This window comes from Iningainema tapete BLCC-T55 (assembly GCF_014698965.1).
Lineage (GTDB): Bacteria > Cyanobacteriota > Cyanobacteriia > Cyanobacteriales > Nostocaceae > Iningainema > Iningainema tapete.
Window position 1 is genome coordinate 1 of sequence record NZ_JACXAE010000048.1, and the last position, 115,343, is coordinate 115,343.

The 115,343-nt window shown below is 41.4% G+C and carries 100 protein-coding genes and 1 pseudogene (1 of these 101 running past the window's edge); 66 read left to right on the plus strand and 35 right to left on the minus strand.

All coding sequences use genetic code 11. The features are described from left to right. The coding region (locus ICL16_RS12750; RefSeq protein WP_337906994.1) for a formylglycine-generating enzyme family protein at positions 1–1,737 on the plus strand (1,737 nt) is incomplete at its 5' end. A gap of 108 nt (positions 1,738–1,845) precedes the next feature. On the opposite strand, the gene ICL16_RS12755 is transcribed toward ICL16_RS12750, so the two are convergent. Together ICL16_RS12755 and ICL16_RS12760 are read right to left on the minus strand one after the other, a co-directional pair. Continuing rightward, positions 1,846–2,055, minus strand: a complete 210-nt coding sequence (locus ICL16_RS12755; protein ID WP_190828078.1) for a DUF6887 family protein — start codon at positions 2,053–2,055, stop codon at positions 1,846–1,848. 153 nt (positions 2,056–2,208) lie between these two features. Beyond that, positions 2,209–2,805, minus strand: coding sequence for a beta-class carbonic anhydrase (locus ICL16_RS12760; RefSeq protein ID WP_190828080.1), 597 nt, complete (start codon positions 2,803–2,805; stop codon positions 2,209–2,211). A gap of 198 nt (positions 2,806–3,003) precedes the next feature. On the opposite strand from ICL16_RS12760, the pseudogene ICL16_RS47220 reads away from it, so the two are divergent. Continuing rightward, positions 3,004–3,075 (plus strand): annotated as a pseudogene (locus ICL16_RS47220) (type II toxin-antitoxin system HicB family antitoxin); the annotation flags it as partial. Further along, positions 3,075–3,734 (plus strand): glutathione S-transferase family protein, encoded by a 660-nt coding sequence (locus ICL16_RS12765; RefSeq protein WP_190828082.1) that lies wholly within the window; start codon positions 3,075–3,077, stop codon positions 3,732–3,734. The pseudogene ICL16_RS47220 and the gene ICL16_RS12765, both read left to right, overlap by 1 nt. A gap of 140 nt (positions 3,735–3,874) precedes the next feature. Here the strand turns inward: ICL16_RS12765 and ICL16_RS12770 are convergent, their stop codons facing one another. The 6 genes from ICL16_RS12770 to ICL16_RS12795 form a co-directional block, all read right to left on the minus strand. Further along, a complete protein-coding gene (locus ICL16_RS12770) occupies positions 3,875–4,213 on the minus strand; it encodes a type II toxin-antitoxin system PemK/MazF family toxin (protein ID WP_190828084.1) in 339 nt (112 codons plus the stop codon). Beyond that, the gene (locus ICL16_RS12775; protein WP_190828086.1) at positions 4,203–4,442 is read right to left on the minus strand and encodes a hypothetical protein; all 240 of its coding nucleotides are present in this window, start codon (positions 4,440–4,442) and stop codon (positions 4,203–4,205) included. The genes ICL16_RS12770 and ICL16_RS12775 overlap by 11 nt, the downstream gene beginning before the upstream one ends. Positions 4,443–4,515: 73 nt before the next feature. Next, a complete protein-coding gene (locus ICL16_RS12780) occupies positions 4,516–5,541 on the minus strand; it encodes an alcohol dehydrogenase catalytic domain-containing protein (protein WP_190828094.1) in 1,026 nt (341 codons plus the stop codon). A gap of 250 nt (positions 5,542–5,791) precedes the next feature. After that, entirely contained in the window at positions 5,792–5,977 is a 186-nt protein-coding gene (locus tag ICL16_RS12785; protein WP_190828096.1) for a hypothetical protein, read from the minus strand. Positions 5,978–6,029: 52 nt separating this feature from the next. Next, complete coding sequence (locus ICL16_RS12790) at positions 6,030–7,097, minus strand: glycosyltransferase family 4 protein (RefSeq protein WP_190828098.1); 1,068 nt, start codon at positions 7,095–7,097, stop codon at positions 6,030–6,032. A 250-nt stretch (positions 7,098–7,347) separates the two neighbouring features. After that, on the minus strand, positions 7,348–8,019 hold the full coding sequence (locus ICL16_RS12795; RefSeq protein WP_190828101.1) for a hypothetical protein: 672 nt from the start codon (positions 8,017–8,019) through the stop codon (positions 7,348–7,350). A gap of 322 nt (positions 8,020–8,341) precedes the next feature. Between ICL16_RS12795 and xth the strand changes: the two genes are divergently transcribed. From xth to ICL16_RS12810, 3 genes are all read left to right on the plus strand, one after another. Beyond that, on the plus strand, positions 8,342–9,124 hold the full coding sequence (xth, locus tag ICL16_RS12800) for an exodeoxyribonuclease III (protein ID WP_190828103.1): 783 nt from the start codon (positions 8,342–8,344) through the stop codon (positions 9,122–9,124). A 197-nt stretch (positions 9,125–9,321) separates the two neighbouring features. Continuing rightward, a complete protein-coding gene (locus tag ICL16_RS12805) occupies positions 9,322–10,197 on the plus strand; it encodes an SDR family oxidoreductase (protein ID WP_190828105.1) in 876 nt (291 codons plus the stop codon). Positions 10,198–10,289: 92 nt separating this feature from the next. Next, positions 10,290–11,786 (plus strand): beta-barrel domain-containing protein, encoded by a 1,497-nt coding sequence (locus tag ICL16_RS12810; RefSeq protein WP_190828107.1) that lies wholly within the window; start codon positions 10,290–10,292, stop codon positions 11,784–11,786. Positions 11,787–11,945: 159 nt separating this feature from the next. On the opposite strand, the gene ICL16_RS12815 is transcribed toward ICL16_RS12810, so the two are convergent. Both ICL16_RS12815 and ICL16_RS12820 read right to left on the minus strand, forming a co-directional pair. Next, positions 11,946–13,157: an FAD-dependent oxidoreductase gene (locus ICL16_RS12815; RefSeq protein ID WP_238360752.1), complete on the minus strand. Its 1,212-nt coding sequence runs from the start codon at positions 13,155–13,157 to the stop codon at positions 11,946–11,948. Positions 13,158–13,179: 22 nt separating this feature from the next. After that, complete coding sequence (locus ICL16_RS12820) at positions 13,180–13,806, minus strand: Uma2 family endonuclease (RefSeq protein WP_190828109.1); 627 nt, start codon at positions 13,804–13,806, stop codon at positions 13,180–13,182. 722 nt (positions 13,807–14,528) lie between these two features. Between ICL16_RS12820 and ICL16_RS12825 the strand changes: the two genes are divergently transcribed. The 5 genes from ICL16_RS12825 to ICL16_RS12845 all read left to right on the plus strand — a co-directional run bounded on the left by ICL16_RS12825 (position 14,529) and on the right by ICL16_RS12845 (position 21,743). After that, entirely contained in the window at positions 14,529–15,920 is a 1,392-nt protein-coding gene (locus ICL16_RS12825) for a CHAT domain-containing protein (protein WP_190828112.1), read from the plus strand. Between the two features lie 32 nt (positions 15,921–15,952). After that, complete coding sequence (locus ICL16_RS12830; RefSeq protein ID WP_190828114.1) at positions 15,953–17,146, plus strand: sigma-70 family RNA polymerase sigma factor; 1,194 nt, start codon at positions 15,953–15,955, stop codon at positions 17,144–17,146. A gap of 136 nt (positions 17,147–17,282) precedes the next feature. Further along, positions 17,283–18,560: a DUF1822 family protein gene (locus ICL16_RS12835; RefSeq protein ID WP_238360753.1), complete on the plus strand. Its 1,278-nt coding sequence runs from the start codon at positions 17,283–17,285 to the stop codon at positions 18,558–18,560. A 28-nt stretch (positions 18,561–18,588) separates the two neighbouring features. Further along, complete coding sequence (locus tag ICL16_RS12840; RefSeq protein ID WP_190828116.1) at positions 18,589–20,934, plus strand: CHASE2 domain-containing protein; 2,346 nt, start codon at positions 18,589–18,591, stop codon at positions 20,932–20,934. Further along, on the plus strand, positions 20,931–21,743 hold the full coding sequence (locus ICL16_RS12845) for a DUF928 domain-containing protein (protein ID WP_238360754.1): 813 nt from the start codon (positions 20,931–20,933) through the stop codon (positions 21,741–21,743). Before ICL16_RS12840 ends, ICL16_RS12845 begins: the two co-directional genes overlap by 4 nt. Positions 21,744–22,001: 258 nt before the next feature. On the opposite strand, the gene ICL16_RS12850 is transcribed toward ICL16_RS12845, so the two are convergent. Then, positions 22,002–22,691: a DJ-1/PfpI family protein gene (locus tag ICL16_RS12850; protein WP_190828118.1), complete on the minus strand. Its 690-nt coding sequence runs from the start codon at positions 22,689–22,691 to the stop codon at positions 22,002–22,004. Between the two features lie 303 nt (positions 22,692–22,994). Between ICL16_RS12850 and ICL16_RS46785 the strand changes: the two genes are divergently transcribed. The 4 genes from ICL16_RS46785 to ICL16_RS12865 all read left to right on the plus strand — a co-directional run bounded on the left by ICL16_RS46785 (position 22,995) and on the right by ICL16_RS12865 (position 32,503). After that, positions 22,995–23,120, plus strand: coding sequence for a hypothetical protein (locus ICL16_RS46785; RefSeq protein WP_273038643.1), 126 nt, complete (start codon positions 22,995–22,997; stop codon positions 23,118–23,120). Between the two features lie 42 nt (positions 23,121–23,162). Next, positions 23,163–23,663 (plus strand): hypothetical protein, encoded by a 501-nt coding sequence (locus ICL16_RS12855; protein WP_190828120.1) that lies wholly within the window; start codon positions 23,163–23,165, stop codon positions 23,661–23,663. Between the two features lie 200 nt (positions 23,664–23,863). Beyond that, positions 23,864–31,036: a non-ribosomal peptide synthetase gene (locus ICL16_RS12860; protein WP_190828122.1), complete on the plus strand. Its 7,173-nt coding sequence runs from the start codon at positions 23,864–23,866 to the stop codon at positions 31,034–31,036. Between the two features lie 180 nt (positions 31,037–31,216). Continuing rightward, positions 31,217–32,503, plus strand: coding sequence for an MFS transporter (locus tag ICL16_RS12865; protein WP_190828124.1), 1,287 nt, complete (start codon positions 31,217–31,219; stop codon positions 32,501–32,503). 132 nt (positions 32,504–32,635) lie between these two features. Here the strand turns inward: ICL16_RS12865 and ICL16_RS12870 are convergent, their stop codons facing one another. After that, on the minus strand, positions 32,636–33,913 hold the full coding sequence (locus ICL16_RS12870; RefSeq protein ID WP_190828126.1) for a serpin family protein: 1,278 nt from the start codon (positions 33,911–33,913) through the stop codon (positions 32,636–32,638). Positions 33,914–34,215: 302 nt separating this feature from the next. On the opposite strand from ICL16_RS12870, the gene ICL16_RS12875 reads away from it, so the two are divergent. Beyond that, positions 34,216–35,211, plus strand: coding sequence for a DUF932 domain-containing protein (locus tag ICL16_RS12875; RefSeq protein WP_190828128.1), 996 nt, complete (start codon positions 34,216–34,218; stop codon positions 35,209–35,211). A 236-nt stretch (positions 35,212–35,447) separates the two neighbouring features. Here the strand turns inward: ICL16_RS12875 and ICL16_RS12880 are convergent, their stop codons facing one another. After that, on the minus strand, positions 35,448–39,065 hold the full coding sequence (locus tag ICL16_RS12880; protein WP_190828130.1) for a WD40 domain-containing protein: 3,618 nt from the start codon (positions 39,063–39,065) through the stop codon (positions 35,448–35,450). Between the two features lie 190 nt (positions 39,066–39,255). On the opposite strand from ICL16_RS12880, the gene ICL16_RS12885 reads away from it, so the two are divergent. The 9 genes from ICL16_RS12885 to ICL16_RS12930 all read left to right on the plus strand — a co-directional run bounded on the left by ICL16_RS12885 (position 39,256) and on the right by ICL16_RS12930 (position 44,374). Continuing rightward, complete coding sequence (locus ICL16_RS12885) at positions 39,256–39,519, plus strand: hypothetical protein (RefSeq protein WP_190828132.1); 264 nt, start codon at positions 39,256–39,258, stop codon at positions 39,517–39,519. Between the two features lie 508 nt (positions 39,520–40,027). Beyond that, positions 40,028–40,912 carry an alpha/beta hydrolase gene (locus tag ICL16_RS12890; protein ID WP_190828134.1) on the plus strand — a complete coding sequence of 295 codons (885 nt, stop codon included), beginning with the start codon at positions 40,028–40,030 and terminating at the stop codon, positions 40,910–40,912. A 35-nt stretch (positions 40,913–40,947) separates the two neighbouring features. Further along, positions 40,948–41,319, plus strand: a complete 372-nt coding sequence (locus ICL16_RS44810) for a VOC family protein (RefSeq protein WP_202895526.1) — start codon at positions 40,948–40,950, stop codon at positions 41,317–41,319. A gap of 72 nt (positions 41,320–41,391) precedes the next feature. Then, a complete protein-coding gene (locus tag ICL16_RS12900; RefSeq protein ID WP_190828375.1) occupies positions 41,392–41,808 on the plus strand; it encodes an SMP-30/gluconolactonase/LRE family protein in 417 nt (138 codons plus the stop codon). Between the two features lie 31 nt (positions 41,809–41,839). Then, entirely contained in the window at positions 41,840–42,346 is a 507-nt protein-coding gene (locus tag ICL16_RS12905; RefSeq protein WP_190828136.1) for a GMC oxidoreductase, read from the plus strand. After that, positions 42,288–42,584: a GMC oxidoreductase gene (locus ICL16_RS12910; RefSeq protein ID WP_190828138.1), complete on the plus strand. Its 297-nt coding sequence runs from the start codon at positions 42,288–42,290 to the stop codon at positions 42,582–42,584. The genes ICL16_RS12905 and ICL16_RS12910 overlap by 59 nt, the downstream gene beginning before the upstream one ends. Positions 42,585–42,700: 116 nt before the next feature. Continuing rightward, positions 42,701–43,591: an aldo/keto reductase gene (locus tag ICL16_RS12915; RefSeq protein WP_190828140.1), complete on the plus strand. Its 891-nt coding sequence runs from the start codon at positions 42,701–42,703 to the stop codon at positions 43,589–43,591. A 205-nt stretch (positions 43,592–43,796) separates the two neighbouring features. Beyond that, the gene (locus tag ICL16_RS12925) at positions 43,797–44,078 is read left to right on the plus strand and encodes a type II toxin-antitoxin system ParD family antitoxin (RefSeq protein ID WP_190828143.1); all 282 of its coding nucleotides are present in this window, start codon (positions 43,797–43,799) and stop codon (positions 44,076–44,078) included. Positions 44,079–44,083: 5 nt separating this feature from the next. Further along, positions 44,084–44,374 (plus strand): type II toxin-antitoxin system RelE/ParE family toxin, encoded by a 291-nt coding sequence (locus tag ICL16_RS12930; protein ID WP_190828145.1) that lies wholly within the window; start codon positions 44,084–44,086, stop codon positions 44,372–44,374. A gap of 55 nt (positions 44,375–44,429) precedes the next feature. Here ICL16_RS12930 and ICL16_RS12935 read toward each other — a convergent pair whose 3' ends face one another. From ICL16_RS12935 to fdxB, 7 genes are all read right to left on the minus strand, one after another. Beyond that, positions 44,430–44,903, minus strand: coding sequence for an ArsC/Spx/MgsR family protein (locus tag ICL16_RS12935; RefSeq protein ID WP_190828147.1), 474 nt, complete (start codon positions 44,901–44,903; stop codon positions 44,430–44,432). Positions 44,904–44,923: 20 nt separating this feature from the next. Beyond that, the gene (locus tag ICL16_RS12940) at positions 44,924–45,535 is read right to left on the minus strand and encodes a cysteine dioxygenase family protein (RefSeq protein ID WP_190828149.1); all 612 of its coding nucleotides are present in this window, start codon (positions 45,533–45,535) and stop codon (positions 44,924–44,926) included. A 53-nt stretch (positions 45,536–45,588) separates the two neighbouring features. Continuing rightward, positions 45,589–46,071: a hypothetical protein gene (locus ICL16_RS12945; protein WP_190828151.1), complete on the minus strand. Its 483-nt coding sequence runs from the start codon at positions 46,069–46,071 to the stop codon at positions 45,589–45,591. Between the two features lie 61 nt (positions 46,072–46,132). Further along, positions 46,133–46,753: a cytochrome c oxidase subunit 3 gene (locus ICL16_RS12950; RefSeq protein WP_202895528.1), complete on the minus strand. Its 621-nt coding sequence runs from the start codon at positions 46,751–46,753 to the stop codon at positions 46,133–46,135. A 114-nt stretch (positions 46,754–46,867) separates the two neighbouring features. Beyond that, the gene (gene ctaD / locus ICL16_RS12955; protein ID WP_190828153.1) at positions 46,868–48,565 is read right to left on the minus strand and encodes a cytochrome c oxidase subunit I; all 1,698 of its coding nucleotides are present in this window, start codon (positions 48,563–48,565) and stop codon (positions 46,868–46,870) included. A gap of 62 nt (positions 48,566–48,627) precedes the next feature. Next, positions 48,628–49,629: a cytochrome c oxidase subunit II gene (locus ICL16_RS12960; RefSeq protein WP_190828155.1), complete on the minus strand. Its 1,002-nt coding sequence runs from the start codon at positions 49,627–49,629 to the stop codon at positions 48,628–48,630. Positions 49,630–50,097: 468 nt separating this feature from the next. Beyond that, entirely contained in the window at positions 50,098–50,391 is a 294-nt protein-coding gene (gene fdxB, locus ICL16_RS12965) for a ferredoxin III, nif-specific (protein WP_190828157.1), read from the minus strand. Between the two features lie 756 nt (positions 50,392–51,147). Here fdxB and ICL16_RS12970 point away from each other — a divergent pair. The 22 genes from ICL16_RS12970 (at position 51,148) to ICL16_RS13075 (ending at position 82,349) form a co-directional block, all read left to right on the plus strand. Then, on the plus strand, positions 51,148–52,731 hold the full coding sequence (locus ICL16_RS12970; RefSeq protein WP_190828159.1) for a helix-turn-helix domain-containing protein: 1,584 nt from the start codon (positions 51,148–51,150) through the stop codon (positions 52,729–52,731). 140 nt (positions 52,732–52,871) lie between these two features. Then, complete coding sequence (locus ICL16_RS12975) at positions 52,872–53,114, plus strand: hypothetical protein (RefSeq protein WP_190828161.1); 243 nt, start codon at positions 52,872–52,874, stop codon at positions 53,112–53,114. Further along, complete coding sequence (locus ICL16_RS12980; RefSeq protein ID WP_190828163.1) at positions 53,111–53,500, plus strand: type II toxin-antitoxin system VapC family toxin; 390 nt, start codon at positions 53,111–53,113, stop codon at positions 53,498–53,500. Before ICL16_RS12975 ends, ICL16_RS12980 begins: the two co-directional genes overlap by 4 nt. Before the next feature lie 92 nt (positions 53,501–53,592). Next, on the plus strand, positions 53,593–53,832 hold the full coding sequence (locus ICL16_RS12985; RefSeq protein WP_190828165.1) for a hypothetical protein: 240 nt from the start codon (positions 53,593–53,595) through the stop codon (positions 53,830–53,832). Positions 53,833–53,945: 113 nt separating this feature from the next. Continuing rightward, positions 53,946–55,253 carry a P-loop NTPase fold protein gene (locus tag ICL16_RS12990; RefSeq protein WP_190828168.1) on the plus strand — a complete coding sequence of 436 codons (1,308 nt, stop codon included), beginning with the start codon at positions 53,946–53,948 and terminating at the stop codon, positions 55,251–55,253. 8 nt (positions 55,254–55,261) lie between these two features. Next, positions 55,262–61,210 carry a WD40 domain-containing protein gene (locus ICL16_RS12995; RefSeq protein ID WP_190828173.1) on the plus strand — a complete coding sequence of 1,983 codons (5,949 nt, stop codon included), beginning with the start codon at positions 55,262–55,264 and terminating at the stop codon, positions 61,208–61,210. Between the two features lie 1,468 nt (positions 61,211–62,678). Beyond that, positions 62,679–63,989 carry a nucleotide sugar dehydrogenase gene (locus tag ICL16_RS13000; RefSeq protein WP_190828177.1) on the plus strand — a complete coding sequence of 437 codons (1,311 nt, stop codon included), beginning with the start codon at positions 62,679–62,681 and terminating at the stop codon, positions 63,987–63,989. A 150-nt stretch (positions 63,990–64,139) separates the two neighbouring features. After that, positions 64,140–65,141 (plus strand): Gfo/Idh/MocA family protein, encoded by a 1,002-nt coding sequence (locus tag ICL16_RS13005; protein WP_190828179.1) that lies wholly within the window; start codon positions 64,140–64,142, stop codon positions 65,139–65,141. After that, a complete protein-coding gene (locus ICL16_RS13010) occupies positions 65,128–65,745 on the plus strand; it encodes an acyltransferase (protein WP_202895529.1) in 618 nt (205 codons plus the stop codon). The genes ICL16_RS13005 and ICL16_RS13010 overlap by 14 nt, the downstream gene beginning before the upstream one ends. After that, complete coding sequence (locus ICL16_RS13015) at positions 65,738–66,886, plus strand: DegT/DnrJ/EryC1/StrS family aminotransferase (RefSeq protein WP_190828181.1); 1,149 nt, start codon at positions 65,738–65,740, stop codon at positions 66,884–66,886. Before ICL16_RS13010 ends, ICL16_RS13015 begins: the two co-directional genes overlap by 8 nt. Then, complete coding sequence (locus ICL16_RS13020; RefSeq protein WP_190828183.1) at positions 66,883–67,290, plus strand: EamA family transporter; 408 nt, start codon at positions 66,883–66,885, stop codon at positions 67,288–67,290. Before ICL16_RS13015 ends, ICL16_RS13020 begins: the two co-directional genes overlap by 4 nt. Positions 67,291–67,315: 25 nt before the next feature. Beyond that, complete coding sequence (locus ICL16_RS13025; protein ID WP_190828185.1) at positions 67,316–67,669, plus strand: EamA family transporter; 354 nt, start codon at positions 67,316–67,318, stop codon at positions 67,667–67,669. 19 nt (positions 67,670–67,688) lie between these two features. After that, positions 67,689–68,681, plus strand: a complete 993-nt coding sequence (locus tag ICL16_RS13030; RefSeq protein WP_190828187.1) for a GDP-mannose 4,6-dehydratase — start codon at positions 67,689–67,691, stop codon at positions 68,679–68,681. A 73-nt stretch (positions 68,682–68,754) separates the two neighbouring features. Next, positions 68,755–70,065, plus strand: a complete 1,311-nt coding sequence (locus tag ICL16_RS13035) for an NAD(P)/FAD-dependent oxidoreductase (RefSeq protein WP_190828190.1) — start codon at positions 68,755–68,757, stop codon at positions 70,063–70,065. A 17-nt stretch (positions 70,066–70,082) separates the two neighbouring features. Beyond that, positions 70,083–71,900, plus strand: a complete 1,818-nt coding sequence (locus tag ICL16_RS13040; protein WP_190828192.1) for an ArnT family glycosyltransferase — start codon at positions 70,083–70,085, stop codon at positions 71,898–71,900. A gap of 31 nt (positions 71,901–71,931) precedes the next feature. Further along, the gene (locus tag ICL16_RS13045; RefSeq protein ID WP_190828193.1) at positions 71,932–74,166 is read left to right on the plus strand and encodes a N,N-dimethylformamidase beta subunit family domain-containing protein; all 2,235 of its coding nucleotides are present in this window, start codon (positions 71,932–71,934) and stop codon (positions 74,164–74,166) included. 31 nt (positions 74,167–74,197) lie between these two features. Beyond that, positions 74,198–75,187 (plus strand): hypothetical protein, encoded by a 990-nt coding sequence (locus ICL16_RS13050; RefSeq protein WP_190828195.1) that lies wholly within the window; start codon positions 74,198–74,200, stop codon positions 75,185–75,187. A 265-nt stretch (positions 75,188–75,452) separates the two neighbouring features. Then, a complete protein-coding gene (locus tag ICL16_RS13055) occupies positions 75,453–76,232 on the plus strand; it encodes a glycosyltransferase family 2 protein (protein WP_190828197.1) in 780 nt (259 codons plus the stop codon). Further along, the gene (gene wecB / locus ICL16_RS13060; protein WP_190828199.1) at positions 76,229–77,314 is read left to right on the plus strand and encodes a non-hydrolyzing UDP-N-acetylglucosamine 2-epimerase; all 1,086 of its coding nucleotides are present in this window, start codon (positions 76,229–76,231) and stop codon (positions 77,312–77,314) included. Before ICL16_RS13055 ends, wecB begins: the two co-directional genes overlap by 4 nt. A 265-nt stretch (positions 77,315–77,579) precedes the next feature. Then, positions 77,580–79,550, plus strand: coding sequence for a DUF4082 domain-containing protein (locus ICL16_RS13065; protein WP_190828200.1), 1,971 nt, complete (start codon positions 77,580–77,582; stop codon positions 79,548–79,550). A gap of 42 nt (positions 79,551–79,592) precedes the next feature. Next, positions 79,593–80,558 (plus strand): hypothetical protein, encoded by a 966-nt coding sequence (locus ICL16_RS13070; RefSeq protein WP_190828202.1) that lies wholly within the window; start codon positions 79,593–79,595, stop codon positions 80,556–80,558. Positions 80,559–80,840: 282 nt separating this feature from the next. After that, the gene (locus tag ICL16_RS13075) at positions 80,841–82,349 is read left to right on the plus strand and encodes a cellulase family glycosylhydrolase (RefSeq protein WP_190828205.1); all 1,509 of its coding nucleotides are present in this window, start codon (positions 80,841–80,843) and stop codon (positions 82,347–82,349) included. A 178-nt stretch (positions 82,350–82,527) separates the two neighbouring features. Here ICL16_RS13075 and ICL16_RS13080 read toward each other — a convergent pair whose 3' ends face one another. From ICL16_RS13080 to dnaK, 3 genes are all read right to left on the minus strand, one after another. Beyond that, the gene (locus ICL16_RS13080; RefSeq protein WP_190828206.1) at positions 82,528–83,175 is read right to left on the minus strand and encodes an acetoacetate decarboxylase family protein; all 648 of its coding nucleotides are present in this window, start codon (positions 83,173–83,175) and stop codon (positions 82,528–82,530) included. 168 nt (positions 83,176–83,343) lie between these two features. Then, a complete protein-coding gene (locus ICL16_RS13085) occupies positions 83,344–84,423 on the minus strand; it encodes a hypothetical protein (protein WP_190828209.1) in 1,080 nt (359 codons plus the stop codon). A 284-nt stretch (positions 84,424–84,707) separates the two neighbouring features. After that, the gene (gene dnaK, locus ICL16_RS13090; RefSeq protein WP_190828218.1) at positions 84,708–86,615 is read right to left on the minus strand and encodes a molecular chaperone DnaK; all 1,908 of its coding nucleotides are present in this window, start codon (positions 86,613–86,615) and stop codon (positions 84,708–84,710) included. A gap of 351 nt (positions 86,616–86,966) precedes the next feature. Between dnaK and dusB the strand changes: the two genes are divergently transcribed. Further along, complete coding sequence (dusB, locus tag ICL16_RS13095) at positions 86,967–88,022, plus strand: tRNA dihydrouridine synthase DusB (protein WP_190828220.1); 1,056 nt, start codon at positions 86,967–86,969, stop codon at positions 88,020–88,022. A 74-nt stretch (positions 88,023–88,096) separates the two neighbouring features. On the opposite strand, the gene ICL16_RS13100 is transcribed toward dusB, so the two are convergent. Beyond that, entirely contained in the window at positions 88,097–89,593 is a 1,497-nt protein-coding gene (locus ICL16_RS13100) for an aminotransferase class I/II-fold pyridoxal phosphate-dependent enzyme (protein WP_190828223.1), read from the minus strand. A 147-nt stretch (positions 89,594–89,740) separates the two neighbouring features. Here ICL16_RS13100 and ICL16_RS13105 point away from each other — a divergent pair, with 147 nt between their 5' ends. Further along, the gene (locus ICL16_RS13105; RefSeq protein ID WP_190828226.1) at positions 89,741–89,911 is read left to right on the plus strand and encodes a hypothetical protein; all 171 of its coding nucleotides are present in this window, start codon (positions 89,741–89,743) and stop codon (positions 89,909–89,911) included. Positions 89,912–89,964: 53 nt separating this feature from the next. Beyond that, entirely contained in the window at positions 89,965–91,056 is a 1,092-nt protein-coding gene (gene ychF / locus ICL16_RS13110; RefSeq protein ID WP_190828233.1) for a redox-regulated ATPase YchF, read from the plus strand. Here ychF and ICL16_RS13115 read toward each other — a convergent pair. After that, positions 91,036–91,191 carry a hypothetical protein gene (locus tag ICL16_RS13115; protein ID WP_190828235.1) on the minus strand — a complete coding sequence of 52 codons (156 nt, stop codon included), beginning with the start codon at positions 91,189–91,191 and terminating at the stop codon, positions 91,036–91,038. The genes ychF and ICL16_RS13115 overlap by 21 nt on opposite strands. Before the next feature lie 119 nt (positions 91,192–91,310). Between ICL16_RS13115 and ICL16_RS13120 the strand changes: the two genes are divergently transcribed. The 6 genes from ICL16_RS13120 to ICL16_RS13140 all read left to right on the plus strand — a co-directional run bounded on the left by ICL16_RS13120 (position 91,311) and on the right by ICL16_RS13140 (position 95,445). Further along, positions 91,311–91,499 (plus strand): hypothetical protein, encoded by a 189-nt coding sequence (locus ICL16_RS13120; RefSeq protein WP_190828237.1) that lies wholly within the window; start codon positions 91,311–91,313, stop codon positions 91,497–91,499. Then, positions 91,490–91,591, plus strand: a complete 102-nt coding sequence (locus tag ICL16_RS44815) for a type II toxin-antitoxin system RelE/ParE family toxin (protein ID WP_202895530.1) — start codon at positions 91,490–91,492, stop codon at positions 91,589–91,591. The genes ICL16_RS13120 and ICL16_RS44815 overlap by 10 nt, the downstream gene beginning before the upstream one ends. A 15-nt stretch (positions 91,592–91,606) precedes the next feature. Further along, positions 91,607–91,804: a type II toxin-antitoxin system RelE/ParE family toxin gene (locus ICL16_RS47690; RefSeq protein WP_420485274.1), complete on the plus strand. Its 198-nt coding sequence runs from the start codon at positions 91,607–91,609 to the stop codon at positions 91,802–91,804. Positions 91,805–92,008: 204 nt separating this feature from the next. Continuing rightward, complete coding sequence (locus ICL16_RS13130) at positions 92,009–92,905, plus strand: hypothetical protein (RefSeq protein ID WP_190828239.1); 897 nt, start codon at positions 92,009–92,011, stop codon at positions 92,903–92,905. An 18-nt stretch (positions 92,906–92,923) separates the two neighbouring features. Then, complete coding sequence (locus ICL16_RS13135; protein ID WP_190828245.1) at positions 92,924–93,880, plus strand: GUN4 domain-containing protein; 957 nt, start codon at positions 92,924–92,926, stop codon at positions 93,878–93,880. A 260-nt stretch (positions 93,881–94,140) separates the two neighbouring features. Continuing rightward, complete coding sequence (locus ICL16_RS13140) at positions 94,141–95,445, plus strand: S8 family peptidase (protein ID WP_190828248.1); 1,305 nt, start codon at positions 94,141–94,143, stop codon at positions 95,443–95,445. A gap of 60 nt (positions 95,446–95,505) precedes the next feature. Here ICL16_RS13140 and ICL16_RS13145 read toward each other — a convergent pair whose 3' ends face one another. After that, positions 95,506–95,895 (minus strand): hypothetical protein, encoded by a 390-nt coding sequence (locus ICL16_RS13145; protein ID WP_190828250.1) that lies wholly within the window; start codon positions 95,893–95,895, stop codon positions 95,506–95,508. A gap of 605 nt (positions 95,896–96,500) precedes the next feature. Between ICL16_RS13145 and ICL16_RS13150 the strand changes: the two genes are divergently transcribed. Together ICL16_RS13150 and ICL16_RS13155 are read left to right on the plus strand one after the other, a co-directional pair. Next, complete coding sequence (locus tag ICL16_RS13150) at positions 96,501–100,160, plus strand: WD40 domain-containing protein (RefSeq protein ID WP_238360755.1); 3,660 nt, start codon at positions 96,501–96,503, stop codon at positions 100,158–100,160. 91 nt (positions 100,161–100,251) lie between these two features. After that, entirely contained in the window at positions 100,252–101,145 is an 894-nt protein-coding gene (locus ICL16_RS13155; RefSeq protein WP_190828252.1) for an ion channel, read from the plus strand. On the opposite strand, the gene ICL16_RS13160 is transcribed toward ICL16_RS13155, so the two are convergent. From ICL16_RS13160 to ICL16_RS13180, 6 genes are all read right to left on the minus strand, one after another. Further along, a complete protein-coding gene (locus ICL16_RS13160) occupies positions 101,142–101,339 on the minus strand; it encodes a PIN domain-containing protein (RefSeq protein WP_238360756.1) in 198 nt (65 codons plus the stop codon). The two genes, ICL16_RS13155 and ICL16_RS13160, sit on opposite strands and share 4 nt — an antisense overlap. A gap of 63 nt (positions 101,340–101,402) precedes the next feature. Then, on the minus strand, positions 101,403–101,654 hold the full coding sequence (locus ICL16_RS13165; RefSeq protein ID WP_190828255.1) for a UPF0175 family protein: 252 nt from the start codon (positions 101,652–101,654) through the stop codon (positions 101,403–101,405). Further along, on the minus strand, positions 101,585–101,815 hold the full coding sequence (locus ICL16_RS13170) for a hypothetical protein (RefSeq protein WP_190828258.1): 231 nt from the start codon (positions 101,813–101,815) through the stop codon (positions 101,585–101,587). The genes ICL16_RS13165 and ICL16_RS13170 overlap by 70 nt, the downstream gene beginning before the upstream one ends. Next, positions 101,812–103,809, minus strand: coding sequence for a WD40 repeat domain-containing protein (locus ICL16_RS13175; RefSeq protein WP_190828260.1), 1,998 nt, complete (start codon positions 103,807–103,809; stop codon positions 101,812–101,814). Before ICL16_RS13175 ends, ICL16_RS13170 begins: the two co-directional genes overlap by 4 nt. After that, on the minus strand, positions 103,802–104,110 hold the full coding sequence (locus tag ICL16_RS47225) for a hypothetical protein (protein ID WP_337906995.1): 309 nt from the start codon (positions 104,108–104,110) through the stop codon (positions 103,802–103,804). The genes ICL16_RS13175 and ICL16_RS47225 overlap by 8 nt, the downstream gene beginning before the upstream one ends. A 12-nt stretch (positions 104,111–104,122) precedes the next feature. Next, positions 104,123–105,343 carry a P-loop domain-containing protein gene (locus ICL16_RS13180; RefSeq protein ID WP_337906996.1) on the minus strand — a complete coding sequence of 407 codons (1,221 nt, stop codon included), beginning with the start codon at positions 105,341–105,343 and terminating at the stop codon, positions 104,123–104,125. Positions 105,344–105,512: 169 nt separating this feature from the next. Here ICL16_RS13180 and ICL16_RS13185 point away from each other — a divergent pair, with 169 nt between their 5' ends. The 3 genes from ICL16_RS13185 to ICL16_RS13195 all read left to right on the plus strand — a co-directional run bounded on the left by ICL16_RS13185 (position 105,513) and on the right by ICL16_RS13195 (position 106,695). Further along, the gene (locus tag ICL16_RS13185; protein WP_190828262.1) at positions 105,513–105,827 is read left to right on the plus strand and encodes a nucleotidyltransferase family protein; all 315 of its coding nucleotides are present in this window, start codon (positions 105,513–105,515) and stop codon (positions 105,825–105,827) included. Continuing rightward, positions 105,814–106,167 carry a HepT-like ribonuclease domain-containing protein gene (locus tag ICL16_RS13190; protein ID WP_190828265.1) on the plus strand — a complete coding sequence of 118 codons (354 nt, stop codon included), beginning with the start codon at positions 105,814–105,816 and terminating at the stop codon, positions 106,165–106,167. Before ICL16_RS13185 ends, ICL16_RS13190 begins: the two co-directional genes overlap by 14 nt. A gap of 162 nt (positions 106,168–106,329) precedes the next feature. Further along, positions 106,330–106,695: a BON domain-containing protein gene (locus ICL16_RS13195; protein WP_190828267.1), complete on the plus strand. Its 366-nt coding sequence runs from the start codon at positions 106,330–106,332 to the stop codon at positions 106,693–106,695. Positions 106,696–106,731: 36 nt separating this feature from the next. Here the strand turns inward: ICL16_RS13195 and ICL16_RS13200 are convergent, their stop codons facing one another. Further along, a complete protein-coding gene (locus tag ICL16_RS13200; protein ID WP_190828270.1) occupies positions 106,732–107,670 on the minus strand; it encodes an alpha/beta fold hydrolase in 939 nt (312 codons plus the stop codon). Between the two features lie 394 nt (positions 107,671–108,064). On the opposite strand from ICL16_RS13200, the gene infC reads away from it, so the two are divergent. The 5 genes from infC to ICL16_RS13230 all read left to right on the plus strand — a co-directional run bounded on the left by infC (position 108,065) and on the right by ICL16_RS13230 (position 113,715). Then, positions 108,065–108,598 (plus strand): translation initiation factor IF-3, encoded by a 534-nt coding sequence (infC, locus tag ICL16_RS13205; RefSeq protein WP_190828272.1) that lies wholly within the window; start codon positions 108,065–108,067, stop codon positions 108,596–108,598. A 3,147-nt stretch (positions 108,599–111,745) separates the two neighbouring features. After that, complete coding sequence (locus ICL16_RS47230) at positions 111,746–112,177, plus strand: cyclic nucleotide-binding domain-containing protein (protein WP_190828371.1); 432 nt, start codon at positions 111,746–111,748, stop codon at positions 112,175–112,177. A gap of 264 nt (positions 112,178–112,441) precedes the next feature. Beyond that, positions 112,442–112,690 (plus strand): hypothetical protein, encoded by a 249-nt coding sequence (locus tag ICL16_RS13220; RefSeq protein WP_190828274.1) that lies wholly within the window; start codon positions 112,442–112,444, stop codon positions 112,688–112,690. A 234-nt stretch (positions 112,691–112,924) separates the two neighbouring features. Then, the gene (locus ICL16_RS13225) at positions 112,925–113,260 is read left to right on the plus strand and encodes an RNA recognition motif domain-containing protein (RefSeq protein WP_190828276.1); all 336 of its coding nucleotides are present in this window, start codon (positions 112,925–112,927) and stop codon (positions 113,258–113,260) included. 209 nt (positions 113,261–113,469) lie between these two features. Beyond that, positions 113,470–113,715: a type II toxin-antitoxin system HicB family antitoxin gene (locus ICL16_RS13230; protein ID WP_190828278.1), complete on the plus strand. Its 246-nt coding sequence runs from the start codon at positions 113,470–113,472 to the stop codon at positions 113,713–113,715. 86 nt (positions 113,716–113,801) lie between these two features. On the opposite strand, the gene ICL16_RS13235 is transcribed toward ICL16_RS13230, so the two are convergent. After that, positions 113,802–114,041: a ketohydroxyglutarate aldolase gene (locus tag ICL16_RS13235; protein WP_190828280.1), complete on the minus strand. Its 240-nt coding sequence runs from the start codon at positions 114,039–114,041 to the stop codon at positions 113,802–113,804. Between the two features lie 108 nt (positions 114,042–114,149). Continuing rightward, positions 114,150–115,343 carry the 3' portion of a S8 family peptidase gene (locus tag ICL16_RS13240; protein WP_190828282.1) on the minus strand. It continues 102 nt past the right edge of the window, so 1,194 of the gene's 1,296 nt are visible here — the last part of the coding sequence; its start codon lies beyond the right edge, outside the window — the gene reads right to left on this strand; its stop codon occupies positions 114,150–114,152.

Below are 115,343 nucleotides of genomic sequence, written 5' to 3' on the forward strand. Positions count from 1 at the left end.
TATACCACTCCTCACTCAGTCCACAATTCTGTTTTATACCGTTTAATAGCGATTTATCCTATTTTACGAGTCTCCCATGCGGTTTCTCAAATGCTAAAGTTTATGTCCCAAATCAGTCAGCAATTTACCCATCCACGTCTCGTCGCCTTTGCCAAACGCTTTGGTGAGGCACACGTTAATTTAGCATGTCACGCCGCCTTCCCTTTGGCACTCACTCCAGAACTTTTGTACTGCCTGCGAGAGAACTTCCAACCTCAAGCTCCCTGGATAGCCGTTGCTGATATCTTACTTTCCCTATGCGCTCCAGTAGGCTACGAACTTTACGAACTCGAATCAGAAGTACGCAACGAATTACTTCTCACCCTCACCCTCAAAAACTACTTTGATGAGCAGCGATTATACGACTTATCTGATTTTACCGTCGCTTATATTCGGCAGCAATTAAAAACCAATTATCGCATTGACCAAGACTTGGGTGCAGCTCCCCATTGGACAGCATTAGCTTACATCAAACCTGAACAAGCAGTTCATGATATTGCCGCAGCACTGAAAACTGCACTGGCACAAAAAAATCCTTCGGAGTGGGTGCGGTTAACCTCGTTAGTAGAAAGCTATGCTGATATTGACCCATTAATTAACTCAGGTTTTCAACCCTTGTTAGTATTAGCCCGTGGTTGGGATGCTAAAGCAAGAGGGGAAGATGAAGCCGCCGCAGAAGAATTTAACCAGTTGGGCAACCCAGGCAAACAAATAGAAGTTGGGGGAGTCAGTTTTGAGATTCCGCCAGTAGATAATCCTCCACCGCTGACTTTTGAGTTTGAAGTTGTCACCGTTAACCGTCGCGGCGAAATTATCAAAAGAGAACCTAAACAAGCGAGATACTTTAGTGAAGACTTAGGAAATGGTATTACCCTAGAAATGGTTGCCATACCTGGTGGCACTTTTACTATGGGCGCTCCACGAAATGAGAAAGGTAGTAGTAAACACGAACGCCCACAACACCAAGTAACCGTTCAACCCTTCTTCATGGGCAAGTACCCCATCACTCAGGTACAATGGAGAGCAGTAGCCGCATTACCCAAAGTTAATCTCGACCTCGATCCCAACCCATCTCGTTTCAAAGGTGATAATCGTCCTGTAGAAAATATTTATTGGGATGAAGCGGCAGAATTTTGTGCTAGACTATCTAGAAGTACAGGCAAAGATTATCGACTCCCCAGCGAAGCGGAGTGGGAATATGCCTGTCGTGCTGGAACAAAAACACCCTTTCACTTTGGTCAGACGATTACAGGTGAGTTGGCAAATTATCGTGCTAGCGAAACCTTTGCTGATGAACAAAAAGGAGAGTATAGACAAAAAACCACGCCCGTCGGGGTTTTTACTCCCAATGCGTTTGGTTTATATGACATGCATGGCAATGTTTGGGAGTGGTGCGCTGATAATTGGCATTATAGTTATGAAGGTTCGCCAATAAATGGTAATGCTTGGATCTTGCTAAATGATAATAATTCTCGATTATTGCGCGGCGGTTCTTGGTACGACAATCCGAGGAATTGCCGTTCGGCGTATCGCGACTACGACGCGCCGGCCTCAGGAACGACGACCTCGGGTTTCGGGTTGTGGTTGCCGTTGCGAGGACTTTGTACCCTTGACACTTTTGTCCTTTTACCCTTTATTTTTTTCTTTTGGAGAGCGAAGCGGAGCGGAGCGATCAAAAATTTTTTTGGGCAAAATTGAGCTATTCATATTCAATTACCAATAACGATAACACGTATAGGAATTATCTGTCAACTTTTTTCCAAATTTAAGCAAAGAAATCACAATACAGTGGCTGTACCTGACCATTCAAGCTTGATTGCGCCGCTGCTCTAAACGTTCGCGGAGTGCCGTTGCTAAGTCCGGGTCATTTAACCCTTTGTTCGGGGGGTATACTTTAGCATTTGGATCTCGGAATCTTTCTACGTAAATTGATACAGCTTCGTCGTCCTCTCTGTGTTCAAGGATATATTGCCGAAACTCTGAGCGGGTGATTGTTGCGAAATTAGGCTTGCTCATAAAAATATCCAGCGGGGAGTAACTTACTTGTGAAGCGCATTTTAACACGTTGGCTATTTCAATGGGACTCGGTTTGGTCTAATGTAGAACAAAGAACTCAGCTTGGTACAAATAACGGTGCTTAAATACTGATAAATTTAAGCGCCGATTTACTTATAAACCTTTGCCACTCATTGCTTCAGCCGTGTTTACTTTCTCACTCAGACGCTCATAAGGAGAGCGTAACCTCATCGTCTCCACTTCCCAGATGTAGCCATGAATTACTACATCATCAGGAATCAAGGGAGAATTTCGCAGCAACTCTACCTGTTTCACGCAAGTTTCATCTACATCAACAAATGTTTTAATCCATTTAGAAAAAACACCCGACGATAGCTTTAATTCAGGTAGGGCAGGATCAATGGATGTCTGGTCTAAATTAATTCCTTTTTTTTCTAAGAAATGACTGATAAAATCTCCAGAAGCAGTCATCATGCCGCATTCAGTATGATTGATGACGATAATTTCTTTAGTTCCAAAAAACTGCGTTGTTAACATGGCAGATCGAATCGCGTCATCTGTCACTACCCCTCCTGCATTACGGAAAATATGAGCATCTCCAACTCCTATTCCCAAGGCTTTCTCCACTGATAAACGCTCATCCATGCAAGCCAATACCCACAAACGTTTGTTATTGGGAATTCCCAACTGACGCCTTAGTGCCCAGTTTTTCCTGTCTGATAAATCTTGGTCAACTTTTTGGTGCAACATTACTTGAAATTTTATTGATAGGAGTGTAACCCTGACGGTGTATTGCGGCGACAACCCCAGTGTCAGACACCAAGAAAGGCACTCACAAGAGTCAAATTATTTAGTTATTTTATCTATCCATCAAAATGTAATCAGCATCAGTTATTACAAAATCTGAGTTATCAGATTGTGGGGTGAGCAAATCCGTTACAATCAAACATGCCCTGTACTCACGGCAAAACTGGTGAGTCAGCAATTCGTAATGGTGAACAAGTGATTGAAATGTACTTATGCTAAAGCTTTATCACAACCCAATTTCACCAAATTCTCGTCGTGTCTGGATTACCTTAATGGAAAAAGGACTCTCGTTTGAATTGGTGGAAGTCAAATATCTCGATGGAGAACAGTTTAAACCAGAGTTTTTAGCGATTAGCCCTTTTCACCACATCCCTATTTTGGTAGATGACGGGTTTAACATAGTGGAATCTTTGGCAATATTAGATTATTTAGAAGCAAAGTACCCTACACCCGCCATGTTACCTACTGATGCGAAGGATTTGGTAATTGTGCGGATGGTGCAACAGGCAACTGTGAATGAATTAATGCCTGCCACAATCCCATTAACTCCGGTGCTCTTAGGTTTACCAGGGGGAGATATAGAAAAGATTGAGCAATCCAAACAGAAAGTCTCAACAGTGCTGAAGTTTTTTGAGAGTTTACTCGATCATCGCCCTTTCTTTGGCAGTGAAAATATAACTCTTGCCGAATCTGTCGCTGGTACTATAGTACCTTGGTTGCTAGGGGGAAGCGTTTCTTTTGGTGAATATCCCAAACTGAGTGCTTGGTGCGATCGCTTAACAGCACGTCCCGCGTGGCAAAAAACCCAAACCCCAGAAATTATCGAAGCGATCAAATCTCGCATGACAGCTAGGATGGCACAAACATCTTAGTGGTGCGTTACGGCGCTTAGCTATAGCGCACCCTACGTTGGAATCTTAATTGCCATATAAAAGGGAGGCTCCGCCTCCTGAGTGGCATTCCCAGTTAGAAACTGGGAACGAGGGACTGGGAACGAGGGACGAGGAAAGGTTTATTGAGTAAATAGGTTGCACAACTTCTCAGCAATTTGCTCCTGTGTTTCCAATGACAATGTACCTAATTCTCGTTGAACCATTGATTTACGAAGTGTGATTAAGTGATCCAATCTGATAGTAGATGGTTTATGCAGACCACTATTGGCAAAGTCTGGATGGTTATGATCTAAGATAATGTCTGTTTCAATCAAATCAGTAGAAATCCGACTGGTGATTAAAGCCAAGATAATGTGAAGATTTAATCCTATAGGATTAGTCAGACAAACTGTAGGACGTACTTTAGTAGCTGATAAATCATCAAACGGAAAACTTACTAGAACAACTTTACCCTTCATCAAGTGGCTTCCCATCCTCTAAAGTATAAATGTCTTCCTCAGGATCGTGGAGGAAAGCAAAAACTGGATTAGTAGCTGCTGCTTTAAGCCATTCTTGTTCGTCTATTTCTTCTGTTTCAGGAAATAAGAGAATGACGCGAACACGACTAGACTTAGCAACAAATAATGGTTGCTCTAAATGTAATTCACCTTTTTCATTAACTGTTCCTGTAACCTCTATTGCTTTCATACTTTTGACCTGTTATCATGTCTTTCCTTGTTCAGAACTATTCTATCTATGTTAGGCGGTGCGTTACGGCACCCTACGTTGGCATCATTGCTACTTTGATTACTTTACGATCTCTCATATCACAGAACACTTGTTCTAAATCTTTTAATTGACGATGTTCGCTGATGAGTAATTCAAAGGGAATCTTCCTACTCGCAATTAGTGATAGTGCTGCTCGGACATATTCTGGTGTGTTGTGAAATACGCCTTTGAGGGTAAGTTCACTATAATGTAGCTGTTCTGTATTTACAGTAATAGTGGTGTCGCGGGGACAACCACCAAATAAGTTTACTGTAGCACCAGGACGGGCGATCGCGATCGCCATCTCCCAAACACTTGGCACGCCTGTTGCTTCTATCACCACATCTGCACCCCATCCTTGTGTCAGTTCTTTCACAACAGCAGGAATCTCTACTTGATGGTAATTAAAAGTCTTTGCTGCACCGAGTTTTTCCCCAATTTTGAGCCGAGGTTCATTACCGCCAAACAAAAATACTTCTACACCAGCCTCAACTAACGAAGCGACAAACATCAGTCCGATCGCACCATCTCCCAAAACTACCACGCGATCGCCTGCTTTAATATTAGACCGGGCTACTCCATGCAAAACACACGCCAACGGTTCTGTCATCGCCGCCAATTCGTCACGCAACTCCGCAGGAATCGACAACAAATTATGCTGCACAATCTGTGCGGGAACTTTCAGATACTGAGCAAAAGTGCCGTTGTTCCAGGTCAAATTTGGGCAAAGAGAGTATTCTTGCCGTTGACAAAAAAAGCATTTCATGCATGGAGCAGAATTATTAGCCACCACGCGATCGCCTACTTGCCAACCCTCAACATCTTCTCCCACAGCAACAATTTGCCCTGCTGCCTCATGACCAAACAGGGTAGGAGGGCGTAACATTTTAGCATGACCGCCGCGACGCCAAACTTTCAAATCTGTACCGCAAGTTGTTGCTGCGCCCACTTGTATCACCACTTCACCCTTTGCGGGAGTAGGATCGGCAACTTCTTCTAGGCGTAAATCTTCTTTCCCGTAAAGTAATGCTGCTAGCACGCTCTTGTATCCTGGGGATGGACATGGTAATTATACAAGATGCAGAGGATCTAAATTATTGGACATCTGGCAACAATCCCGGTTAATTATGATTTTTAACCATAGATGAACACCGATAAAAATCTGTGTTTATCTGTGTTTATCTGTGGTTTCATCTCTTTAAAATCGAACAGTAGAGACGCGATATATCGCGTCTCTACAGAATTTTGTGATTATCAGGAACCTACAGGAAATTAACCAGTCTACAATCCTAAGACTTCACCGCTCCTTGAGGTACTGCTCCTGTCTTTCTTCCCTCTACGCTGGGCATACGGCTGACGGTTAATAGTGGGACTTCTTGCCAGCAGGTTTTACAGAACCAGTAGAAGTCACCATGACGGACGTGACGTAAGAGAGAGCCTCCGCAACAGGGGCAACTGTTGGATGTCATGCTCATACTATTGTCCTCCTAAAAAAGTTTTTATGGTTGTACTAAAAAAAGCTGATGATTAAAGCTGAATTTGGGCAGCACGAAGATGTCCATTCAGACTAATCCGTTGTTGGATAAGTTTTTCGTAAACTGCTTGATACCCATTCACCATCTGGGTAACGCTAAACTTATTTTCTACATATTCACGGCATGTATGACGATTTAGTTGCAAAGCTTGAGGAATCACTGCCGCCATCTCTTCATAGCTAGAGCAGACAAAACCTGACACACCTTGGGCAATTACCTCCTGTACAGAACCTAAATTAATGGCAATGACTGGTGTACCCGCCGCCATTGATTCTATCATGACTAACCCAAAAGGTTCTTGCCAAGTAATTGGGAACAGAGTAATAGTGGCGTTGCCTAAAAATTCTGCTTTCTCGGCGTGATTGATTTCACCTAAGTATTCAATTTGCTTGCCATCAATATGGGGTGCAATTTCTTGTTCAAAAAACTTAACGTCCACAACATCAACCTTACCTGCCATTTTCAAACGCCAACCTGTTTGTTTGGCAATGGCGATCGCATGTTGTGGTCCTTTTTCTGGAGAAAAGCGTCCTAAAAATGCCAAGTATGGAGGCTCTTGAGGTTGCGCGATAAAAGGATAATCGGCGGGGTTAATGCCATTGTAAACAGTACCAACGTAATTCAGGTCAATTTGACGCTGTGCGTTACTGATACTTACGTATGGTTGCTGTTGGTGATGGCTGTATACGTGCTGGTTATCCGTTGTAAACTTACCGTGCAAAGTATGCACTGTCGGAGTTGACACCAAGTTCGCTAAAGGTAGTGCCGAAATCCCTACGTGGGAGTGAATTATGTCGAATTCCTTGGCTATTTGATAAACTTGGCTAAGTTCTAGCATCTCGTACACTGCGTACTCTTTAACCTTTGGGTCTAAGCGCAATGCACGAGGGTATACTGCTTCTAACCTTGCCAATGTTTGCGAATCGCCAGAAGCGAACAAAGTGACATCATGTCCTCTACGCACTAGTTCATCTGTCAAACGACTCACTACCAGTTCAATTCCTCCGTATGTTGGAGGTGGAACTCGTTCCCACAAGGGGGCTACTTGAGCGATTTTCATATGTTTTGGTTCAGCTTCTTATACAGTCCTACTGTCAAGACTGAGATCTGATCGGGGCAGAGCATTTCTACTTACCCCTTCGTCTAACTTAACCTGATTTACTCCGAAGAGCGCAATTTCGGTTAACCGTACTTGACAAGGAGCCTTAAGTTTTTAACGTTTACATTATTAAGTTACTGTCTGCCCCATCAACTTTTCATCTATCCTGAGAATCAAAACAATCAAAGAGAACTGTATCTTAAGTAACTATTTACCCATAGGGATCAATTTTCTGACCTTTGCGTAGAAAAGTGATACCAAAAGCACCTAAAACTAAAGTGCCTAATCCTAATGAGGGTTCGGTAATCGGCTCAGAGATATTGGCAGGCTGACCAAATACGTTTAATGTCAAATCATATGAATAGTCTGTAAAAAAGTCGCCGTTGCCTAACTGCCTAACTCCAAGAATATTAAATGAGTTTACTTGAATGCTGATACTGTCAACCGTATTACTAAATAAATCAGGGTTTTCACGGTTTGTACCAAATATGATGCCATTCGCTCCTTGACGTGTTACCGAAGAAGCTGTTCTCACAGTTTCTAACTCGATTAAATCTGGTTGTCTATCAGTCAAATAAGCAACAAAATTATTAAAGTCTGGATCTGTATCAGTGGTAGCAGTGAATATCTTACCAATAGAGGCAGGAGTAACAGTTATACCTTCAAATAGAGTTGGGGCATCAGGAAGTAAAAAAGCGTTTTCGTCAAATTTACCTGGTGATATTCTCGTAGTTAATTGCAAATTCTCAGCAATTCCACTAATGCCGCCTGTGAGTGAGAAGTTTCTTGTTCCAAGTAATGCAGCTTGTACTGTTTCCCCTAATCCTAAAATAATCAATGTCGCAGTGGCGATCGCCACTGTTAACTTTTTCGTAGATGCCATCAAACTTACTCCTTCACCTTGACTTGAAAGACATTAATTTACTCTCTCTTTCAGGTATAAAAAAATAATATTTTGATGTCAATAGTAAACATAATATTCAATATTTTTACTTAAATAAAATCTGTGATTGAATAGTAATGACTAATTTTGTATCAGTGTAATCACATAAAAATTTCATCACTTATGTAAAGACGCTCCGGCGGAGCGTCTCTACAATTGCTGACTGCTGTCTCTTAAGGGTTAGTAAACAGTGGTTAGTGGATGGTAGTTAGTGGTATTTTTGATAACTGTCTCCTGACTCCTATCTCCTATCTCCTGCAAAATGAAAATTGCTACTTGGAATGTAAATTCGATTCGGACTCGCTTAGAACACGTTGTCAATTGGTTGACGGAAAATCCTGTTGATGTGCTTTGTCTACAAGAAACCAAAGTTGTAGACGCCGACTTTCCTCGCTCAGCTTTTGAGCAGTTGGGCTATAACTTGTATTTATCAGGACAAAAAAGTTACAATGGTGTTGCCTTGCTTAGCCGTCAACCTTTGGCTGATGTAACTACTGGTTTTACTACTATTTTGGCGAATATAGAGCCTAACTGGGATGAGCAAAAGCGGGTGATTACGGGTGTAATCGATGGCATAAGGATAGTTAATCTTTACGTACCAAACGGCGCAGCGGTGGGTAGTGATAAATACGAATATAAGCTCCAGTGGTTGAAAATACTGCGGGATTATTTGCAAACGCTACTGGTTTCCTCGCCTGCTATTTGCATGTGTGGCGACTTTAATATTGCTTTAGAAGATCAGGATATTCACGACAATGTAAGCACTGAAAATCACATCATGTCATCAGAGCTAGAGCGCCAAGCTTTACGGGAGATTATGGCAATAGGATTTGCCGATGTTTTTCGCAAATTTACTAGTGAGGGTGGACATTACAGTTGGTGGGACTATCGTGCTGCATCCTTTAATCGTAACAGGGGCTGGCGAATTGACCATCACTATCTCACACCCGACTTGTATGACCGAGCAATCAGCTGTACCATTGATGTTAAACCGAGAAAATTGCCTCAACCCAGCGACCATACACCAGTAATTGTGGAATTTTAGATATTAGATTTTAGATTAGGCTGTAAATAGCTAATGACAAACAGAACAATTAGCCCTTCTCCTGTCGGAGACGCTGCGCGAACGGGTTCGCCAGTTACCTGGGCGTGGGAAACCCGCCTAGCCTTCGGCAACGGCTTCGCCGAACAGGACTGGTCTCACCATTAGCTATTAGCAGTTAGCAATAATTCAAAATCTTTATGTTTTTAGTGACTGGAGCAACAGGTGGAATAGGTCGTAGAGTGGTAAGACTCTTACGAGAACGGGAAATGCAAGTGCGTGCATTTGTCCGCCTAACTTCGCGCTACAGCGAGTTAGAACATCGTGGAGCGTCGATATTCATTGGTGATTTGCGGCAAGAAAAGGATATCCACAAAGCTTGTCGCGACGTAAAGTATATCATTAGTACTCACGGTTCCGATGGCGATGCCTTAGAATTGGATTATCGCGCCAATATTGAACTGATTGATTGTGCAAAAGATTCTGGAGTGCAGCACTTTGTATTTATTTCCGTTTTAGGAGCAGAGCGGGGGTATGAAGATGCGCCTGTGTTTAAAGCCAAACGAGCGGTGGAGCGATATTTGGAAGCTAGTGGTTTAGACTACACTATTTTACGCCCATCTGGATTAGCATCGAATTTGCTGCCACTAGCAGAAAGGTTTCGAGAAACGGGCATTTATTTGCTGATTGGTGATCCCAAAAACCGTAGCTCTATTGTGAGTACAGATGATTTGGCAAGGATGATTGTAGATTCTGTGAGTTTTGAAGCTGCTCGTAATCAAATATTACCAGTGGGGGGACCAGAGATTTTACTACGGGAGGATATTCCGCGAATTTTTGGTAAAATTTTTAACACAGAGCCAGTGGTGATCAATTCACCATTGTTAGTAGTTGATGGTTTACGGGGTGCATTAGGTTTGTTTAATCCCCAAGGACAAAAAGCTTTGGGAACTTTCCGAACTTTACTAGCAAATGAATTTTTCTGTACACCAGAGGAGATTGCTAATTTAGAAAGAATTTTCCAATTTAAGTTGGAGACGTTGGAAAGTTTCCTGCGTAAATATTTGGCAGTATAAAAAAATGCTAATTGTTAATGGTTAATGGTTAATAGCAATCTTACAATTAACAATTAGCAATTAACAATTCCCAAACTAAAATCTAAAATTATATGAGATATTCTTTAGCTGCAAATGCTGCTCAAGCGCGTCAAACAAAAGAGCGCTTTGCTAAGCCAGACGAACAACTTTCATATGAATTGGGTAAAGCGGTACAAGAGTTACCACCGCTGTATACTAGACTGTTGGCTGGTACAATTAGTGTAGTAGTGGTTGGGGCGATCGCATGGGCGCACTTTTCCCAGATTGATGAAGTGGCAATTTCCTCAGGAGAATTAATTGCTTCTACACAAGTTAGGCCAGTGACAGCGTTGGGGAATGGGACAATTTTAGCAGTGAAAGTGGCTGAAGGCGATCGTGTCACAAAAAATCAAGTTTTAATTCAACGCGATCCCGACTTGCAACAAGCTGACGTTGCCCGTCTATCTACAAGCGCCAATTTAATTAAAGAAGACTTGGAGCGTTTAGAAGCAGAACGTAAAGGATCGACAATTGCAGGTACTAAACTACAAGATGAACTGTTAAATTCGCGTTTGCAAGACTACAAAGCACGTCTTGCAGCTTCCGTTGCCGAAGCAAATCGTCAGCTTGCTATTATAGACCAAGCCAAAGTACGTCTCACCCGCTTGCAAGAAAATTCAGTCAATGCTAGAACCAGCCTTGCTAACGCTAAAACTAACCTCATCAATGCGCAAACCCTCAGCGTTAAAGTTAGAAACAGCCTAAAAATTGCGCAACAAAGAGAACAAAGCTTAAAAACCTTAGTTAGTGGTGGTGCTTTTCCTCGACTCGATTACTTAGACGCCCAAGACAGAATAAATCGTGCGAATACAGAAATTACTAGAGCACAAGATGAAGTAACAAATGCTCAAAATAAAGTGACAGAGGCGACGGATAAAGTCACATCTATAGAAAAAGATATCGCAGCCCAAGTCCAAGAAATTCGCTCCGCACAACAAGCATATCAAGCAGCAAAAAATCAAGCGCAACGTGTGGCATCAGAACGTCAAAGTGAAATTTTAACACTGTTCAACAAGCGTAAAGAAGAATTTACCACCGTTGCTGGTCAATTAGAGCAAGCGAGAAAGCAAAAAGATTCAGAAACAGTCAAAGCTCCAGTTGCCGGAACTATCTACCGTATCAAAGCAACTAGAGGACCAGTACAATCAGGTGAAGAATTACTGTCTATTTTACCAGAAGGGGAACAACTTCTTTTAGAAGTGAAAGTCCTCAACCGAGATATCGGATTTATTCATGAAGGAATGAAAGCAAAAGTGAAAATGGCAACCTTTCCCTTCCAGGAATTTGGCACTATTGATGGCGAGGTGGTGCAAGTGAGTCCCAATGCAGTAGTTGATAAAGAATTAGGCTTAGTTTTCCCCACCAGAATTAAACTTAGTAAACATTCAGTAATGGTACGGGGGAAAGAAGTTGCATTTACTCCCGGTATGGCTGCTAACGGTGAAATTATCACTCGTAAAAAATCAATTTTGACTTTCATTATTGAGCCAGTTACTCGTAGATTCAGTGAAGCTTTTTCTGTCAGGTAAGTTGGAAATTTCTTGTGGTACGGGCATCCTGCCCGTTCTCTCGTTCCCTGACTCTGTTCCGCTCATCGTTGTCTTTTTAAAAACCTTTCATTTGCCTGTTTTACTCGAGAAATCCAACATGAGTGCGAATTCAAAATTTCTGAGTAGGGAACAGTTGTTTCACCAGACAAGTTGGAACAATGAAGGGGAAAAGTATTTGGGAAATAGTTGATGCATGATTTGAGCAGCGCGCAGTCTGATGAAAAACTCTAAAAACATCAGTTTACCGGATAACGGAAAGGCATAGTCACTTAGCTCGACTAATGCATGAGCATCTGGCTTTCGACGTAGGGTAAATTGCTCAATTGCAGAGGCAATATGATCAGAATATTCATTTAATAACTCATCAAAGAAAGCTACATCTTCAAAAGCAGCATTACAGCCTTGACCTAAAGAAGGAGAGGTGGCATGAGCCGCATCGCCAATTAGTAAAACGCTGTCACCATGATGATAGCGATTACAACGAATAGTCGAAATGGTTGAGATGGGACGATTGAGAAATGCTTCGACTTCCGATTCTGGTAAAAGCTGAGCAACTTCTGGAAAACGATCGCGAAAAAATTGCCATACTTGCTCTTTTGTCGAAAGATTGACGATGGGGTTGTTTTCGCGAGGGAAGTTAACAGTTCCACTCATCAAGCCATCTAGATCGTGTACCAAGATCACTGAAGTACCATCGCTTCCTCTCCAAGTATGGACATAACCTGCTTTCAGAGATGTTGCATTAAGAGCAGGCAGAAAGATGGATTTGTAAGCAGAGGGAACGTATTTTGTTTCTAACTCAAATTGGTTAGTCGATCTCAACTGCTCTCTAACTCGCGATCGCACTCCATCTGCACCAATTAACAAGTCATAACCAACAGTAACTTCTCCTGTATAATTGACTGCTGTATTTTGAAAGGTGACTGTTTTTGCTTCAAAATCAACCTGCTTGCATTGATGATCAAAATGAATATTGAAACGGTTGCTATTATACTGTTTAGTCAACATTTTCAACAGCGTGACCACCAATCGCACGCGATCCAGAATCAGAATGGATTTTTGCCTGGGAAGGAACTGCGTTTTGCCGTTTTTTTGGTGATTGAATGAGCCAGTGCATTCTAAACTTACTGCTTTAACGGCTGCGAGAATCCCTTCTAGTTTGCTCAGTACCGTCATTCCCCGTTGATTGAGGACGAGAGGAAAGGTTCTAGACTGGGAAAATGGAACTGTTTGTGGGTCACTGCGACGCTCATAGATTTCAACATAATAGTGGTCATCGCGCCGTAGCAGATAGTGAGCTAGAAGAACTCCACTCGGACCGGCACCTACAATTACAACTCGCTTAACCATTTGCTAAAATCCTATTCTCAGTTCAGATTAACGGTGTGGCAGAATCAAAAATTTGTTGTGCTGTTAAATTCAATTCTGGAAATATCGTTGATTGTATACAGTCATTCCCTCGAAATTGAATAACTTGGTACTCACTATCTACCAAAGAGTAAACAGAAATAGTAGGTTGCTTAGGATTACCTATAAATCTCCTTCCACCTAGTGCAGCGTAATCAACAATCCAATATTCTGGAATACCCATCCATTCATATCTACCAAGTTTTAAATAATAGTCATCTTGCCAGTTAGTACTAACAACTTCAATAACCAGTGGGATTGATGCAGCTTGACTGACTGTTGATTCTTTTTTCCAAAAAGGTTCATTTACTAAATTAGGACGATTCAACAACAATATATCTGGGGAGTAAGCTGACTCATTTGAGTCCGGTTTGACAAAGGCTGTTTTTGGTATAATATATGGTTTGTTTAGTCGGTCAAACTCAACAGTTAATTTTCTTGCTAAGAAACCTACAATTTCTTCGTGTGGACCGACTGGTGGTGTCATTTCAACTATTACTCCATCATGCAATTCATAGCGGCAATGAGAATTTTCTGGATACCAAGCTATAAATTCTGCAAAAGTTACTTGTTTCTGTAGGACTGAAGTCATTATTAAACCTCTTCAATTTCAATATTTATCAATTTTGCTGTAAGTATATCAGTAGCGCTCTTTAGTACTTTTATTAAAATAGCGTTTCCTAGTCTACTCAGGTACAAATTTATCTGTGTTTATCTGTGTTTATCTGTGGTTAATTACTTTTTCGGTGTACCTCACGTCCGTGAGAACCGCTATAGTAGTACTTGGTATAAAAAAATAAAATAGCTTTTTAACTGTTTTATATTGTACACTACAAACGCTTGCGATCAGAAACCCGGTTTCTTTAAGAAACCGGGTTTCTTAGTGTTCGTGAATTATTTAGGACTGCTATAGTAGGTAGGGCTATGCCGCACAAAACTTGGATATGGTGAGCATTGCCTACTTACGGGTTTGTCTGTTACTTCTCAGTAGCTCAGACGCTGCGCGAACAAAGCGGTGTACAGCAATTAACTATCGGTTCTGCGGCAATATATTAAGTCAACCTACATCTATAAGGGTGGAGCTAGCACCGCTGCGCGAAAGTAAAAAGTCAAGCATTCAAGCATTCAAAAGTATTATCTATCAAGGCTTTTGCCTATTTGAAATGGTTGGTTTATTACATCCGCGTTGTACTAGTGAAATGAAGCTCATTTGGGTTATTATTTGAACGTGGGGACAGCAAATTTAGACAGTAGTCGGGAAAATAGGATGCTGATAGTGTAGGAATAATCGATAATCCTGATGTATGAACAAACATGAACAAAATAAAGCTAATTTTATTGGCTTTTTCAACACTCAGTTTATTCATAGTTGGGCTGAACCTACTAAGGTTTACCCAAAAAGAAGAAGTCAAAGCAGTTACTCCACTAGTAAAATCTAATACGCTTCCCTCATCTCGTCTTCAGCCAGAAGTCGTCAAAAAATTCCTTGACAATCAAGATATTAATTCTGCTGTTATACACGTTGAACAGGGGTGGAAGCAGCAATATGAAGAATATGTGCAAAGAAAACTACCTTCCAATCAGGTTTTTGAAGTAAAAAAAATCAGTCAAACTCTCAATAATATTAGCCAGAGAGTTGGTAAAAAAAGTGCTTTAATCTACGCAGTACCAACTCCTAATCACCTCGAGTTGATATTGGTATCGCCAGATAGATTACCGATTCACAAGCGTATTCCAGCAGCGAAAAAAGAGGTATTAGTTAGCTTAGTCACTAAATTCCGTACTGATATTGTTAATCCAGATTCTCAGCGCAGTGAGTATCTGAGTTCCGGTAAAAAAGTATATGATTTGCTGATTGCTCCTTTGGAATCTGAATTACGCTCGCAAGGTATCAATAATCTGATATTTTGTTTAGGTGGTGGGTTAAGAACTGTTCCTTTAGCAGCGATTTACGACGGTGAAAAATTTTTAGTAGAGAAATATAGTTTAGGAATTATTCCGGCTTTCAATCTCCTAGATTTTCAACCTATAAATATTACCGACACCCAAGTTTTAGCAATGGGAGCTTCAGAATTCAAAAATTTGAAACCTTTACCTGCTGTTCCCTTAGAGCTATCAAATATTATCAGCAATAAATGGACAGGAAAATCTTTATTGAACCAAGAGTTTACTCTCAAAAATCTAAAGAAAGAACGTGCTATTTATCCTTTTGGAATAGTACATTTAGCTACCCACGCTGAATTGTCTCCTGGTTCTGTCAAGCAATCTTATATCCAGTTTTGGGATACCCAAATTCGCTTAGATGAACTTAAAACTCTGGGACTAGATAACCCGACTGTGCAGTTATTGGTGTTGAGTGCTTGTCGTACTGCATTAGGTGATCCTCAAGCCGAACTGGGGTTTGCTGGGTTAGCTGTACAGTCGGGAGCAAAAGCGGCTTTGGCAAGTCTTTGGACTGTTGATGATAGTGGTACATTAGCTTTAATGATTCAATTTTACGAAAAACTTAAAGCTAATCCAGTTAAGTCAGAAGCACTACGACAAGCTCAAATTGCTATGCTTAAACAGCAGGTAAGTTTGAAAAATAATCCAATAATTCGTGGGAGTGGCTCTTTAGCTCCGCAAATTGTCACAAATCTTGATAGCCAGGAGTTATCCCATCCTTATTATTGGGCTGGATTTACATTGATTGGAAATCCTTGGTAGGATGGATGTTAACATTTTATTTTAAATTTTTTATGCGTCCACGTCAAAATATTACCGAAATTTTTTCTACTTTTTTAAAATTTGAGGCTGATAAATTTAATAGTTGGATAACTGATGCTAAACTATTTCGGAGTATGAGAGCTTGTTTAAATAACCTGAATGAAGCTCAAGTATCTGAGGATTTCTGGGCTATTTATTGGCACAAACAAGCACAATCGGAAAAATCGGCAGTTGCTTTAGGACATATGTCTGCTTATCTACAAGAATCTTGTTACTGGGCTGTACAAAAAATGATGCGACGGTTGCAAGAATCTAACGAGAAAATGCCAGACTTTTTTCAAGTAGCGATCGCATCTGTTCCCAAAATTATCAAATCCTGCAATCCCGATGTTAATGGTAGCATCAAAGGTTATGCGAGTATCACTTTTGGTAATATAATTCGAGATTACCTCCGGCAAACTCGGGAGACTAATTTGTGTACTAATTGGGCGTTGTTACTCAAAGTTAGTCGGAAACTGCTGACGGAATCCCTACAAAATACTGGACTTGATGCAGCAACTATCGAAAGTTATTTGCTTGCTTGGACTTGTTTTGAAAGCATTTATCTACCGCGCAAATCATCCCAGTTAAGGCAAATTGTAGCACCACCGACAACAATATGGGAAGCGATCGCTACCGCTTATAACCAAATGCGCCACCAGCTTTCTTCCCCAACAAAGGAATGTAGTAAAGAAACTATAGAACGCTGGTTAATAGAATGTGGAAACCAATTACGTAAATATTTGTATCCTTCTGTTAAATCTCTCAACGCTCCCAAAACAGGATACGATGGGGGGGAATTACAGGATGAATTAGTAGATACATATCGAGAACCCTTGCTCACTCAATTGATTCAACAAGAAGAGCAAGCTGTACGCCTGGAACAAAAAAATCAAATTAACGATGTTTTAAAAGCTGCGATCGCCAAGCTAGATTCTTCCGCTCAACAAATACTACAATTATATTATCAAAAAAATTTAACTCAACAGCAGATTGCTCAAGAATTAGCAGTCCAACAATACACAGTCTCCCGCAAATTATCTAAAATACGCGAATCATTATTACGAACCCTAACCACTTGGAGTCAGGAAACCATGCATATTTCCGTAACCTCAGACGTGGTTAAGTATATCAACACAATTTTGGAGGAATGGTTGCAAGCACATTATCAAAATGATACTAATTAAGTAGGTAGGGCATGAGAGCAGAGGGAGCAGAACTCGTTCCCAGTCTCTGACTGGGAATGCCTTCAGTGAGACTCTGTCTCACGCTCTGAAGGGCTGTTGGAGGCAGAGCCTCCGGTAATGCATTACCATGCAGAGCATGGTAACGAGGAGAAAGCTCTCTAGCACCAAAACGATACTAATTAATGGGTGCTTTACTGACAAAATCCAAAATCCCCAATCCCCAATCCCCAATCCCATGACTTTCCTAGCAGAAAACCCTACCCAATTAGAATTTCAAATCTCCTCAGATTTGTCGCAAAAATGTTGGTTGCAAAGCCAATCGCAACCAACCGCCAAAGGACAGTGGAATGAATATTTAAATCAAATTTGCCAGCAAACTTTTCTCCCTTGGCTACAAGCAGAATATCAACCACGAGCAAGTCTTTCGTTAGAGGAAAGATTACTACCTAGCTTTTGGGCTGTTGTCAATGGTACGGCTTTAACCTGGGGAAATAAACGTTTGATTTTGATACCAGAAAAATCTTTTGATAATAGTGAATATGAAATACCCCAAGAATGGATAGATATTCCCAAATTAGCGGGAGATTATTATTTAGCAATTCAAATCAATCCAGATGAACTATGGATGCGAGTCTGGGGATATACAACCCATAAACAAATTAAAACATCAGCTACTTATAACTCTAACAGCAGAACATATAGCCTTGATGCTGTGGAAATAATTCAAGATTTAAATGTACTGTGGGTAGTAAGGCAACTCAATCCTGACGAAGAAACCCAAGCTTCTCTGACTAGCCTATCCCCTGTATCCGCAACCCAGGCAGAAAATTTATTATCTAGATTAGCAAATCCAGTGATTATTCAACCCAGATTAGAATTACCTTTTTCCTTATGGGGAGAATTAGTAAGTAATGATGTTTGGCGGCAAAGACTATATCAATTACGTCAAGGAGAATTACAAAGTAGTCTTGTTCCAAGTCAGATAGCTGTCAATCTCAAACAGTGGCTGCAAAATACCTTTGAAGATAGCTGGCAATCTTTAGAAAGTTTATTTGGCAATAGTGTCAGTTTTAGTTTTAGGAAGATAGAAGAAGAAAAAGATACAAGTATCATCAGAGCAAAATCCCTAATTTTACCCAATTGTGAAGGCTTCTTATTAGTAGGATTAGATACAGAAACAGACGGCAGAACTAGCATTCGCATTCAATTACGTAGCCGCAGTCAAGAAGAATATTTACCAAGAGCAACTCATCTTAAACTACTATCTTCTTCAGGACAAATTATTCAATCAGTTCAATCGCGTTTACAAGATAACATCATTCAATTAAAACGATTTAAAAGTCCCGCTGGTACTCAATTTAGAATTCAAATTGAAATTGATAATTTTGTCATGAGCGAAGATTTTTCGATTTAATTTATGAGAAGTTAAAGAGAAATCTAAAATGCATAGACTTGTCGTTCTAAATCTAGGAAAAGGAGATTTACAGCAAGGCTTTCCTACGGTAACAGCCCAATTTTGGGAATCTGAAGAACTTACCCCAATGCAATTTACCGGAAGTTTACCAGCAATTCCCAGCCTGGATGGAATTTATCAACGTTGGCAGTTATTATATGAAGCTTTATATAATAATTTAGCTTGGCGAAAAAGTACAGCACATCCAGAGTTTGAAATTGATGAGGAGGATGATGAAATTTCTCATGTTTCCTATAGCGAATTTCAAGAAGTTTCTCAAAATTTACAAACTCAATTGAATTGCTGGTTAAGTTCACATTCATTTTTAGCAATTGAACGTAAATTAAGAACTTATCTCACACCAAAAGATGAATTTCGTTTAATCATTGTAACACAAGATGGGAAAACTCTCAAATTACCTTGGTGTTTATGGGATTTTTTATCTGATTATCCCAAAGTAGAAATTTCCTTGAGTCCTCCTGAATATACACGTTCTTTAAAAGAAAATAAGAAAAGAGTCAAGAAAATTAAAATATTAAGTATTTTAGGTAATAGTAGTGGGATTGATATTAATCAAGATCGGCAAATATTACAACAGCTTCCTGATTCAGATATTACATTTTTAATTGAACCAAAATCCTCAGAGCTTAACGAGCAACTTTGGAAATCGGAATGGGATATTTTATTTTTCGCCGGACATAGTTCGAGCCAGGGGAAGGGATGCATTCAAATAAATGCAGAAGAAAGTTTAACAATTGAGCAATTAAAATATGCTTTAAAAAAAGCGATATCTCATGGTTTAAAATTAGCAATTTTTAATTCTTGTGACGGATTAGGATTAGCAAGGGATTTAGCAGATTTACATTTACCCCAAGTCATTGTGATGCGGGAACCAATTCCTGATAAAGTGGCACAGGAATTTCTCAAACATTTTCTAGCTAGTTTTGCGACAGGAAAATCTCTTTATCTCTCGGTACGGGAAGCACGAGAAAAGTTACAAGGATTAGAAGCAGAATTTCCTTGTGCGACTTGGCTACCTGTCATTTGTCAAAATCCTGCGGAAATCCCTTTTACTTGGCAGGATTTATACGAACAGAAAAATCCGCTTAAATTATTACCAAATCGTCAACAATTACGTTCAATTCTTTTATGTAGTTTAGTCAATACTTTGTTAGTAGCAGGAATTAGATTTTTAGGGTTGCTCTCTCCCATTGAATTATCGGCATTTGATATGTTAATGCGATCGCGCATTCACGAAAAACCCGATGATCGTCTTTTGATTGTAACTGTAACCTCTGAAGATATTCAATCCCAAGATTTAGAACCACGCTTTGGTTCCCTATCCGACACTACCCTTAGTAAATTATTACAAAAACTCGAAAAACATCAACCTCTAGCCATTGGCTTAGATATTTACCGCGATTATCCTAGTCGCAAACCGGAATTAGCTCTTCAATTACGGCAGAGTAAGTCTTTAATTGGGATCTGCAAGCGTCCTGACATTAAAGATGACCCTACAGGTACTTTACCATCACCGGAAATCCCACAGACACAGTTAGGATTTAGCGATTTTGTTCAAGATTACGATGGTGCTGTGCGTCGTCACTTGTTATTTATGACACCAAGTACTACATCTCGTTGTACAGCAGCCTATGCACTTAGTACTCAGTTGGCGTTTCGATATCTTCAGGCAAAAAATATCTTGCCAGAATTTACACCAGAAGCTAATTTAAAACTAGGTAAAAATATATTTCCATCCATAGGCAATCGCACGGGTGGATATCAAAGCGTAGATGCGGCAGGCTCTCAGGTATTATTAAACTATCGGGCAATGACCGACCCCCAAATGGTAGCTCAAAGAGTAACTCTACGAGATATACTTGACGACAAAGTAAATCCCCTCGCCATCCAAAATCGAATTATATTGATAGGCATCGTAGACAAGAGCGCTGGAGATTATTGGGCAACACCCTATGGTGCAGGTTCCTCCAATAAACTTCCTGGGGTGTTAGTTCATGCACATATGGTTAGCCAAATTCTCAGCCATGTTTTAGATAAAAGACCTTTATTATGGGTTTTGTCCGGTGAGAAAGAATTTGCTTGGATTGCTTGCTGGGCAGTGCTGGGAGGATTTATTGCTTGGCGATTTTCCCGGTTAAAAATTATCGGTACAGTGGTAATTATATCAGTCATCATCCTTTATGGATCGTGTTGGCTATTAGTTAATTCTGGCGGTTGGATACCTTTAGTACCATCTGCTATCTCTTTATTGTTAACTAATGGTACGGTTGTAATTTTATTGTTAAGACAAAACCAGTTGGAGCAGATAAAATGAAAAACACAGAACTAAAAAGCAAAATTACTCCGCAAATATTTAATACTACCGTAATCTTTGCACTCTGCATGAGTTGTGCGATCGGTTATGGAGAACAGAGAATCGTCGAAAACCCAAACTTAACCCTAGCATCAATAAAATTTCAGCCACCTCCGCCCCCACCTCCACCTCCACCAACTCGTGGGGAACCGACAGGAAGAGCACAAGGAGGAGCCGGAAGAGGCTGCGAACCAACAGCACTTGTGCCTTCAACTAAGACAAATAATGGTGATTTGTTGTGGGGGTTAACAGTAGCCGAAAGACCTCAATTTTGGTTCAGTTTACCTAGAAATTTGACAACAAAAGATGCTGTTGAATTTGTTTTAAAAGATAACCAGGGTAAAGAAGTTTATAAAAATAGATTAGAGAATATTAATACTCCAAAAGGTATAATTAGCATTGCCATACCTCAGCAAATACCACCTTTACAAACTGGCAAAACCTACAAGTGGTCTTTTTCTATTTACTGCGATTTTAAAACAATAGAAGACCGACCAGGAAATGTTAGAGGTAGCATTCAAAGAGCTACTATATCTACTACTTTGAAAAATCAATTAGCTAATGCTAAAACTCCCATCGAGCAAGCAAATGTTTACGCTCAAAATGGTATTTGGTTTGATGCTTTAACTGTTTTGGCAGTAAATATACGTAACAATAAGGAAAAAGATGTCACCTCAGCTTGGACTCAGTTGCTAGAACAAGCTAACTTAAAACAAGTTGTCTCACTTCCTGTTACTGATTGTTGTACAAAAGCAACAGTATCAAATTAAGCACGATCTATTTCTGTGTTTGTCAGCATGTCGGACTGCCTATATGACACTAAGTAAGTAGGTGAAATTAAATATAAAATACACTTTTACTTTCGTAGTAAGCGCTTTAGCGCTCTGGGCAAAGATTTTAAGCGCTGTAGACGCGGAGCGGCTTCTCGAAGAGTAGCGCTTACTACAAACTTCTAATTATTTATGCCTTGTTACTTACGCAATTGAGTTAGGACAAGTTATTATCACAAGAGCCGCGCTCAAAGCGCTCTATAAAGGCGGTTCTTGTGAAAGTAACGGGTTTTGATCTAACCCCAAATGTTCCGCAACAAACGACATCGCCTTCTGCACTAACTCAGGTCCCGCTTTTTCGGGTGAACCCGCATCAAACGGTGGCGCAGGATTGTACTCGATCAAGAGTTGAGCAATTTTGGCAGCTTCTTCACCCCGAAGCGTTTCAGCGATCTTCAGACCAAAATCAATTCCTGCCGTCACCCCTCCCCCCGACATACGATTGCCATCAATCACGACTCGCTCGGTTCCAACCTCAACGCCCAACTTGGCGAGTTCTTCGCGCATTGCCCAATGCGTCGCGGCGCGATAACCTTGCAACAATCCTGCCTTTGCAAGAAACATAGATCCGCCACACACAGAAGTGATGAACTTGGCGGTGCTCCCCTGTTTCTTGAGAAATTCAAGCACTTCTGGATCGTCTTCGACTGCCATCTGTTTCAAGCCGCCACCGATACAGATCACGTCCAAGGGTGGGCAATCTGCAAAGGTTGTATCTGGAACAACAACCATGCCGTCGTCCGCTTCAATCGGTAAGAGCGCTTTCCAAATGCGATGGAGCTTGATGCCGGGAAGCGCATTAAACACAGCTTGGGGTCCTACGATATCTAGTGTGGTCATGCCGGGATACATCACCAAGCCAACGATGTACTGTTGTGAGTTACTCATGAATCAATCCTGTTAGTGGCGCTTTACATGAAATCTATTCCTATACTAGGAATGGCAACTCATCACGCCTAGTCCTCGATCGAGTACTCTTTTCGCCATGAAACGAGTCTACGCGCCCGACAGTAGGAAAGCCGTCATTTGCGCTGGCTCCTCAACCTACGCGAAACTTTTTGTTAGTTAATCAGGGAAAACTGCATATACTTTAAACCTTGGTCGTTAAAGAACATTAGAAGGCACAAGCCCAGTAAAAATACTTGGTTTGAGATACTTCAAAACGATCCACCATCTCAACCTCAACCCGCTATGCAGCTGACAGAAAAGTGGAAAGCTGACTATGGTTGCATTTACCACTTGCGACTTTTGGCAATGTGTGAACGTGATGGTGCAATCGCCAATCCAACAAATCAAGTACTAGCCTATCATGACTAACGACTCAGTGCTTGATAAACAAACTAATCGAGAGATAAAAAAATGAACAAACAGTTAAGTGCGATCGCTCTGGCTTCTGTACTTGTTAGTACCCTTTGTACCTTCAACTCTGCCAGTGCCCAAAATTCCCGAACCCAACAGACTAACGATCCTGAAGATACTGAACTCACTCGTGCTAATGCCATAGGCGGAGCTGATGCTCCCGGAGTCCGTCTAGCTGCTTTCATCGATGGCAATATCGGTGGAGGCTCTGTTGTTCGTAGCAAGGGCGTAGCGTCGATCACTAGTCCCGCTACTGGTCTTTTCTGCATTCAGCCAAATGCAGGCATTAACGTCAATAGCATTGTGCCGATTGTGTCGGTTGACTGGTCAAAGTCTTTAGGTAATGACAATTTAGTTCAGTACCGATCTAGCGGTTCTGGTTGTCCAAGCGGTAACATTGCTGTCCTAACATTCCGATACGATCGCAACAATCCCAGTCCGAACCCATTTAACAGGTTTGTACAGGCAGACGGAATTGCCTTCACAATCATTGTGCCGTAATTACTTGCTAATTTGTTCTCAAACAATTTACGCAGTATCAGTGGTACGGGATTCAAATGCATCCTTGATTTACTTGCGCTCAATAAATCAAGTAGAGACGTTACATGTAACGTCTCTACCGTCAAACATCAAGGGTATTTCCTTTATAAAAACAGGTGGCTTAATGCCGCCTGTCAAATTTTACTACTCAACTAAATTCCATGATTTCATCTTTTAACCAAACCAAAATCTCAGTTGTCCAACAACCAGGACAATCTCTTCATAACTATACAGATAAGCAAGAATTGCAAGAACGGCAGCTCGATTACTGGAAACAACAGTTAGCTTCAGCAATGCCGCTATTGGAATTACCAACAGATTATCCTCGTCCGCCGATTCAAACTTTCTCTAGTGCGATTCAAGAATTTAAACTCAACTCAAATTTAACTGCACAACTCAAAATCTTGAGCCAACAATCAAAAACTAGTTTGTTTGAGATATTGCTGGCAACTTTTGCGGTCTTACTCCATCGTTACAGCGGTCAGGATGATATTTGTATTGGTTCCCCGTTTACTAACTATAAAGATGGCTTTTTTGTTAATACTTTAGTGTTGCGTAATCAAATTAAAGAGAATTCTACTTTCTCGGATTTTCTTAACCAAGTGCAATATGTTGTCTTAGATGCCCACGCACATCAAGATGTTCCTTTTGAGCAAGTGGTAGAAGCTTTACAACTAGAACCATCTCCCAGCTACCATCCTCTGTGTCAAGTAATGTTTGTTCTACAGGATTCCACGCTGGATATGACTCCACAGGTGAAACAGGGTACGCCTCAGTTTGATTTAAGTCTATCAATGTGGGAGACAACAACGGGATTAATGGGATCGTGGGAATATAACAGCGACCTGTTTAATGATGCTACCATCGCTCGCACGATCGGACATTTCCAAACTTTACTAGAAGCGATCGCCACCAATCCAGAACAGGAGATTTCTCAACTGCCGCTATTGACTCAACCCGAACGCCATCAGTTACTCTTTGATTGGAACAACACCCAAGCTGAGTATCCCCAGGATAAATGTATCCATCAGTTGTTTGAGGAACAGGTGGAGCGATCGCCCGACGCCATAGCGGTAGTGTTTGGAGAGGAACAACTCACCTATCGAGAACTGAATGCAAAAGCGAATCAACTAGCACATTACCTGCAAAACTTAGGTGTAGGACCAGAAGTGTTAGTTGGTATTTGTGTAGAGCGCTCTCTAGAAATGCTAATCGGTCTTTTCGGTATCCTTAAAGCAGGCGGTGCTTACGTTCCCCTCGATCCCACTTATCCGCCCGATCGCTTAGCCTTGATGCTCGAAGATAGTTCGGCGTCAGTGCTGCTTACCCAGTCGAAGTTGGTTGAGAAGCTGTTGACAAATTCTACATCTGTTGTCTGCATAGACTCTAACTGGGAAAAAATTTCTTTCCACAGCGAAGATAATCCTTCAACTGAAGTGAAGCCAGAAAACCTTGCTTACGTTATCTACACATCAGGGTCTACCGGAAAACCCAAAGGAGTTTTAATTCAACACAAGTCGCTAGTAAATTATACAACAGCGGCGATCGCTCTTTATGAGATCGACAAGTGCGATCGTTTTTTACAATTCTCCTCAATTAGTTTTGATGTGAGTGCAGAAGAAATCTATACCACCTTGACATCTGGTGCAATGCTTGTTTTGCGTACTGATGCCATGCTAGATTCTATTAGTATATTTTGCCACAAATGCATTGAGGAAAAAATCACCGTCCTGGCAATACCAACAGCATATTGGCACGAACTCACCGTTTTCTTAAGTCAAGAAAAGTTTGCTCTTCCTCCATCATTACGTTTGGTAATTATTGGCGGGGAAAAAGCCTTAACCGAACGATGGAAAACTTGGCAGGAGTGTGTCGGGCAAGTACGTTTGGTGAACAATTACGGTCCCACAGAAGCTACTATAGGAGCAACAATTTACGATTTATCAGCAGCTAAAACATCAGCACTGATTGGTCGTCCGATTTACAATCTTCAAACCTACATATTAGATCGGTATCAACAACCTGTACCTATAGGCGTTCCCGGAGAATTATACATTGGTGGAGATGGACTAGCAAGAGGCTACCTTAACCGACCCGATTTAACTGATGAAAAGTTTATTCCCAATCCCTTTTGTAATCAACCCGGTTCTCGCCTCTATAAAACCGGAGACTTAGTTCGTTATTTACCAGATGGAAACATCGAATTTCTTGGTCGCATCGATCACCAAGTAAAAATACGGGGCTTCCGGATCGAACTTGGAGAAATTGAAGCGGTACTAAGCCAACATCCTGATGTCAGGGAAACTGTGGTGATTGCCAGAGAAAACATTGCAGGTGGTAAGCAATTAGTGGCTTATGTTGTCCCGCATCAACAAGCAGCACTCACAAATAGTGATTTGCGCCGTTTCTTAAAAGAGCAACTGCCAGAGTACATGGTGCCAAGTGCTTTTGTTGTCCTGGAGTCCTTGCCCATCACACCCAATGGTAAAGTAGATCGCAAATCATTGCCAGCACCAGAAATACGTCTCGAACTAGAACAATCTTTTGTCGCTCCTCGCACTCTTATTGAAGAGGTGCTGGCGGGAATTTGGGTTGAAGTGCTGAAAGTCGAACGAGTTGGCATTCACGACAACTTCTTGGAATTAGGCGGACATTCTTTGCTTGCCATCCAGGTTATTTCTCGTATGCGCGACATATTGGGGGTAGAGTTTCCTCTGCGCTCTCTGTTTGAAGCGCCTACAGTAATTGAACTGGCACAGTATGTAGAGACTCAACAACAAAATCCCAAATTGCTTCCACCCATCCAACCCGTTGAGCGAACCCAGAACCTGCCTTTATCTTTTGGGCAAGAACAGATGTGGTTAGTCGATCAACTTGTGTCGAATATTCCTGTTTATAACGAACCTTCAACTATTCGGCTGCCGGAGAATGTTAACGTAGCAGCCCTGGAAAAAGCTCTGAATGAAATTGTCCAGCGTCACGAAATACTAAGGACGACATATTATACCATTGATGGGCAACCAATGCAAGTGATCGCTCCATCCTTGACCATACCACTTCCAGTAGTAGACCTGCGATCGCTTGCAACTTCAGAGCGAGAGGTTGAAGCTTTGCGACTGGCAACACTTGAAGCGCGGCAAAGATTCGATCTCACCACAGGACCATTGTTGCGAACTACTTTAATGCAGTTAGACGAAACAGATTACAGGTTATTCCTGACCTCACACCACATTATAGACGATGGCGTTTCCTCTTTTAGTATTTTCCTTCCCGAACTGCAAACCCTTTATCAAGCCTTTTGTGCTGGCAAACCCTCACCGCTAAAAGAAGTCCCGATTCAGTATGCAGACTTTGCTGTGTGGCAACGTCAATGTCTGCAATCAGAGGTACTGGAACCACAAATTGCTTACTGGAAGCAGCAGCTAGCTGACCTGCCCGTGCTAGAATTGCCCACATCCCGCCCACAACGCCAATCCTATGCCGGATCTCGTCAGTGTCTAGCGCTATCAAGAAACTTGAGCGACGAGTTATTGGCACTCTCACGGCGTGAAGGCGTGACGCTTTTTATGACGCTGTTAGCAGCATTCAAAACATTGCTGTACCGCTACACAGGATCTGATGACATTCCTGTAGGTACTGTAATCGGCAGCCGCAATCGACCTGAACTTGAAGGAACGCTTGGGTTTTTCCTCAACACTCTCGTGCTGCGTACAGATTTATCGGGAAATATCAGTTTCCAACAGCTATTAGAGCGGGTACGGGAAGTTACTTTAGAAGCAGACGCTCACCGTGACTTGCCATTTGAACAGCTAGTGCAAATACTGCAACCAGAAAGATCTTTGAGTCGTAACCCCCTGTTCCAGGTTTCCTTTGTTCTCGAACCTCAGATGCCTGCCCTTGATTCTGGTTGGCACATGAGTCAGTTGGATGTGGATACTGGTACGGCTAAGTTCGATCTGACTATGGAATTAGATGAAAGACCAGAAGGTATTATTGGCAGGATTGAGTACAGTACTGATTTGTTCGAGGATAGTACAATTTCTCGCATGATTGAGCATTTCCAGACTCTATTAGAAGGAATTGTTGCTAATCCGCAAACGCTAATTTCCGAGTTGCCGTTGTTGACAGAAGTAGAGCGACAGTTATTAGTGGAGTGGAATAACACTACTAAAGATTATGCTCAAGATAAATGTATCCATCAGTTATTTGAAGAGCAAGTTGAGAGAGCGCCTGACTCAGTGGCAGTGGTATTTGAAAACGAACAACTGACTTATCGAGAATTGAACGCCAGAGCAAATCAGTTGGCACACTACCTGCGCTCTCTGGGTGTAGAACCAGATGTTTTGGTAGGCATCTGTGTAGAACGTTCCTTTGAGATGATTATCGGACTTTTAGGTATACTCAAAGCGGGTGGTGCTTATGTTCCCATCGATCCCGCCTACCCTTCTGAGCGCATCGCTTATATGCTTGATGATTCACAACTGCCAGTTTTACTAACTCAACAAAAACTAGTTGACTCTTTACCACATCAAGCAAAGGTTGTCTGCTTGGATGCTGATTGGGAAGAAATCTCAGCAATGCCCGAACTTCCTCCCATCACTGATGTGACATCTGAGAACTTAGCTTATGTGATTTATACTTCCGGCTCAACCGGAAAGCCGAAAGGAGTTCTTGTCGCTCACCAAGGATTATGCAACTTAGCGCAGGCACAAATCAAGCGGTTTGATGTGCAGCCAGACAGTCGCCTTCTCCAGTTTATTTCTTTTAGTTTTGATGCCGCAGTTGGGGAAATTTTTACGGCTATTTGTGCGGGAGCTACACTTTGTTTAGGAACGAGGGAGGAATTGCAACCAGGACAACCTTTAGTGCGACTGTTACAGAAGCAGGAGATTACTCATCTGACTTTAGTACCGTCAGCACTTGCTGCTCTACCGATGCAAGAGTTACCAGCTTTGCAGGCGATCGTTGTTGGCGGAGAGCCTTGTCCTCCTTCTTTGGTTACGCAATGGGCAAAGCAACGTCGTTTCTTTAATGCTTACGGACCAACTGAATCCACTGTTTGTGCTACAGTTGCACAATGCTTTGAAGGTATGGAAGTGTTGCCAATTGGTCGTCCACTTGACAATACCCAAATCTATATTCTCGATCGCAATCTCCAACCCCAACCCATTGGTATTCCTGGGGAGTTGTACATTAGTAGTGTAGGATTAGCACGGGGATATCTCAACCGACCTGATTTAACTGAAGCGAAATTTATTCCCAATCCCTTCGGAAGAGGCGGGGGAGCAGAGGGGCAGGGGAGCAGAGGAGAATCCTCTAATTTTGAACGTCTCTATAAAACTGGGGATTTGGCACGTTATTTACCAGACGGTAACATTGAATTCCTCGGACGCATTGATAACCAAGTAAAAATACGGGGCTTCCGGATCGAATTAGGAGAAATTGAAGCGTTACTAAGTCAGCATTCTGGGGTGAGAGAAGCTGTGGCGATCGCCAGAGACAACATTGCCGGGGACAAACAATTAGTAGCTTATATCGTCCCACATCAGCAAGGAACACTGACAACAAATGACTTGCGCCGCTTCCTCAAAGCGCAAATACCTGATTACATGATACCGAGTGCTTTTGTTATGTTAGAAGCACTACCGCTGACACCCAATGGTAAAATAGATCGTCGCGCATTACCTGCACCCGACTTGCAAAAAGAACTAGAACAATCTTTTGTCGCCCCTCGCACTGCAACTGAGGAAATGCTAGCGGACATTTGGGCTGAGGTACTGAAAATTGAGCAAGTGGGCGTTGAAGACAACTTCTTTTCCTTGGGAGGACATTCGCTCCTAGTCACCTCTGTTATGTCTCGCATTCAGGAAGTCTTTGCGATCGAACTTCCCCTGCGCCATCTATTTGAAGCACCCACCATCGCTTCATTAAGCCAGGTGATAGAAACTGCTAGTTCTGGGTTCATTGATAGTATAACTGCCCTACCTCCACTTGTACCCACAACGCGAGATACGCACATACCTCTATCTTTTGCTCAAGAGTATATATGGTATTTAGAGCAATTAAATCCTGATAGCTCCATCTGCAACAGTGGTGTTCCTCTACGTTTCAAAGGCGAACTTTCTCCAGAGGTGGTAGAGAAGAGCATCAATGAGATTATCCGTCGTCACGAAATTTTACGTACTACCTTTACCGTCCAAAACGGTCAACCTATGCAAGTCATTGCCCCATCCTTAACCCTACCGTTAAAGATAGTAGACTTACAAGATCTACCTGCTACTGAGAGAGAAGCTTGTGCGCAAAGAATTGTTGCTGAAGAATTCGAGTACCACTTTGATCTAGCGAATGGTCCTTTAATCAAGACAACCTTGCTGCGGTTATCTCCCCTAGAACATTGGTTGTTAATACCGATGCACCATATTATAACAGATGGTTGGTCAATCGGCATCTTTCTCCAGGAGTTAGAAACCTTAGTGAGCGCTTTCTCTGTTGAATCTAGCTCAGAGGGAGCCACTGCACTAAAACCGCTACCCGAAGTACTACTCCAGTACGCAGACTTTACTCTCTGGGAGCAAAAGCGGTTGAACGAAGAAGTACTAGAAAAGCAACTACATTATTGGCTGCAAAAACTGACGGATAATCCACAAGATGTCTCACTTTCTAAGCAGCTACAACCTACTACCGACAGCAGACAAGCATCTTTCTATTCTTTCGTTCTGCCCAAAAATCTGGTTGCATCAATGGAAACTCTCAGCCGTGCGCAAAGAGTTACCACCTACGTCATCATCCTTACTGCTCTAAAAATACTCTTGTTCAAATGGAGTGGACAAAATGAAATTCTCATAGTGACTACAACTGGTAATCGCAGTACACCAGAAGTGGAAAGAATGCTCGGTTGTTTTATCAACGACGTTATTTTGCGCTCAGTTCTCTCTAACTCTCAAACAGGACTGACTCTTTTAGAGCAGGTGAAAGAAACAGTTAATGAAGCCATCAATAATAAAGAGGTTCCTGTACAAAAAGTCGTTGAAGCTGTGGGAAGCAAAAGAGAACTTACTCTCTTGGCAAACGTTACTATGGAGCCGCCCATACAGGAAGGGATGTCAAACTGGGAAATTCTACCCGTTCAACCTAGATGTGAACTGTGGGATGAAGAGGTTCCTCTAGAACTTTCTGTTTCTTCTCCATCTGAAGATTCTCAAACCATCGAAATTTCTCTGGTGTACAGTACAGAATTGTTCACTCATGAAACCATAGAACACCTGTTTAATTATTATCAGGAAATTCTACAGAAGCTTGTTGAATATCCCGAAACTAAGCTTTCTGAATTTTAAGACAGATAACCCCACCCTGCCCTCCCCTTAACAAGGGGAGGGTTGGGGAGGGGTTTTATCCATGTGTTACATTCTTTTTTCAAATCGCTATAAATTGTGTTTTCGCTCAGCCTAGAGCGTAAAGTTGCATAAATTCGGTCTAATCTCCATTAACTACTATAGTATAGTTATGCGATTCGTATGTTCCCCAAAATACGTGTTTTTCTTCTCGTTTGGTTCGGACAACTGGTATCTTTAACCGGATCGGGTTTGACTAGCTTTGCATTAGGAGTGTGGGTATACCAAAGCACTGGTTCAGTTACCCAATTCTCTCTGATTTTACTATTTGCCGTGGTGCCCGGTATAGTGATTTCTCCTGTTGCTGGTACATTGGTAGACCGTTGGAATCGCCGCTGGTGTATGATTGTTTCGGACTCTGGCTCGGGTTTAACTACAGTAGCGATCGCCCTATTACTCGCCACTGGCAATCTAGAAATTTGGCATCTCTATCTAACGGTTGGCTTCAGTTCTGTCTTTAGAGCCTTTCAATTACCAGCCTACACTGCTTCTACGTCTTTGTTAGTCCCGAAAGAATTCCTATCTCGCGCCAGTGGCATGGTTCAGTCAGCAGAAGCAACTGCCCAACTCATCTCACCTTTGCTAGCAGGAGTCTTGATTGGAATTGTCAAGCTTCCTGGTGTAATTTTAATTGACTTTATCACCTTCTTGTTTGCCCTGACAACTTTATTACTCGTTCGCTTTCCTAAAGCTAAGAAAGCTAGTGTTCCAACTCGGAATTCTTTCTGGCGTGAGGCGATTGAAGGCTGGACTTATATTGCCGTTCGCCCTGGACTTTTAGTGCTGCTAATTGTATTCGCCATCAATAACTTTGTTTTAGGATTGATTGATGTCTTGTTCACACCACTGGTACTTTCTTTTACTTCAGTTGCTGTTTTGGGAATCATTCAGTCCATCGGTGGCGTGGGGATGCTACTAGGCAGCATAGTTATGAGTGTTTGGGGAGGACCTAAACCTTTAATCCGTGGCGTATTTGGTTTCGCGTTACTTAGTCAGCTGTGTATTTTAGCATTTGGACTACGCCATAACGCTGAACTTTTCGCCCTAGCTAATTTCTTGTTTTTCTTCAGCTTGCCTTTCGTCAATGGCTATTGCGATGCCATTTTACTCCGAAAAGTTTCTCCCGATATTCAAGGTCGAGTTTTTGCCACAATCAATATAATTAGTTGGTCATGTATCCCCTTAGCTTATATTTTTGCAGGGCCTCTAGCCGACAGAATTTTCGAGCCTTTAATGGCAGCTAACGGTTTCTTAGCCGGAAGCATCGGACAAATCATTGGCATAGGACCAGGTCGTGGTATTAGTCTACTATTTATTGTGATGGAAGTGCTGGTGATACTGGTAACTTTTGTCGCTTACCAATATCCTCGCTTGCGGTTAGTTGAAGATGAATTGCCAGACGTCATTTAGCAGTCCTAAATGATTTGTAAAAACAAATCTTTCTTTTCTTCTCCTGTCGGAGACGCTGCGCGATCGGGTCGCGTCCCGAAGGGAAGGCGTTCTTGGCGTCTTGGCGGTTCATAACTCAATTAGGATTGCTATTTAACGTGACTGTGGGTTTTCAATTGAACCCATAAACAAAACAGTTTTTGTCCGATTATCTCGAATAGCACAGAAAAAGGGGCGATCAACAATCATCCTAAACGGCTGTTTTTCGATGATTACCGATGTAGCCCTGATGCCTATTGAGGTAACTGCAGCTGCTTCAGTACCTTCTTCATTCACCTCAACAAAAGTTTTATGCTTAACTTCGCTAATAGCAAGATCTTCAGCGATCGCAGAAAAATTTGCATTGTCGCTAAAAGCTACTTGCATACCTAAAGCTTTCAAAGCGTCATTAAGTGTAACGCTGTACTCCATTTTAAAGCGGGGTAAACGAATGAATCCTTTGTTCTTACTAAACTGAGTCATCCATTTTTCCCAATTTTGCGCATTCAAGTTTTGATAAAAGTCTTTTAAGTTCGAGTTTTGTTGAGGCAAAAAGATATAAAAGCTCAATCTGCCATCACCATAAGGTAGACTAACTGCCTGAAATTGTTCGTTTTCATAATACCTATATTCCCCAGATTGTGACATCATGGGATGCTGTATTTCTGCGCCAGAGGATAGATAAAATGGGTAATCTGCTGAAAGTTGTTTATCAAATTTCTCTGCCCAACTACCTTTGAAGTAGATGGCATTGATCAGAAATAGCCGCTCATCGGGGCTAATCTGTTCTATAATTTTGTTTATCTTCCCGTTTGTATTTTCACTTACCCAGTTATTGATTGTACTGGGAGCGGTTGGATCGTTAAAGTCTAGATTACTTACTTTTGCTTTGTAGAAATCTTGAGTTCTCTGAATAAATTCAGGATTTAAAGTAAAATTTTGTTTCACCCACAGCGAGTTCGCAATATTTAGTTGTACCGACTCTTCAGGATTTTCTAACAACTCTGTTAATGCCTTGTTAGAGGTGTTGATTTGCTCCAAACTTATCCCTTGCAACTCCAAAGTTTGAGCCATTGCTGCTTGGGTAGAGCCACTCGCTCCGTTGTAAGTCATCGCCAGGGCTAGAGCCACACTTGAAGGTGAAATAAAAATGTTGTTGTCGCTATTTTTTTTGAGGATTTCTAAAAACAGGTTGAAGCCAAACTTATTATTAGATGCGACAATTGTATCAGTATTCACTGGTGGTAATACCTGATTTTCTATACTATGTAAAGGAGATTGAGCATGTGCTAGAGTGCTACTTCCCTGTCGTACCAATACACTCATAAAAACAAAGCTAGCAGCCGCCAGAAAGTAGCGTCTGCTCCAACGAACTCCGTAACGGCGATGCATAAAAATTTCTCAATATAATAAAAACCTGCTCTATTATACTCGTTTAAGCGACGAAATATTGTAAATTATTGTATCGAAAATGACACTAAGTAAACAACAAGATCCCCGACTTCTTTAAGAAGTCGGGGATCTGAGCCTCAATCGTGTTTGTAAATCAAAATAGCACATGCTTTTTGCATTTTTCTAAAATTAGGATTGCTATATGACCATAAATATGATATAATGTTATTCCCAGTCAAAGTAAAAGAATTCAGTTAGCAACGCCTCTGAGTAATCTTTTCTTCACACAGGAGGGTTTGGTCATGTCACACCAATTTGAATCTGGATTTTTTGTAGCTAAAGCTGCATGGCACGGTTTAGGCACAGTATTAGATAGTCCCCCGACTACTGCACAAGCAATAGTTAAAGCAGGGCTAGACTGGCAGGTGATAGAAGAACCCATAGTGCGTTTGGGAGAAGGTACAACAGAGGCGGCTGTGTGCAAGAAGCTAATTCGCGATCGCGATCGCCAACTGTTAGGAACAGTCAAGCACGACTATGTACCCTTGCAAAACTCTGAAGCCTTCCAATGGTTTGATCCCTTAATTAATCAAGGAAAAGTCAACCTGGAAGCAGCAGGTAGTCTACAGCAAGGTAAGAGAATTTGGGTACTAGCAAGAATTGAGAATACTGAAGCAGCCATCCTTCCCAATGATTGGGTACGTCCTTACTTACTGTTACATAATTCTCATGATGGCTCAACAGCCGTGTGGATTCAATTCACCCCCATTCGCGTCGTCTGCTGGAACACATTAAGCGGAGCAGCAGCAAATCGCTTCGGGGATTTATGGCAAAAAAAAGCAATCTGCATACCTCATAGTATAGATTTGCAAGATCAACTAGCACGAGTTCAGGATCTAGTTGATTTAACAAAGCGGGAGTTTCAGTGCAGCGTCGAAGAGTATCAAGCGATGGCAAATCAGGAACTTAACAGCGAACTTTTAGCAACCTACATGGGAATGGTTTTGCGCACTCCAAATCCAACTTTGCATCCAGATTGGCATCAACTCTTTGCTAACTTTGAAAGTGGAATTGGCAACAAAGGCAAGACGCTGTGGGATGCATACAACGCAGTTACTGAATGGTTAGATCATCACAGAGGAACATCACTGCAAGAGCGATTGGAGTCTACCTGGTTTGGAGCTAATGCCCGACTACGTAATAGAGCGCATCAGGTTGCATTAAATTTGATTAAGAGTTCTGTCAGCGATGCACAATTATATAGTAGTCATGCCATAAGAAGACAGGCAATCGTTTAGGCGCTAGGAAACTTTATTTTTGATCCTCACGCAAAGACGCGAAAAAAAGCTTTGCGTCTTTGCGTGAGGTTTTCATATCAAGAAAATATAAAGCCACACTGTAAGAAACAGTATGGCTTTGGTTAAGTATAGTTATTGTCAGTATAATTGGTTAGCTATATAGAACTACAACTTCAATCTGGAATATTCCGGATTCTCACTAAATAATTTTGTGATAGTTTCATAACTATCATTGATTACTTCTTGCATACAGAACGATCGCTCTCGCTCAAATCTACATTCGTCCGCAGGTAATCCCGCACCCAATTACAAGCATACGCCACCGGATCTAGCTTGAGAATCTGCTGGGTATTCCAGATAATGAGCGTATTGTCATCACCAGCCGAAGCAATAAAACTACCGTCAGGGCTGATGGCAACTCCCCGAACTGCAGCGCTATGTCCAATCAAGTTTTTCACCATTGTGCCATCTCGGCGCCAAAGTTTGACGGTATTGTCTCCACTTGCTGAAGCAATAAACTTACCATCAGAACTCAACGCCACTTTCAATACTGTACTAGTATGACCAGTAAGGGTTTTGTATGGGGTAGTTTCAAACTCACTCGTGCGAACGCTGCGCTTCCATAGCTTAACTGTATTATCTCCTGCTCCTAAAGCAATGGTACTACCGTCAGAACTAAAAGCGACTGCGATCGCCCCTGCTTTATTACCATTGAGAGTTTTGTATGGACTACTTTCAAACCCACCCGTACCGCGCTTCCACAACTTAACTGTATTGTCCTCGCTAGCTGAAGCAATAATTTGACCATCAGGACTAAACGCCACTCCCCAAACTACGCTACTATGTCCTTTAAGAGTCGTCAGCAGTTTACCATCGTTGACTCTCCACAGCTTAACTGTATTATCCCCAGAAGCTGTAGCAATCAACCCCCCTTCGGTTGGGGGGTTTGGACTAAACGCCACGGCAAAAACAGCAGCGTCATGTCCGCGTAACGTTTGCAGTAATGTTCCGTCTTTGCGCCACAGTTTGACTGTTTGGTCGAGGCTTCCTGTGGCAATCAACCCCCCTTCGCCCCCCGAAATTCGGGGGGTTGGGGGGGTTGGACTAAACGCCACTGCAAAAACTGGCGCGTCATGTCCGCGAAGTGTTCGCAGTAATGTTCCGTCTCGCCGCCAGAGTTTGACTGTTTGGTCGAGATTGGCAGTGGCGAGCGCCAAATTGTCGGGACTGATTGCCACTGACCTAATTGATCCACTTCCGGCGGTGAGGGTAGTCTGTAACTGATTTTCTGGTTTCCATATTCTGACGATGTTTTCCATCCCTGTTGAAGCAATAAAACTACCGTCAGGACTGATGGCAATTCTGTGAACTGAAGATCTATGCCCTCTTAGTGTCAAAAGCTCTGTGCCGTTGATGTTCCAGAGTTTAATGGTTTTGTCTGCACTTCCTGAGACTATTTTTTGACCATCTTTGCTAAAAGCTACTGCCAACACCCCATCACTGTGTCCTTCCAAGGTCTTTTCTAGATTTCCCTTGAGGTTCCAGATTTTAATAGTATTGTCTCGGCTTGCCGAAGCTAATCTTTGACCATCTGGGCTGAAGGCTATTTGATATATTATAGCACCATGTCCCACCCATGTCAATCTCTCTGTACCATTAATATTCCAAAATTTAATGGATTTTCCACTTGCCGCTGCAATGGTTTGACTGTTCGGGCTAAAAAGCACGCTGACAACCATTGCCGATGCTTTCAAAGTTTTATAAGGACGAGCAAATCTGCCGTTATTATTGAGAAGCCAAATTTTAACAGTTCTATCGTAATTTCCGGTGGCGAGGAACTTGCCATCGTTGCTAAAAGCAATAGTTACAACTGCCGACATATCTCCTTTGAGAGTTGTAAGTAAAGTGCCGTCAATTCGCCAAAGTTTGACTGTACCATCAACATGACCCGAAGCGAACATTTGACCATCAGGACTAAATTTTACTGCGCGAACTTTCAAGCTATCTTCATTTAGAGTTCTCAGTAGCTGACCATCTTTATGCCAAAGTTTGATTGTACCATCCACAGATGCAGAAACAATCAACCCCCCTTCGCCCCCCGAAATTCGGGGGGTTGGGGGGTTGGGGCTGACATCTAATGCCCAAATGTCAGCTTTATGCCCTGATAAGTGATTGGACTCAACTGCTCCATAAACTGCTGGCAAAAGTGCTGACGAAATCTCGCTGTGGATATCTGCATTAACTCCATCAAGTTGTTGCAGTTTCTTTTGTGCCGCCAGGGCTTTTACTAATGCATCCAATCTTTGATTCGAGGCAAAGAGTGCTTCTGACTGAGATGCGATCGCCTGAATTTCTTTTTTTGTCGCATCTTGTTTGCTGGCTATGACTTTTTGGTACTGCGAAAAACTTGTTACCGCCCATCCCAGAGCAAGCACAAACTTGAGCGTCATGCCAAAGATGAAAAATTTTAGCAGTCCATTAACTTTTCGCTCTTGAACCAGTCTTTTTTGCTGTTCTAGGAGTCGGGCTTCTACTTCAACTGCTCGTTGAGCTTCTAGACGGATTTCTACTTCTTGACGATCTAATTCTTCGCTTTTGGCTAAAAACTGATAATCCAAGTTACTCAAACTTTTGCCATTCGACCAAATTTGCGCATCTCTCAACGCTTGTCCCCGCAAAAGTCGCGATTCATCTGTCTGCTTTGAAGCTACCCAAGCATCAAAAGCTTGAGAGTAAGGACGCACAGAAGCAAGTTGTTTTTCTACCCACTCTAGGTTAAATACTTCTTGATAAATCCGGTTTCTTACCTTCAATATACCCTGCTGTTTCACCACCAACCCAGAAAGTAACAGTTCTATCTGTTCGTGACTTTCATCACATAGTACAGTCACACCTTGTAAAATTTGCTGATAGATGCTTAAGCTGCAGTTGGGGCTTTGCTTCTGACTGGTGAGGCGATTGCTGATTGTCCGCAAATGCTCTGGCTCATCCTGAGATTCCCAATTTTCAATCAAACGTGACATTACCACACTCTCCACCCAAAATGCCTCTGTCCCTGGAGGTATAGTGAGAACCCCACTCATAGCTTCTTTACTATAATTTTGCACCAACTGACAAAGTTTTTGAGTCAGAAATGGTTGCCCCCCCGTCCAAGCTAATATCTCTTGTAATAATGTTTGTTCGTTGCCTTGTTTTATTTGTAAACCTTTTGCCAAGATTAGGGCTTCACTCAATTGAAAACCCCGAATTTCTATTGCTTTGCCAATATTAAACGGCGTGCGCATTTTATCAGCAATTAAATCTGATGGCGTTGCCACCCCAAATATGGCAAAAGTAACGCGGTTATACTTAGGGTCAATTGCCCGTTGGTTATAGCAAAAACGAATCAGCGCAAAAAAGTCATCTACTGGGAAATCTAAACCGAGAATACTATCAACTTCATCAATCAATATAAACAGTTTTTCGTCAGGAAATTGACTTAATACAAGAGCAATAAACCGACTCAATCTTTGAAGTAAAGAGAGATCGGAGTGCTGTTCCCACCAGTTCTTTAAATTAATTTTTCCTAAAAGATCGAAACCTATCCATATATCTGCTGCAACTCCCTTGTACCACTGAGTTGGAGTAATGTGTTCACTGCCAATCTGAGTCAGATCAACTGTGGTACATTTAAACCCGTCTTGTTGCATGCGTAAGCGAGTTCTTACCAGCAGTGACGATTTACCCATTTGCCTGGAGTTAAGGGCGTAGCAAAATTCTCCCCGCTTTAATGCCTCATACAGTTCTACGTCCGCATCTCGCTCCACATAGCTGGGAGCATCACTGCTTAAACTACCGCCAATATGGTATTTCATCGATTATTAGGACTAGGGGCTTTTAGCCCTTTTTGACTAAATTGTAACAAAATTTAGTCAAATCTGGGTTAATATTGACACTTGTAGCTCCAATCACATCAAAACTTTTAGATTATACTCTTGCCATTGACAGATGTGAGACGAGAGCAAAGGCAGTTATTTTCATAGCAAACTAATCGGCTAGATAGATATGAATTCAAGCTCTCAAGATCATGCGATCGCTTCTCCTGAGTACAGGGAATTTATGGAAGAGTACTATAAATTTATTACTTATTCTACACAAGTCTCACAGATTTGTGTAGTCCCAAAAACTTTAAAAAGGGGAAATAGTTCTGCCGTTTCTTTGTCCTTAAAGGCTGTAGAGATGCACTTAGCAGCTGTAAACTCCTACGCACGGCTTGTAGCAATTTATAATCAGCTTTTTCAAAAGTACTGGAACGATATCCACGGGTAAAGTTTTGAGCGCAATTTAAACATTTGACTGCTTCTTGTGATAAAAGTAGCCTTGTTCAGATTACTTTCGCTGATCAAAGTATAGTTAGTTTCTAAGCATATGACATCTTTTTTTACTCCAACTATGATTGGACTGATACTTATAATTATTGGCGTGATTGCTGGGATTGCTGGTAGTTTAAGAGTTAGCAATCTCGAACTAAATTGGAGAACAAAAAGCGGACGTATTACATTAATTTTTTCTGTGTTGCATATTCTGGGAGGTTTAGTGTTGATATTCATCAGTCTTTTGAGGTGATATATAACGATGAAGAGATAATTGGCTTATTACTTATGGATGATTGAAGCACACTCAGGCACAAATGTATTCTGACAACAGAATTTAGGTTGATGTAGCCTCATGTCAACTCACGCGCCTATAACCGCTCAACTTCTAACCGCATCTGCGCCGACTATTCTCAGCCGAGCTACAGACAGTGCCACATCTGGGCAGTGGAACGGTGTAAGGCTTGAATATTCGCAACAGCAGCCGGATGAATCCATTTACAAATTTAACTTCTACACCAGATGATTTTAATGAGAGTCTAAAATATCCGGCACTCATCGTTGAAGGTTCTGTTACTTCTGTTAAGGAAATGATGGCGGGTACGTATGCCAAGTTATTAGCGGAAAAAGGCTTTATTACCCTTGCGTTTGATTATGCTAGTTATGGTGAAAGCGAAGGACTTCCCCGCCAAAATGAATCAATCGAAGGAAAACTGAAAGACTTGCAAGCGGCTGTTTCTTATTTGGAATCTTTGCCTTATGTAGGTGAGATCGGTATGGTGGGTGTTTGTACATCTGGAGGCAATGCCACCTACCTTGCAGCCAAAGATATTCGTGTAAAGGCGGTAGCAACAGTTGCAGGTTGGTTTTCTGAGCCATCTTTAGCGCCTATGTTATTCGGTGGAGCGGAAGGCGTGGCTAAACATAGAAAAGAAGCGGAAGAAGCTAAAAAGCATTATGAATTGACGGGAGAAAACAAAACTATCCTAATATTCAGTAATGATACCAGCAAGGAAGCTGCTAATTATGGTCCTATGGACTATTACATGGACACTAATCGTGGTGGTGGTATCAAAGAATGGAAAAACGAATTTGCGGTGATGGCGTGGAACGACTGGATGGATTTCGATCCCATCAGCCAAGCCTCAAAAATCAAAATTCCTCTGTTGATGGTTCACTCAGATGGTGCTTTGTTGCCCGAACAAGCTAAAAAGTTTTACAACTTGGTGCAAAGCGAAAAAGAACTTTTCTGGACAGAAGGTTACCACTTTAACTTCTATGATATTGCTCCAGAAGTAATGAGGTCAGTAGATAGAATTGTTCCCTTCATGAAAAAACATTTGTGCTGAAGAATGACGAAGCGATTGAGAAGAGGAGAAATTGTATGATTTTTGCCAAACGAAGCATTCTAAATGTTGTAGCAGCGTTTGTAATGGGTATTGTTTTAGCAACCTGGAGCGTGACTTCAAACACTCCAACTCAAGCCCAAATTAATCCCGCTCAAATACTAGCACAAACTCAATCACCTGCACTCAGTTCATTGCAAGCCGATCACATTATGTTGCGTGTTCCCAACTTTGAGCAAACGATGCAGTGGTACAAACAGAAGTTTGGTTTTAAAGAAGTACTGCGTTGGAAAGAACCAAGCCTTCCTAGTGTTGATCTAGCTTATCTGGAACTCAACGGCTTTCGTCTCGAAATACTCGGCGGTGGTAAGCCGCAACCGAGAAAAGCGATCGCCTCGCTTTCGTGTTAGACAACAACGGTAACGCGATAGAATTTTCTGGACCGATGAAGGGTAAAGCATCTTCTAGCTAGGAGTGTAAGCGTGAATACAGTCCGATTGAAAAAACGTGGTATGTCAGTTTTATTAGTGGCGATCGCTTTCCTGCTCGGATACCAAACCAACGCCGCCTCTGTTCCATCTCAAACCAACCTTGCTCAGTCTACAACAACTACCAAGCAGCCCCAACGGGGAACCCTCGAAGTTGTTGCCGAACTCCCGATTCGCCCGTGGAATCATGCAGTCACCCGTGATGGTCGGATTTTTGCCACCGTATTGATCTATCGGTTTGATTTTGGCGATGATGTTGCCCCTACCTCGAAAGCGCTACCTCAAGATTTAGCCGTCGATGAACGTAACGGATTTGTGTACTTAGCTGATATAGGTACGCAATTACCATCGCCTAGTTTGGTCAGACTCCCTCAGCTTTGGGGAACCAACGTGGCTGCATACAGCAGTTGACTGGGATTACCCAACCGTACCGCAACCCGGATTGGCTAATTGCGTTGTCCGTCAGCCGCGTGGCAAAATGGTGGGCGGCACGAGCAACATGAATGCCATGGCTGCTGTGCCTGGAGTGGGACAAAATCTACACGATCACGTTTTGCTGTCGGTGGTTTTTGATCTTGCCAAACCCGTTCCCTTTCCCCGACCAATTTCGACCCCTGTCGGTCTTTTTTGCAAATCTAATCCTGGCTGGTTGACTCCCGATCTCGAACTGATTTGGATGCCCACAACTTTTGAAATATCAAAAAGCGACGAGTCAGATGGGCTGATGATTGTATTAGCCTTGCAACGTCCACTGTCACGGGGAAGCATTCGGCTGGCGAGCGCCAATCCTCTGGATGCGACCTTAGTCGATCCCAACTACTTCGCCGCTCAGTCTGATTTAGACCGACTTGTACAAGGAGTTCGGATTGCTCGTCAAGTCTTTGCATCTAGTGCGATCGCTCCTTTACCCAAGGAGCGATCGCACTCCTGGAACTACGGCACAAACTGATGCAGAACTGAGAGAAACCATTCGGCAACAGGCGATCTCCCAGTGGCATCCTGCTGGTTCATGCCGTATGGGTTTAGACGATTTAGCAGCCGTCGATCCCGAACTCAGAGTACATAATGTAGAAGGTTTACGAGTTGTGGATACAAGCGTGATGCCTTCGGTCGTAGGCTGCCACTCTCAAGCGGCAGTCATGATGATTGCTGAAAGAGCTTCAGATTTGAGTGAAGCAACTTATTGACAACATTTATGCGTTTTAGAAATTTATGACAAGCTCGATCGATTTTGATCAACACGCTTACCTCACTTGCGGAAACAATTAACTAACCATCCACACATTTCAAAAGAAATAACCCTATGACTGACAATACTGTACAAATCAACGCTTCTTTCGTGAACACTTTCAACATAGGAGGTGATTTAAAAGTTAACCGTTTGGGTTATGGTGCAATGCGTTTAACCGGACAGCCGGGAAATTTTGGTCCCTATCCTGACTGGGAAAGCGGTGAGAAACTCCTACGCCGTGCAGTGGAGTTAGGTGTAAACTTTATTGACACAGCCGAAGCTTACGGTCCGGGTTTCAACGAAGAGTTAATTGCTTCAGCGTTGCATCCTTACAAAAACGGTGTATTTATTGCTACTAAAGGTGGTATTATCAAAACTGCGCCGGACGATATTCGACCGGATGGCAGACCGGAGAACTTGCGGCGTGGTTGTGAAGCCAGCTTACAACGGCTAAAAGTTGACCGCATAGATTTATACCAACTACATCGCCCAGACCCAAATGTGCCGTTTGTCGAGTCCGTAGGAATGCTGGTAGAATTACAAAAAGAAGGCAAGATACGTCACATCGGATTATCCAACGTTACCACCGAGCAAATTGAAGCAGCGCGTGACATCGCCAATATTGCTTCGGTACAAAATCGCTTAAACTTGGCAGAACGCACTGGCGAAGATGTTCTAGATTACTGCACCAAACACGGGATTGCATTTATTCCTTATGGTCCTTTAGGAGCAAATCCCCTCAAACATGGTGCGCCACTAGCTTCCGATGAAGGAACGCTGGCAGAAATTGCCCGTCAACGTGATGTTAAATCCAGTCAAATTGCGTTGGCGTGGATGCTGCACCGTGCTAACAACATTGTTGTAATTCCTGGAACTACAACTATTGCCCACCTCGAAGAAAACATTGCTGCTGCCTCAATTGTACTAACACAACAAGAGATTGAAATGTTAAATCAGATTTAGGCAGTAAGCCGTGAGACAACTGATAGTACACAAACGCCTTGCTCTTAGTTATTGAAATCTATACAGAGCAAGGTTTTTTAGTGTTCGTGCGCGAACGTAATCGAAATCTACTTCGCGGCGATCGCCTACAAGTTGGGCGCAAGTTAGTTTCACTTTGATTTTGGTAGGAATCTTTGCTACTTTAGAGTAAAAAGGAAGAAAAGCCATGCCAAAAGTTGAAAAAATCAGCATTGCTCTGACGCCAGAAATGGCAGAGTTTGTTCGTGAAGCTGTGGAATCGGGCGAGTATGCCAGCAGCAGTGAGGTGATCCGTGAAGCACTGCGCGATTGGAAACTCAAACGCCTGCTTCAAGTGCAAAATATTGATGAACTGCGCCGCCTTTGGCATGAAGGTATCGAAAGTGGTGCTGGGCAATATGCGGATATAGAAGCCATCAAGCAGGAAGCACGCAGACGTAATGGTCAAATTTCGCAAAAGGATGCTTGATTGCCGTGGGATGCTTCACTCGTACTGCCAAAACCGAAGAAGACCTGATTGAAATCTGGACGTATATTGCGGCTGACAATCCGGCTGCTGCCGACAGGTTGCTGGATCAGATAGATGCCAAATGTCAAATGCTTGCTGATAATCCTGGGTTGGGTCAGGCACGCCCTGATATTGCACCACAACTGCGGTATTTTCCTGTCGGGCGCTACCTGATCCTTTATCGTGTAATTAGCGAGGGCATAGAAGTAGTTCGCATCGTGCATGGCGCACGGCATCTACCAGACTTGTTTGGCTAATCTCCTTAATTATTAGGCACAAAAGTTTCTGCTCAAAGGGTTCTACGCGCAACAATTAAGAGTGCTGCTTACAGCCACCACGCTCATGTTCGTGTTTGTGTTCATGACCGTGGGAACAACTTTGCAGATCCTGACTCATTAACTTTTCACTAATTTCTTGAAGAGTCGCATCTTTAGACTTTAAACCAATCCAAGCATCAACTAATTCTATATCGAAACCGACTTCGCGGCGATCGCCTACCTCAATTAAAGGACGGCGAATCAACAGCGGATCTAAAACCATCTGTTGTAAAGCTGTTTCAGCATCTATTGTTTCGGGAACTATCTCACCAGATTTTATCCGTGGCGCAGTGCGGTTAAACCATTCAACTACTGGGCGCGAGCCAAAAAATGAGCGCAAACGTTCAACAGTCCAAGGTTCCGTTAACAAATTGTACGCCAAAACTTCATGACCTGCGGCTGTGAGCAAAGTTTTCTGCTTAGTATTGTTTTTACAGCCTGTTTTTTCATAGAAAATTACTCTTGCCATTGAAGTATCTCCGTTATTATTCAAAAATTCTTAGCAGTATGGGTAACTGAATCAAATTCAAAGCGCTCTTTTTGACGAGTTTCACCATAGACATTAAAAGTAACAGTTGGTTCATCACCTACTGCTTGTACGCTATGAATTGAATCGGAAGTAAAGCTAATAATATCTCCTGGAAATAAAGTTAATTCTCCTGAACGTTCAATTTTGTCCTGAGAATCTGGAAGAGGATTTCGCCGCCAAAAAGTGTTTCTTTCTTGCCCTTTTAACACTGCCACTACACCCCAAGTTCCATGATTGTGAGTTGAAGATTGCGTTCCTGGGGCAAACGTGACTGTTTGCACAGTGAATGGAAAACCTAATTCATCATAAAGAAGTAATACAGAAGTTCCTGTTTTAGAATCAGGTTCCAAATATTGATTTTGCACCCAGTAGGAATTAAGAATTAACCGCCTTACCAGCATCCTAATTTCTGCTAAAATACTGTTTTCGTCTTCAACATCATTAAGAACATCTTCCATCTCAGTTAAAAACCGATATAGACGATAATTATCCCTCAACAAATCCCATACTCTAACAGTTTTACAGGCTTGATACTGCCCGGAACCTGTTACAAGCCAATCTCTACCTTTCATAATTAATTTTAGATTTTAGATTTTGCTTTTTGGCTTAAATTTAAAATTACTTATTATTCTTCAGATTCGTTAGTACGTGTTAAAATATCAAGTAAAATGGTAGAACCAAATTCATTTTTATCATCAATCTCTTTTATATTAGTACTAACTTCTTTAGCTTGCTCTAACTCTCCTAATTTTGCCAGCACCAATCCAGAGGCAGAATAAGCGGTTAAATATAGTCTGATTTTGGGGTCTTCTTTACGCTCAAATAAGATTGGCTTAAGTAGCTCCCACTTATCTGGTAATTCCTCTGATTCTTTTACTTTATTGAGAACTTTCACTGCTGTTTTTAGTGCCATTTTGTAATTATTTTTATAATAAAAGTATCTGTATGCTGCTACCAAAACGTCTGTACAATCTCCTGTTTTGGCTAAAGCTTGGTTAATATAATTTTCTGATGCGGAGGTATTTTCCCAATTTTGCGCAGCTAATATCAATAAGTGTTTGATGTCATCAGGAACTTGAAACCATGAGAGTTTATTTGCATCAATCATAAATACCTCCTTTGTTAATTGCTAATTGCTATTAACAATTAACAATTAACAATTAGCAATTCTAAAACAGAGTGAGAATATACAGCAGGGTGAAGAGAACAATCCAGATGATGTCTACGAAGTGCCAGTAAATTTCTGCCATTTCAATACCAGTGTGTTTGGTGGCAGAATAGTGACCGGGACGACGAGAACGCCACAATACACCTAGAATTAGTAATAGTCCGACAAAAACGTGCAAACCATGAAACCCTGTCATTAAGTAAAAACAGTTGGCAAACACGTTGGTAGTCAAACCATATCCTAAAGTCAAGTACTCAAAAATCTGACCTAATAAGAAAATGGCACCCATTGCAGCGGTAATTTTGTACCACTTGCGCATACCTTGGATATCATTATTCTTAATTGCTGTATCGCCAAAGTGAATGACGAAACTACTGGAAACCAGAATGATAGTGTTAATTGTGGGTAATAATAACTCTACTTCTGTTCCTTCTGGAGGCCAAATTTCATTAGTGCCTCGGAAAAACAAATAAGTGGCAAAAAATCCTCCAAACATCAGGGATTCAGAGATGAGGAATGTTAAAAGTCCCACGACTCGTAAATCTTGATGTTCTTCGTGATGATGTTCTGCACCTGTTGAAGCTACGGTAATAGAGCTGTTAACGTGTTCTGCTGCGTCCATTGTTTACCCTTAAATAAATTTCTGTTGGGAATAGGGAATAGCTAATTGCTCATGGTTAATAGTTGATAGTAATAATTATCAATTAACCATTAACAATTAACCATTACCCATTACTTATGAATTTGCAGTTACAGCTGTGGCATTTTGTGTTCCTTCTACACTATGACCATTTTTGCCATAGTCGTAGGGACCATGAGTAAGGACGGGCAATACTTCCCAGTTTTCAATTGCGGGTGGAGAGGTAGTTGTCCATTCTAGAGTTAAAGCGTTCCAAGGATTATCTCCGGCTTTTGCTCCGGCAATCCAACTCCAGATGATGTTAATGGTGAAGGGTATTACTGATAAACCCAAAATAAAAGCACCAATGGTACAAATCTGATTGAGGGTGGTAAATTGTGGATCGTACATTGCCACTCGTCGGGGCATTCCTTGTAAACCCAACTCGTGCATGGGTAGGAAAGTTAGATTGGTACCGATGAAGGTGAGGAAAAAGTGAACACGTCCCCAAGTTTCATTCAGCATCCGTCCAGTCATTTTGGGGAACCAGTGGTAAATCCCGGCGTAAATACCAAATACGGAACCACCAAATAAGACGTAGTGGAAGTGGGCTACTACATAGTAGGTGTCGTGGATGTGAACATCAAAGGGGGCGGTTCCCATTGTCACACCGCTTAAGCCTCCCATGACAAACATGGATAGTAAGCCAATGGCGAAGAGCATGGCAGTTGTGAAGCGGATTTTACCTCCCCACAGGGTAGCTACCCAGCCGAAAATCTTCACGCCTGTGGGAACGGCAACAATGAGGGTGGAGATGGTGAAGAACATCCGCATCCAACCGGGTGTGCCACTGGTAAACATGTGGTGTACCCACACGAATAATCCCACTACGCAAATTGCCAAGCTAGAATAGGCGATCGCCTTATATCCAAAGATTGGTTTGCGGGCGTGAACTGGAATTACCTCCGACATGATGCCGAAGATGGGCAGAATCATTAAGTAAACTGCTGGGTGGGAATAGAACCAGAACAGGTGCTGGTAAATAACGACGTTACCGCCTGCATCTGGTTTAAAGAAAGAAGTACCAAAGTTGAGATCAAATAACAGTAGCACCAACCCTGCTGCTAACACTGGTGTGGAGAGAAGTGCGAGAACGGAGGTTGCCATAATCGCCCAGCAGAACAATGGTAATTGATCCCATCTCATGCTGGGAATTTTCATCTTCCAGATGGTGATGACAAAGTTCAGCGAACCTAAAATTGAGGAAGTTCCGACTAGGACGATGGCAAGTATCCACAGGCTTTGGGCGGTGTTAGCTGTTACCAGGCTCAAGGGTGGATAGGCAGTCCAACCAGATTGGGAACCGCCGAAGATGAAACTAGCCAACAGCAGTGCGCCTGCGGGTGGGTTTAACCAAAAGGCTACAGCGTTGAGTTTCGGGAAAGCCATATCCCTAGCGCCAACCATCAATGGCACTAGGTAGTTACCAAATCCACCAATCGCACTAGGCACAATCCACAAGAAAATCATGAATGTCCCGTGATTGGTCATGAAAGCATTGTACAGATTTGGATCGAGTACGTCCGCATCTGGTGTTGCTAATTCTGCACGCATGGCGATCGCCATGAGTCCACCGATGAGATAAAATACAAACGCTGTCACTAGGTATTGAATACCAATCACCTTGTGGTCAACATTAAAGGTGAAATAATCGTACCATTTCCAAGCTTTGGGATGCTCGGTATGAGCAACCACCTTGTGTCCTGGTTGATTATCCTCTGGTGGAGTGTTGCTCTTAAGTTCTACCTGCGTCATATTTTGGTCCTTTGTCATTTGTCCAAAGTCATTTGTCCAAAGTCAGAAGTCTTTACCAATGATTAATGACTAATGACTAATGACTGGAGAGTTTCTGAGTTAATTCCCATATCATGGGTGTGGGGTGCGAGATACTCTGATGGGGATAACTCACTTGGGTTGACTGCAACGACTTCTTTGAGTTCTTGCTGTTGTGCAATGCGGTTTTCTTGCAGCCAGCTTTCAAATTCTTCTGGTGTATGAACGATTACTTGCGATCGCATTGAGCCGTGGTAACCACCGCATAATTCTGTACAAACTACCGGGTATGTACCTGGTTTTGTCGCGACAAATCGCAGTTGGGTTGCCATTCCAGGAATTGCATCCTGCTTGAGGCGGAATTGTGGCACCCAGAATGAGTGAATCACGTCTGATGCTTTTAGGTTGAGTTGTACATCAGCGCCAACGGGAACGTGTAATTCTCCAGCATTTACACCGCTATCAGGGTAATCAAATAGCCAAGCAAACTGCATTCCAGTGACGTTGACAACTAAATCAGCCTTTTTACCTTGTTCTTTAGGAGTCGCGCCAAAACCAATCTGAGGAATTGGGGTGGTTGTCTTTGACGCTTCCGTACTAGAGGCATCACTTAAGGTAGCAGCAATAGCGCTTCCTGGCTGAGCTACTTGGGCTGTTTTGTGCGGCAAGTGAGGATGGCTCCCTGGCTCGAATCCTCCCATTTGTTGAAAGACATCAACACTGTAAATGCCCAAGACAAGAACGATGAGCGCTGGAATTGCTGTCCAAAAAACTTCTAGAGGAAGATTGCCCTCAACATCTACTCCATCAGTATCATCCCCTTTGCGGCGACGAAACTGAACTAAGAAAATCAAGATGGTTCCTTCTACCACTAAAAACAAGGCAGTGGCAATGGAAACCATCAGGTTAAAAAATCCGTCTACCAAAGGCGCTTGTTGCGATGCTTGTATCGGTAGTAGATTGTGGTTTTGACCAACCCAGATGCTGATAATTGTAACTAATATTCCAGCAACTAGGGTTAATAGTGAAACAGGAATTTGTTGCATAAATGCCTGCTCTATCAGGTGTGGTTAAAGGTGTGTTTTTCTTTTTTCTTAGCTCAGTATATGCTCTTGATGTATGATCTATTAGCAAGAGAATGGTGTAGTCTGAGCTTAGATTTGTATTTGACAAACAGCTAATAGCTACTCCGTGAAGATTTAGAAACGCGATTAACCGCGTTTGTACTGTAGTTAGTACTTAATAGAACAGTAATGATTAACAACTAACAGTATGCCTCTAGCTATTAGCACATGCGCCTACATTACTAATTTTTAGCGATGATAGTAGAAAATAGGGAAAAATTTTACGATGTTTTAATATATTTTTTCCCAAAGAAAGTAGTCAGAACACAAAACTAAGATTTGCTCAGGAGTTCTGTGTTCTTCCCCTTGTAATCAATTTATTCTTGCTACAGTTGAATATCAGTTAACAGTTACCATTGAAGCGATCGCTTCAATATTGATAATTGAACACTAGTTGTTTAACGCAGCATGAGTGTAGCAGTTTTTCGGACAAATTCTTGCACAAGCCTCACAACCAACACAGTTTTCTGCGTGAGCTACTGTCATCACTTTCTTTTCGATTTCCTCATCGTCTTCATCTTCAACAAATTCACCTTCTTCGTTCATAGCTTTTAATAGCAGCACATTATGTCCGCAAATTTTAAAGCATCTGCCACAACCAATACAGATGTCTTTATCAATTTCTTGAACAAATTTAGGTGTCCAAGTTTTACCGCCAAATGTCAAACCTGTTAATGTTGCCATAAATGTACCTTCTGCAATTTTACCTATTGATATGGTGGTTGCTCTTCTCCTCATACTAGCACAATAAAAATCTTCATTTTTTCAGATTTTTATTTAATTTTTTATTAATCAAAATTCTCTGACTTAGTGGTTAAAATCTTGTTTTTTTGTAATTTAATGAAAGCTTTTACCAATAAAGTAAAAATATATTTTGCTTGAAAAAATTAGGATAGATAATGTATCTCTGAATCAAATATGAGATTTTTTTTCAATTAATTTATCGTTTCTCAAAAAATGTATTTTTTTATACGTAAAATTGATTTTTGATTGTAATTTACGACCTACTCTTACTTTTAGCAAAGTAAATAAATTAACATTTTTATTATAGACGAGAAATATTAATAGTATTAATATTTGCTTCAGATTAAAAAAATCTTCAGAAATGTTAGTAAATAACACTTGATTTTGAAATATATCAAAAATAAAATGTTATGGAAATACTTATTGTTCATTTAGGAAAAAAAATAATTATTAGCTCATACGGAACAAATAGAAAAGAAAATTTATGAAATGTTATAAATAAGAAAAAAGAGTTGGGCTTTGGTTAAATGATTTGAATAGCTTCCAAGTGAATGCGCAGTCAGAAGATGGATGTGGGTAATTAGTACGACAAAAAAAATTTGTGATTGCCTAAATAATGTGGTGATGAGTAGTAGAACACACACATCCAGGGGAACCTTGCCCAGACATCTCAACGAGTCAAGTTGGAATCACCTTATGTCTTATACAATTCCTAACAACAGTTGCGTTGGATGTGACAATTGCCGTCCCCAATGTCCGACAGGTGCAATCAAAATAGAGAACAATGAATACTGGATCGATCCAAGTCTTTGTAATAACTGCGAGGGTTATTACCCTAAACCTCAATGTGTAATTGCTTGCCCAACCAATTCGCCCATACCCTTACAGGTGAAAAGGGGAAGATGTAAAGTTGATTTTAGAGAAGCTACTAGCCTAGATTTATTTTCTAATGGAAAGAACAGTCCATTTGCTTCGGCTATGGTAATTTGGGAAGCTTGCAATGTTTTAGCACAACGAACATCGCTACTTTGGCAAAAAGATCAAGCCGGGTTGTGCTACCGTCGCCAAGTAAACCAAGGGCGGGGTGCTCTAGCCTTTCACATCACCTCTTCACCAAAAGGAAATGTCATTGAGACAGAGCTAAAAGCGATTGAGGCACTTGACATCAGAGCCGCTTGTATCCATTTAATTTTCGCAGCTTATGCTACCACATTAGATCAGCCTTGGGAGCAAGAGTTTACCATTGATGACCGACAAATAGAAAAATATTTGGGTTTAGAAAAACGTAAAGATCTCAACAAAACCACCAAATTAACGTTAATGAAGAACATGGTGCAGCAAGCTTGCTCACTGATGGCTTGTATTGACTGGCCTCAACAAGGTAGAATTAAAGAATTTTCAGTTCAAGAGAGTCGCTTATGGCATCTGCAAGAAATTCAGCATCACTTTCAAGAAGACGACCAAGGGTGCAAATATTTAATTGGGTTAACTTTTAAAGTCAAACCAGGCATTTGGGCGCAGTATTTCTTAAATAAACAAGCATGTAAAGAGCGAAGTGCATACTATCAATATGGCAGTTTGCCCAAAACTTTATTAACTACAATTATGAGTATTTGGCAGCAACATGAAGGAGCGGCACGACTGATGCTGTGGTTGCTGTTTAAAACCAAGATGGGTAAAGAACAACGCATTACAGTTCCTACTTTACTGCGCGTTGCTTACGGTGAAGAGAAAGTCTCCCTTGCTTGCAGGCAACGGGAAGAACGCAAACGACTGCTGCGCACCTTTGAGAATGATTTGGAAGTTCTCAATCATTATGGAATAAAACCAATTTTCGATCCAGTTACTTACCCCCCAGAAATTCAACCTCTATGGGCAAAGTTGATGAATATTCCTGAAGATCCGGACGAGGCGATCGAATTTTGGATTAATGACGCTGGTGGCGACACACGCTTGACAGATACAAGTCCTCGTGGTAAGTGGAATTTATTAATGAATGCTCGGATTCTCTCCTTTGAACTACCACCAGATTGGGAGCAAGCTTCTGAATCTGAGAAAAAGCAGCGCAATACCAAGAACAGAACCTCGTCAAAAAACACAACCAGCTATTTAATGGGCGATCAAATTTTGCAAGCACGCCAAAATCTTAATCTCTCCCAAAGGGAATTGGCAAAACTAGCAGGTAAAAGTCAAAGCTGGATTCGTGATTTGGAAAATGGGCGCTTGAAAGCTAAGTCAGAAGATCAAGCATTGTTACGCAAAGTGCTGGGCATAGCTTAATAGTGATTTTGGATTGGGGGCTGTGGGGAAAATTCTCCCAATTCTCCCCAGTTAGCATATATACCAAGTAATATAGTAGAAAAGTAAATCGCTTCTTGATTAGAGAAGCGCACAGTAGATGCGCTCTTAGGAGTCGAAATATGAACGCTCATAAGATAGAAACCGTTTTAACTGAAGATGGAACTCTGACGCTACAGGAGTTACCTTTTCATGCTGGAGATGCTGTGGAAGTAATTATTCTGGAAACTAAAACTCCACAGCACAAAACTACACCAAAACCCCAATCAGATACAAATCGTTATCCTTTGCACAATACACAGCCATACCGTTATGATGACCCAACAGAACCCGTCGCTTTGGAAGATTGGGAAGTGCTGAAATGATTGTGATTGATACTCATATTTGGGTATGGTGGGTACAAAACGATGCACGACTAACCAATAAACAGCGACAATGGTTACGAGAATACGAATCTGATGGTATTGGAGTCAGTATTGTTTCTTGTTGGGAAGTAGCCAAATTGGTAGAGAAAAATCGGCTAATTTTACCTTTGGCTATTGATAAATGGCTAGAAACAGCTTTGGCTTATCCAGGAGTACAGTTATTAGATTTGACACTACCAATAGTAGTTGATTCAACCCAATTAAGTGGATTTAACAGTGACCCTTTTGACCAAATGATTGTGGCTACAGCCAGATTTTATCAGTGTCCTTTGTTAACTGTTGACGCGAAAATTCTTAAATATCCTAATGTGCAAACTCTCAAATAGATCGTAATTAAATGATCGGTTAGTATTTTTTTGTTTTGTTCGTAGTGAGGACTTCAGTCCTCATCACTTTGAATGCGCTATTGAGTAGACAGATGAAAGCTCATAAGATAGAAACCGTTTTAACTGAAGATGGAATTCTGACACTACAGGGTTTACCTTTTCATGCTGGGGATGCTATAGAAGTGATTATTATAGAAACTAAAACTCCACAGCACAAAACTACACCGAACCTACAATCAGATACAAATCTTTATCCTTTACATGGTAAAGTATACCGTTATGATGACCCAACAGCACCAGTCGCTTTGGAAGATTGGGAATTCCTGCAATGATTGTACTTGACACTCAGATTAAATGCTAAGGCAGAAATTGCTTAGATATTTTTTCGGAACACATAACAAGGCTAGTGTATATACTAGGGGTAAGCCTTGTTACGATGTTCTTTATGGAACTGGATTTGCAAAAGTTTTATCAAGCTTGTAACCCCAGCAAGACCTTGGTAGTGAGCAATCCCCTGGATCGGCAATACTATATCGATTTTGCCTCAGTGCGGGGAGGTAGGATTATTGAAGAATTAAAGGAAAATATTACATTTTTTTCACCTGATGAGCCGACGTGTGAACTGTTTACAGGACATATCGGCTGCGGTAAATCTACAGAACTATTGCGCCTGAAAGTAGAATTAGAGGAAAAAGACTTTCATGTAGTTTATTTCGAGTCCAGTCAAGATTTGGAAATGAGTGATGTGGATATCGCTGATATAATGCTAGCGATTGCCCATCAAGTCAGTGAAAGTCTTGAGAGCCAAGAAATATTACAACTCAGCGAACCTAAAGGTTTGAAAAGCTTACTGCTGGGTATCGCCAAACTATTTCAGGTAGAATTGGAGGTATCTGCTGAAGCAAAACTTCCGTTAGGTATTGGCAAGATTACAGCTAAGGCAAAAGACAGCCCAGAACTCCGTAATAAGTTAAGAGAATATCTCGGTCCGCGCACCAAAGGAATTTTAGATGCAATTAATGAGGAACTGCTGCAACCCGCTACCGAGAAACTAAAGCAACGGGGCAAAAAAGGACTAGTGGTAATTGTCGATAATCTTGATCGCGTGGAAAGTTCTCAGAAACCTTGGGGACGATCGCAACCAGAATATCTCTTTGTAGATCGGGGCGAACAGTTACGTCAACTTAAATGCCATGTAGTTTACACTATGCCCCTATCGTTGAGGTTCTCCAATGATATTGAAAGATTAACCCAAAGATTTATGGTCAACCCCAAGGTACTGCCGATGGTACCCGTGCAACAACGGGGTGGTATTGTCTGTGTGGAGGGGATGTATCTACTTAAACAGATGGTGCTAGCGAGAGCCTTCCCATTAATGCCCGAAGAGTACCGATTCGATTTAATTACAAAGGTTTTCGATAGTCCAGAAACTTTAGAGCGATTGTGTCGTGTCAGTGGTGGTCACGTCCGCGAGTTACTAATGTTACTTTACGATTGGATTAAAAAAGAACGCCGACTACCCCTTTCCAAAAACATCTTGGAAAATGTGATTAAATTCCGGTGCAATCAAATGAAGTTGGCAATTACAGACTTAGAGTGGGAATTGCTACGCCAAGTGGCAAAAGATAAGCAGGTGCGGGGAGACGAAGACTATCGCAGTTTAGTTCACAGTCGATTTGTGTACGAATATTGTGATAGCGAGGGATCTTGGTTTGATATCAATCCGATTTTGGCAGAAGCCGCAGAATTTTAACAGGAAAAATGAATCAGGCACTTCAACCACAAGATACCACAGCTTTTAACGAAAATTCCCTACAGGAGTTGAGTTGGGCGATTGAAAGTTCCAACGGAGAATTTTCGCTGATTCTGGCGCACTGTAATTCGGCAAGTTTGCAGCGCCGCCTGATGCAAAGATTGCTTGAATCTGTGAGAGTAGAAATCCGCTCGCTACTTCTGGATAAATCCGTCAAAACTCTCTACACAACAATTCAAGCTGAACTAGGCGATGAGCATCCCCAGGCTTTAGTAGTTTCTGGCTTAGAGTCTGTAAAGACGATTGATTCTTTACTCAAGGGTGCAAACCAAGTACGGGAAGAATTTCGCAAAAATTTTCCCTTCCCAGTAGTGTTGTGGGTAACAGACGAAGTACTGCAAAAGCTGATTCGCTTAGCGCAAGATCTTCAAAGTTGGACGACAACAGTTAAGTTTGCCATCCCTACCGATGATTTAATTCAATATATTCAGCAAACCGCTGATGAAGTTTTTGCCAAAGTTTTAGCAGTAGGAGCAGGCAGATTTCTCGATAACACCGTCCTTAATTTGGGAATTGGCTCCCCACGACGTACAGAATTAGAGTTAGCACGGGTGGAACTGCAAAATCGCGGTGTAGTATTGCACCCAGAAATAGAAGCAAGTTTAGAGTTCGTCTTAGGTCGAGATGCTCATAGCTCAATGGAGCAGTCTCGGCAACATTACGAACGCAGTTTAGCACTTTTGCCCACTTCCCACTCTCCCCTGCCAAAATTTCTAGAGCAACGCGCCTGTCTACTTTACTGCATGGGTTTGTGGTGGCGTACTTACGCCGTGCTGCATCACACCGAAAGCGATCGCGCTCGTGAAGAAGCCAAAGATTATTTTCAGGAATGTATAACCGTATTCGAGCAAGCCGGAAGGGAAGATTTAGTAGCTAATTTTATCAATGGTTTGGGAGCAGTACTACAACGCCTCCAGCATTGGGATGAGTTAGAAGCGGTGGCAAAAAGAGCAATAACTCTGCATCATACCTATCCGCATCAGTTTAGATTAGCAAGAGCCTATGGCTTTCTGGCTGAGGTAGAAATCGCCAAATCTGCTTGGATAGAAGCTCAAAATGCGGCACAACAAGCACTCTTAGTTTTAGATAATGCCGCATCCGCAGCCGAAAATTCTGTATCATCGGAGACAATTGCCGATTTGGAATGGGAGCAGGCGTCTCATCGTGGTTGGTATTTGTTTGCTTTAGCAAGGACGCAGTTGGCACTAGGGGAGAATAAAGAAGCGATCGCCTGCTTAGAAACTGCCAAAGCACAAACCAAACAGCAGTACGATCCAGAGCTTTACATTTGGATTTTGCAGGAGTTACGTAACAGTTACTTTGAACAAGGTGAATATCTTAAAGCATTTAATCTTAAACTTGAACAGCGAGCGAGCGAGCAAAAGTATGGTTTCCGTGCTTTTATTGGTGCGGGAAGGTTGCAGCCAAAGCAACAGGTGAAAAATCCCGCTTTAGCACTGGTAGAACAGGAAGAAACAGTAGCTCAAGAAATCGCCGCTACGGGAAGAGAACAAGATGTTAAGCGTCTCGTCGAACGTATGGGTTGTGCCGATCGCAAACTGACGATTATTTACGGGCAGTCTGGTGTAGGCAAGAGTTCGATTTTGCAAGCTGGTTTAATACCAGCACTGCAACACAAAGCGATCGGCACTCGTGATGTTGTACCTGTTTTGCAGCAAGTTTATCCCGATTGGATTCGGGAACTGGGCGATCGTTTAAGTGAGGCTATTGCACCTTGGCAAAACTCTATACTGGAGGGAGTAGGGAGTGGAACCAGCGCTATCCTCAACCAATTGCGCACAAACGCTGACAACGAACTCCTGACAGTTTTAATCTTCGATCAATTTGAAGAATTTTTCTTTGTTTATAAAGATCCAAAACAAAGGCTAACTTTTTATAACTTTTTACGGGAATGTTTGGATGTTGCCCACGTTAGAGTCATCCTGTCATTAAGAGAAGATTACTTATATTATCTGTTAGAGTGTAACGAGCGCCTCACAAATTTAGAAGTCATTAACAATAACATTCTGGACAAAGATATTCTTTATTACTTGGGTAATTTTTCCCGCTCAGACACCAAAGCATTAATTCAAAGCTTTACTCAAACAACCCGATTGTTTTTAGAGCCATCACTAATAGATCAATTAGTAGAAGATTTAGCCGGAGATTTTGGCGAAATCCGTCCGATTGAGTTGCAGGTAGTGGGGACACAATTGCAAACCGAGAAAATTACTAAGCTAGAAAAATATCGAGAAAAAGGTCCCAAGGAAAAGTTGGTAGAGCGATTTCTCGAAGAAGTTGTCAAAGATTGCGGCGGTGAAAATGCGCAGATTGCTAACTTAGTATTGTACTTGCTTACAGATGAAAATAACACTCGCCCCCTCAAAACTCGTGCTGATTTGGAATTAGAACTAGAGGTAAAACCTGACAAACTCGATTTAGTTTTACTTATTTTAGTCAAATCAGGATTGGTATTTAAAGTGCCAGCAATTCCTACCGATCGCTATCAACTGGTACACGATTATTTAGTCCCATTTGTTCGCCAACAACAATCAGAGAAATTAATTGCCGAACTAGAAAAGGAGAGAGAGCAACGCAAGCTAACAGAAGCAAAGCTCCTGAAGGTGACGCAAAGGCAATTGCGAGATGCGCGTCGGGCAACCTTAACCTTAGTATCATTATTGCTCTTAATCAGTGGAGTTGCCACCATCGCAACATTAATAGGGATAAACACATACATCTCCAATCTCACTTACGCTTCAAAAAGTAAAACACAGCTTGATCAGTTGGTATCTGCTCTCCAAGCAGGAAAACTACTGAAACAGTACTCTCTTGGTGCAGTAACTGATACTCAGTTGTTGACTGTTAGCCAATTGAATAATGCAGTTAATGAACTTAAAGAGCGCAATCGTTTGGAGGGACATTCTAGTAGTATCACCTTTGTTACTTTCAGTTCCGACGGGAAGATGATAGCGACAGCGAGTGAGGATAAAACTGCAAAAATATGGAGCATTAATGGTAAAGAAATCAAAACTTTAAAGCACACTGATAGCGTCACCAGTGTCACTTTTAGTTCTGATGATAAGTGGATAGCAACAGCTAGTAAAGATAAAACAGCGAAAATATGGAGTAATAATGGCAAGGAAATCAGGGAAATCACTTCCTTGAGGCATAAAGATACCGTCACTAGTGTTGCATTTAACCCTGATAGTAAGATGCTTGCTACAGGAAGTAAGGACAAAACTGTGAAACTTTGGAGTCTGAATGGTAGAGAAATTAAATCTTTGCCACACAGCGCTCGCATTATCAGTGTCAGTTTCAGTCCTGATGGTAAAATAATTGCTGCAGCAGGTAAAGACGACAAAGTGAAACTTTGGAGCAGTGATGGTAAAGAGATTGGAACCATCAATAACTATGGAACTCTCAGCATGAGTTTCAAATCCGATGGAAAAACCCTGATGTTTGCCAATAAAGATGGAACTGTGAAGTACTATTCTTTTGATGGCAAACTAATTAAAACTTTTAGGGATAAAAATTATAATACTTATAATTTCGCTTGGATGAGTATCAGTTCTGACGGTAAGCAAGTTGCTGGTATTACGACAAAAATAGTGCCGCCCACCCTAAGCATAGTAAAGACAACAAGTGACGGCAGGCAACGGTTCGACATAGATCAACCAGGACACAGGGACGATATCACTTACCTCAGTTTAAGTTCTGATGGTAAACTTCTGGCTTCAGCTAGTAAAGATAATACTGTAAAACTCTGGAGCATCGAAAGAGAAGATTTCAGTGATATAGGCAGCAGAACTGAGTTTAGCCCCGATCATCAAACTATTGCTGCTAGTGTTGGTAATAACAAGGTAAAACTCTGGCGACGTGATGGCACTTTATTTCAAACTTTTCCGGGAGACGGTTCGCTTCTAAGTTTCAGTCCCGACAGTAAAAGTCTGATTACAGGTAGTGCTAATGACTTAGTGAATATTTGGGATTTTGAGAGTAGAAAAATCAAAACTTTGCCAGGATTTAGTAATAGAATCACCAGCCTTGGTATTAGTCCTAATGGCAAAATTATTGCCGCTGCTAGTCTAGATAACACTGTGCATCTCTGGAAAAGTGATGGTACTCCAATTAAAACCTTTTCTGGGCATAATGATACAATCACAAGCATTAGTTTCAGTCCTAATAACGAGATAATTGCTACGGTTGGTAATGACAATGTAGTAAAACTTTGGCAGAGTGACGGTACTCCGCTCAAAACCTTGCTAGGGCATACTAATCAAATTAACGAAGTTATTTTCAGTCCTGATAGTGAGATGATTGCTACTATTGGTGATGACAACTTAGTAAAGCTTTGGAAAAGTGACGGCACTCTAATCAAAACCTTATTTGGACATCCTGATGCAATTACAAGTGTCAAGTTCAGCCCTAATAGCCAGATTATTGCCTCAATCAGTCAGGGTGATAATGGTAAAAACAGCGAGATCAGACTTTGGCAGAGCAATGGTAATTCGATAGGGCAGCCTATATATAACTATGGCATTGAAAGCATTACTTTTAGTCATGACAGCAATATTGTTGCCTCTATTAATAGTGACAATACTGTTAAACTCTGGAAACTTGACGGTCAATTAAGAGCTACTTTGAGAGGACATCAAGATAAAATAAATGAACTGAGTTTCAGTCCTGATGGCAAAACCATTGCTACTGCAAGTGATGACAACACCGTAAAACTTTGGGATTTGACTGGAAAAGAAATTATAACTTTCGGGGAACATAGCGATAAAGTTAAGAGCTTTAGTTTCAGTCCTGACGGCAAAAAAATTGTCTCTGCCAGTAATGACAAAACTGTGAAAATCTGGAACAGCAGTAATGGCAAGGAAATCAAAACATTCCCCCCTTTACAAGTTGAGCGTGGTCAAGTTCTTAGTGTCAAGTTCAGCACTGATGGCAAAATTATCGCTTCTGTAGGTCCTGCTGATAAGCAGTCTAGTAGATACAACTACATAGTGAAACTTTGGAGCAGTAACGGCAAGCAAGAAATACAAACTCTTCAAGGGCATAGTAATGGAGTTAATAACTTCAGTTTTAGTGATAATGGCAGGACAGTTGCTTTTGTCAGAAAAGAAGATGCTTTAAAACTTTGGAGTATTAATGGGAATTTGCTTGCTACCCTTAAGGGACATAGTGACTGGATTAATAGTGTAAGTTTCAGTCCTGATGGGAAGATGATTGCTTCTGCCAGTGATGACACAACGGTTAAACTTTGGAGTAGTGATGGTAAGGAAATAAAAACATTAAGAGATCATAGCGAGAAGGTTAACAGCGTCAGTTTCAGCCCTGATGGTGATACAATCGCCTCTGCGAGTGCCGACAAAACTGTGAAACTATGGAACCACGAAGGTATATTCATAAAAGATATCGTTGGGAGTGATAGTATAACCAGCATCACCTTTAGCCAAGATGGTCATAAGATAGCCACACTTAGTAGTGATAGTAAAATAAAACTACTACGGAGTTGGAACGGTCAAGAACTTAAAACTCTCGAAGGATACCCTTCTGGGTATAACAGCTTGAGTTTCAGCCCTGATGGAAATATGCTAGCTTTTCCCTCCTATGATAAGCGTGTAACTACATATCTTCTCAACCCGATTTGGTTTAAAGAGTCAGCCGATTTTATTAGTAGCTATCCACTGAGTAATGTTAATTTTAGTTCTGACAGCAAGGCTATAGCTGTCGCTGGTAACAATAAAGTACTAATCTGGGATTTTTTGAATTTAGATAACCTTTTAGTGCAAGGTTGTAATCAGGCGCGTGATTATCTCAAAAATAATCCCAAAGTCAAAGACAGCGATCGCACTCTCTGCGACGACATCAGCACCCAAAGCGTGAAGTAACTTGCTAGTTTGAAAAAATCCGTGCGATCGCTGCTTAATCTTAATTCACCTGGACATAGCGCTCTATTCATCCACCAAGAGCGAATGATAGACGGCAAGATGCTCTAGAGATGTGCTTGGTACTAACTTCACCTGGGCGATCACTAATTCTTATTTTAAAAAAAGAGGTATAACTAAAATAAGATTCTAAATTCAAAGTCTTATTTCACTAGAGTGAAATAAGAGTCGCATCTAAGTCAGTATTTTTTTGTTTTGTTCGTAGTAAGGACTTAAGTCCTCATCACTTTGAATAGTCAATCTTAATGGACTTGAGCTATTAACTCTGAGTTTCAATAGGCGCTCATTTTTACTGATGGGAATGACAAATTAAAAGTGTGTAATTATACTGTTATAGACACAGATTATACATGATTATAATTTGGCAATATATTTTGTTTTTTTTGTATTACATGACTACAAAAATTAGAAATATGAATTAACAATTAAGTTACCTTCATAATTTTTTTATGTATAAAAATTAACTATTTTATAATTTACACCTTACTTCTTTAAAAGAAATAAAATACTACTAGTAGTGTTCTGCATACTTATTTAGCAAAAGTAAACTTTTTAAGTAAAAATTCTAATCGTATGTATTTTTTAGTACTTGAATTATAAATATTGTGAAGTCAATCAGTATATTGACTGACATCATTTTTAAAGTTTAGATATAGTTAAGTAAATTTGACATCTAATGTGGTACTATTAGTAATAAATGCAGTATGAAATTAGACAAGAAACTGGGGTAAATCAGCCACAGAAATTAATCACAGGAGTGGTATAAGCAATGTGTAGTTTTACTACAATAAAATTTGGTGAAGAACAACATAGATAGAATGTTGAGACTGATGACGCTATTAGTGTTGTACACCACAATTGTTTGTGCTATGTTATGTACTAGTTCAGTTAGTCATACAGTAAAAATTGTCAATGAACTAACACAAACGCACACAAAGTATTTCAGGCTAAGAAATTTAATAGTGTCTGGTTAATTAAGGAGATGGGCTTTGATGGTTATTTTGATCTCGGTCCCTCCAGCGCAAGCTTCCTTTGTGGAAGCTCGAATTAAGCAGCTAGGTGTATCTGCTTGATAATTAAATTTGCTTAATGATTTCAATTTTATATTGTGTTTGCACCTTTTTTTATAAATGCATCTATCAATGGACATAAAATGCAGTCTCATGATTAAACAACAGGAGCGAATCTGCATTTATAGAGGCACACAATATATCAATGGATGAGACACTACCCCAAAACCATTGACAACTCATGGGAAAAGCATTTATAAATCATGCGTACATATCGCTGGTTAATAGTTAACAGTTAACTGTCACTACTAGTTATCAATGCTGGAAAAAACACAGAAGTTAATATGATGACTTCTGTGTTTTCAACTGCCATAAATTTTTTCTGATTCAGGTGATTTAATATGTTACTTAAAGATCTGAAAAACAAAATCGAAAATAAAACTGCAAAAGTTGGCATTATTGGGCTTGGATATGTAGGCTTACCAATCTTAGTAGCTTTTGCCAAAAAAGGCTTTTCTGTTGTAGGATTTGATATTGACAAGCACAAAGTTAACCAGATTACACAAGGTAATTCATATATCAGGCATATCCCTTCAGAAGATTTAAGTAATGACTTAATCAGTGCTACTAGTGATATGGCTCTTTTGCGAGAAATGGATGCAATTATTATTTGCGTTCCTACTCCTCTCGATACACACAAAGAACCTGATTTAACTTATGTGATTGAAACAACTTATGCGATCGCACATCAGTTAAGAATCGGACAGCTTGTTGTTTTAGAAAGTACGACTTACCCAGGTACTACACAAGAAATTATGTTGCCTATTCTGGCTCGTACTGGTTTAATAGTTGGTGAAGAGTTTTCACTTGCTTATTCTCCAGAACGTGAAGATCCAGCTAATGGAAAATATTCTTTAGTCAATGTACCAAAAGTAGTGGGAGGAACCACACCTGTTTGCCTTGAGCTTGCTCAAACACTCTACGACCAGATTATTATTAAAACAGTGCCAGTATCTTCAACTCAAACTGCCGAGGCTACTAAGATTTTAGAAAACATTTACCGGGCTGTAAATATTGCCTTGGTTAATGAATTAAAGATTTTATTTCAAAAGATGAATATAGATATTTGGGAAGTGATAGAAGCAGCTAAAACCAAACCATTTGGTTTTCATGCATTTTATCCAGGTCCTGGTTGGGGTGGGCATTGTATTCCAATTGATCCATTTTATTTGACTTGGAAAGCCAAGGAATATGATATAAGTTTACGGTTTATTGAGTTGGCAGGTGAAGTTAACACTTTCATGCCTAACTATGTGGTAGAGCAATTAATGTACTCGCTTAATAACCACGCCAAGCCTTTAAAAAACTCTCGCATTTTAATTTTAGGAGTTGCTTATAAGAAAAACGTAGACGATCAACGAGAAAGTCCCTCTTTGAAAATCATTCAACTTTTAAAACGACACGGAGCGCATGTTGAATATCACGATCCATATGCTCCTACTTGCTCCAATCATCGTCATTATCCAGAAATAAACATGAAGTCTTGCCCATTAACCAAGGAAAATTTACATAGTTTTGATGCGGTAATTATTGCCACAGATCACGATAATGTAGATTACCAGTTGGTGGCAGAACATTCATCTTTGATAATTGACACTAGAAATGTTTTAGCAGGATTAGGATTAAAAACTGCGAATACTGTTAGTGCTTAAAGGGATAAACCCCCCAACCCCCCTTTGAAGGGGGGCTTTATTTCCACCGGGGCTTTATTTCCACCGGGGTTTTATTCCCCCCTTGGAAAGGGGGGCTAGGGGGGTTTAACAATGTGAACAATATTGGTCAAACAATTTTAAATTTGAATTATGACATATCAAAATGTGGCAGTTGTCGGTTGTGGGTACTGGGGTAAGAATTTAGTACGCAATTTTGCTCAGTTAGATGCCTTACGAGTAGTTTGCGATGCTAGTCATGAAACCCTAGAAAAATTTAAGGAACAATATGGTGTTGAGGGAGTTACTGATTTTGAACAAGTTTTAGACATGCCAGATGTGCAAGCGGTAGTAATTGCTACCCCTGCATCAACTCATGCTAATTTGGTGTTGCAAGCGTTAGCTGCTGGTAAGGATGTATTTGTAGAGAAGCCTTTGGCTTTAACCCTGGAAGATGCACTAAAAATACAGACGGTGGCGAGCCTGCGCGATCGCATTGTCATGGTAGGACATCTATTAGAGTATCATCCAGTACTAGTAAAAATGCGTAGCCTAGTACAAACAGGTAAAATTGGTCAGCTACAATACCTTTATTCCAATCGCTTAAGCTGTGGTAAAGTTCGCACTGAAGAAAATGTGCTTTGGAGCTTTGCTCCTCATGATATTTGCAGTATTCTAGGATTTGTTAATCAAATGCCAATATCTGTACAAGCTGTTGGCGGTGCCTACCTGGGTACAGTTGAAGACTTTTGTACTATTAATCTACAGTTTGAGCAAAATGTTAAAGCTCATATTTTTGTCAGTTGGTTCCATCCCTTTAAAGAACAGCGTCTAGTATTAGTTGGCGATCGCTCAACCTTAGTATTTGATGATGTTTCTGTTGATGAGAAACTAACAATTTATGAACAGCAACTTCAGTTCCAGCAGCATCTGCCCATGCTCAAAAATACCAAAACTGTCATCCCCATGAATCCAGCAGAACCGCTGAAATTAGAGTGTCAACATTTTCTCCACTGTATTGAAACTAGACAAAACCCTCTTACTGACATTCAAAATGGTATTGATGTACTAACAGTATTACAAGCATCTCAATTATCGCTATCCTCTCAAGGAAAAATTATCAACCTCAAGGAGCATCAACTTGTCAACGCTTAGTTCAAATTCAACTCAAATCTCACAAGACTACTTTGTACACGAATCAGCTTATGTCGATCAGCCTTGTACCATTGGTGCAGGCAGTCAAATATGGCACTTTAGCCATATTATGCAAAATGCAACGCTAGGAGAAAAATGTAAAATCGGGCAAAATGTATTTATTGCTAGTGGTGTCACAATTGGACGAAATGTCAAAATTCAAAATAACGTCTCTGTCTATGCTGGTGTAACACTAGAGGATGACGTTTTTTGTGGTCCAAGTTGCGTATTCACTAATATTAATACGCCTCGCTCTGCCGTGCCGCGTAATACAACAGAACATTATTTATTAACTTTAGTCAAACAAGGCGCAACGATTGGTGCAAATGCGACAATAGTTTGTGGTCATACAATCGGTCGTTATGCTTTTATTGGTGCAGGCTCAACTGTTACCAAAAATGTTCCTGATTACGCATTAGTTTACGGCAATCCAGCAAAACTTGCAGGTTGGATGTGTGAATGCGGCGCTAAGTTAGAAGATTTTGTCGATACCACTGTTTGCCAAGCTTGTGGGCGTAAGTATCAATATTGTAGCGAAAATCAAATTACCAGGATTGATGAGTAAAGTGAACATTCCTCCATTTGATGCAACTTCTCAGTATCAAACTATTGCGGCTGAGATTGAAGACAAAGTTTGTGCGATGATGGCTGGTGGACGCTACATAATGGGTCCTCAAGTCAAAGAATTTGAAGCACAATTTGCTCAATATCTTGGCGATAATCAACAAGTAATTTCTTGTAATTCTGGCACAGACGCATTACATCTAGCTCTGAGAGCTTTGCGAATTGGTGCTGGCGATGAAGTAATTACCGTACCTTTCACATTTATTGCCACGACGGAAGCTATTGGCATCGTCGGCGCTACCCCTGTTTTTGTTGATGTTGATATCAATACTTATAATATTGATCCAAACTTAATTGAGGCAAAAATTAGCGATCGCACCAAGGCAATTATACCAGTACATTTGTACGGGCGTCCTTGTAATATGACAGCGATTATGGAAATTGCCCGTAAGTATAATTTGAAAGTGATTGAGGATTGCGCTCAAGCCACAGGCGCAACTTGGGCGGGGAAGAAGGTGGGAACAATTGGGGATGTTGGTTGTTTTAGCTTCTTTCCCACCAAAAATTTAGGTTGTTTTGGGGATGGAGGGGCAATTGCCACAACAGATCCTGAAGTGGCAGAACGTGTTGAGCATCTACGCAGACATGGTGGTAAAATTAAGTATCAGCATGAGGAACTAGGACTGAACAGCCGTTTGGATACCTTACAAGCAACTGTTTTATTAGTCAAGCTACCATATGTAGATAAGTGGAATGCAGCCAGAGCGGCGATCGCTTCTTTTTATCTAGAACAGTTAGCTGATTTAAGTGGTATAATTTTACCAAGACAAGAACAGGGCGCAATACCAGTCTGGAATCAATTTACCATCAGAGTCTTAAATGGTGGGCGAGATAGCTTACAAAAAAATCTCAAAGAAAAAGGCATAGGCACAATGGTGTACTATCCTATTCCGTTGCACCTACAACAGGTACACGCTAACTTAGGTTATTCTACAGGGACACTACCAGTTAGTGAACAATTAAGCCATGAAGTCTTATCCTTACCGATGTTCCCAGAACTGACTGCATCGGCACAACAAGTAGTGACTGAATCTTTACACCAAGCATTAGCCGAAATTTACTCATTCCCTGTGTTGCAATGAATGCTCCAGCGTCAACATCACGCCTGAAATTAATATCATATACAACTTTGTTTGCCAGTATTGGATTCGGTATTGTCGGACAATTGCTGATGAAACAAACCATGAGTCACAAAACAGGCGAATTCTTAACATGGTCATTTATTCAGCAACTAGCCTTAGCTCTTACTACCTACAGTCTAGGAGTCATAAATTGGATTTTGGCTCTGCGATTTGTCAAACTTAGCATTGCCTATCCACTAACTAGTTTAAACTACGTCGGTATACTTTTAGGTTCCTACTACTTTTTTGGTGAAAAAATCACCTTAATTCGAGTCATTGGAGTTGTACTAATTTTTATCGGAGTTCTTTTCGTCGCCCTTCCCTATGAAGGTAAAGGGCAGAGGGCAGCTAAGCTGAAGCAATAATTTGTAACCACCAGCTTTATAACAAATGAACATTATTCCTTGGCTAATTTTAATGCTTGTCGTAGTGCTGGGTACAACAGCTCAACTATCACTTAAATACGCATTTTCAACTTCTAATAGTGGAGCCAGTCAGTCACCTTTAAGCCTTTTATTATCTCGTTATTTTTGGCTCTGGTTCATCTGCTATGTCATCGTCACTATATTATGGCTGGTTGTACTGCGAACAATTCCCCTCAGCCAAGCGTTTCCTGCATTGGGATTAACGTTTGCGCTTGTGCCTTTGGCTTCTCATCTTTTTCTCAAAGAGAAGGTTGTATTAAGCCAGTGGTTGGGAATTTCGATTATTGTGCTTGGTGCGGTTCTTGTTGTGCAAACGTAAAAACAGATAAATAAATAATATGCTTGAATTACCACGAAAAATTTTGGTTACAGGAGTCGCGGGATTCCTTGGTTCACATTTATTAGATAAGCTGATTGCTTCAGGTCATGAGGTGATTGGGATCGATAACCTTTGCATGGGAAAATTAGATAATATTGCTCATCATTTGACTAACAAGGCATTTCAATTTCTCCAAAAAGATGTCACTGACAAAGCTACATTTGATAATTTGGAGAATGATATAGATTGTATCGTTCACCTTGCCGCTTTCAAAATTCCCCGCTACGGCAAAGCTATTGATACTCTAAAAATTAATTACCAGGGTACAGAGAATGTGCTTGAATTAGCACGCACAATTAATTGTAAATGTGTGCTTGCTTCAACTTCTGATGTATACGGACGTAACCCAAAACTACCTTTTAACGAAGACGATAATTCAGTGATTGGCTCTTCTAAAGTAGCTCGTTGGAGTTATGCTGTATCCAAGCTGTTTGATGAGCATTTAGCTTTTGCTTATCAAGATAGCTATGGTATCCCAGTTGTTATCCTCCGGTTTTTTGGTTCCTATGGACCACGTCATCATTTATCTTGGTGGGGAGGACCTCAATCTGTTTTTATTGAACAAGTTTTGAACGATGGTGAAATCACTATTCATGGTGATGGTTTGCAAACCCGCAGTTTTACTTATGTCAGTGATACTGTGGCTGGTATTTATGCTGCAACTGTCAAGAAAGAAGCTAATGGAGAAATTTTTAATATTGGTAGCAATCATGAAATTACTATTCTCGATTTAGCTAAGACTATCAAGCGATTGAGTAATACTCCTGGAGAACTCAAGGTTAAATTTGTTCCTTATGAATCTTTTACAGGCGGCAAGTACGAAGATGTGAGACGGCGCGTACCTGATAGCAGCCGTTGCGAACAAATTCTTGGTGTCAAAGCTGAGGTAGGTTTAGAAGAGGGACTTTCTCGTACTATTGCATGGCAGCGTAGTCTTGGTATTTATAAATAGGAGTCAGGAGTCGTCGTACAGACGTTCCGGCGGAACGTCTGTTATTGAGTCAGGAGAAATACATTAAATAAAAATGAAAATAGGTATTATTGGTGGTGGGATGATGGGGCTGGCATCAGCCTATCGTCTTTCACAAAAAGGTCATAAAGTCACTGTTTTTGAAAGCAACAAGCAACTGGGTGGACTTACCACTTATCATGATTACGGTTTGTTTGTTTGGGATCGTTTTTATCATGTCATCTTACCTTCTGATACTTACTTAATTAATTTTCTTCAGGAGATTGGATTAGGAGATAAGCTGCGTTGGCGTCGAACTCTCACAGGATGCTATATTGATTCCCAGTTGTATTCGATTAGTAATACTGTCGAGTTTTTTCTCTTTCCTCCCCTGAGTTTAATCGGAAAAATCCGGTTGGCTTTTACTCTCTTATATGGTTCGCGCATTAAAAATTGGCGGCGGTTGGAGCAAATTTCTGTTGAAGATTGGTTGTTAAAAATTTCTGGTAAAAATGCTTATGAGAAACTTTGGCAACCTTTGCTGTTAGCTAAATTAGGGGAAAGCTACAAGCGTGTTTCGGCTGTATTTATTTGGTCTTATATTAAAAGACTGTTTTCTGCGCGGGACTCCTCTTCGCACAAGGAACAACTTGGGTATGTCGAGGGCGGTTACAAAACTGTGTTCGATCGCCTAGAAAACTTAATTTGCTCTGCTGGTGGCGAGATTTGCACATATACACCAGTTGAATACATTGCACCTCATCCTCAAGGTGGAATATGGGTGGAATACAAGGGTAAAAAAGAGCATTTTGATAAAGTTATCTTTACAGGTCCTGTAAATATTCTGCAAAGTATTACAGCTAACCATCTAGTGAAGGTTGCAGGCGATCGCACCCAAGAGGTAGAGTATTTAGGTGTAATCTGCATGGCGTTGATTACCCGTAAAGCATTGGTTCCTTATTACATAGTCAATATTGCCGATCAACGTGTTCCCTTTACGGGACTTTTAGGGATGAGCAATTTGGTTTCCCTAGAGGAGACAGATGGAATGCATCTTACTTACTTACCAAAATATCTCATGTCTGATGATCCTCTGTTGCAACAGACAGATGAAGAATTAAAAAAGCTATTCTTCCGAGGACTACGTTTAATTTTCCCAGAATTAAATGCCGATGACATCGTAGCTTGCCATATTAATCGAGCCTTTAAAATGCAACCACTACAAGTTTTAAACTACTCCAGCTTAGTGCCAAAAATTGTCACAGAACACGACGACTTTTTCGTTCTCAACAACTCACAATTTGTGAATGACACGCTCAATAACAACACTGTTGTAAAGCATGTTGACGAATTTATGAAAAAATTGTTTCTAGGTGTGCGTGAATAAAAAGGAGAAAAATTAAAATGGCGCATACTGCTAAAACTAACTTGCCTGGAGGTGATCAACCACTAGTAAAGGGTTCATTAATTGACCCTTGGCTAGTTGCTGTACTTGTCTGCTTTGTGATATTTTCTTTTGCAACTTGGGGCAAGATCGAATTACCAATTATTGATATTGGACGTGAGGTTGAGATTTCTGCTCGTCTTTTAACAGGACAAGTATTGTATCGTGATATCGCCACCTACTACGGTCCACTTTCCTACTATATTAATGCACTAGCACTTTTCATATTTGGGCAGCGGCTAGAAGTATTTTATGCAGTTGCTCTGTTCTTGGCGTTGGTGGCAACATTACTGTTTTATCGCTTGGCTCTGCGCTTGACAAATGCGCATTGGGCAGCTTTAAGCACTATATGTATGTTAATTTACTGCGCCATCGGTGCGGGAATATTTTATTTTATTGTTCCTTACAGTTACGGTACAGTTTACGCTACGGTACTTTGCTTACTAGCGATAACTGCTCTTGACAATTTTACCCACAAAGGTAAGACAATCTGGTTGATAGTAGCGGCGATCGCCTGTGGATTAGCCCTTCTTGCCAAACAAGAATACGGAGTAGCAGCGCTGGCTGGGGTGTTAGTTGGTAGTAATTTATATCGTCCGCAAAACCTACGTACCAGAGTTTGGCGAAGTTTAATTATAATTTTAATCACCACTGCTTGCGTATTCATCCCATTTTACCTACTTGCTCAGCAAGCATCTTGGGAAACGCTGCGATCTTCGCTATTTCCAGTTGGGCAAATCAGTGTTATGAACCGCAGCAATCTTTTTCAGGTTTCACCAGCCAAAACTATTCATATATGGTGGGATACCTTTAAATATTTCTTTGCTAGTTCTTTAGTAGTTCTCTTGTCATTAATAGCCGCTCACTGGTTGTTGAAACCGAGATGGATAAAAATTCCTAAATCATTGAAAGATCTAGCTTATGTACTTATAGCTTTTGCTTTAACAGCGATTATTTTTAAATCACTTAAAACGTGGGTTTTCCACACCGAAACTATTAACGAAAACTATGTTAATGTCAATATTTTTCAATCCTTAAGCAATCTATCTTGGTGTCTACCAGTCTTCGTTGCATGGTTCGCTTTCAAACGTCCGCAATTACCACAATATAAACATGCGCCACTTCTCTGGACATTACTGGTTTTCACCCTATTGCTCAACGCTAGGTGGTTATTTTACATCAATTTTTATGGATTATACGCTACTACAGTAATACTTCTATTTTTCACACTACTTTATTATTCGACACAACGTCTGAGCAAATTAGTGTGGAATTACTTATTAATTTGCTTGCTAATTGCAGGTGGCAGTCATTTACTTGGACTAACAAAACAACATTACGCAGTTAACTCAGATTATGGAACATTTTCTAATCGATCTGCTGCGCTTACTCGCGCCTTCAATCAAACGATTCAAGCCATCAAAGCAAATGGCGCTACCTCTGTACTTGTGTTACCAGAGGGCAACTTGCTCAATTTCCTCACCGGAACTCACTCACCTAGTCGAGAACTGACTTTTCTCCCAGTGGCTCTGCCTACTTCTGCCGATGAAAAAGAGTTTATTCAAAGTATGCAAGCCAATCCTCCTGAATTAATTGTCTATGTAGATCGTCGTTTTCCGGAGTGGGGTTATAAAAGTTTTGCTGAATTTAACCCACTTGTTGACAAGTGGATTACTCAGCAACATCGATTGATTCACACCTTCCGTAAGGATCGAGGTGTGATTCGGATCTTCGCGAATACAGAGAAACCCGGTTTCTCAAAGAAACCGGGTTTCTGATACTTTAAAAATTTTGATGAGGAGTTTTTAAATGACTAAGGAAATGTTTGAGGGTGAGATACTTATAGCTCAAGCTTCACCGCCAGCAAATCAAACTATATTTACAAATCAAACACCGAGCAATGCAAATGCAACCGACAACGCTGCTTATGAACTAGGTGTAAAGTTTCAGAGTGCTAAGGTTGGTAGAATTACCGCCATTCGCTATTGGAAAGCGGCAAGTGAAACTGGCTCTCATTCTGGCAAAATCTGGTCATCAACTGGTAGTCTGTTGGCAAGTGTTACTTTTACGAACGAGACAGCCTCCGGTTGGCAGCAGCAAGCACTTACCACTCCACTCAACATTCAAGCCAACACAACCTACGTAGTATCCGTCAACGTCAATAGCCATTTCCCGATTAGTTACAACGCATTATCAAGTTCAGTGGTTAACGGAGATCTTAGTACAATCGCTGACGGTAATAATGCAGTGTTTGGTAGTCCAGGTACTTTGCCAACTAATTCCTACCAAAACAGTAACTATTTTCGCGACATAGTATTTGTTGTCAGTAGTACCATCTCTAAAGTAAGTGGTGATAATCAAACTGGTACGGCAGGAGCTGCTTTAGCTAACCCATTTGTAGTGAGAGTTCAAGACAGTGCTGGTAATCCCCAGTCAGGAGTTACAGTCAACTTTGCAGTTACTAGTGGTGGAGGATCGGTTTCACCTACTAGTGCGGTAACAGGTGCAAATGGTCAGGCTAGCACAGTGTTGACTCTGGGGACAACACCAGGTGTAGGTAATGGTGTAACGGCAACGGCTTCGGGTATAGGCAGTGTTAGCTTTAGTGCTTCATCTACTCCGGCGACTTCTAATGCTATTTATTTAGAAAACCAAAAACCAGGTACAACAAACTGGCGGATCACCAATCAAACTTACAATGAAATTGCCGCCTATGCAACAGCAACAAGTGTAAATAAGGGAGGTTCGCTGCCGATCAAAGTTTCTCTAGCAAATCCCGGACAATTCACAATTGATGTCTACCGCTTGGGTTACTACGGAGGTAATGGCGGTAGGCTGATATTAAGCAGCGGTGCTCTCAATGGAATTACTCAACCAGAATGTACAATTACTGACGAAACTACCAGACTTGTTGAGTGTGACTGGTCAACTTCTTACACTTTAGCCGTCGGCTCTGACTGGACTAGTGGGCTGTATATTGCCAAGCTAACTGACAGTGGTACTGGTAAGCAAACACAAGTGTGGTTTGTCGTCCGTGATGATAGCAGCACTTCAGATATATTGTTCCAGAGCAGCTTTACCACTTTCTTGGCTTACAGCAATACTGGTGGTTACAGCATGTACCCATTTAATAGTATTGATGGTCAAAGAGCGCTGAAACTTTCCTACGACCGACCATTCTCGGAAACCACCACTCAGCCTTTTGAGTTTAACACCCTACTACGTTGGGAATACAACATGGCGCGGTGGTTAGAGTCCCAAAGTTATGATGTTACCTACGTCACTAACATGGATGTCCACTCCAATCCGCAACTACTCGGTAAGCACAAAGTATTCTTATCAGTGGGACACGATGAGTACTGGTCGCTAGATGAGCGCAATAATGTTGAACAAGCTCGCGATTCTGGAGTCAACTTAGCATTTTTCTCTGCTAATAGTGCTTACTGGCGTGTGCGTTTTGAGAATGGTAGTGTTGGCGGAACCAACCGAGTAATGGTTTGCTACAAGAGTGCCGCCACAAGTGCTGAACCAACTACCAAGTTCCGTAACGTACTAAATAATCGTCCGGAAAGTGCCTTGCTAGGAGTGATGTACGTAGGTGATAAAGATATTGTCTACGCAGGGTTCGATTTTGTGGTGAAGAACAGTAGCGATTCTTACTACGCTAATACTAATCTGCAAGACGGTGATGTATTAAGTCAATTAGTAGGCTTTGAATGGGATAGAATCAATGCCAATGCATCCCCATCTGGGCTGGTGATTCTTGGTGAATCGCAGTTTCCCACATCGCAAAATCTAGATGCTACCGATCTAGAAGGTTTCCCCAGTGGAACCGATCCCCGGATTGCACATGCCGTTCGCTACACTGCGCCTAGTGGTGCAAAAGTCTTTTCCACTGGCTCGATTCAGTGGATGTGGGGACTGGATAGTGATGGTGTCAGTGGATTTCGCGAAGATATTCGTGCCAAGCAAATTGCTGTCAATGTCTTTGCCAGCATGGGAGCTAGACCCCAAACTCCCAGCGCTAACATTGTTGTGCCTTAAGTAAGATTTTCAAGCAAGAGGAATGCAGGTTATGAATTTGAGAATTAGACGTAGACGATTTGGGCAGTTAGCGATCGCCAGTGCCGCCACAGCTGCGATCGCCAACCTCGGTAGTAAAGCTGTTGCACAACAGTCTGAAGTCATTTTAGGGGTACGTCTGGGGAAAAGCAGCGGCGGCGGCGGCCTTTTAGGAGGTATAGTCTCTTCCATTACCGATCTCGCCAACAACACCCCAGCAATCACACTGATAACTTCCGACTTAGTATCTGGTAGAGAGATATCAGTCATTGATCTACCGTCAATAGCCGTTGATAACATCAGTACAGTCGTTGAAACTGTAGCAAAAGCCGCTACTACCGCACTGAGAGAACGGATCACTGGTTTAACAACCTTATCAGATAACACATTAGTGATTGCCTCTGTCTCACAATCTCGCAATGGCAACGTCACGAGGTTAGTCTTTAGCGATCCTAGCTCTTCTAGACCTAAAAATAGTTTAAAACTCTCAGGATTTCCAACCAACAACAGTACGGTTGAAAGTATTTTGAGTACCAACGACAATAATCTCCTCAGTGTAATTAGTCTTAATAACGCCATTACACCTTTTGATTTTGCCTCTATTGATCCCAGAACAGGTAGAGTAACTCCAGGTGCAGAATTAGCTTTACCTGCTGTGGAATTAGATCGACGATACAGTAATCTTGCTAGCTCCCCAGATGGAACAATTTACGCTACCACCCTTGGTAGAGAAGGTGTCACAACTTTGGTGCAAGTGGATTTGGAGAACAGATTAACAATTAATGGCAGAGGCAGAATTAATAGATTAGTGCCATTGAGCTTTGAAAATGAACCTTTAGAAAATGATTTGTTAAGCTTAGCCTTCTCTCGCTCTGGTCAACTTTACGCACTTGCTAATCCTAATTATGAGGCAACTAATTCTCTATTTAGTGTCGATCCTAGAAGCGGAGTGCTGACACTTTTGAGAAAATTTGATGCCTCCAAAATTACATTTCCCAAGTGAGTAAATTAAAGGGACGGGCAAGATGCCCATCCCAAAAGAATGCTATTTGCTTTTCTTGTGGGGTAGGCTTCTATACCAGTCCTAAATGATTTGTAAACACAACAACTTCTTCTTGGCGCTCTTGGCGTCTTGGCGGTTCATTAAAAAAAGTAATGTTTGTAACTCAGATAGGATTCCTATAGCCTGCCCTTTCAGCAATGCCCACCATCCCCAGGTTTTGTGCGGCAAAATCCTACACACACTGACTATTTAAGGAGCAAAAAACATGAATTTACAAACACCAGAACGGCAATCAGTAAGTATAATTGTTCCTTGTTTTAATGAATCTGAAGGAATAGAATCATTACGAAAAAAACTACTTCCGGTAGTAGATAAACTACGCTTAGTTAGGTCAGTTGAAGTAATTTGTGTTGACGATGGTAGTACCGATGATACTTTTGCAAAGCTAGAACAACACCTTGGACAACATGCTCAGATTATCCGTCACCAGAAGAACAAAGGACTTTCGGCAGCAATCCGGACTGGCTTTGCGCAATCGACGGGAAAAATTATCTGCACAATTGATAGTGACTGTACTTACGATCCAATTTATCTTGTTGCTCTCTTGAATTTAATGCAAACAGACGTAGATATTGTCACGGCGTCTCCTTATCATCCTAAAGGAAGGGTAAAAAATGTTCCTGAGTGGCGTCTATTTCTGAGTAAAGGTTTGTCACAGCTTTATAGATTTGTATTGCCACAAAGACTTTATACCTATACAAGTATGTTTCGAGCATACCGTAGGGAAGTATTAGAAACTGTGCCAGTTACTTATCCAGGATTTTTAGGTCTTGTGGAGATTTTAGCTGAAGCTATGTTGCGTGGATATAAAGTAGCAGAATACCCAACGGAATTAACTAATCGGGTATATGGGCAGTCGAAGTTACGTGTTTTCCGAGTTATTAGGAGTCATTTAAAGTATATTGGTAAGTTGATTGTTCGGCAATTACTTCCACAAAAAAATACCAAAGTATTGCAATATAAGTACACCAAAAATAACTTATGAACATCGTTACTATACTGGGTGCAAGACCACAGTTTATTAAAGCATCAGTAGTCAGTTCTGCTTTTGCTCGTGCGGGGATTAATGAAATTATTATTCATACAGGGCAGCATTTTGATTCATTAATGTCCGATGTTTTTTTTCAAGACTTAGATTTGCCTCAACCACACTATCATTTGAATATTCATAGTCTCAATCATGGGGCGATGACAGGGCGAATGATGGAGAAAGTAGAAGAAATATTGCTGCAAGAAAAACCTGATTGGGTATGTGTTTATGGGGATACTAATTCTACATTAGCAGGTGCTTTAGTTGCGGCTAAACTGCATATTCCTCTAGCTCACATAGAAGCGGGATTGCGCAGCTATAATCGCCAAATGCCCGAAGAAGTTAATCGAATTGTTACCGATCATCTTTCCCAACTTCTTTTTGCTCCTACCCCTGTGGCTGTGGATTGTCTCCAAAAAGAAGGAATTCTTCAGGGAGTTCACTTGGTTGGAGATGTGATGATGGATGCGATTTTGAATTATCAGATTTTAGCACAGCAGAAATCTGATATTCTTGCTAAGTATCAATTGAAGAAGAATGAATTTTACCTTGCTACTATTCACCGACCTAGTAATACAGACGATCGCCACCGTTTAAGCTCTATCCTCGAAAGTTTCACACAGTTAGATCAAACAGTTGTTTTTCCGATCCATCCTCGTACTCAATCTCAAATTAATAAGATGGATCTCAATCATTATCTTGCTACTGACTCTATTGTCGCAATTCCACCAGTCAGTTACCTTGATATGATCGTGCTAGAAAGTAATTCTTTAAGTGTAATTACTGACTCAGGCGGTATACAAAAAGAAGCTTATATTTTTCAGCGTCCTTGCTTTACCCTGAGAAATGAGACTGAATGGAAAGAGACTGTAGAAGTAGGCTGGAATAAGTTGGTACAGCCAAACACTTTAAGCGAAGCAGTGACTAACTTTACTTTACCATCACAATACCCAAAATTGTATGGTAATGGTGATGCCGCCAAAATAATTACTGGTATATTAACTAGCTTTTGCGGTGGGCGATCGCAAAACGAATAGACATCGACAGAATTTAATTATGTGTCAACTCAAACCCTTGTAGAGACGCGAAATTTCGCGTCTCTACATTCTTTTTCACGCCTATGTCTAATGTTGATTTGCATTTTCCTCCGCGAAATTTTAATTTTTGCGTTGTTTAGTTACCAGTGAACAGTTTTCTAGTTAAATATAGAGTAGTAAAGAAAAATTTTCTTTTTACTTTTTCCTTATTAAGTGACTATCAGGCAGTTTTCTAGTTAAAAACCTTGACTATCAGGAGTTTTCCATGACTAGGGATTTAGCGCCAGAAATACTTATAGCTCAAGCTCAACCACCAGCAAATCAAACTATATTTACAACTCAAACACCAGCTGTGCCAAATGATACAGATGGAGTTCCTTACGAATTAGGTCTGAAATTTCAAAGTAGTAGAGCAGGTCAAATTACGGCAATTCGTTATTGGAAAGCAGCTAGTGAAACTGGCTCACATGTAGGTAGAATCTGGTCATCAACAGGTACTATCCTGGCTAGTGTTAATTTCACTGGGGAAACAGCTTCCGGTTGGCAACAAGCCGCACTTAGCACTCCTGTCAACATTCAAGCAAACACCACCTATGTAGTTACCGTTAATACCAATGGCTTCTTCGCTGTCACATACAACGGTGCGTTGACAAACTCTGTTGTGAACGGAGATCTCAGAACAGTCGCTGACAATAATAATGGAGTATACGGTAATTCAGGTACTTTCCCAACCAATTCCTACCAGAACAGCAACTATTTCCGCGACATAGTATTTGTTGCCTCTAGTACGCCGCCGCAGAGTTCTAATGCCATTTCTATAGAAAACCAAAAACCAGGCACGACAAACTGGAGGATTACCAATCAAGCTTATGATGAAATTGCAGGTTATGCGGGAGCAACGAGTGTAAATAAAGGGGGTTCTTTAGCCATCAAAGTTTCTCTTGCACAACCTGGACAGTTTACTATTGATGTCTACCGCTTGGGCTACTACGGAGGCAGCGGCGGTAGGCTGGTATTGAGTAGTGGCGCTCTCAATGGAATTACGCAAAGAGCTTGTAGAGTTACTAACCGTACTACCAGACTTGTAGAGTGTAACTGGTCAACTTCCTACACTTTAGCCGTCGGCTCTGACTGGACTAGTGGTTTGTACATTGCCAAACTAACTGACAGTAGAACTGGTAAGCAGTCACAGGTGTGGTTTGTAGTCCGCGACGATAGCAGCACTTCTGATATATTATTCCAAAGTAGTTTTAACACCTTTCTGGCTTATAGCAACTTTGGTCCTGTGGGCAGTCGTTACAGCTTGTATCCATTTAATAGTACTAATCAGCAAAGAGCTGTTAAGGTTTCCTACGATCGCCCATTCTCAGAAACGACAACTGAAACAGGTGAGTTCAATACCTTACTACGTTGGGAATACAACATGATGCGGTGGTTGGAGTCTCAAGGTTATAACGTATCCTACGTTACTAACGTGGATGTTCACTCTAACTCACAGTTGCTACTCAAGCACAAAGTATTCTTGTCAGTTGGACATGATGAGTACTGGTCGAAAGAACAGCGTGATTATGTTGAGCAAGCTCGTGATGCTGGAGTCAATTTGGCGTTTTTCTCAGCGAATACTGCCTATTGGCGTGTGCGTTTTGAGAACAGCACTATTAATGGGCAGCCCAACCGAGTGATGGTTTGTTACAAACAAGCAGCTACAGCAAGTGAACCCACAGATAAGTTTCGTAGCCAACTGAATAATCGTCCGGAAAGCGCCTTACTAGGGGTGATGTATGTTGGTGATGAAGATGTTGTCTACGCAGGGTTCGATTTTGTTGTTAAAAATAGCAGCGATCCTTACTATGCCAACACTGGACTGAACGACAACGATCGGCTGAGTAGGTTAGTGGGTTTTGAATGGGATAGAATCAACGCAAATGCATCTCCAAACGGACTGGTTATTCTGGGTGAGTCGCAATTTCCGGGAGCAGCATCTGATTTAGATGCTACTGATCTTGAAGGTTTTCCAGCTAACACTGACCCCCGAATCGCACATGCAGTTCGCTACACTGCACCCAGTGGTGCTAAGGTGTTTTCTACCGGCTCAATTCAGTGGATGTGGGGACTAGACAGTGATGGTGTTGATGGACCTCGCGAAGATAATCGTGCCAAGCAAATAGCTGTCAATGTCTTTGCCAGTATGGGCGCTAGACCTGTAACTCCCAGCGCAAACATTATTGTGCCTTAAAAATATCGGCAATCCATTTTTAAGTAATTAGGAATGTAAGTTATGAATCTGAGAATTAGACGTAGAAGATTTGGACAGTTAGCTCTAGCCAGTGCCGCCACAGCTGCGATCGCCAACCTGGGAACTAAAGCAGTTGCTCAATCACCTGCTAATCTTTTTGGTATACGCTTTAGCAGTGGTAGTGGTCCTCGCACTATTGAAGATGTCTCATCAGTGACAAATGTAGTTAATACTACACCAGAATTAACCCTGTTTTCTACCAACGTAGCAACGGGTAGCACGATTGCTACTCTTCCAATTCCAACTACGACTGTTAGCAACCAAAATGCGCCAATTAATCTGACACCAACACTAACACCAGTTGAGTCGATAGAAGAGCGGTTAACTAGTCTGACTAACCAATCCGATGGCATCTTAGTCAGTACTGTTGTATCATCTACAGATGATGGCGTTGCTACAAGGTTGGTTTTTACGAATCCTAACTCCTCTCAATCTCCAACTAGTGTGAGACTTTCAGGATTTCCCAATAATAATAGTACGGTTGAAAGTTTAGTGGCAACCAGAGCAAACAGCCTGATTGGTTTAATTAGTACAAATGCAAGCGTATTACCTTTTGAATTGGCAACTATTGATCGTACCACAGGCAATGTAATTTCAGGTGCTAGCTCTGGTCTACCTAGACTAGATCCAACCAGAGGTTACGGTACTCTGGCTCAATCCCCAGATGGAACAATTTACATTGTCACGACTGGAAGAGAAGGTACAGCAACTTTAGCACAATTTAACGTTGGCAGCGGGATTAGCACAACAGTGCCATTAACCTTTAACAACAAACCTTTAGGAAATGGCTTGTTGAGCTTAACTATCTCTCCATCTGGTGAATTCTATGCGCTTGCCAATCCTAATTATCAAGAAGTTAATTCTCTGTTCACCCTCGATCCGAGAACAGGAGTGTTGACTTTGGTGAGGCAATTCGATGCCGATCAAATTACTTTTACGGCTTTGTAAAGTAATTTGAGCATAGGCTTTCCAAAGCGTGTAACTAGTTTTACAATTACACGTTTTGGAAAACTTATTTGATTTAAGCGATCGCATTAATTTTACTTTAGGAAAATATATATATAGCAATCTTCGTAATTAAATTTTTAGTCATCGTAAAAATATTCACAACTGTGGTAATGTGTTAATTGGTTAAAGACCATCCCGTGAAGAAATCAATCCCCTAGAACGGATGTTCTAAAAATTACCAGGTCATCTATCCGCAACCATTTACTCAAGGTAAAAACAGTTATGCGGATTAGACACATTCATCTTAGGTTGATGGCAATCATCAACTACTTAGGTATCAAAGCAAGAAGATCGCGTGTATGGATTAGTGCTGCGGCGGTTCTCTTACTCATAGTTTTGACACACAGTCCTCATCTCATTAGTGTAGCAAACGCAGCATCTGTTGCATACACTGGTGTTAACCTTGCTGGTGCTGACTTTGGCGAAGGCTCCCTACCTGGTACTTATAACGTCAATTACACTTACCCTACCCGTGCCGAGGTTGATTATTTTGTTGGCAAAGGCATGAGTGTCTTTCGCCTACCATTTCGGTGGGAGCGACTGCAAAATGAACAGTTCGGCAACTTTAATGCTGATGAACAAGCTCGTATTAACGACTTTGTTAACTACGCTACTAGCATTGGAGCTTCAGTTATTCTCGATCCGCACAATTATGCTCGATATTATGGCAAAGTCATCGGGCAGGATGTACCAGTCAGTGCTTTTGCTGACTTTTGGAGCAAATTAGCAACCCTTTACAAAAATAATAATCGGGTGATATTTGGTTTGATGAATGAGCCAAATAACATGCCAACGGAGCTTTGGCGTGACGATGCTAACGCCGCAATTAAAGCTATTCGCGATACTGGAGCTACTAATTTGATTCTTGTTCCAGGCAACGCTTGGACTGGCGCTCATAGCTGGTATCAGTCTTGGTATGGTACACCCAACGCTACTGTGATGCTTGGGATTACAGATCCTGGCAATAACTATGCTTTTGATGCTCACCAGTATTTGGACGGCGACTTTTCTGGTACTTCCGATCAATGTACTAGCACGACAATAGGTGCGCAAAAGCTAGTCGATTTTACAAATTGGCTCAGGCAAAATGGCAAACGCGGCTTTCTGGGCGAGTTTGGCGGTGGACGCAATGATACTTGCTATGCTGCTCTCGACAACATGCTCAGCTATATCGACAACAATGCTGATGTCTGGTTGGGCTGGACATACTGGGCAGCAGGCCCTTGGTGGGGTGAATATATCTTCACACTAGAGCCTGTTGGGAGTAGCGATCGCCCACAGTTGATACCGCTGAGCAAACACATTGGTTCAAAACCGACTCCCACACCCACTGCAACACCAACTCCCACACCAACTGCAACACCAACTCCCACTCCCACTGCAACCCCCACTCCAACACCAAGTCCCACAAACAATCCTGTAGGAACCTCATTGCTAGCAGAGACTATCTACCAGTCTGATTGGCAAACTGGTTTCTGCGTCAATTTTCGCGTTACTAACCGAGGTAACACAAGTACTCGAAACTGGCAATTGAAATTCCAAATGTCGCAGGCGCAGATCAATAACAACTGGAATTTCAGCTATAGTAAGCAAGGATCTGAGTACGTAGTCACTCCTGCCGAATCAGCACGAGTCATCCAGCCAAATCAAACACAAGAATCTCTAGGTTTTTGTGCCAATAAGCTAGGCTCTGACTACAAACTCAAACAAGTTTCTGCAACTAGTTTGTAATTGCTGAACTCAATTCTATTTACTTCTTGTGGAAGCAGGCATCCTTGCTCTTAGCTAGGGGAAGAGCAAGGATGCCCAGCCCACAAGATCAATAATTTATTTTTTGCTAATGTAGTAAACAACTTGATCCCCGACTTCTTTCAGAAGTCGGGGATCTGAGCCTCCTCGATCGCCACTCTTATATTTTTGCCAATTCTGGTGCGTTTTGTCCTACAACTTGTGGCGCATCAACCCGCAAACTCATTTCCTCACAGCGAATAGTTAACAAAGGTTTACCTAAACCTATTTCAGAAAAAGGACTTTCAGTAGGGATTTCTAAATTGGAACCGATTAAACCCAAACGAGAATTTAATTCAGCTGAGAACAATAGTATATTTGCATCCTTCATACTAAAACTAGATCCAGCAAACCACTGTCGCCACGCCAACGTTTGCTGCTTGTAATTCAAGCTACACAATACTTGGTTTTCTTGACGCACAGTCACAAGCTCTTTTTCCCAAGTAAACTGAGCTAATTCTTTTGGTAGTCCCCAAATTTCTCTCCCACCAGCTACAGAATTAGCACTATCTACATATATGTGGGAAACCCAACCACCAATTTTCCCTTGATACCTAACAAACGCTGGAATGACAATCAATTCGCTATACTCTAGGACTGAACCACTTCCGTAGTAAGATAAGTATACTCCACCGAAAGTTTTACCGGGCAATACAGAGATAATTTCTAACTCTGGTGGAATCAGGTGGCGCACGCGGTTAATGTTAATTAAGTGTAGAGTTTGGATAGCGTAGCCTTGGAGTGTCCAAGGTGTTTGTGGGTAGGGCATTTTCTGACGAGTGAATTTTAGATTAATCAGTGAGTAAGCAGTATATGCCCAAAATAAAAAAAGTTAATCAAATTTGCATCATACTGAAGATACAATATGACGGTTTTGGGTGTGTATGGGATGAATTATAACTCCTAATTTCTGTAAAGACGCCCCACCGGGGCGTCTCTACGGTTCAACACTTTGCAAATATTGATCTTCTAATTCTGATATTGTTGTTTGCGTATTTAACTGCTGATTATCTAATGAATTATTAATTTGTAAATTTTTAGATGGGGATTTGTTGATACGTTTAAATTTGCTTTCTTTCTCTAACTTTAATATTTTCCCCTTCCATTGCTCTATATGTTCATTTGCTTCTTGATGTAGTGGACGTTCTTTGCTAATTAAACTAGCTTCATTAATTGCCATTTGTAGAGATAATACGTCGTTGTTACTAGCAAGTTCGTTAGCTTGCTGAAGAGAGTAACGATCATCGGCTATATCAATCTGGCTTCTAGTAGTAGCAATGAATTTTTGTGCTTCTTCATAATAGCGATTGGAAATAATCATGCTTGCTTCATGAATTGCTTCTCTAAGATCTTCGATTTTCCCTGAATTTGCAAGCTGACGAGCTTTATTAAGTTGAGCTATGTCTTGAGTTTCTTGTTCTTTATCCCACGAGTTAAGTGTTTCTGTCACTTTGGTAGTTTCAATATGTTTTTTTTCTTGTTGCGCTTTCGGTTCTTCTTTTTTTTCTTTAATATCTTGAATGTAATGTACTAATTCCTGATATTTGGTTGTAGCCCAGAATTCATTCCCTACTCTCAATAGTTTCTTAGCTTCAGTTAATGCTACATAAGAGTTATCTCGTTCATCTTCATCTGTCACGTGATTAGATGCTGTTTTGTAGATATTTTCGGCTTTTGACCAAATGGACTTCCATTGTTTAATTCGGTTATTAGCCAATTGATGAGCTGAAACATTATCCGGAATCATTTTGGCTATATTTACAGCCTTGTCTATGTTTCCTTGCTGAAAAGTATTTTCACCTAAATTTAAAAGTGCTTGGGACCATTGTTCAATCATGCGATCGCTCATCTGACGCTGAGGATGATCTGCTGGTATTGCATTCACCAACTCTATTGCCTTGTACAACTTATCTGCATCTTGCTCAAGAGCAAAGGTTGTCGCACAGTAAAAAACTGTAGCTGTAGAATCTTTTGACCAAAATTCAGAGAGACAGTCAGGAAGTTCGGGCAAATGCATTAATTGAGTTACTCCCCATATTCCTGCCCCACAAGGAAGGGACAGGATAACTGCAATCCAAAGCCACCATTTAATCGGCTGAAACCGTTGAATCTGTTGCATAATGATTAAACACTGGTGTTAGTGAACACTTAACTACTAAAGTTAGTGTTCCCAATGTTTAAGCAAAACAATCCCCATCCAGAATATTTCTGAACGGGGATTTATTGGGCATTGGGTATTGGGTATTGGGGATTGGGTACTGGGTACTACTCCTCCCAATTCCCAATCCATTTTACGTAATATTACTTGGACTCAGTAAAATCAGCATCAATTACATCATCACCACTGGGGGAAGAAGTACCACTACCGCTACCATCAGTGGTATCACCAGGAGCAGCACCGCCACCAGCTTGTTGATAGATGTTGCTGCCAATTGCGAAGAGTGCTTGTTGTAGTTCTGGCATTACCTTCTTGATTTGCTCATCATCTTCTTTAGAGATAGCATCGCGCAAATCTTTCACCAAACCTTCAACTTTAGTCTTGTCAGCATCTTGGACTTTATCGCCCAATTCTTGGATTTGCTTTTCAGCTTGGTAAGCCAAGGAATCGGCTTGGTTCTTACGATCAATCTTCTCGCGACGTTCTTTGTCAGTAGAAGCGTTTTGTTCTGCTTCTCTTACCATCCGCTCAACATCAGATTTATCCAAGGTAGAAGCACCAGTGATGCTGATGGACTGTTCCTTACCAGTACCTTTGTCCTTAGCAGTAACGTTGAGGATACCGTTAGCGTCAATATCAAAGGTTACTTCAATTTGAGGCACACCGCGTGGTGCAGGAGGAATACCATCAAGGCGGAAAGTTCCCAAGCTCTTATTATCGCCAGACATTTCGCGCTCACCTTGGAGGACGTGAATTTCCACGTTGGTTTGACCATCCACAGCGGTAGAGAATACTTCTGACTTCTTGGTAGGAATAGTGGTGTTACGAGGAATAATCTTGGTCATGACACCACCCAAGGTTTCTACACCTAAAGATAGTGGTGTTACATCTAACAACAAGATACCAGTAACATCACCAGCAAGTACACCAGCTTGAATTGCTGCACCAACTGCCACAACTTCATCAGGGTTAACGCTTTGGTTAGGATCTTTACCTAACACCTGCTTTACTACCTGTTGCACTGCGGGAATACGGGTAGAACCACCAACGAGTACGACTTCATCAATATCGCTCTTACTCAACTTGGCATCTCGGAGTGCGTTTTCCACAGGTACGCGACAGCGATCAATTAAGTCGGAGCAGAGTTTTTCAAAATCGGTACGTGTTAGTGTCGTATCTAGGTGCTTAGGACCATCCTGGGTAGCGGTAATAAATGGCAGGTTGATTTCTGCTTGAGTAACGCTAGAAAGTTCAATTTTGGCTTTTTCTGCGGCTTCTGTTAAACGTTGTAAAGCTTGCTTGTCTTTGCGCAGATCAATACCATTTTCTTTTCTGAATTGTTCTGCTAAGTAATCAACGATTTTCTTATCGAAGTCGTCACCACCAAGGTGAGTATCACCTGATGTAGCTAACACTTCAAATACACCGTCGCCTACTTCGAGAATTGAAACGTCAAAAGTACCACCACCAAGGTCAAAAACCAATATGGTTTCGTTGTTTTTCTTGTCAAAGCCGTATGCTAGAGAAGCGGCAGTTGGTTCGTTGATGATCCGCAGTACTTCAATCCCAGCAATTTTACCAGCGTCTTTGGTCGCTTGGCGTTGGGAGTCGTTAAAGTAAGCAGGAACGGTAATTACAGCTTGGGTAACAGGTTCACCGATATATTTGCTGGCGTCTTCAACTAGCTTGCGCAGAACTTGTGCAGAAATTTCTTCTGGGGCAAACTGTTTTTTCAAAGTAGGACAATCTACTTTGACGTTGCCATTGCCGTCACGCAGAACTTTGTAAGAAACTTCTGTAGCTTCGTGGGTAACTTCGTCAAAGCGACGTCCAATGAAGCGTTTTACAGAGTAAAAGGTATTTTCGGGGTTCATTACCGCTTGGCGTTTAGCAATTTGTCCTACCAAGCGATCGCCATTTTTCGCAAAGGCAACTACTGAAGGTGTTGTCCGAAATCCTTCTGCGTTCGCAATAACTGTAGGTTTTCCACCTTCCATTACTGCCACGCAGGAGTTCGTCGTACCTAAGTCAATTCCTACTACTTTTGCCATTGTTAATCCTGGGTCCGTATAACTACAAATGAGTGAGACAATAAGGGCTAATGAATGTACTTACTGGTTTATAAAGCAGCCAGTTCTGCACAAATTCCTTTGGTCTGGCTTTCTGTTATATATACTGAGACTGTATAGCCAGTCCTTGTAGGGTGGTTTTCCGAACCTAGTCGGGACGGTTAGACATTAAAATTTGTTTAGACGATTCATTGATTGATTTGTTTTCTCTGTGTCTAATGTATGAGAATTAATACTCGCGCCTATTGGGGTGAACCGTAACGCTTTTGTGGTGTTTGCCGTCAAGAATTAGGAATAAAATAGAGAAGTTTGTATGCCGCCTACCCGTGATTTATGCTTTCGCTGTCTCCTAATTTCTTTGCTCGACTCTCGACTCCATTAAAAATTGGCAACTTTGAGGTGAAAAGTCGGGTTCTCCAGTCGCCTTTGTCTGGAGTGACTGATATGGTATTTCGTCGTTTGGTGCGTCGCTATGCGCCAGAGTCGATGATGTATACGGAGATGGTGAATGCGACTGGGTTGCACTATGTTAAAAAGTTGCCCAAAATTATGGAGGTAGATCCCAATGAAAGACCAATTAGTATCCAGTTGTTTGACTGTCGTCCAGATTTTCTTGCCGAAGCAGCGGTGAAAGCGGTTGCAGAAGGGGCAGATACTGTTGATATTAATATGGGTTGCCCTGTAAATAAAATTACCAAAAATGGTGGTGGCTCTTCATTGTTGCGTCAGCCGGAAGTGGCAGAGGCAATTGTTAGGGAAGTTGTAAAGGCTGTAAGTGTACCAGTAACAGTGAAAACCCGTATTGGTTGGAACGACAAGGAAATTACTATTCTTGATTTTGCCAAGCGGATGCAGGATGCTGGAGCGCAAATGATTACGGTACACGGACGTACCCGCGCTCAAGGTTACAATGGTAATGCTCGCTGGGAATGGATTGCGCGTGTGAAGGAAATTCTTTCGATCCCGGTGATTGGCAATGGGGATATTTTCTCGGTTGAAGCGGCGGTGAAGTGTTTGGAACAAACTGGTGCTGATGGAGTAATGTGTTCCCGTGGAACTTTGGGTTATCCGTTTTTGGTGGGAGAAGTTGATTATTTCCTCAAAACTGGGAAAGTTTTACCGCCTCCTACTCCTATTCAGCGTTTGGAATGTGCTAGAGAACATTTACAAGCTTTGTATGAATATAAAGGCGATCGCGGTGTGCGTCAAGCACGTAAGCATATGACATGGTATGCTAAAGGCTTCGTTGGTGCTGCTGATTTACGCGGGCAGTTAAGCGTGATTGAAACGGTGCAGCAAGGAGTTGACTTGATCGATCGTGCGATCGAGCAGTTGGCTAATGGTTATGAGTTAGAAGAAGAACCGGAAGCTAACTTGGCTATGGTTTAATAGGGCGCTCCGGATGCCCACCCCACAACAGACAGCACAAGAAGTATTTTGCTGCCAAGAGCAAGCAATACAATTTACACAACTTTTAAAGTTTTAAGGCTAGCATCCGTACACCCACTGATAAATCCACCCATGACTTGGATTTGTCTGAGGTAGTCTAAAGCGGATTTGGTGATGATTTCTCCTGGCATTAAAACGGGAATTCCCGGCGGATAGGGACAGACTATTTCAGCGCAGATGCGATTGCACGTCTTTTCTAAAGGCAATGTTTCTGTTGTGGCAAAAAAAGCTTCACGAGGCGAAATACCCATAGAATGAACCATCATAAACAAATCATCCCACAAAGGCTTCAGTATTTTCAAGTCTTTCCCCTCCCCGTTTACGGGGAGGGGGTTAGGGGGTGGGGTAGCAAGAGTAATAAAAGCTTGCACTAATTGCTCAATATCCTCTTGGGTATTGCCCAAACTAATGATAAAGGTGAGATGTCGAAGCGATGGAAATTCCGCAGTAACACCTAGCTTGTCGTTAAGAATTTCATCGGCGGCAAAGCCAGTTAATCCTAAGCCAGATACTGTGACGGTTAAGCGTGTTTTGTCTAAAGTCATAAAGCTTGAACCCCCCAACCCCCCGATGTTCGGGGGGCTATCTACAACTGATAATCCGGGAATTTGGCTGATACGGGTTCTGGCTTCGTCGGCAAGTTGCAATGTGCGAGACATCAACTCTTTACCGTGTAGTGCCATTTGTTGACGTGCGGCATCTAAGGTAGCTAAAAGTACATAACTGGGGCTGGTAGACTGGACAAGTTGTAAGGCTTTACTGATGCGATCGCGATCTATTCTGTCACCTTGAACGTGCAACATGGATGCCTGTGTCATGGCACTAAGTGTTTTATGGATGGATTGTACGCTTAAATCAGCACCTGCGGCGAGGGCTGAGGTTGGTAGTTCAGGATGAAAGGCGAAGTGTGCGCCGTGTGCTTCATCTACAAGTAAGGGGATGTTGTATTGGTGGGCAAGGGATGCGATCGCACTGACATCTCCACAAATACCGTAGTATGTAGGATAAACCATCATTACTGCTTTGGCGTCTGGATGTTGTTCTAATGCTGCTTTTACGGCGTTGGGTGTGATACTGTGGGCGATGTCTAAAATTGGATCGTATTCTGGATTCACGAAAATTGGGATGGCTCCTGAGAGAATTAAACCTGCTATTGCACTGGAGTGGACGTTGCGCGGCAGAATGATTTTATCTCCTGTGCGACATGTAGCGAGGATTGCTGCTTCTATTCCACAGGTGGAACCGTTGACAAGAAACCAAGTTTGTGCTGCACCGAAGGCTTCGGCTGCTAGTTGTTGGGCTTGGTGAATGACGCCGTTTGGTGCGAAGAGGTTATCTAGTTCTGCTAGTTCTGTTAAGTCGGCGCGAAATACTGCTGAGCCGAAAGTGTCTGCTAGGGGTTGGGAGATTCCTTGTCCCCGTTTATGTCCTGGGGTGTAGAAGGGGGCGTGGGGATGTTGGGTGCAGGTTTTGATGGTGTTGAGTAGGGGTGTTTGGTTTTGGTTGAGCATTTTGAAGAATGTGAACCGCCAAGAACGCCAAGAACGCCAAGGAGGAAGAGGGGATGAGGAGGATGATAGTATAGTCTTTTGGAGGGATGTTCGCAACTGCGGTTGTCTTTTAGGTTAGTAGGGTTGAATGATAAAGTTAGATTGATTATGATTTATCCTACTCCTGGTCCTATTCCTGAGCCTTCGATTCCTAATCCGGAACCGAGTCCATTACCAAGTCCTGAGCCTGTACCGAGTCCGGTTCCTGAACCTGTACCTGCTCCGATTCCTCAGCCTGTACCTGCTCCGATTCCTCAACCGATTCCTCAACCTGTTTGACCTAGCTGAGCTACCATAATTTAGAATCCAAAATCTAAAATCTAAAATCTAAAATGCTACGAGCCGGAATTGTCGGACTCCCCAACGTCGGAAAATCTACCTTATTCAACGCCTTGGTTGCTAACGCCAAAGCTGAAGCTGCTAACTTTCCTTTTTGTACGATTGAACCGAATGTCGGCGTTGTCTCTGTGCCGGATGAACGATTGAATGTTCTATCGAAGATTTCCGGCTCGGCACAAATTATCCCAGCGCGTGTTGAGTTTGTGGATATTGCCGGGTTGGTGAAAGGTGCTAGTCAGGGTGAGGGATTGGGTAATCAATTTTTGTCCCACATCCGCGAAGTTGATGCGATCGTTCATGTGGTGCGTTGTTTTGAAAATGATGATATTATCCACGTTGCTGGTGCGGTTGATCCTGTACAGGATATTGAAACTATCAATTTAGAGCTTGCTTTGGCTGATTTGTCACAAATTGAGCGACGAGTGGAGCGCACTCGCAAACAAGCTCGTACTAGTAAAGATGCACAGTTTGAAGTAGCAGTGTTGGAAAAATTAACGGCTGCGTTGAATGAGGGTAAATCGGTTAGGCAGGTTAGTTTAACAGAAGAAGAAGCCGCAGTGATTAAAGGATTGGGATTGCTCACGGCTAAACCAATTATTTACGCTGCCAATGTATCTGAAGATGATTTGGCGACGGGTAATGCATTTGTGGAAAAAGTTCGGCAAGTTGCTGCCCAAGAAAATGCACAAGTGGTGATAGTTTCTGCTCAAGTGGAATCAGAATTAGTTGAATTACCAGAGGAAGATCGAGCTGATTTCTTGGCATCTTTAGGAGTGGAAGAAGGTGGTTTGAAATCTTTGATTCGCGCTACTTACGAACTATTAGGTTTACGGACTTATTTCACTTCTGGGGAAAAAGAAACCCGTGCTTGGACGATTCACGCAGGTATGTCAGCCCCACAAGCAGCAGGTGTAATTCACAGTGATTTTGAACGCGGATTTATTCGTGCCGAAACTGTTGCTTACAATGATTTAGTCACGGCAGGCTCAATGAATGGTGCGAAAGAAAAAGGATTAGTTCGCTCTGAAGGCAAAGAATATATCGTCAAGGAAGGCGATGTAATGTTATTCCGCTTCAACGTGTAGAGTGCCACCTCTGTCTCCCCCTCGTTCCCAGCCTCCGGCTGGGAATGCCATCTTGGCGGCTCCGCCTCCACAGTTATTAGTCGAGGCAGAGCCTCTGACACGACGTTCCCACGCCGAGTGTGGGAACGAGAGCAAAACCTGAATTTCAGGATCAAATCCTTCAAACTCGATTACGATGGAACTACGGTTAAAATCGACTTAAGCGCCGATAAACTCCCTGCGCTTTGTAAAATTTAACCAAGCAAGGCTCAATTATGGCAGATACTACTGTAAAATCTAAAGTGATTAAGGCAATGGAAGAAATGCCGCAAGACTTTACTTTTGAGGAAGTGATGGAGCGTCTTTATTTCCTATACAAAATCGATCAAGGCTTAAAGCAAGTCGAGGTTGGTAATACCATGTCACACGAAGAAGCCAAAAAACGGATGAAGACATGGCGTTAGTAAATTGGACTTCTCAGGTTTTAGATGATTTAGAAGCAATTGGTGATTTTATAGCAAGAGACTCACCCTCGTTTGCTCAGTTATTTGTATAACGAGCATTTCAAGCAATAGAACGTCTAGAAAAGTTTCCTCACTCAGGGCGTGTAGTACCAGAAATCAGTCAAGAAGATATTCGAGAGATTATCTTTGGCAGCTATCGTATTGTGTATCTGGTGGTAAGCAATGATGAGGTAAATATTCTCACTGTGTTTCATTCATCAAGGCAGCTCAAGTTTTCTGATGTACAAAGTCAACTTGATGACTAAAAATTACACAACAGGCTTAGTTTACGGCGAAAGAAAAGATTATCTTGTGAAGAAACGCAACATAAAGATATTGCGGTTTAACAAGTAATACAACCGTAATTATACTGCTTTTTTAAGTAATATAGTTTTCCTCGACACTCCTGAACAGGGGTGTTATTTTTGTGAGTATGTGCCGTCAGTTTAGCGGTAAAGGGATGCTCAGAAATGTTGGGATGGATATTTGGTGGTTTTGTGAAAAAATTGGAGCGTGCAGCGAAGGAGGTTTCGCAGGATTTTTTGAAATCTAGTAGCAAAGAGATAGGTTACTTGTTTGATACAAAACTCTACCCTTTAGCTGACAAGCTAGATTATATAACTGAAGAACGCATTAAACAAGCCATAGAAGGAACTGAGAAATTAGAAAGTAAGGTGAAAGCCGATCTTGAGTTTCTACTGGATAAAGCTGATGATAAAGTGAAGCATAACCTGGAAAAAATAGATGAAGTACGTGAAGAAGCACTAAGAGATTTAAGAGAAACCATAGGTCAAACTGATGCTTATTTGGAAAACAGAATTAATCAAATTTCACTTGTAGTAATGGCTGCTTTACACTCTACTCAAGAAATAACTAAAAATAGTTTGGTAGAAATCCATGTTTTAGAGGATAAGTTATTTCAAGATGCCAATCTGATAGTTGATAAGATAGACGTAATTATAGATGGAAAGCTAGAACTGATTCGGAATGAATTTAAAAAGCATTTATCTCATGCATTGCCAAATCCCTTTGATGATTGTAGACGGAAGCTGAAAATAGGATTTAAGCCTGGTGGTATGCTTTCTGACATTGAACTTTATGAATTAAGCGAGTGCTATGAACTGAGTAAGTTAAACGAAAATACTCCAATTGATGAGGTACTAAAGATTTATGGACAACTTCAACAAAATGCAGCAATGATGGCTGCTTTAGTAAAAAAGGCTCCTGAATTGAAAAGAAGGGCTATTGAAGACTGGCTCAAGTATGGTTTACTTTGTGAGTTCTGGCGCGACACAATGAAAAATTATGATGTTAAAGATACTCTGGTGCTAGATAAGCCTGTACAGAAATTATTGAAAGGTAAATAAAATTTATAGAGGTTGATTATGAATAAAGCAGGTGCTAATGACTGGAAAACTCCACTTGGTTACTATGAAATGTCAATAGAAGAACTAAGACGTACACGCGAAGAGTTACAGGAAGAATTAGCAAATTTTAAAGCTACTTACAAACCAAGTATAGAAACGAGTCTCTACAGTTTTCAAACAGAAATACAGACATTGAAATCTGAGCTTAAAATTACACAAGAACGGCTGGCAACTACTGAAAAAAGTGTAAAAGAAGCAAGAGACAGGTTAGCTGATGCAGAGACGGCGGCTCATGCTACTCAAATAGAACTACAAGCTATGAAAGAAATTATGACTAATGAACAAACCACAAACTCTCAAATTCTTGAAGGGATAGCACAATTAAAGGAACAATTATCTCAATTGCCGCAGATTCAACAAAAGCCAACCACTGATGAAAATAATTTGCAAAGACAAATCCTACACTCTTTGTCAAATTTGCAGTTACAGTTTTCTAAATTAGAAGCAAAATTGACCATTGTTTCCCCATCTTCGGGTTTTGACTACTCGAAATTGCAAGAACTGTTAGCAGAAAACAAGTGGAATGAAGCTGACATAGAAACCTATGCTTGTATGCTCAGGGTATGTGAGCGAGAAGAAGAACGCTGGTTAGACGATAAAGACATTAAACGGTTTTCTCGTCAAGACCTTCGTATTATTGAGAATCTTTGGATAAAATATAGTGATGGAAAATTTGGTTTCAGCGCCCAAAAGCGTACCTGGCTAGATGCTAAGGAAGACTACAAGCGTTTTGGCGATCGCGTCGGATGGTTAGAGAATCTTGTCAATAGTGAGTGGCGTAAATATGAGGATTATATCTTTAGCTTAAGCGCTCCTGAAGGACACCTTCCATCCACAGTTCGGGTACTGGGTTTGGGTTGTGGAAACGTAGGATGGCTTCAACACCGACTAAAGATTTTTTTATCACGATACTAAGTAGGTTGGCATCAATAAATTCACTCAGATTCCCGACTTCTTTAAGTCGGGGATCTTGTTGTTTACCTATAGTATCTCATAAACATTTTGAGAAAAATATTATTTTCCTAATTAAATTTGTAAATTTATGATCAACTTTCGGAACTAGAAAATAGTAATTATTAACTAAGGTAAACCCAACCATAAATTAAAACATGCTGAGAGCACGTTTTAACAAATTGTGTTGTCAAAAAAAGTTGTAATTTGAGGAGAAACTACTCATGCCCATAAATACTACTAGTACCAATTTAAACGAAATAGGGCTAAATATTTCTTCTCTCTCCTCACCAAATTGCTCTAATTATAACAATGACTACAGCTTAAATTTGACTAGTCATAGTAGCTTTAACCCAATCATCAACAGTCTAGATAGTAGTAATGACTTAGTAACTGAAACTTATACTACTACTACATCTCAAAATGATAATTTCATTTTAGGTAATAGCTACTATAATAGTCAAGGCACTTACAACCGCACTTCTGGCTATGGCTTCGTAAATGCCGCCGCCGCAGTAGCTAGAGCCGCAGGACAAAATACCTTTACTGATGTTCCCAACTTAGGCGGGAATAATTGGGGAGCCGATCAAGTAAAAGCACCAGAAGCTTGGGCACAAGGATATACCGGTAAGGGTGTCGTAGTCGCTGTTGTAGATTCAGGAGTTGACTATAATCATGAAGACTTAAATGACAACGTTTGGACGAATACTAAAGAAATTGCTGGTAACAATATAGATGATGATAGCAATGGTTATATTGACGATATTCACGGTTGGAACTTTGTTAACAATAATAATGATGCGATCGACAGAAGTAAAACTGGTCATGGCACTCACGTCGCTGGTACAATTGCTGGAGAAAACAATGACATAGGTGTTACTGGCATTGCTTATGATGCTCAAATTATGCCAGTCAAAGTTTTAGACGATCAAGGTACAGGCACCTATAGTTCCATCGCTAAAGGTATTACTTATGCTGCAGATAATGGCGCAAATGTGATTAACCTTAGCCTGGGTGGTTCTTATCCCAACGCTGCTTTAGAGGCAGCAATTGAATATGCTAGTAGCAAAGGTGCGATTGTTGTGATGGCAGCTGGCAATAATAGTGGCGCAGCACCAATCTATCCTGCTCGTTATGCCAACAATCATGGACTTGCAGTTGGTGCAGTCGATCAAGATGGGAATATGGCTAAGTTCTCTAACCAAGCAGGATCTAATCCACTTCCTTATGTTACCGCCCCTGGTGTAAATATCTATTCCACAATTCCAGGGAATAAGTATACTTCCTACAATGGCACATCAATGGCAGCTCCTCACGTTAGTGGTGTAGTTGCTCTGATGCTCAGCGCTAACAATAACCTAACTGATGCCCAAGTACGTCAGATTGTCACAGAAACCGCCGGAGATGGTACACAAATGGCAAGCTATAGTTATACAACAGAACAAAACAGTATGTTTGTAGGTTCAAATTTATACTCTCAATCCTGGAGCAATGAAGATGATTACTACAACATTAGTCAACGAATCTAAACAGAAAGCCGAAAGTGCTTTTATTTGGCAGCTTTCAAAGTTTAATTTAAACACGGTATCTTAATTCTTTTTGTCCCGTAGTCTCCATCCAATCCAATTTTCCAAGATTTGTTCGTATATTTGTTGAATTTCTTCTAGTTCTTTTCTATTTAAGTGGTAACGATAACTAGTATGTCCACCTAGTTCAACAATGGTTTCGTAACTGCCCTTTTTACTACGAGTAAAAAATTCTCCATGTTGAGTTACCGACAAAGACTCAATCAGCAGAAAGCTCATGTGCGAAAATACCGAAGGCAACTCTATTAAACCAGATTGCTGCTCACCAATGTGAAGATTTCTTTGCTCTTGCAGTCTGACAACGGACGGCGTATCTCCTATCTTCAACTGGATTTTAATCCCATCAGAACCACTGAAAAACTCAGGAAATTGTGAACGTGAGAAGGTTGTCATATCCATTGCTCCGTTTTTATTGACCGTTAATCACGACTGCAATTACTCAACAAAGGTGACACAAAGCTGCAAACTACAAATTTTTCTTGGAAACACGATTATTACTACTTACCTCACATATAGATAACTTACCTCTAATATAGATATATTTTTGAGGAAGTGCAAGCAAAAGTTTTAATTTTTTCTAAGATTTTGTAAAGTATTTTAGCTTTTGTAGACATTACTATCTCACATTGCTAGAATTAAGTTGTCATGTTTTATACAAAAAATATTGGGAGAGATTAATTAAGTAAAAAGACAATAATTGAGCTTTTTGGTCAATCTACATCATTTCTTCCAACAGATTCACTTAGAAAAACTTAAATACCTTTTTTATCAGTCATATTCAGTAAATTTGTGGCTTCAGCGATATTCTCGCGGTAAATTAAGCTGAAGCAAAGATTTTGTGCGTGTAGTCTATTGCCTTACTTAGTTCGAGCGTCAAATATGCTTTCTCACGTGTGTGTGTCAGTAAAATCAATGGAAAAATAAAAAAGTTCACAAGACAGTTAACCATGTGAGCGCGGGATACGGTTTTCTTGGCTATTCAGCCGTGCTATAAAGAAATGTCTCACATACTAATATGTTATGTGGAGCAAGGTGAAATGGATAACGCTGCTAATATGTCTCAACTTCCAGAAAGTTTCATCACAGAAGTAGCAGCCAAGAATGGTGTTACTACAACAGAGCTAGATGCTTTGCTGCTGGCATTACAAGACTACTCAGGTATCGAGATATCCGCTAAGTTAGAAATTTCCCAAGCAGCGGTGAGAAAAAGACTAGGAGAAAGCTACCGTAAATTTGGCATAGAAGGTAGTAGTAATAAAAAACTTACTAACCTCAAGCAAAGGCTAATAGCGCAATATCAAGCAGGTACAGCAATTAGCAAAACGCTACATGAAGATTGGGGAGAAGCAGTTGATGTGGAAGGTTTTTCGGGTAGAGAAAAAGAGATTTCGGAGTTAGAACAGTGGATAGTGGGCGATAGTTCTGTTCGCTGTCGGTTGGTAACAGTGTTAGGCATTGGCGGTATTGGCAAATCAGTACTGGCAGCACGGGTTGCCAAAAAACTACAAACACATTTTCATTATCTAATTTGGCGATCGCTCAGTAATGCTCCTCCAATCAGCACTCTACTCACACAGTTACTACAATTCTTACCTAAAGATGCTGAACCTGAATTGCCAGACAACGATAACAGCAAAATACTTCGACTGATGGAAGTGTTGAGAAAACACCGTTGTTTGATCATTTTAGACAAGGTAGAAACAGTACTGCGTAGTGGAGAAGGCAAACCTTACGAAAGAGCCGGAGAGTATCAACCAGGATATGAGAATTACGGCTATTTATTTAAAAAAGTAGCAGAAGCGGCACACCAAAGTTGTCTAATGCTAGCTAGCCGAGAAAAGCCCAAGCAAGTAGCATTGCTAGAAGGGAAAAACCTGCCAGTAAAGGTATTACATCTGCGGGGACTAAATCTAGAAGAAGCTAGAATAATGCTGCAAGATAAAGGATTTTCTTGTTCAGATGCTCAACTGTGTGAACTAGTAGAACGATATTCGGGCAACCCCTTAGCTTTAAAGATTGTCGCTACCACAATTTACGACTTATTTGGCAATAATGTTGGTGAATTTTTAAACCAAATTCAGCAAGAGACAGCAGTCTACGGCGAAATTAGGACTCTTATAGAGCAGCAGTTTAATCGCTTGTCAGAGTTAGAAAAACAACTAATGTACTGGTTAGCAATTCATCGCGATTATGTTTCTCTCAAAGAACTTAAAGATAATTTAATCACCCCAGAAAGAGCAACCACGGTATTGGAAGCTGTGGAGTCTCTATTACGGCGAAGTCTGATTGAAAAAGAAGCAGATTCCAGTAGGTTTCGGTCTTCATCGGTGGTGATAGAGTATGTCACAGAGAAATTTGTTGAACAGGCTTATCAAGAAATTTACCTTGGAACAACCTTGGAATTTGTGAATACATATCCTTTGATGAAGGCGCGATCGCTTGATTACATCCGCAAATCACAAGAGCGATTAATTCTCGAACCAGTTAAGAATAAGCTACTTAGTGTTTTTGGTAAAGAACTAGAATCCAAGCTACGCAGAATGCTTGCCAATTTACAACAACAGCCCTTACTTAAAAAAGGATATGCTGCTGGTAACTTAATTAATTTACTGCGTCAACTGCAAATTAGTCAATCACAAATAGATTTGAGTGGACGGGATTTTTCTCACCTAACTATTCGTCAAGCCTATCTCAAAGATGTCAATTTACAAAAAACTAGCTTAAATTTCGCCGACTTGACTGGCTCTGTATTTACTGAAACTATGTCAAGTTTAGTCACGGTTGAATTTAGTCCAGATGGCTTTTTATTTGCTACAGGTGTAATTAATGGAGAAATTCGTCTGTGGCGAACTTCAGATTCTCAACAACTGCGCGTATATAAAGGTCATAGTGTATGGGTTTGGACAATTGCTTTTAGTCCAGATAGCCAACTTCTTGCAAGTGGCAGTGCAGATTACACAATCAAAATTTGGAATTTATCTACAGGAGAATGTCTCAATACACTTAAAGAACATACAGGTAAAGTATACTGCGTTGCTTTTAGCCCAGACGGTTCTATTTTGGCAAGTGCTAGTGAAGATCAAACCATTAAACTTTGGGATGTGAACACGGGAAATTGCTTAACCACCCTTTATGGTCATAACGATCAGGTTTTTTCCGTTATTTTTAGTTCACAGTCCCTCTTAGCTAGTAGTAGCGCCGACGGCACAATTAAGCTATGGGATATTAACACCTGTGTTTACTGGAAAACTTTAAAGGGGCATAATGGTGAAGTTTATTCTGTTGGTTTTAGTCCCAATGGACAAATACTAGCTAGTAGCAGTGAAGATACAACTGTTAAACTGTGGGATATTTCTACCGGAAATTGCAGGAAAACACTTGTTGGACATAGTAAAAAAGTTTACGAGGTAATTTTTAATCCCAATGGAAAAATCCTTGCTAGTTGCAGTGAAGACCGGACAATTAAGTTATGGAACATGGACACAAGTGAATGTCTACTCACTTTAACAGGGCATAATAGTCAGGTGTGGGCGATCGCCTTCAGTCCGGATGGACGCACATTACTTAGTAGCAGTGACGACCAAACAGCAAGACTTTGGGACGTGGCAACAGGCAATCCGCTCAATGTATTACAAGGTTATACTCGTTGTGTCTACTCAGTAGCCTTTAGTCAAGACAGACAACTTCTTGCCAGTGGTAGTGATGACGAAACAATCAGACTTTGGGATTGGCGTACTTGTGTTTGCTACACAATAGGAGAAAATCTTGGACGTATTCGTTCTGTAGCTTTTAGTCCTGATGGTAAAATTCTCGCTAGTGGCGGTGCTGACAACACCATCAAACTCTGGGATATTCGAGATATTAGCTTCACCAAATGCAAAACGACATTAACAGGACATACAAACTGGGTGTGGACAGTAGTTTTTAGTCCTGATGGGCAAACCCTTGCAAGTTGTAGCGAAGATCGGACTATTCGAGTATGGGATATTCATACAGGAGAATGCCTTAAAGTTCTAGTAGGACATAGCCACTGGGTTTGTTCTGTAGCTTTTAGTCCTCAAGGCAATATGCTTGCTAGTGGTGGAGCTGATAGTACAGTCAAGCTTTGGAATATTCAGACAGAGAAATGTATTCAAACTTTTGTAGACCACAAAAACTTAGTTTGGTCAGTAGCATTTAGTACTGATGGAAAAATTCTCGCCAGTGGTAGCGAAGACCAAACCGTTAAACTACGGAATCTTAGCACAGGTGAATCTCAAAATTTAGAGGGGCATAGTCAACAAGTATACTCAGTAGCATTTAGTCCTGATGGACAAACTCTTGCCACTGGTAGTGGCGATGCTACCGTTAAGCTGTGGAAAGTTAGTACAGGTGAGTTTTTAGACTCTCTCACACGGGGACACACAGGGGCAATTCGTTCCGTGGCGTTTAGTGCTGATGGTAAGCTACTTGCTAGTGGTAGTGAAGATGAAAATATTCAGCTTTGGGATGTACAAAAGTGTACTAGATGGCGTCAACTTCATTCTGATCGACTTTACGAAGGTATGGAAATTACTGGCGTTACTGGTTTAACCGATGCCGAGAAAGCTTCTTTAAAGGCATTGGGTGCAGTTGAACGAGGTGAGCGCTCGCCCAAGGGACAATTGACTCCAAGCTGATTACACATGAGAGAAAATTTTATCAGTCTCTAATCACATAATTAAGATAAATTGCTTATTCTGGGTTACTTCTACCATAACTTTACATTTAATGAAAAGAATCCGTCGTAAAGCTCCACCGCCACCCCTGATTATGAACCGGGATGGAGGCTTCAACGTAGTCAGAAAAGGTACACCAAAATTCCACTGGGGTGACTTGTACCATTTGCTACTCACTCTTTCCTGGCCCAAGTTCTTGGCACTCGTATGTTCAGGGTACTTCATTACTAATGCCCTATTTGCCCTAGCATACATCGCAGCAGGCGATGGCATTGCCAACGCACGCCCAGGTAACTTCCTTGATGCCTTTTTTTTCAGTGTTCAAACTATGGCAACTATTGGCTACGGAGCAATGTATCCCAAAACAGCTTATGCCAATGCCCTAGTCACAGCCGAAGCACTGTTAGGACTTTTGGGAGTAGCGATGGCGACTGGACTCATGTTTGCCCGATTTTCCATTCCCAGAGCGCGAGTACTGTTTAGTCGTGTGGCAGTAATTACTCCTTATAATGGAATGCCAACATTAATGTTTCGGGTAGGTAACGAGCGGGAAAACTGGATTTTAGAAGCACAACTCAATGTTACTTTGGTGCGTAGCGAAATTACTCTAGAAAAAGAGGCAATGCGGCGCTTTTTCGACTTACAACTAGTGCGCAAACACTCACCACTTTTCGCTCTCACTTGGACAGTAATGCATACGATTGACGAGAGTAGTCCACTTTATGGCTTGACACCAGAAATGATGCTTGAAGATAACATGGAAATAGTGGTGACTTTTACTGGTTTGGATGAAACAGTTTCCCAAACTATCCATGCTCGTCATTCGTATATCTCAGAAGAAATTTTCCTCAATATGCGATTTGTAGATATCTTATCAAGAACAAAAGACGGTAGACGCTGTATCGACTTCTCCCGCTTTCATGATATTATGCCATTGGATAATTAAATTTCTCCAACATCCCGTAGCACTGCATCAATGAGGCTAGGTCGAATATAAATTCCATTGGTGTATAACTGCTCAATATATACTTTAATCTCAACAATCAAGCCTGCTTTTTTTGCCTTACGCAAAATGCCAAGAGTACCTATCCGGCGAATTCCTAAGCGTTCTGCAACCCGTCGTGCTTGAGCATCATCCAAAGTTCCAGTTGCGCGATAATTGACAAGGAGATGAGGGGGCTGCTATCGGCAATAATGACAGAGTTAATCATCACGCAATTCGTCGGCAATTTGGTCATCATCTAGGTTGATAACCGGGATTTGTAAACGCCCTAGTTCGTACATGAATTGGGGTTTGTTCATACTGCAAAAAGCGGCGGCTTTACCAAGCGATAGTCGGCGTAGCTCAAATAGTTTGACTGCAAGCAAAAATTTGAGTTCTACTTCTAATGCTTGGGGTGATTTGCCGGAGGTAATAAGTAAGTCATCGGGATAATGAAGGGATAGGATGTGCATGGTTCGCCTACAATAGTGAAGTAACCCCGGTTATAGCGGTGGAGAAAGTCGGTGATGGCGGCGAAGACAAATTCACGACCAACAAAATTATCGCTCTTTTCTCGAATGACTTGCTGAAACTCTGTTAGGTTTTGAGTAGGAGATCGTGGTGGGGTGTTCATAATTCGTTGCTGTTCTCCAACTGCCAAAAATGTACCCCCCCTGAACTATCCCCTGCAACAATTGTTACACCATCTGGTGCAACAGCACAGCAAAGTAACGGATGCTCTCCAGTAAAAGTAGCAAGAACCTCTCCGCTTTCTAAATTCCAGACTTTGAGAGTATTGTCTCTTGAACCAGAAATCACCTGCTTGCCATCCGGGGTAATGGCGATTGCAAAAACCAAGTGGCGGTGACCGATGAGGGTACACACCTCTGTTGCCGTTTGCAGATTCCAGACTTTGAGAGTGTTATCACCTGAACCAGAAATCACCTGCTTGCCATCGGGGGTGACGGCAACGGCAAAAACCGCATCGCGATGACCAGTGAGAGTACACACTTCTATTGCCGTTTCTAGGTTCCAAATTTTGAGAGTCTTGTCCCATGAACCAGAAATTACATACTTGCTATCTGGGGTGACGGTGACAGCAAAAACCGCGTCGCGATGACCAGTAAGAGTACATAGGAGGTGTGTACTTTCCCGATTCCAGATTTTGAGAGTATTGTCTCTTGAACCAGAAATCACCAGCTTGCCATCGGAGGTGACAGTGAGTGCATTAACCGAGTTGCTATGAGCTTTTAGGCTACAAACTTCCTTTGCATGAAAATTCCAAACTTTGAGAGTCTTGTCCCATGAACCAGAAATCATCTGCTTGCCAAACTCATTTGAAAATGCTTCACGAACGGGAATGAGGGCAACTGCATAAACCGAGTTGCTATGACCAGTGAGAGTACAAACCTCCTGTAAACTTTCCAGATTCCACACTTTAAGAGTTTTGTCACCTGAACCAGAAATCACCTGCTTACCATCCGGAGTAACGGCAACTGCATTAACCGAGTCGCTATGACCAGTAAGAGTATACACCTCATGTCCAGTTTCCAAATTCCAAATTTTGAGAGTTTTGTCTCTTGAACCAGAAATCACCTGCTTACCATCCGGAGTAACGGCAACTGCATTAACCGAGTCGCTATGACCAGTAAGAGTACACACCTCATATCCAGTTTCCAAATTCCAAATTTTGAGAGTTTTGTCCCATGAACCAGAAATTACCTGCTTACCATCCGGAGTAACGGTAACTGTATAAACTGAATTGCTATGACCTTTGAGGGTACAGGCTTCCTGTACACTCTCCAGATTCCAGATTTTGAGCGTGTTATCACCTGAACCAGAAATTACCTGTTTGCCATTCGGGGTGACGGCGATTGCATTAATCCAGTCGTGATGACCACTAAGGGTACAGACCTCCTGTGCCGTTTCCAGATCCCAGACTTTGAGAGTATTGTCTCTTGAACCAGAAATTATCTGCTTGCCATCCGGAGTGACGGCAACTGCAATAACCCAGCCGCAATGACCAGTGAGAGTAAAAACCTCCTGCGCCGTTTCCAGATTCCAAACTTTAAGCGTGTTGTCACCTGAACCAGAAATCACCTGCCTGCCATCGGGGGTGACGACGACTGCATTAACAACCGAGTAGCTATGACCTGTGAAGGTGCGTAACAAACGTCCACCGGGAGGAGTTAAGCTAGGTGTTAACAAACGTAACCAAGGAGTTTTAATTTGCTTTGTCTGATTAAGCATTGCCTGAATTTCTGGCAATTTAAAAGATAGCAAACGACCCCATAATTGTTCTGCTAGCTGCGTCCTATCCTGACATAAAATATGTGCTGACAGTAGCAGTGCTCCTTGAATTAATTTCAGCGCTTTTACCTTTTCCTGGTTGTAGTCTGGATTATTTTCTACCTCCGGGTGATTAATCAAATCATAATCAGTAATCAGCGCATCTACTCCATAGTTAGGATGCTGAGTTTTTTCTACTAGATAGTCAAAACTAGTTAAAAGTTGAAAATACTTCTTTAAATGACCAGGTTTATTTGACTTAACTAAATTAGGTAATGCCGTTAGACGAGCGCGTTGATAGGCAGGGCTTTTTGCTACTGAATGAGGTAATTTATTCATCTTCACCTAAATATACCGAGTCAGCAATGCGTTGATTTACATCCTCAAATAATTTACGAGTAGATTTTAATTCCCGTTTTGCTTTGAGGAAGTCAAGAAAACTAGCGTGGTAAATGCTGTAGCAGATTTCTCCTTCTATTTCTTGTGCTTTCAAATACTCAACCCACTCATCCAAAACAGATTGCACATCATATTCATCTTTATCAGCAATGTTGGCAATCATCTCACAGGGAATTGGCGTACCAATTTCGACTAAGATAAACAGGATAATTACCTTTGCTTCCTGGGGTGTTTTATTCATCCCCATCCGCTCTCAATGTTGTTGATAGTAGTCTTCTAGACCATCTGGCAATTGGTTTAAAGTCAGGTCTTGATAGAAACCGCGAGCAATTCCTGGTAAAATATAGCGCAGGTACATAAAATTGTTTTCACTTTTGGCTGCGACCTGCTCAACAAACGTTTCAGTAAAAATATTACGGTCTTGTATCCACTTACGCAAAGCTAATTTATGCTCTGGATCGTTATTCAGAAATAAGCGAATATACTCTTTCACATCATCACGGCTGAAATCTACATACTGACTTGCCCTTAAATCAAACTCCTCCACCGGAACACCAGGAGACACATACAACCTTTTTGTTTCTTGAGTATAAGGTCGTCTGGTTAGTAGGAAATAAACATGCTCAGGAAGCGTAGTAGGTAAATACAATAGATTATCGCCTGATTTCTGTTCTTGCTCTACTTCATCAAGTGCATCAACCACAATCACCAAACGTTGATTAGGAAGAAGTTTTTTGCTCACTTTCTCAAGTAAAGTTGGTAAATCAGATTTTTCCGAATTCTGTAACTGGTAACGCTTAATCAATTGTTGTCGAATACTTTCCAAAAACTGTTCAGGTCGATTGCGTCCCTCAGCACGAATATTGAAATAGCACGGAGATTTGTAGTCAAAAACGTATTTAGCAGAAATGGCACTTTTTCCCATCCCCGCATCCCCTACTACAATAAAGTAACCGTTGGAGTTATTTTTAAGAAATTGAGCAAAAGCTTCAAAAACAAATCTGCGTCCACAAAATGCCCGGATTTTTTCTTTGATTAATGGTTTAAACTCCTGTGAATACTCATCCATATTCCAGTCTGGATAAGGCTGAAATTCTAATGATTTAGTGCGTTGGGCTACGCTGATAAAAACTTTTCCAAACTCTTCTAGCTCCGGATGAATGTCAATTCCTGCTGCTCGGATATCATCCCCTAATGTATTCCAATCCGTAAATGTTTCTACTTCTTTGAGAAATCCTAAAGGATTATTAGAAGAATAAGCTTGCCAAAAAGCATTTTTAATCTCTTTTTCTCGAAAAAGTTTAAGAATAGGCTCAGGCTTATATACCCCATACTCTACTAAAGCATAAGCATAAACACCATCAACATCTTTTGGGGGTTGTACTGGATCAAGCTTTAAATCCTTTAATATTTTGATGACAGTTTCATTACGCTGCGCTTGATTAATAACTAGGGTAGCAGAACGCGCAATCATGTATCGCACTAATTACCTTATGGATGTCAACCATTTTTGTTGGGGAGGAGTTATTTTACACTTAGACTATATGTAAGCTTCTACTTCATTATCTTGCTTTTCGGATAGTTGTGATAGAATGTAACAACAAATTATTTTTAAAGTTCAGAGTTTTTCTTTTAGAACCAAAATGACCGGAGTAATTACCCAATCACCTATTGAAATACCTAAAGACAAAATTGCTGAACTTGCAGAGCGTTATCACATTTGTAAACTTTCTCTGTTTGGTTCCATTCTGCGTGATGACTTTCGCTCTGATAGCGACATAGACATTTTAGTTGAGTTTGAACCTGGATACACCCCCGGCTTTGCGTTCATTGACATTCAGGATGAACTCTCTCAGCTTTTAGGGCGAGTGGTTGATCTCAATACGCCTGAAGATATCAGTCGCTACTTCCGATCTCAGGTACTGGCAGAAGCACAAGTGCAGTATGTCAAAAACTGATAATGTACGCCTGCGTCACATGTTAGATGCGGCGAATCAGGCAATTGTATTTACCCAAGGGCGTAGTCGCGCTGACTTGGATACTGACGCTATGCTGGCACTAGCAGTTGTAAGGCTGATCGAGATTTTGGGTGAAGCAGCCAAAAACGTTTCCCAGTCAACCAAAGACAGTATACCGGAAATTCCGTGGCGACAAATTACCGGAACGCGGGATCGACTTAGCCATGCTTACTTTGATGTCAACCTTGACATTATCTGGGATATTGTTACTAGCGGTTTACCTCCGCTAGTTGCTAAGTTGCAGGAAATTCTTTCTTTGAATGAAGGTGATGATTTGTGAGCTATTAGAAGCAAGAGTGTAAACAACAGAAGGAATAGAGACGTAGTGCGGAAATCATACCGAAAGCAGATGTGTGTCTCGCTGCACATATCTTAACAGGCAGATGTCGCTCTTTTGTCAAGTATTTTACAATTATAAATAAGAACTTCAGGAGAAGAATTTATGGGTTGGTTAAAAAGACTATTTGGACTGGAAAAACCGCAAAACGCACAAGTAAATCCTGAGCCACAACCAGTGCAGCAGCAAGTTCAAGCCGCTGCTCCTGCTGCTACTCAATCAATTCCCCCAGAGCGTGTAGGATTAAATGGGGAATACGATCAAAGTGGATTAGCAAAGCGTGTAGCTCTAGCATTTGACCAAGATCCCCAATTAGATGACGTTGATACTCTATGGGTTGCGCAAACTAGTGGTACTGTAGTACTGAAAGGGAAAGTTCCCAGCCAAGATATTCTCAACAAAATGGTTTCTGTGGCACGCTCTGTAAATGGTGCTACCTCTGTTGACACTTCACAAGTTACGATTGGTTAATATTTGTAGAGACGTTCCGCCGGAACGTCTCTACGTTCATACCTGATGGACAACAATTTGTTGTTTCGGAAATATAGATCTATCAATCCAATCTAAAATGACTTGGTTCACCTGTTCTGGGTTTTCATCATGGGGACAATGCCCTACACCTTCAAGATTGAGCAATTCTAAGTTCTCGTTGTATTGAGCAAATTGACTAGCCAGTGCTGGGGGAACAAATCTGTCTTTCTGCCCCCAAATCAAAAGCATGGGAATTGTTAGAGTGGGTAGCACTGTCTTAACGCTAGGGCAGAAGTTTGCTCTAATTGTTGCTTTGAAAAGAGCAGTGAAGGCGCGGGCTGAACCCCGATCTTGGGTAGGCCCTGCTATGATTTCTACTAGTTCATCTGTGATGGCTTCAGTATTAGCATAGGCGATCGCCGCCCATCGTCGCAATATACCTGGTCTGCGCAATACCCCAAACACAGTTTTCAGTACAATCCCAGAAGCTACAATAGATTTGATGGTTGAAACTGTAGGTCGTAACCAACCAGGGATTGCTTCAAGCTCTAATGAAGGATCGGGCAAGCTCATCATCACCACACCTTGCACCATTTCTGGATGAGCAGCGGCAGCAGCCAGAGCAATCAATGAACCAATAGAATTCCCCACCAATACAACTGGTTGACGAATAAAAGCTTTCCAAAAGTCGTATACTTGCTCTACCCAAAGATGTATGCTATAGTTTGCCGGGGCTTTTTCTGAAGCACCAAAACCAAGCATGTCAAGAGCATAAACTGTATGGTGTTCACTTAGCACTTCTAAATTGTGTCGCCAATGTCCAATAGAAGCACCGAACCCATGTAACAGGATCAGGGGAGTAGTGTTTTGGTGATTTGTAGAAGTACGTATATATGTGTAGCGGATTTGCCAGCCCCGCCAGACCCAATCCCTTTGATTACCTACCCTTTGCTGCCAATGAACCTTGCCGTTCATAGTTACCTCCAAATGATTATATATTTGACTACAAAGTAATACTGAATAATTAGCAAAATATAAAGTTATTATAAATACACAAACAATAAAAAGTATATGAGCGCGTAATATGTATATTATAGAAATGTATTGATGAATAAAATGTCAATCACTTTCGTAAACCAGTTACAATAGTTAAAGAATGCTACTATTGTCTAACTTAGATTAAATATTGGACAAAAGTTCTCTCGCAATGAGTAGAATGACAAATACAACAATTACCATCACAGGTTTATGGATTAGCTACTCTAGAAATAGAGTTTCCTTTTTCTGTCCTCAGTTATGCAATCTTGCTTCCGCTGCGGACTACTCACAACCAAGCCAAATTCATAATTAACAGCTCCCACGAATCATAATGAATGTGATTGAGAAGAAAAGAAGTCGCGATCTGCCCCAAATCAACGAAAGGATTCGCTTCCCGAAAATTCGGGTCATTGATACCGATGGCGCCCAACTAGGAATTCTTTCCCCGCAGGAAGCACTGCAGCTAGCGGAGGAAAAAGAGCTGGATCTGGTGTTGCTCAGTGATAAAGCTGATCCGCCAGTATGTCGGATTATGGACTATGGGAAATATAAGTTTGAGCAGGAAAAGAAAGCGCGGGAAGCTCGCAAAAAGCAGCACACGGCTGATGTCAAAGAAGTGAAGATGCGCTACAAGATAGAAGATCACGATTACAACGTGCGTGTTAAGCAAGCCGAGCGCTTCCTCAAAGATGGTGACAAAGTCAAAGCCACTGTTATGTTCAGGGGTAGAGAAATTCAACACAGTGACTTGGCAGAAGAATTGCTCAAGCGGATGGCTACCGATCTAGAGTCGTTTGGTGAAGTGCAGCAAGCGCCCAAAAAAGAAGGGCGAAATATGATGATGCTGATTTCACCGAAGAAATAAGCCGATTTTCATCCAAAATTGATAGTCCTGAGTGCTGAGTGGGAAAAATAATACTCAGTTACTCAGGACTTTTGCTTTTTCCAAGGGACACCGAGCGACTAGATCAACGCTAATTAAGCTTGGGATACCCATTTAAGGAAATCAAGCTGCATGGAACTGAAAAATTGCTGGTTTGCTCTCAATTCGGTTTTCCCACGACTGTTACAGTGGGTAAATCTCCGTCCAGAGGAAAGCGAACGTACATGGTTAATGTTCGCATTCTATACAACTACATCAGTAGGATTACGATGGTCGGAAGACACCACAGTAGCGCTATTTTTAGATGAATATGGCGCAAAATTATTGCCGTGGATTTATATTGCCAGTGCGGGAGCGGGTGTAGTCTTAGTTTTTTTATATTCTCGGCTACAAAAGATTTTCCCTTTGCGCTGGGTGATAGTAGCTCTAGCACCGTGTATGTTCCTACCATTAGTTTTGATGAGTTGGGCAATGCACGTACCACACCTCACAATCATTACCATATTCCTACTGCGACTGTGGGTAGATGCATTTTACGTTGTCAACGATCTGAATACTTCAATTACCGCCAATCAACTCTTTAATATTCGCGAACTTAAGCGTGCCTACCCTCTAGTAAGTAGCGGTATTTTGGTAGCAGATATTGTTAGTGGCTTTAGTCTGCCTTTACTGCTTATATTTGTAGGGCTAGATAAAATCATTATGCCAGTTGCTGGTATATTTATAACCATCGGGACAATAATTCTTTGGTATCTAGGTAATAACTATCAGCAATTTTTTCCTGATACCCCAGCTAAACAAATTCCCGGAATACAAAATTTCTCAAGACGCCTCCTTTCTCTTCCCTTAAAGCGCTATACATTACTGTTATTTGCATTTTTTGCTCTGCTGCAAGTGCTGGGAGTGATGATAGATTTTCAGTATCTCACCCAGCTCAAGCTAAATTACAACAATAAAGAAATTGCTAGCTTCTTGGGTATATTTGGTGGGATGGCAGGATTATGTGAGTTAAGTATGCAGTTATTTATCTCTAGCCGATTTCTGGAACGGTTCGGGGTGTTTATCACTGTCGCAACTTTGCCATTGTGCGTTCTGATTTTGATCCCCCTTGCAATGATACTGACTCAATCACACTACTTCTTCTGGGGTTTAGTAATTCTCAAGTTTCTCGACGAACTTTTGCGCTACACTTTTGTTGCTAGTAGTTCGATACTATTGTTCCAACCCATACCAGATAAAATCCGCAGTAATATCCAATCATTATCTGGAGGTATTGCAGAAGCCTTTGGCGCGGCGATCGCAGGTGTACTAATTTTAGTTACTCTTTGGTTAGTACACTCAGCATTACCTTTACACAAATTAGTTTTGGTAATAGAAACGGCAATACTCGCTTTAATTTGTGTAGGAATAGTTTATTTGGTGCGAAGTCAATACGTCAACCTCTTAGTCTTGAGTGCGGGGCAGGGGCAACTAAGTGGCACAGATGTAGACTTACCAGCATTTAAAATTGCGATCGTCAAAGCTTTAGGCGAAAAAGGTACACAAGCTGATAAACGCTCTTGCATTGAATTGTTATCTCAAATTGATCCTCAAGGAGCAGGGGAAGTATTAGCACCCCTACTCCATAAGCTACCCCCTTCTTTACAGAAGCCTAGTTTAGAGGTGATGCTTTCCACGGGCGTAAATCCATCTTACCTATCCTATGTTCATGGTTTGTTAGTACCTCAAGGTATCAACAGCCCAGAAGTTTTTGCCTTAGCTTTACGTTATGTTTACCATGCCGATCCCAATCCTGATTTAAGCTTCTTAGAAGAGTCTTTAAAACAAGAAAACTCAGTAATTCGCGCAACTGCCGCTGCTTTACTTTTACGTCACGGAACGCCTCTACAATCAAGTGCGGCGACACACATATTGCGGCGAATGCTAACGAGTAAAAAAGAATGGGAACGAATTCATGCAGTCAAAGCTTTAACGGAAGCGGTTTATTTACAAGCACTGCGGATTTATATCCCGAATTTGTTGCAAGATGATTCTTTGCGGGTACGTTGTGCAGTGCTGTCGATGATTGCCGCAACTCATCTCGAAGAGTACTATCCTGCTTTGATTGGGGGACTTTACTACAAATCAACTCGCTCAGTAGCAATGAGTGCTTTGCTCAAATTGGAGAATGAAGCTTTACCATTGTTAACGAAGTTAGCTACTAATATTTATCAACCTGAAGTAGTACGTCTATACGCTTGGCGTACTATTAGTCAAATCCCGACTTTAGAAGCGATTGATACTTTATGGATGTATTTGAAAATATCTAGAGGTACAACTAGAGATCATATCCTCCGCACCTTGCTGAAACGGCATCAACAAGAAGGAATTGAGAGTTTATTTGCTGAATTAAATAGTAATGTGGAAAAATTGATTGTCGAGGAATTACATTTTTTAGGAGAGCTTTACGCCACTTATGTAGATTTAAAAACTCAAGGGGATTTTTACGCCAATTCTAGAGAACTTAAAACTCAAAATCAGGGAGGTAATCGTCAAACGAAAGAAAAGATTATGGCTAGATGTGAGTTGTTAATTCGCGCAATTTTAGAATTAGAAATAGATATTAAAGAGCGATTGTTACTTTTACTCAAGCTACTTTACCCCTTAGAAAATATTCAAGCAGCAACTTTTAACCTCCGCTCCAAGTCAGGGGTAAATATTGCTAGGGGGTTAGAAATATTAGAGCATACTGTAAATTTGCCGAGCAAATCGATTTTAATTGATATTTTAGATCGGCAATTACCAGAAGAAAAACTGCAAAAACTGGAGTCCAAAGGCATAGTGAAATATCAACAGATGGAAGTAAGCTCGCGCATTCGCACTTTGGTGGCACAAAGGGAATTGCTTTCTGATTGGTGCGTGTCTTGCTGTTTTCATTTTGCCCAAGTAGCAAGCATTCGACTAACGAGTGAACAAGTTTTAGCTTGTTTGCGCCATCCTACAGGTTTTGTGAGGGAAGCGGCGATCGCCTACCTCAATGTGGTTTCGAGAACCGTTCTCCAAGAAATTCTCCCCCAACTGCAAAAAGATTCACACCCAATAGTTGCTGCTCAAGTTCAAGAGTTAATGAAAAAATACAGATTATCAACTATGTTAACTAGTGTTGACCGTTTATTATTTGTCCGGCGGGTGCCGATTTTTAAAGAATTACGGGATGATTTTGTCGTTCGCCTAGCTTCAGTGATGGATGAACAGTCATTTCCCAGCAACTACGCTATATTTAAAGAAGGGGATGAAGGGCGTTCACTATATATAGTTGTTGCTGGTACAGTTAAAGTCCATATCGGTAGTCAACAGCTAGCAGTTTTTCCGAAAGGAGAATCTTTTGGCGAGATGTCAGTGTTTGACGCAGAACCGCGCTCGGCTTCAGCAACTACCCTAGAACCTTGTGAATGTCTAGAGCTGACTCAAGAGCAACTTTATAATGCTATTGAAGAAACGCCAGAAATTGCTGTAAACATTATTGGTGTGCTATCCCGTCGAATTCGGGAATTAAATGAGAGAATTAATGAGCGAACCTAGCAGAGTCCTTAACAAGTTCGCCTAAAAATAAATTTCTAGGCTATAAGCCTTGAACTTCAGTCCAAGGCAGGTTTTTCCATCTGACGATGTAAATCTTCTGGCAAATTGCTACCCAATGATGATCACCAAACCTCATTCTTGAGAAACTAAACAATTAACTCTCAAGAAGGGGGTGAATTATCTCTTGATATAAGAATATAGAAATGTAAACAAAAACAAACAATTGTGTTGTTTCTGAAAAGGAACCAAAATTTTTGAACACTTATGAAAACGCAGCGCAAGAAAGGCGAGCAAATTACCCTCTACTTAACTCAAGTATTAACCGGATATGAAGTAATTCCAGCTAATTGGGGTTGGCATATTCACAAGGCAGATGAGTACTGCGGACATTTAGAATATCAAGCAAAACTTGGATGGGATGGTAGCGCTTTAAATTGCCTCCCAATGGAATTGAGAGAAAAACTTAAAAACTTTACCCAGTCAACTTTTTCTATGAGTTCTGCTACGACTTAAGCTTTATAAAGCAATCATAAATAATTGGTGCAGCAAGAAACCTGGTTTCTTAAGGAAACCGGGTTTCTGCGTTAACATATGTACAAACATACATAGGAAAAATCTCGCGAAAAAACTGCCATTTTGTGTTATGCTCGTGTGTGAGAATTATATTCGGTTGTGCAGTTTGTTTGTATATGTTTACAAGCCTATCTCCGGATCTAACTCTACGTCATCTGAATCTGGAGATTTTTTATGTCAATTTACGTTGGTAATCTGTCCTACGACGTAGGGGAAGAAGACCTTAAACAGGTCTTTTCCGAATACGGAACAGTCAAGAGCGTTCAAATGCCTAAAGATCGTGAAACCGGGCGTGTGCGAGGGTTTGCCTTTGTGGAAATGGACACAGACGCAGAAGAATCCGCAGCAATAGAGGCACTTGATACCGCTGAGTGGATGGGTAGGAACCTGAAAGTGAATAAGGCGAAGCCTAAAACAGAGGGAGGTTCATTTGGTGGTGGTGGTGGAAGACGAGGAGGTAATAGTGGCGGTGGATACGGCGGCGGTGGCGGTCGGCGCGGCGGCTACTAAACCTTGACAAAAACTTAACTATCATCAGTAAAGGCTAGACTTCACGTCTGCCCTTTATTCGTGCTGTAGAGACGCCCCGATGGGGCGTCTCTATTTGATCTGAGGAAATGCTACCCAATATTACTTTTGAGGAAGTTATGGAGTAGCGAACTTAAGCACGGCACGAGTAAAAGCTACAATTAAATATCATGGATATAAGAATAATAAAAATGCTAGCTAGCTATATCGACCAAGCTATGGAACTTGCAGTTTATGAAATTATTGAAGATGATGGTACTTACTGGGGAGAAATTCCTGGTTTGCAGGGTGTGTGGGCAAATCACCAAACAACAGAAGGTATGGAGCGTGAATTAAGGGAAGCGTTGAGTGACTGGCTAGCACTGCGATTACGTTTGGGACTTCTAATTCCCGTAATCGGCGATATTAATTTAAATGAACTTACTCGCCCTGTTTAAAAATGCCTAGATTAACTCCTGTTTCTTGGCATGATTTGGTTAAACGTATGCGCGAGTTAGGTTTTGAAGGTCCTTATGCAGAATAGTCATTGAATTTCTGATTCTGGTGGTTCAAGCTGGTATTTCTGTTCAACTTCAACAGCCGCAACACCTTCAATTTGAGAAATTCCTTCAACTTGTGTAGAGTCAATCGAACCGGTAATGACTCCAATTTGCTCCATCAACTGTTCTATTTTCATCCCAGATGCCTGTAAAGCCTGAGCAACTTCAAGGATCTGCTCTATATGGCGATCGTCAACAGAAATTAATAAATTTATTTTAGACATACCTAGTTTCTTCTGCCTTACAAAATGCTTAAATGCAGCACAATCATTATTGCCAGACTACCAGGTACTACCTGAGTAAGTCTGGCATAAGCGAAGAATAACAGTTAATTAAGGTGCTTGAACCAGACCTACACCAACATCTTCAGAAGGCAAAGGTAAGCGACGAGCCTTCTGCATGAGAAGATTCCAGAGTTCTTGTCCTCTCAAACCAGTTGCCTCAGCATGGAGAGCAGCTATGCCTGCAACGTGTGGTGTTGCCATACTTGTACCGCTAATTGTTATATATTGTGTAGGCATGAACCAGCTAGAGTAAATTTGTACGCCAGGACCAGCAATATCTATCTGACCCCCTTGTGGATTGACGCCTCGATTGGAAAAATTAGCAATTTGTAGCCGTGAGTCAAGCGCTGCCACTGCCATGATTGAAGGAGAGTTAGCAGGAAGAGCAACTGGATTGATAATGCCTGAGCCACGGTTACTTTCATTGCCGGCAGCGGCAATAATTAGGGTGCCGCGACTCAGTGCGCGTTGAGCAACTGTTTCGTATATACGAGAAAACGGTGTGCCTACTTGGGTTGGTGCACCTAAAGACATTGAGATAATATGGCATCCATTTGCTACTGCCCACTCAATACCTTGGAGAATTCCACCATCAGATCCGCTACCCTTATTACTCAGCACTTTACCTACATAAATTTCCGAGTTGTAAGCTACACCATACCGTGGTAGTCGAGATGGTTGGCGAGGACCGCAAGCTGTACCAATGCAGTGAGTGCCATGTCCGTTTTTATCTTGTACTTCTTCCCCTTGAATAAAGGACTTGCTAATAATAGTTCGCCCAATAAAGTCGGGATGATTGAGCTCGAATCCAGTATCTAGAACGGCAATTTTAATACCCTGACCACTAAGAGATGATTGTACCACATTGGTTGCCTGAAGTCCCCAAGTTGCTACAGATTCATCGACAAGTGAATTCATCAACTGAGTTTGTTCTGTAAGAACTAAAGAGTCAACTAAATGGTTGACCGCATCACGATAACCTTGTAGATACCCTTTTGTCATATCAGTAGTAGTAACTGCTTTTACTAGATTCACATTCTGAGAATCTACATCTGCAAGGGTATAAACTACTCTTTCCGGCTCAATTGCTAAGATGGGGCTATCTTCTGCAGTAGACATTCTTAAGGAGCGCACTTGTTCTGGTTCTGCACTCACCACTGCAACACCTAAAGTGTTCAAAAATATATACTCATCAGTTTGAGATTGTCCACGACTAGACATATTGAAACTAGTCATTTCACC

Coding starts and splice junctions, on each gene's coding strand:
- ICL16_RS12845 (WP_238360754.1), top strand. CDS start 20,931: ATGAAAAACACAGAACTAAAAAGCAAAATTACTCCGCAAATATTTAAT.
- ICL16_RS13145 (WP_190828250.1), bottom strand. CDS start 95,895: ATGACAACCTTCTCACGTTCACAATTTCCTGAGTTTTTCAGTGGTTCT.
- ICL16_RS12795 (WP_190828101.1), bottom strand. CDS start 8,019: ATGGCATCTACGAAAAAGTTAACAGTGGCGATCGCCACTGCGACATTG.
- ICL16_RS12770 (WP_190828084.1), bottom strand. CDS start 4,213: ATGAAGGGTAAAGTTGTTCTAGTAAGTTTTCCGTTTGATGATTTATCA.
- ICL16_RS12820 (WP_190828109.1), bottom strand. CDS start 13,806: ATGACTTCAGTCCTACAGAAACAAGTAACTTTTGCAGAATTTATAGCT.
- ICL16_RS12825 (WP_190828112.1), top strand. CDS start 14,529: ATGAACAAAATAAAGCTAATTTTATTGGCTTTTTCAACACTCAGTTTA.
- ICL16_RS12785 (WP_190828096.1), bottom strand. CDS start 5,977: ATGAGCATGACATCCAACAGTTGCCCCTGTTGCGGAGGCTCTCTCTTA.
- ICL16_RS12790 (WP_190828098.1), bottom strand. CDS start 7,097: ATGAAAATCGCTCAAGTAGCCCCCTTGTGGGAACGAGTTCCACCTCCA.
- ICL16_RS13070 (WP_190828202.1), top strand. CDS start 79,593: ATGAATCTGAGAATTAGACGTAGAAGATTTGGACAGTTAGCTCTAGCC.
- ICL16_RS12810 (WP_190828107.1), top strand. CDS start 10,290: ATGAGATATTCTTTAGCTGCAAATGCTGCTCAAGCGCGTCAAACAAAA.
- ICL16_RS12760 (WP_190828080.1), bottom strand. CDS start 2,805: ATGTTGCACCAAAAAGTTGACCAAGATTTATCAGACAGGAAAAACTGG.
- ICL16_RS47230 (WP_190828371.1), top strand. CDS start 111,746: ATGTTAACTAGTGTTGACCGTTTATTATTTGTCCGGCGGGTGCCGATT.
- ICL16_RS13130 (WP_190828239.1), top strand. CDS start 92,009: ATGTTGGGATGGATATTTGGTGGTTTTGTGAAAAAATTGGAGCGTGCA.
- ICL16_RS13000 (WP_190828177.1), top strand. CDS start 62,679: ATGTTACTTAAAGATCTGAAAAACAAAATCGAAAATAAAACTGCAAAA.
- ICL16_RS12915 (WP_190828140.1), top strand. CDS start 42,701: ATGACTGACAATACTGTACAAATCAACGCTTCTTTCGTGAACACTTTC.
- ICL16_RS12980 (WP_190828163.1), top strand. CDS start 53,111: ATGATTGTGATTGATACTCATATTTGGGTATGGTGGGTACAAAACGAT.
- ICL16_RS13075 (WP_190828205.1), top strand. CDS start 80,841: ATGCGGATTAGACACATTCATCTTAGGTTGATGGCAATCATCAACTAC.
- ICL16_RS12975 (WP_190828161.1), top strand. CDS start 52,872: ATGAACGCTCATAAGATAGAAACCGTTTTAACTGAAGATGGAACTCTG.
- ICL16_RS13015 (WP_190828181.1), top strand. CDS start 65,738: ATGAGTAAAGTGAACATTCCTCCATTTGATGCAACTTCTCAGTATCAA.
- ICL16_RS13200 (WP_190828270.1), bottom strand. CDS start 107,670: ATGAACGGCAAGGTTCATTGGCAGCAAAGGGTAGGTAATCAAAGGGAT.
- ICL16_RS12850 (WP_190828118.1), bottom strand. CDS start 22,691: ATGAGTAACTCACAACAGTACATCGTTGGCTTGGTGATGTATCCCGGC.
- ICL16_RS13020 (WP_190828183.1), top strand. CDS start 66,883: ATGAATGCTCCAGCGTCAACATCACGCCTGAAATTAATATCATATACA.
- ICL16_RS44810 (WP_202895526.1), top strand. CDS start 40,948: ATGATTTTTGCCAAACGAAGCATTCTAAATGTTGTAGCAGCGTTTGTA.
- ICL16_RS13045 (WP_190828193.1), top strand. CDS start 71,932: ATGACTAAGGAAATGTTTGAGGGTGAGATACTTATAGCTCAAGCTTCA.
- ICL16_RS13225 (WP_190828276.1), top strand. CDS start 112,925: ATGTCAATTTACGTTGGTAATCTGTCCTACGACGTAGGGGAAGAAGAC.
- ICL16_RS47225 (WP_337906995.1), bottom strand. CDS start 104,110: ATGAATAAAACACCCCAGGAAGCAAAGGTAATTATCCTGTTTATCTTA.
- ICL16_RS13085 (WP_190828209.1), bottom strand. CDS start 84,423: ATGCATTTGCCCGAACTTCCTGACTGTCTCTCTGAATTTTGGTCAAAA.
- wecB (WP_190828199.1), top strand. CDS start 76,229: ATGAACATCGTTACTATACTGGGTGCAAGACCACAGTTTATTAAAGCA.
- ctaD (WP_190828153.1), bottom strand. CDS start 48,565: ATGACGCAGGTAGAACTTAAGAGCAACACTCCACCAGAGGATAATCAA.
- ICL16_RS13150 (WP_238360755.1), top strand. CDS start 96,501: ATGTCTCACATACTAATATGTTATGTGGAGCAAGGTGAAATGGATAAC.
- ICL16_RS12985 (WP_190828165.1), top strand. CDS start 53,593: ATGAAAGCTCATAAGATAGAAACCGTTTTAACTGAAGATGGAATTCTG.
- ICL16_RS12865 (WP_190828124.1), top strand. CDS start 31,217: ATGTTCCCCAAAATACGTGTTTTTCTTCTCGTTTGGTTCGGACAACTG.
- xth (WP_190828103.1), top strand. CDS start 8,342: ATGAAAATTGCTACTTGGAATGTAAATTCGATTCGGACTCGCTTAGAA.
- ICL16_RS12880 (WP_190828130.1), bottom strand. CDS start 39,065: ATGAAATACCATATTGGCGGTAGTTTAAGCAGTGATGCTCCCAGCTAT.
- ICL16_RS12990 (WP_190828168.1), top strand. CDS start 53,946: ATGGAACTGGATTTGCAAAAGTTTTATCAAGCTTGTAACCCCAGCAAG.
- ICL16_RS13170 (WP_190828258.1), bottom strand. CDS start 101,815: ATGAACACCCCACCACGATCTCCTACTCAAAACCTAACAGAGTTTCAG.
- dnaK (WP_190828218.1), bottom strand. CDS start 86,615: ATGGCAAAAGTAGTAGGAATTGACTTAGGTACGACGAACTCCTGCGTG.
- ICL16_RS12885 (WP_190828132.1), top strand. CDS start 39,256: ATGAATTCAAGCTCTCAAGATCATGCGATCGCTTCTCCTGAGTACAGG.
- ICL16_RS13235 (WP_190828280.1), bottom strand. CDS start 114,041: ATGTCTAAAATAAATTTATTAATTTCTGTTGACGATCGCCATATAGAG.
- ICL16_RS12815 (WP_238360752.1), bottom strand. CDS start 13,157: ATGGTTAAGCGAGTTGTAATTGTAGGTGCCGGTCCGAGTGGAGTTCTT.
- ICL16_RS12875 (WP_190828128.1), top strand. CDS start 34,216: ATGTCACACCAATTTGAATCTGGATTTTTTGTAGCTAAAGCTGCATGG.
- ICL16_RS12925 (WP_190828143.1), top strand. CDS start 43,797: ATGCCAAAAGTTGAAAAAATCAGCATTGCTCTGACGCCAGAAATGGCA.
- ICL16_RS12960 (WP_190828155.1), bottom strand. CDS start 49,629: ATGCAACAAATTCCTGTTTCACTATTAACCCTAGTTGCTGGAATATTA.
- ICL16_RS13195 (WP_190828267.1), top strand. CDS start 106,330: ATGGGTTGGTTAAAAAGACTATTTGGACTGGAAAAACCGCAAAACGCA.
- ICL16_RS12775 (WP_190828086.1), bottom strand. CDS start 4,442: ATGAAAGCAATAGAGGTTACAGGAACAGTTAATGAAAAAGGTGAATTA.
- ICL16_RS12830 (WP_190828114.1), top strand. CDS start 15,953: ATGCGTCCACGTCAAAATATTACCGAAATTTTTTCTACTTTTTTAAAA.
- ICL16_RS13140 (WP_190828248.1), top strand. CDS start 94,141: ATGCCCATAAATACTACTAGTACCAATTTAAACGAAATAGGGCTAAAT.
- ICL16_RS13040 (WP_190828192.1), top strand. CDS start 70,083: ATGGCGCATACTGCTAAAACTAACTTGCCTGGAGGTGATCAACCACTA.
- ICL16_RS12970 (WP_190828159.1), top strand. CDS start 51,148: ATGTCTTATACAATTCCTAACAACAGTTGCGTTGGATGTGACAATTGC.
- ICL16_RS13155 (WP_190828252.1), top strand. CDS start 100,252: ATGAAAAGAATCCGTCGTAAAGCTCCACCGCCACCCCTGATTATGAAC.
- ICL16_RS13030 (WP_190828187.1), top strand. CDS start 67,689: ATGCTTGAATTACCACGAAAAATTTTGGTTACAGGAGTCGCGGGATTC.
- ICL16_RS13135 (WP_190828245.1), top strand. CDS start 92,924: ATGAATAAAGCAGGTGCTAATGACTGGAAAACTCCACTTGGTTACTAT.
- ICL16_RS13120 (WP_190828237.1), top strand. CDS start 91,311: ATGGCAGATACTACTGTAAAATCTAAAGTGATTAAGGCAATGGAAGAA.
- fdxB (WP_190828157.1), bottom strand. CDS start 50,391: ATGGCAACATTAACAGGTTTGACATTTGGCGGTAAAACTTGGACACCT.
- ICL16_RS13055 (WP_190828197.1), top strand. CDS start 75,453: ATGAATTTACAAACACCAGAACGGCAATCAGTAAGTATAATTGTTCCT.
- ICL16_RS13100 (WP_190828223.1), bottom strand. CDS start 89,593: ATGCTCAACCAAAACCAAACACCCCTACTCAACACCATCAAAACCTGC.
- ICL16_RS13050 (WP_190828195.1), top strand. CDS start 74,198: ATGAATTTGAGAATTAGACGTAGACGATTTGGGCAGTTAGCGATCGCC.
- ICL16_RS12855 (WP_190828120.1), top strand. CDS start 23,163: ATGAACAAACAGTTAAGTGCGATCGCTCTGGCTTCTGTACTTGTTAGT.
- ICL16_RS13080 (WP_190828206.1), bottom strand. CDS start 83,175: ATGCCCTACCCACAAACACCTTGGACACTCCAAGGCTACGCTATCCAA.
- ICL16_RS12755 (WP_190828078.1), bottom strand. CDS start 2,055: ATGAGCAAGCCTAATTTCGCAACAATCACCCGCTCAGAGTTTCGGCAA.
- ICL16_RS13165 (WP_190828255.1), bottom strand. CDS start 101,654: ATGCACATCCTATCCCTTCATTATCCCGATGACTTACTTATTACCTCC.
- ICL16_RS12835 (WP_238360753.1), top strand. CDS start 17,283: ATGGTAACGAGGAGAAAGCTCTCTAGCACCAAAACGATACTAATTAAT.
- ICL16_RS13065 (WP_190828200.1), top strand. CDS start 77,580: ATGACTAGGGATTTAGCGCCAGAAATACTTATAGCTCAAGCTCAACCA.
- ICL16_RS13185 (WP_190828262.1), top strand. CDS start 105,513: ATGACCGGAGTAATTACCCAATCACCTATTGAAATACCTAAAGACAAA.
- ICL16_RS12940 (WP_190828149.1), bottom strand. CDS start 45,535: ATGAAAGGTAGAGATTGGCTTGTAACAGGTTCCGGGCAGTATCAAGCC.
- ychF (WP_190828233.1), top strand. CDS start 89,965: ATGCTACGAGCCGGAATTGTCGGACTCCCCAACGTCGGAAAATCTACC.
- ICL16_RS13180 (WP_337906996.1), bottom strand. CDS start 105,343: ATGATTGCGCGTTCTGCTACCCTAGTTATTAATCAAGCGCAGCGTAAT.
- ICL16_RS13025 (WP_190828185.1), top strand. CDS start 67,316: ATGAACATTATTCCTTGGCTAATTTTAATGCTTGTCGTAGTGCTGGGT.
- ICL16_RS13230 (WP_190828278.1), top strand. CDS start 113,470: ATGCTAGCTAGCTATATCGACCAAGCTATGGAACTTGCAGTTTATGAA.
- ICL16_RS13220 (WP_190828274.1), top strand. CDS start 112,442: ATGAAAACGCAGCGCAAGAAAGGCGAGCAAATTACCCTCTACTTAACT.
- ICL16_RS12870 (WP_190828126.1), bottom strand. CDS start 33,913: ATGCATCGCCGTTACGGAGTTCGTTGGAGCAGACGCTACTTTCTGGCG.
- ICL16_RS13035 (WP_190828190.1), top strand. CDS start 68,755: ATGAAAATAGGTATTATTGGTGGTGGGATGATGGGGCTGGCATCAGCC.
- ICL16_RS12860 (WP_190828122.1), top strand. CDS start 23,864: ATGATTTCATCTTTTAACCAAACCAAAATCTCAGTTGTCCAACAACCA.
- ICL16_RS12950 (WP_202895528.1), bottom strand. CDS start 46,753: ATGGACGCAGCAGAACACGTTAACAGCTCTATTACCGTAGCTTCAACA.
- ICL16_RS46785 (WP_273038643.1), top strand. CDS start 22,995: ATGCAGCTGACAGAAAAGTGGAAAGCTGACTATGGTTGCATTTACCAC.
- ICL16_RS12840 (WP_190828116.1), top strand. CDS start 18,589: ATGCATAGACTTGTCGTTCTAAATCTAGGAAAAGGAGATTTACAGCAA.
- ICL16_RS13005 (WP_190828179.1), top strand. CDS start 64,140: ATGACATATCAAAATGTGGCAGTTGTCGGTTGTGGGTACTGGGGTAAG.
- ICL16_RS12995 (WP_190828173.1), top strand. CDS start 55,262: ATGAATCAGGCACTTCAACCACAAGATACCACAGCTTTTAACGAAAAT.
- ICL16_RS12765 (WP_190828082.1), top strand. CDS start 3,075: ATGCTAAAGCTTTATCACAACCCAATTTCACCAAATTCTCGTCGTGTC.
- ICL16_RS13175 (WP_190828260.1), bottom strand. CDS start 103,809: ATGAATAAATTACCTCATTCAGTAGCAAAAAGCCCTGCCTATCAACGC.
- ICL16_RS13190 (WP_190828265.1), top strand. CDS start 105,814: ATGTCAAAAACTGATAATGTACGCCTGCGTCACATGTTAGATGCGGCG.
- dusB (WP_190828220.1), top strand. CDS start 86,967: ATGCTTTCGCTGTCTCCTAATTTCTTTGCTCGACTCTCGACTCCATTA.
- ICL16_RS12945 (WP_190828151.1), bottom strand. CDS start 46,071: ATGATTGATGCAAATAAACTCTCATGGTTTCAAGTTCCTGATGACATC.
- ICL16_RS13105 (WP_190828226.1), top strand. CDS start 89,741: ATGATTTATCCTACTCCTGGTCCTATTCCTGAGCCTTCGATTCCTAAT.
- infC (WP_190828272.1), top strand. CDS start 108,065: ATGAATGTGATTGAGAAGAAAAGAAGTCGCGATCTGCCCCAAATCAAC.
- ICL16_RS12805 (WP_190828105.1), top strand. CDS start 9,322: ATGTTTTTAGTGACTGGAGCAACAGGTGGAATAGGTCGTAGAGTGGTA.
- ICL16_RS44815 (WP_202895530.1), top strand. CDS start 91,490: ATGGCGTTAGTAAATTGGACTTCTCAGGTTTTAGATGATTTAGAAGCA.
- ICL16_RS12935 (WP_190828147.1), bottom strand. CDS start 44,903: ATGGCAAGAGTAATTTTCTATGAAAAAACAGGCTGTAAAAACAATACT.